Source organism: Hydrogenophaga pseudoflava (genome assembly GCF_031020795.1).
GTDB classification, from domain to species: domain Bacteria; phylum Pseudomonadota; class Gammaproteobacteria; order Burkholderiales; family Burkholderiaceae_C; genus Hydrogenophaga; species Hydrogenophaga pseudoflava_A.
Genome location: NZ_JAVHJP010000007.1, coordinates 1 through 108,314 on the forward strand (window position 1 = coordinate 1; position 108,314 = coordinate 108,314).

The following is a 108,314-nucleotide window of genomic DNA, read 5'->3' on the forward strand; positions in this document are numbered from 1 at the left end:
TTCGCGGCGTTCGAGAACGGCACCAGGGTGATCGCGCAGGCCATCGCCGAGTCCAGCGCCTTCAGCATCGCCGGTGGCGGCGACACGCTGGCCGCGATTGCCAAGTACGGCATCGAGAAAGACGTGGGCTACATCTCCACCGGTGGCGGTGCCTTCCTCGAAGTGCTGGAAGGCAAGACGCTGCCGGCGTTTGAGATCCTGGCCAAGCGCGCTGAACACTGAATTTTTCAAACCCACGGAGACCACCCCATGGCCCTGATTTCCCTTCGCCAGCTGCTCGATCACGCCGCTGAAAACAGCTACGGCCTGCCGGCCTTCAACGTCAACAACATGGAGCAGGTGCAGGCCATCATGCAGGCTGCGGCCGCGGTGGACAGCCCGGTGATCCTGCAGGGTTCGGCGGGCGCCCGCTCGTATGCGGGCGAGCCCTTCCTGCGCCACCTGATCGCCGCCGCGATCGAGATGTACCCGCACATCCCCGTCTGCATGCACCAGGACCACGGCGCCACGCCGGGCGTGTGCTTCCGCTCCATCCAGTCGGGCTTCAGCTCGGTGATGATGGACGGCAGCCTGCTGGCCGACGGCAAGACGCCCGCGAGCTACGAATACAACGTGGCCACGACGAAGCAGGTGGTGGACCTGGCCCACGCCTGCGGCGTGTCGGTGGAAGGTGAGCTCGGTTGCCTGGGATCGCTGGAAACCGGCAAGGCCGGCGAAGAAGACGGCCACGGCGCCGAGGGTGAGCTGGACCACTCCATGCTGCTGACCGACCCCGACGAGGCCGCCGACTTCGTGAGCAAGACCCAGGTGGACGCGCTGGCGATTGCCATCGGCACCAGCCACGGCGCCTACAAGTTCACCAGCAAGCCCAGCGGCAAGGTGCTGCGCATCGACCGCGTGAAAGAAATCCACCAGCGCATTCCCAACGTGCACCTGGTGATGCATGGCAGCTCCAGCGTGCCCGAGGACTGGCTGGCCATCATCAACCGGTACGGTGGCGACATGGGCCAGACCTACGGCGTGCCGGTCGAGGAGATCGTCGAAGGCATCCGGAACGGGGTGCGCAAGGTCAACATCGACACCGACCTTCGCATGGCCAGCACCGGCGCCATCCGCCAGCACCTGGCCGAGGACCGCAAGAACTTCGACCCGCGCAAGTTCTACAAGGAAGCGACCAAGGCGATGCAGGCGATCTGCGCCGCGCGCTACGAGGCTTTCGGAGCCGCGGGCATGGCCTCGAAGATCACCAAGGTGCACAGCCTTGAAGCCATGCAGAAGCGCTACGACAAGGGCGAGCTGGCCGCACGGGTGGCCTGATCGGTAACCTGAACGACAGGCGGCCCACCGACCGCTGCGATAGATTGGGAGGATGACCCACCCCCTGCACGCCGATCCCTCCGTCATCGATTCGCGCCAGGCCGCCTGGCGGCTGCTCGTGGCCCTGGGCCTGGTGGTGCTGGGCAACAGCAGCATGTACGTGGTGTCGGTGGTGCTGCCCACGGTGCAGACCGAGTTCGGCATCGACCGCGCCAGCGCCTCGCTGCCCTACACGTTCATGATGGTGTGCCTCGGCATCGGCGGCATCTGGACCGGCCGCATGGCCGACCGCCATGGGCTGATGAAGGTGCTCTGGGTCGGGGCGCTGGCGGTGGCGGGCGGTTTCCTCTGGGCCGCGCAGTCGGGCAGCATCTGGACCTTCGGCCTCGCGCACGGCCTGCTCGGGCTGCTGGGCGGTGCGTCCACCTTCGCGCCGCTGCTGGCCGACACCTCGTTGTGGTGGAACCGGCGCCGCGGCATCGCGGTGGCGATCTGCGCCAGCGGCAACTACATCGCCGGCGCGCTCTGGCCGCCGCTGGTGCAGCACGGCATCGAGACCATCGGCTGGCGCCCCACCTACACCCTCATGGGCGTGGTCTGCGGCCTGGGCATGCTCGCGCTCTCGGGCCTGATGCGGCAGCGGCCACCGCTGGCGCCTCCGCAACCTGTGGCGGCGGCGGGCGCCGTGCCGGGCACCGACCGCAGCCGGCCCTTCGGTCTCAGCCCGTCGAGTGCCCAGTGGCTGCTGTGCTTGGCCGGCGTGGGCTGTTGCGTGGCGATGTCGATGCCGCAGGTGCACATCGTGGCCTACTGCACCGACCTGGGCTATGGTGCCGCGCGCGGCGCCGAGATGCTGTCCCTCATGCTGGCCAGCGGCATCGTCAGCCGGCTCGTCTCGGGCTTCATCTGCGACCGCATCGGCGGCATCCGCACCCTGCTGCTGGGCTCGGCGCTGCAGGGCATCGCGCTACTCCTGTTCCTGCCCTTTGACGGCATGGTGCCGCTGTACGTGGTGTCGGCGCTGTTCGGCCTGTTCCAGGGCGGCATCGTGCCGTCCTACGCCATCATCGTCCGCGAGCACTTCGCGCTGCAGGAAGTGGGCGCACGGGTCGGCGCTGTGATCATGGCCACGCTGATCGGCATGGCGCTGGGCGGCTGGCTCTCGGGCTGGATCTTCGACATGACCGGCAGCTACGACGCCGCCTTCCTCAACGGCATCGCCTGGAACCTGCTGAACCTCGCGATTGCCGGCTGGCTGTACCTGAGGCTGCGCTCAAGCAAGGCCGTCCCGGCGTGAAGTGTCTCGGTCGAGGATGCGGTGGAACCGGCTCCGCCGGGCCACACGCATCGCCCCCTGGGGGGTGACGCGCTGCAAGCGCGGCGCGGGGGGTACCTTATTTACTACTCACATATTCGGCCACCGCCGCCATCTCCAGTTCCGTCATCTTCTCCACCACCGCGTGCATCACCGCGTTGTCGTTGGTGCGGTCGCGCTTGTTGAAGGACTTGAGCTGGGTGTGGATGTAGCCCGAGAACTGGGTCGCCAGGCGGGGCAGGTTGGCAGCACCTTCGGCGTTGGTGCCGTGGCAGCTCACGCAGGCCGGCACGCCGCTGAATTTGTTGCCGTTGTGGTAGAGGTAGCGGCCCATGGCGGCCAGCTGTGGGTCCTTGGCCTCTTCGCGCGGGATGGAGAACTTCTCGTAGTACTTGCCCAGCGCCAGCATCTCGTCGGGTGTGAGCTTGCTCACCATCTCGACCATGGCCGTGCTCTTGCGCTGTCCGCTCTTGAAGGCGTTGAGCTGCTTGGCGATGTACTCCGAGTGCTGCCCGGCCAGGCGCGGAAACACCTCGCTGGTGGATTCGCCCTGCGCGCCATGGCACAGGAAGCAGGACCCCCCCGCGATCTTCTTGGCCCGCGCCTCGTCGGCCTGGGCGAAGGCAGACGAGGCAACGAAGATCAGCGACCAGAGCAGCGCGGCGCGGGGGTGCTTCCCGCTCATGCCAGGGTATCCGCCCAGATGTTGCGTGCCCACGCGTGGGCGTAGCGGCCTTCGAGTTCGCTCGCGGCCGTCGACACGCCACCCGAACCCGGCACGGTGAGCATGGTCTTCTTCTCGGCGTCGTAGCGGTGCACGCTGGCCACGTGCACCACGTCCTCGTCGGTCACGAAGCTGTAGCAGGTGTTGGCGTAGATCGGCAGCTGCGGCGGCTCCTTGCCCTGGAGCAGCGAGACCACGGCCGCGGCGCAGGTCTTGCCGTGCTGGTTGGCCATGTGGCCGGACTTGGGCATGCCCGGGGCGATCTGGATCGCGTCGCCCAGCACGTGGATGTTCTTCTGCGCCTTCGATTCGAAGGTGAGGAAGTCCACCTCGCACCAGCGGTTGTTGGCGGTGGCCAGGCCGGTGCGCACGGCGATGTCACCGGCGCGCATGTTGGGCACCACGTTGGCCACCGCGGCCTGGAAGTCGTCGTTGAACTCGAACTTCAGGGTGTTGGTGGATGCGTCGACCTCGACCACCTTGTGCTTGGGGCGGTACTCGATGATGCCCTTGTAGTGCTCGTCCCAGGCCTTCATGAACAGGCCCTTCTTGGACTGGATGTCGTCGTTGGCGTCGAAGATCACGACCTTGCTCCTGGGCTTGGCCTTCTTGAAGTAGTGGGCCACCATGCAGGCGCGCTCATAGGGGCCGGGCGGGCAGCGGTACGGGGCCAGCGGGATCGACAGCGCGTACACGCCGCCGTCGGGCATGGCCTCGAGCTGCTTGCGCAGCGCCACCGTCTGCGGGCCGGCCTTCCAGGCGTGCAGCACCTTGTCCTGTGCGCCTGGCTTGGTCATGCCGGCGATGGTGTCCCACATGAAGTCGATGCCCGGCGAAAGGATCAGGCGGTCGTAGGGCAGCTCGCCGCCGGCGCCCAGCTTCACCACGCGCCGCCCGGTGTCGATGCTGGTGACCATGTCGCGCACGATCTTCACGCCGTGGCGCTTTTCCAGGTTGTCGTAGGGCGTGGTGACGTCGGCGATGGTCTTGCTGCCCTGGATCACCAGGTTGGAGATCGGGCAGGAGACGAAGGCCGCATTGGGCTCGACCAGGGTCACCTGGATGCCGTGGTCCGAGAACATGCGCACGTACTTGGCGGCGGTGGCGCCGCCGTAGCCGCCGCCGACCACGACGACCTTGGGGCCGTAGCCACCGCCCGAAGCGCAGCCTGTGAGACCACCAATGCCCGCGAGGACCGAACCGGCGCCCAGGGTCTGGACAAATTGACGACGTTGCATGGCGGGCTCCTTATTTCTTCTGGGCGGCAAAGTAGGCGGCGAGGTCCTTGAGCTGCTCGTCGGAGTAGCCCTTGGACAGCTGGTGCATGATGGTCGCGGGCTTGCGGCCGCTCTTGAAGTCCATCAGCTTCTGGTAAAGCTCGTCCTTGTCCTTGCCCGCCAGCGGCTCGTTGCCCTGCAGGGCGCGGCCCTCGGTGCCATGGCAGTTGGCGCAGGCCGCGGCCCACACGCGCACCTGGTTCACCTGGGCTTGCGCCCCTGCGGCGGCTGCGCAAAGCACACCCGCCGCCAGCCATTTCATCGTTCTGACCATCGTCGTCTCCACAGAAGGGTTGGGGAAAAGCTTCAAAAACTGTAGCAGAGCGCCGGTTTGCAGGCCAAGCATCAGTTATTTCGCATATTTCAATGCTTGATGCTAGCACCGGCAAAAAAGCTGGCTGAACGGTGAAAACCCTAGCGAAATCAAAGCCGCACCGGGGCCGTCTGTCAGCGCTTCGAAGGATTTGGGGTTTACACTGATCTATATATAGGCAATCAATCATATAGTTGATTTGTTGAAACCAGATCCCTTCGAAGCCCTGTCATTGGAGAGGGTCGTCGAAGGACAGATCCATCAGGCCGGATGGGCGCCACGCCCATCCGCCAACGAGAAGGAACCCGCAGTGTCCAAAGACCTGAACGACGTGATCGGGCGTGTGCTGCCCGCGCCAGAGAATTTCCTGAGTGCCGAAAAGCTGGAGCAGGCCCGCAAGGCGCGCCGCCGCTTCATGGGCAACGCCCTGGCCATGGGCGCCGGCGTCGCGGCCTCGGCCGGTGCGGCCAGCCGCGCGATGGCCGCCGGTGCGGAGGGCGAGAACGCCATCCTCCAGCTGCCCGAGCACAGCACGGGCCTGGGCCAGCCGGTGGCCATGGACCCGGGCTACGGCCAGCCGAGCAAGTGGGAAGGCAATCTGCGCCGCCGCCAGAGCCCGGGCCTGACCCGCGTCGACCAGGCCTCGGTGAGCTTCACGCCGCTGCAGGGCCTGTTCGGCATCATCACGCCCAGCGGCCTGCACTTCGAGCGCCACCACCAGGGCTGGTGGGACATCGACCCGTCCAGGCACCGCCTGATGATCAATGGCCTGGTCAAGCGCCAGCGCGTATTCACCATGGACGACCTGATGCGCCTGCCCAGCGTCTCGCGCATCCATTTCATCGAGTGCGGCGCCAACACGGCGACCGAGTGGGGCAACGTGGCCGTGCCCACGGTGCAGTACACGCACGGCATGGTCAGCTGCTCGGAGTTCACCGGCGTGCTGCTGTCGACCCTGCTGGAGATGTGCGGGTACGACAAGAAGGCCGCCAAGTACGTGCTGGCCGAAGGCGCCGACGGCTCGTCCATGACCCGCACCATCGACATCGAGCGCGCCATGGACGACTGCATCGTGGCCTGGGGCATGAACGGCGAGATGCTGCGGCCCGAGAACGGCTATCCGCTGCGCCTGGTGGTGCCGGGCATCCAGGGCGTGAGCTGGGTCAAGTACCTTCGCCGCATCGAGGTGGGCGACCAGAAGTGGGCGACCAAGGACGAGGCGGTGCACTACATCGACCACATGCCCGACGGCACGCACCGCCAGTACACCGGCATCCAGGAATGCAAGTCGGTCATCACCACACCCTCGGCCGGCCAGACCCTGCTGGACAAGGGCTACTACAACGTGACCGGCCTGGCCTGGTCGGGCCGCGGCACGATCAAGCGCGTGGACGTGAGCGTGGACGGCGGCCGCAACTGGCGCACCGCGCGCATCGAAGGGCCGGTGCTGCCCAAGGCGCTGACGCGCTTCAACATCGACTGGGTGTGGAACGGCAAGCCCGCGGTCCTGCAGGCCCGCGCCATCGACAGCACGGGCTACGTGCAGCCCAAGATCAACCAGTTGCGCGCGGTGCGCGGCACGCGGTCGGTCTACCACCAGAACGCGATCCAGAGCTGGCTGGTCGGTGAAAACGGCGAAGTCTCCAACGTGCAGGTGTACTGAATGAAAACCGCGATCCGCTCTTCCTTCCGCGCCATCGCCGCCGCCGCGCTGATCAGTTCGACATTCGGTGCCGCCATGGCGCAGGACAAGCCCTGGGCGAACATGGGCCGCGACGCCACGCCGGCCGAGATCAAGGCCTGGGACATCGACGTGCGCCCCGACTTCAAGGGCCTGCCGGCCGGTGCGGGCAGCGTGTCCCTGGGCGAGACGGTGTGGGAGTCGCGCTGCGCGTCCTGCCACGGCACCTTCGGCGAGTCCAACGAGGTGTTCACGCCCATCATCGGCGGCACCACCAAGGACGACATCAAGACCGGCCGCGTCAAGGGGCTGGAAGAAGGCAAGAGCATCTCGCCTCAGAAGACCACCATCATGAAGGTGGCCACGCTCTCCACCCTGTGGGACTACATCCACCGCGCGATGCCGTGGAACAACCCCAAGACGCTCAAGCCCGACGAGGTCTACGGCGTCACCGCCTACCTGCTGAGCCTGGCCGAGATCGTGCCGCCCGACTTCACGCTGAGCAACCAGAACATCGCCGAGGTGCAGCAGCGCATGCCCAACCGCAACGGCATGGTCTTCCACGAGCCGCTGTGGAAGGCCAACGGCAAGGGCGATGTGAAGAACGTGGCCTGCATGAAGGACTGCGCGGTCGACCCGAAGGTGCATTCCTTCCTGCCGGATTTCGCACGCGATGCCCACGGCAACATCCAGCAGCAGAACCGCGTGATCGGCCCGGTGCGCGGTGCGGACACCACCAAGCCCGCACCCAAGGGCCTGATGGGAGCCGCGGCCACGGTGGCGCCCGCCGCACCCGTAGCCGGCAAGGGGCCGAACGTGAACGGCCTGCTGGCGGCCAACGCCTGCACCGCCTGCCACGGCGTGAAGAACAAGATCGTCGGCCCCGGCTTCAACGAGATCGCGGCCAAGCACAAGGGCCGGGCCGACGCCGAGTCCTACCTGGTGGGCAAGATCAAGGCCGGCGGCTCGGGGGTGTGGGGTGCGGTGCCCATGCCCGCCCAGGCCCAGATCAAGGACGACGACGCCAGGGCCATCGCCCAGTGGATCGCGGCCGGTGCCCGGTGAGGCAATATCAAGTCAGATTGAATATTCGGATTTACTCGTTAACCCCATTCATTCCCTACCCTGGAGTCACTACCCTATGCACATGAAGCCGCTCTCCCTGATCCTCTCGGCGTGGGCCCTGCTGGCCGCTGGCAGCGCGCACGCCGTGGACGCCGCCGCCGCCAAGGCCCTGGCCACCAAGAGCGCCTGCCTGGCCTGCCATGCGGTCGACAAAAAGCTGGTCGGCCCGGCCTACAAGGACGTGGCCGCCAAGCACAAGGGCCAGGCCGACGCCGTGGCCGTGGTGGCTGCGCGCATCAAGTCCGGTGGCACCGGTCTGTACGGCGCCGTGCCGATGCCGCCCCAGCCCACCCTGAAGGACGACGAGCTCAGGCTGCTCGCCGAGTGGGTGCTGGCCGGCGCCCCTGACAAATAAACTGTTTTCCCTCTTTTCACAGGAGTTCGAGATGAACCAATCCCGTCGCACCGCCCTGAAGTCCACCGGCGCGTTCGCCACGCTGGTCTCGCTGGGCATCGTCACCCAGAGCCAGGCCCAGGCCGCCGTCGACCAGGCCAGCTTCCAGGTCAAGACGCTGGAAGACGCGCTCAAGGCCATCGGTGGCACCCCCGCTACCAGCGACCAGGTGTCGGTGGTGTCGCCCGACATCGCCGAGAACGGTGCCGTGGTGCCCGTGGGCGCCACCAGCAAGCTGCCCAACACCACCGAGATGTACCTGATCGTCGAGAAGAACCCGACCCCGCTGTCGTGCGCCTTCATGATCCCCGCCGGCACCGCCGCCGACGTGCAGACCCGTCTGAAGATGGGCCAGAGCACCAATGTGGTCGCCGTGGTCAAGGCCGACGGCAAGCTCTTCTCGGCCACCAAGGAAACCAAGGTGACCCTGGGCGGCTGCGGCGGCTGACTGCCCGCGGACCCAGACCTCGCAACCCCCGCTTTTCAAAGATTGACAGGAGTCCATCATGGCTGACCCGATGCGCATCCGTGCCGCCCTCGCCGGCGACGAAACCACCGTTCGCGTGCTGATGTCCCACCCCATGGAGCCCGGCACCCGCAAGGACGCGGCCGGCGCCCTCATCCCCGCCCATTTCATCCGCGACCTGGAGGCCACCCACAACGGCAAGTCCGTGCTCAAGGCCATCTTCAGCGGCTCGGTGTCGCAGAACCCTTTCCTGTCCTTCAAGTTCAAGGGCGCGGCCAAGGGCGACAAGGTCGTGGTCAAGTGGGTCGACAACAAGGGCGATTCGCGCACCGACGAAGCGGTCATTGCGTAACACCCCCGCCGCGCGGGATGGGACCACCCCCGCCGCGCTTCGCGCGACCCCCTCCAGGGGGCGTCACCTGCGGCCCGGCGGAGCCGGTTCCGCGGTGACCCTGGCCGCTCGACGCTGCCACTGCCTTTCACAACAACGAAGGAGACACCCATGAAATTCGACGCTTGCCATGCCGCCCTCCTGATGGGTGGCGTCTTCGCGCTGGGTGCGGTGCATGCCCAGGGCAACGCCGCCATCGACGGCATCAACAAGTACCGCGAGATGCTGCAGGACGGCAACCCGGCCGAACTTTTCGAGATGAAGGGCGAGGAGCTGTGGAAGCAGAAGCGTGGCCCCAAGAACGCCTCGCTCGAGCAGTGCGACCTGGGCAAGGGACCGGGCGTGCTCAAGGGCGCCTTCACCGAGCTGCCGCGCTTCTTCAAGGACACCGGCAGGGTGATGGACCTGGAGACGCGCCTGATCCACTGCATGGTGACGCTGCAGGGCTTCAGTGAAGCCGAGCTGTACAAGGCCGCGCCCTCGATCGGCAAAGGCGAGGGTGCGAACCTGGTGGCCATCACCACCTATGTCGCCACCCAGTCCAAGGGCCTGCGCTTCAACCTGTCGCAGAACACGGCGCAGGAAAAGACCATGTACGAGGTGGGCAAGCGCCTGTTCTTCCAGCGCGGCGGCCCGCACGACTTCGCCTGCTCGTCCTGCCACGGCGTCGACGGTGGCCGCATCCGCCTGCAGGAGCTGCCCAACCTGACCAAGAACCCGGGCGACGGCGTGGGCGTGGCCGCATGGCCGGCCTACCGTGTGTCGAACTCGCAGATGTGGACCATGCAGAAGCGCCTGAACGACTGCTACCGCCAGCAGCGCTTCCCCGAACCCAAGTTCGGCAGCGACGCCACCATCGCGCTGCAGGTCTACATGGGCGTGAACGCCAGGGGCGCCGAGTCCATCGTGCCGGCCATCAAGCGCTGATCCGCAGGAGACGACCCATGAAAAAGATCTTTGCCATTGCCCTGCTGCCCCTGGCCGTCCTGGCGCTGGGCGCCTGCTCCACCGGCGCTGCCGGCACCGACCACGACCAGGCGCACGCCCGTGTGGTGAGCGCCTCGTTCCAGCCCAACGGCATCGCCACGCTGGAGTACCTCAGGCAGGACGACGCCAACCGCCTGTGCAGCGCCGCCGACGTGGCCGGCAAGCCGCTGGACGAGAAGACCGCCAAGGCCATCGAGGAGGCCGCGCTCAAGACCATCAAGATGCCCAGCGACGGCAAGTTCCTGGGCGACTGGAAAGAGGGCGAGAAGATCGCCCAGAGCGGGCGCGGCCTGACCTGGACCGACGACGCCAAGACCGTCAACGGCGGCAACTGCTACAACTGCCACCAGATGGACAAGAAGGAAATCTCCTTCGGCAACCTCGGCCCCAGCCTCTACAACTACGGCAAGCTGCGCGGCGTGACCGACCCGACCAGCGCCGCGGCCAAGCCCATCGTGGAATACACCTGGGGCAAGCTGTGGAACTCGCGCGCCTACAACGCGTGTTCGCAGATGCCGCGCGCCGGCCACAAGGGCATCCTCAGCGAGCAGAACCTCAAGGACGTGATGGCCCTGCTGCTCGATCCGAAGTCGCCCGTCAACCAATAAACCAACCTCACCCAGCCACGCACGATGCCCTGCAAGCCAGGGCATCGCGGAACGGGCTTCGCCCGGCCGCAGATGCAGCCCCCTGGAGGGGGTGGCGCGGAGCGCGCCAGGGTGACCACCGAAAGACATTTATGAGCTTCAGCCGTCGTGAATTCATGCAGGTGCTGGCCGTCGCCAGCGCGGGTGGCATGGCCCTGAACCACCGGGACGTGCTGGCCGGCCAACCCGGCGCCGCCCTGAAGATGTACGACCTGCCGACCTTCGGCAATGTCAGCTTCCTGCACTTCACCGACTGCCACGCGCAGCTGATGCCGATCCACTTCCGCGAGCCGAGCGTGAACCTGGGCGTGGCCGAGGCCGTGGGTCGGCCGCCGCACATCGTGGGCGAGGCGCTGCTCAAGCACTTCAACATCCGCCCCGGTACGGCCGAGGCGCACGCCTTCACCTACCTGAATTTCGAGAAGGCCGCGAAGACCTACGGCAAGGTCGGCGGCTTCGCGCACCTGGCCACGCTGGTCAAGATGCTCAGGGCCAGCCGCCCGCACGCCATGCTGCTCGATGGCGGCGACACCTGGCAGGGCAGCGCCACCGCGCTGTGGACCAACGGCCAGGACATGGTCGACGCCTGCAAGCTGCTGGGCGTCAACGCCATGAGCCCGCATTGGGAGTTCACCCTGGGCGAACAGCGCGTGCAGGAGATCATCGAAAAGGACTTTGCCGGAAAGCTGGACTTCCTGGCGCAGAACGTCAAGACCAACGACTTCGGCGACCCGGTGTTCAAGCCCTACGTCATCCGGGAAATGAATGGCGTGCCGGTGGCCGTGATCGGCCAGGCCTTCCCCTACACCCCGATCGCCAACCCGCGTTACATGATCCCCGACTGGGCCTTCGGCATCCAGGACGAGAACATGCAGAAGATGGTCGACGAGGCACGCGGCAAGGGCGCGCAGGCCGTGGTCGTGCTCTCGCACAACGGCATGGACGTGGACATCAAGATGGCCTCGCGCGTGACCGGCATCGACGCCATCCTGGGCGGCCACACGCACGACGGCATGCCAGCGCCCATCGTGGTGAAAAACGCCAGGGGCCAGACCCTGGTGACCAACGCCGGCTCCAACAGCAAGTACCTGGGCGTGCTCGACCTCGATGTGCGTGGCGGCAAGGTGCAGGACTTCCGTTACAAGCTGCTGCCGGTGTTCGCCAACCTGCTGCCGGCCGACCAGGAGATGCAGGCCTACATCGACAAGGTGCGCGCACCCTACAAGGCCAAACTCGACGAGAAACTGGCCGTGTCCGAAGGCCTGCTGTACCGCCGCGGCAACTTCAACGGCTCGTGGGACCAGCTCATCGTGGACGCGCTGATGGAGGTCAAGGGCGCCGACATGGCCTTCTCGCCGGGCTTCCGCTGGGGCACCACCATCCTGCCGGGCCAGGCCATCACGCGCGAACTGATGATGGACCAGGTGGCCATCACCTACCCGACCAGCACGCTGACCGAGATGAGCGGCGAGACCATCAAGACCGTGCTGGAAGATGTCTGCGACAACCTGTTCAACCCCGACCCGTACTACCAGCAGGGCGGCGACATGGTGCGTGTGGGCGGTCTGGCCTACACCTGCGACCCGAACGCCGGGTCGGGCAAGCGCATCAGCAACATGATGCTCAAGGGCAAGCCCATCGAGGCCGGCAAGACCTACAAAGTGGCCGGCTGGGCGCCGGTGGCCGAAGGCGCCAAGGGCGAGCCGATCTGGGACGTGATGGAAGCCTTCTTCAAGAACCACAAGACCATCACGCCGCGCAAGATCAACACGCCCCAACTGGTGGGCATGCAGGGCAACCCGGGCATGGTGGTCTGAGCTTCAGTCGCGTGATTCCAGCGCGCGGTTCAGGCGCAGCGCGCCCAGGGTGCAGGCCGCCCCCGAAAGCAGGTAGAGGCTGACGAAGGCCAGCCCGAAGTGGGCCGACAGGCCCAGCGCCACCAGAGGTGCAAACGCGGCGCCGAACAGCCAGGCGAGGTCGGAGGTGAGTGCCGCACCGGTGTAGCGGAAGCGCGGCGCGAAGTTGGCCGTGACCGTGCCCGAGGCCTGGCCGTAGGACAGACCCAGCAGCACGAAGCCGATCAGGATGAACAGGTCCTGGCCCACTTCGCCACCGTTGAGCAGCATCGGCGCAAATCCGCTGAACACGCCGATCATCACCGCCAGGCTGCCCAGGGTCGTGCGACGGCCGTAACGGTCGGCCAGCCAGCCCGAGGCGACGATGGCCCCGGCGCACAGGAAGGCGCCCACGATCTGCACCACCAGGAAACCGGTCACCGACTGACCGGCGTAGATGTGGATCCAAGACAGCGGGAACACCGTGACGATGTGGAACAGCGCGTAGCTGGCCAGCGCGGCGAACGCACCGATGAACACGTTGTGGCCCTGCGAACCCAGCAGCTCGGCGGTGGACACGGGCTCGAACTCCTGCCGGTCCAGCAGGCCTTCCTCCTCGTGCGCGCTCACCAGCTGCAGGCGGGCGAACAGCGCCACCACGTTGATGGCGAAGGCCACGAAGAAGGGGTAGCGCCAGCCCCAGTTGAGGAAGTCCTCCTGCGACAGGCTGCTGGTCAGGTAGGCGAACAGCCCGGCGGCGAGCACGAAGCCCAGCGGCGCGCCGAGCTGGCCGAGCATGGCGTACCAGCCGCGGCGGCTGGCCGGCGCGTTCAGCGCCAGCAGCGAGGGCAGGCCGTCCCACGACCCGCCCAGCGCCAGGCCCTGGCCCAGGCGCAGCACGGTCAGCAGCACGATGGCCACACCGCCCAGGCTGGCGTGTCCCGGCAGGAAGGCCATGCCCGCGGTGCAGGTGCCCAGCAGGAAGAGCGCGAGGGTGAGCTTGGTGGCGCGGCCCCAGCGGCGCTGAACCGCCATCGACAGCACCGTGCCGATGGGGCGGGTGACGAAGGCCAGCGCAAAGATCGCGAAGGCGAACAGCGTGCCGTCCAGCCGGCTGAGGTGCGGGAAGAACACCGCCGGGAACACCAGCACCGAAGCGATGCCGAAGACGAAGAAGTCGAAGTATTCCGAGGTCCGTCCGATCACCACGCCGACGGCAATGTCGCCCGGGCTGGTGCGTTCGTGGGTCGGTGCGGTGGCGGGCTGGCGGGGCGTGGCGCCGGGATTCTGCAGGGTGTGGCTGGGCATGGGGGGACTCCGGAAGGCCGCTGCGAGGCGGTCCCTATAACGTTACTCGAAGTCCGGCGCATTGACATAGGACAAAACGTCCAATCGAAAACCGGGTGGAAAGCCGATACATTCCCGCCGGTTCCGCAACTGGGGTTTACCCGGTTCGGCTGGTCGAGAACCCTTCCTGCTCCACATGCGCCCCTCCACACCGCTCCGCCTCGCCGCCTTGCCCTTGCTCGCCAGCCTGCTGGCCGGCTGCAGCAAGCTGGTCGTGCTCAACCCCGCCGGCGACGTGGCGGCCCAGCAGGGCGACCTGGTCGTGGTCGCCACCGTGCTGATGCTGCTGATCATCGTGCCGGTGATCGCCCTGACCCTGCTGTTCGCCTGGCGCTACCGCCAGGGCAGCCGGCACGCCGAAACCGACTACGCACCCGACTGGCACCACTCGACCAAGCTGGAACTGGTGATCTGGGCCGCGCCGCTGGTGATCATCATTGCGCTGGGAGCGATCACCTGGATCACCACCCACAAGCTCGATCCCTACCGCCCGCTGGACCGCATCTCCGCGCAGAAGGCCCTGCCCGAGAACGTGAAGCCGCTGGAGGTGCAGGTGGTGTCGCTGGACTGGAAGTGGCTGTTCGTGCTGCCCGAGCAGGGCATCGCCACGGTGAACGAGCTGGCCGCGCCGGTGGACCGCCCGATCCGCTTCACGCTCACTTCCAGCAGCACCATGAACGCGTTCTACGTGCCCGACCTGGCCGGAATGATCTACACCATGCCCGGCATGCGGACCGAGCTGAACGCCGTGATCAACCGGCCCGGCGTGTTCCGCGGTCTGTCCTCGCACTACAGCGGTTCGGGCTTTTCGGGCATGAGCTTCCGCTTCCACGGCCTGAGCGGACAGGACTTCGACCAGTGGGTGGCCAGGGCCAAGGCCGAGGGACAGCCCCTGACCCGCGCGTCCTACCTGGCGCTGGCCCAGCCCAGCGAGCGCCACCCGGTGCAGCGCTTCTCGTCGGTCGAGGCCGGCCTGTTCGACCGCGTGGTGAACCTCTGCGTGGAAGAGGGCAAGACCTGCATGCACGAGCTGATGGCGCTGGACGCCTCGCGCAACCACGCCCACCGCAGCGCCCGCGCGCTCGAAGCGGCCGCCGCGCAGGAGGTCTGCTCCGCCGCCGACACGCTGCCCACCTTCACCGCCCGCCCCTGAGCACCGCCCGAACCGTTCACCCAAGACAACGCCATGTCCGCTGATCCTTCTTCCGTCTCCAACTCCTGGGTGCTGGGGCGCCTCACCTGGGAATCGATCCCGATGACGCACGAGCCCATCCTGCTGTGGACCTTCGTGGCCGTGGCGCTCGGTGGCCTGGGCCTGCTCGCCCTGCTGACCCGGTTCCGCCTGTGGGGCATGCTGTGGCGCGACTGGTTCTGCAGCATCGACCACAAGAAGATCGGCATCATGTACATGGTGCTGGGCATCGTCATGCTGCTGCGCGGCTTTGCCGACGCCATCATGATGCGCCTGCACCAGGCCATGGCCTTCGGCGACAACCTGGGCTACCTGCCACCGCACCACTACGACCAGATCTTCACGGCCCACGGCGTGATCATGATCTTCTTCGTGGCCATGCCGCTGGTCACCGGGCTGATGAACTACCTGGTGCCGCTGCAGATCGGCGCGCGCGACGTGGCCTTTCCGTTCCTCAACAACTTCAGCTTCTGGATGACCACGGCCGGCGCGGTGCTGGTGATGGTCTCGCTGTTCCTGGGCGAGTTCTCCACCTCGGGCTGGCTGGCGCTGTCCAACCTGGGGGCGCAGAACCCCGGTGTGGGGCTGGACTACTACATCTGGTCGCTGCAGATCGCCGGGGTGGGCACCACGCTCTCGGGCATCAACCTGCTGGTCACCATCGTGAAGATGCGCGCGCCGGGCATGAACCTGATGCGCATGCCGGTGTTCACCTGGACCGCGCTGTGCACCAACGCGCTGATCGTCGCCTCCTTTCCCATCCTCACCGCGGCCCTGCTGCTGATGAGCCTGGACCGCTACGTCGGCACCAACTTCTTCACCAACGAGCTGGGCGGCAACCCCATGCTCTACGTGAACCTGATCTGGATCTGGGGCCACCCCGAGGTCTACATCCTGATCCTGCCGGTGTTCGGCATCTTCTCCGAGGTGGTCGCCACGTTCAGCGGCAAGCGCCTGTTCGGCTACACCTCCATGGTCTACGCCACGGTGTGCATCACCATCCTGTCGTACCTGGTGTGGCTGCACCACTTCTTCACCATGGGCTCGGGCGCCAGCGTGAACAGCTTCTTCGGCATCACGACCATGATCATCTCGATCCCCACGGGCGCGAAGATCTTCAACTGGCTGTTCACCATGTACCGCGGCCGCATCCGCTTCGAGGTGCCGATGCTGTGGACGGTCGGCTTCATGGTGACCTTCGTCGTCGGCGGCATGACGGGCGTGCTGCTGGCCGTGCCGCCGGCCGACTTCGTGCTGCACAACTCGCTGTTCCTGATTGCGCACTTCCACAACGTGATCATCGGCGGCGTGGTGTTCGGCCTGTTCGCCGGCATGGTGTACTGGTTCCCCAAGGCCTTCGGCTTCCGGCTCGACGACTTCTGGGGCCGCCTGTCCTTCTGGTTCTGGCTGGCAGGCTACTGGTTCGCCTTCACGCCGCTGTACGTGCTGGGCCTGATGGGCGTCACGCGCCGCGTCAGCCACTTCGAGGACCCGTCGCTGCAGATCTGGTTCCAGATCGCCCTGTTCGGCGCCATCCTCGTGGCGGTCGGCATCGCCTGCTTCCTGATGTGCATCCTGGTCAGCGTCCTCAAGCGCGAGCAGCTGCGCGATGTGACGGGTGACCCCTGGGGCGGCCGCACGCTGGAGTGGGCCACCTCTTCGCCGCCGCCGGCGTACAACTTCGCCTTCACCCCGGTGGTGCACGACATCGACGCCTGGGCCGACATGAAGAAGCATGGCTACCAGCGTCCGCTGGGCGGCTTCAAGGCCATCCACATGCCGCTGAACACCGGCGCGGGCGTGGTGCTCTCGGTGCTCTCTCTGGTCTGGGGCTTCGCGATGATCTGGCACATGTGGCCGCTGGCCATCGCCTCGTTCGCGGCCATCGTGCTCGCGGCCATCGTGCACACCTTCAACTACCAGCGGGACTACCACATCCCCGCGTCCGAAGTGACCGCCACCGAACACGCACGCACCCAACTGCTGGCCCGCCATGTCTGATATCGCCCTCACCCCCGGCGCCGCGCGCGCCTACCACCTCGACCACGAGCCGCACCCTGAGAACGGCACCGCGCTGGGCTTCTGGCTCTACCTGATGAGCGACTGCCTCATCTTCGCCGCGCTGTTCGCCACCTACGGCGTACTCGGCCGCAGCTACGCCGGCGGCCCCGGTGGTGCCGAGTTGTTCGACCTGAAGCTGGTGGCCATCAACACCGCCTTCCTGCTGCTCTCGTCCATCACCTTCGGTTTTGCCATGCTGCAGAAGCAGCAGGGCAAGAAGGGCGGCACGCTGGGCTGGCTGGCCGTCACCGGCGTGTTCGGCCTGTGCTTCCTGGGTGTGGAGCTCTACGAGTTCGCCCACCTGATCCACGAAGGCGCCACCCCGCAGAGCAGCGCCGCCATGTCGGCTTTCTTCACCCTGGTCGGCACCCACGGCCTGCACGTCAGCTTCGGCTCCATCTGGCTGGTGGTGCTGATGATCCAGATCGCGCAGCACGGCCTGACGCGCGAAAACAAGCGCCGCCTGATGTGCCTCTCGATGTTCTGGCACTTCCTGGACGTGGTCTGGATCGGCGTCTTCACCTTTGTCTACCTGATGGGAGTGCTGTGATGAGCGCGCACGACACTGCAATCCACCCCGGCGACCATGCTGACGACCACCAAGACGACGGCCCGCACAGCAGCTTCTCGGGCTACATGGTCGGCTTCGTGCTGTCGGTGATCCTCACCGCCATCCCGTTCTGGCTGGTCATGGCCGGCGTCGTCACCCACCGGCCCACGGCCGTGCTGGTGCTCGGCGCCTTCGCCGTGGCGCAGATCCTGGTGCACATGGTGTGTTTCCTGCACATGAACGGCAAGGTCGAAGGCGGCTGGACCCTGCTGTCCACCATCTTCACCGTGGTCTTCGTGGCGATCGCCATCGCCGGCACGCTCTGGGTCATGTTCCACATGAACGAGAACATGATGCCGGCACACGGCGGCCACGCGGTGCACCCGCCCGCCGCCGCGCACGCCACCCCATGACGCCGCGACGCGCCCTGCTGTGGGGAGCGGGCGCGCTGCTGTGCGGGCTGTTCCTCGCGCTGGGTGTGTGGCAGGTCCAGCGCCTGGCCTGGAAGAACGACCTGGTGGCCCGCGTGGCCGCGCGCGCGCACGCCGACCCAGTGGCCGCCCCCGCGCCCGACCAGTGGCCGGCGCTGCAGGCCGATCCGTCCGCCCACGAATACCGGCGCGTGCAGCTGACGGGCGGGTTTCTGCACGAGAGCGAACAGCTGGTGCAGGCCGTCACCGATCAGGGTGCGGGCTTCTGGGTGATGGCGCCGCTGCGCGCCGCCGCCGACCACGTGGTGTGGGTCAACCGCGGCTTCGTGCCCTCCGCCTCTCGGTGGCAGACCACGCGCGAGGCCGCCCGCTGCGGTGGCCCGGTCACCGTCACCGGCCTGCTGCGCCGCTCGGAGCCCGGCGGTGGCTTCCTGCGCCGCAACGACCCCGCCGCCGGGCGCTGGTTCTCGCGCGACGTGCCGGCCCTGGCGGCCGCCGCGGGTCTGCCGCCCGCCGCGGTGGCGCCGTACTTCGTCGACGCCGGGGCCGACACACCCTGCGCCACTCCCCAGGGGCCGGTGGGTGGGCTCACCGTGCTGCGCTTTGCCAACAACCACCTCGTCTACGCGCTGACCTGGTTCGCGCTGGCCGCGATGACCGTGGCCGCCACGGTCTTTGCGGCCCGCGACGGTGCGCGGCGGCGCCTTCCCGGACAATCCGGAGCCTCCTCCTGATGTTTCTGGTCGGCACCGCAAGCCCCATGGTGAAAGTCGCAGCCCCTTCGCACGCCGCCGTCGGACCGGACCAGGCGGCGGGCCTGAAGAACCTGCAGCAGCTGATCCAGCTGCGCTGGATGGCGCTGTTCGGCCAGATCGCGACGGTCGCGGTGGTGTTCCACGGCATGGACATCCCGATTCCCGAGCACACCATGTACGCGGTGCTGGCCGGGCTGGGCGCGTTCAACCTGTTCTCCCTGCTGCGCTGCCGCTCGCCGCTGCCGGTGACCGGCCCCGAGCTGCTGATCACCCTGCTGGTGGACGTGGGTGCGCTCACCGCCTTGCTCTACCTCAGCGGCGGCGCGACCAACCCTTTCGTGTTCCTGTTCCTGTTGCAGGTGATCCTGGGCGCGGTGCTGCTGCCGGTCTGGGCCACCTGGGTCATGGTGGCCGTGACCACGCTGTGCTTCGCGGGGCTGGCCCTGTGGGCGCGCCCGCTGCCCCTGCCGCTGGACCACGACCAGGGCCTGGCCAGCCCCTACACCCAGGGCATGCTGATCTGCTTCGTGCTCAACGCCGTGCTGCTGGTGGTCTTCATCTCGCGCATCGTGGACAACCTACGCGAGCGCGACACGCGCCTGGCCCTGCTGCGCCAGCGCGCGGCCGAGGAAGAGCACGTGGTGCGCATGGGCCTGCTGGCCTCGGGCGCGGCCCACGAACTGGGCACGCCGCTGTCCACCCTGGCGGTGATCCTGGGCGACTGGCAGCACCTGCCGCACTTCAGCTCCGAGCCCGAGCTGGCGGACGACGTGGCGGAGATGCAGGCCCAGGTGGCGCGCTGCAAGGCCATCGTCAGCGGCATCCTGCTCTCCGCCGGCGAGGCGCGCGGCGAATCGTCCAGCGAAACCACCGTCTGTGCCTTCCTCGACAGCGTGGTCCAGGCCTGGTGCGAACGGCGCAACTGCAGCGGGCTGCACTACCACAACGCCTTCGGCGACGACCTGCCCATGGTGGCCGACTCGGCCATCCAGCAGATGATCGGCAACGTGCTGGACAACGCGGCCGATGCCTCGCCCCACGCGGTGTGGTTCGAGGCCCGGCGCGACGACGACGCGCTGGTGCTCACCGTCTGGGACCAGGGCCCGGGATTTGCCCCCCACCTGCTGCCGCAGATCGGCAAGCCCTACCAGAGCACCAAAGGCCATCCTGGCGGTGGGCTGGGCCTGTTTCTGGTATTCAACGTGGCACGCACGCTGGGCGGCGACGTGGTGGTGGGCAACCTGGCCGAGGGTGGGGCGCAGGTCCGCATCACGCTGCCGCTGGCCGCCATCACCCTGGCCGAGGACGAGCCCCATGGCATCTGACGACACCGCTTCCCCGCAGCGCCTGCTCATCGTCGAAGACGATGCGGCCTTTGCGCGCACGCTCGCACGCTCCTTCGAGCGCCGCGGCTACGAGGTGCGCGTGGCCGCCAGCCTCGACCAGCTCACCACGGTGCTGGCCAGCGGCTACGCGCCGACCCGCGCGGTGGTGGATCTCAAGCTCCAGGGGGAAGCCTCGGGCCTGGCCTGCGTGCGGGCGCTGGTGGCGCACGACGATCGCATGCTGATCGTGGTGCTGACCGGCTTCGCCAGCATCGCCACCGCGGTGGAGGCCATCAAGCTCGGGGCCTGCCACTACCTGGCCAAACCCTCCAACACCGACGACATCGAAGCGGCGTTCGGGCGCTCCGAAGGCACGACCGAGGTCGCGCTGACCAGCCGGCCCAGTTCCATCAAGACGCTGGAGTGGGAGCGCATCCACCAGGTGCTGGCCGAAACCGGCTTCAACATTTCCGAGACCGCCCGCCGCCTGGGCATGCACCGCCGCACGCTGGCGCGCAAGCTCGACAAGCAGCAGGTGAAGTGACCGGCGGGCGCGGCCCCTTCAGCGCTTTGCTTCCGCCAGCCGCCGGATCTCTTCGGGCGTGCCATTCCAGACCTCGAAAAAGCCCTCGCTCCGCTTGACCTGCATCCAGGTCGACCACTTGGTGCGGGCCAGCGCCGGGTCGGTGACGGCCAGGTCCTTCTGCTCCACGCCCAGCGCCAGCGTGCCGCCGCGCTGGTAGCCCGGCTGCGCCTGGGCCTGCTTGACCATCGCCTGCACCTTCTGCAGCTCGGCCTGCGTGGCCGGCGGCAGGCTGTAGACCAGCCAGCGGCGGCCCGGGCCGGGCGCGTCCAGGCCCAGCGTGGCGCTGGTGGCGGTGGTCATGGCCAGCGGCAGCTTTCGGTCCACCGGCGCAAACGCCCCCTCGACCCTGGGCAAGAGCCTGATGTGCAGCAGCGGCACCGCGCCCGGCGGCGGCACCACGCGCGCGTCCACCTGCAGCGCCACCATGAACTGCGCCGGGTCGGCCTCCAGCAGCTGGCCGGAGAGCTGGGCCAGCCGGGGCAGGGAACTCAGCGGAATGCCGCCGCAAGCCCCCAGCGCGGCGGCGGACGCCAGCAGCAGGCTGCGGCGCAGCAGGAGGGAAGTGGGGTGTGACATGGGCTTGACTTTCATTGTTGGTCGGTAAAAAATTATCATAAAACAATAAAAACAAGTCAAACCCTGGCGTCGACCAAAGGCTCTCCATGAACCCCTCCGCACCCCACACCCTGCCCCTGTCCTTGCAGCGCGTGCGCCGCATCAGCCGCTGGATGGTGGCCGCCTGCTGGGCGCTGCTCGTCGCCCTGCCGCTGGCCCTGGTGGTTTACTGGGCCACGGCCAGCGAGGCCCAGCTCGCCAGCCACGCCAACCTGCCCGCGCAGGCGGTGGCTGGGCCGCTGGCGCTGTGGCAGCGTGTCGCCGGGGCGGTGGTGACGGCGCTGCCGCTGGGGCTGCTTTTGGTGGGTGTGTGGCAGGCGCGGCGCTGCTTCGGCATGTTTGCGCAGGGCCAGGTGTTCACCCTGCAGGCCACCGCGCTGCTCGGGCGCTTCGCCGGCTGGGTGGCTTGGGCGGCGCTGGCGTCCATGCTCGCCAGCAGCGCCACCTCGGTGCTGCTGACCCTGAACAACCCGCCCGGCCAGCGGCACCTTTCGGTGGGCATCGGCTCGGACCACGTGTTCACGCTGTTCTTCGCCGGGCTGGTGTGGCTGATGGCCGCGGTGATCGCCCAGGGGCAGACGCTGGCCGAAGAGAACGAGGGTTTCGTCTGATGCCCATCACCGTGCAGCTGGACGTGATGCTGGCGCGGCGCAAGGTCAAGTCGCGCGACCTGGCCGAATTCGTCGGCATCACCGAGGCCAACATGTCCCTGCTCAAGCAGGGCAAGGTCAAGGGCGTGCGCTTCGAGACGCTGGAGAAGATCTGCGAGTACCTGCAGTGCCAGCCGGGCGACCTGCTGGTTTACGCGCCCGACGGCGACCCGCCGCCGGGCTGAGCGAGGTCAGAAGCGCAGGCCCAGGCTCAGCGAGTAGCCGTTGACGCTGGCGCCACCGCTGTCGAGGTAGTTCATGTAGTCCACGCTCAGCGACAGGTTGCTGGTGGGCATGAGCCGCAGGCCGCCGCCGTAGGACAGCTTCTTGTCTTCGCCCGAGCCCAGGCCCTGGAAGCTGAGCTTGGTGCGCGCCATGCCGACGCGGCCGAACAGCTCCACCGGACCGAGGCCGATCTTGGGCGCCACGTACAAGCCGTAGAGCTGGTCCACCTTGCCGCTGTAGCGGGTGCCGGTGTTGCTGTTGGTGTAGGCGCTGCTGCCCGAGTTGACGGCGCCGAGGGCTTCGAGCGCCAGGTCGTCGGTGATCTGCAGGCCCACCAGGCCCCGGACCATGGCCGGATTGGAGCTGGCGCGCAGCCCGATGACCGGCACCGACAGCTTCATGGACAGGGCGGAATAGCCCAGCTCGCCGTACACGCTCTGGGCCATGGCCGGAGAGCTGGTTGCTGCCGCCAGCAGGGCAGCCAGGGTCAAAGGTTTGAGTGTCATGTCCGCTCCGCTGATGAATGAATGGTTGTGAATTTCATTCTAGGAGCCTGATGCCGTTTGTCGAGAGCCGGATTTCATAATCCGTGCCTAATGCACACACTCGAACAACTGCGGCGCGGCGACCTGGCCGGCGCCACCCGCCTGGACCTCTCCTGCGGCCTGACCGAACTGCCCGCCGAGGTGCTCGGTCTGGCCGATTCGCTGGAGGTGCTCAACCTCAGCGGCAACCGCCTGACCACACTGCCTGCGTGGTTGCCGCGGCTGCGGCGGCTCAAGGTCATCTTCGCTTCGGACAACCCTTTCACCACCCTGCCCGAGGTGCTGGGCGACTGCCCGGCGCTGGAGATGGTGGGCTTCAAGGCCTGCCGCATCGCCTGGGTGCCCGCGGCCTCGCTGCCACCGGCCCTGCGCTGGCTGATCCTCACCGACAACGCCATCGACACCCTGCCCGATGTGGTGGGCGAGCGGCCGCGCCTGCAGAAGCTCATGCTCGCCGGCAACCGGCTGCAGGCCCTGCCCGAAGGGCTGGCCGGTGCGCAGCGGCTGGAGCTGCTGCGCATCTCGGCCAACCGCTTCCAGCGGCTGCCCGACTGGCTGCTGCGCCTGCCGCGCCTGTCCTGGCTGGCGCTGGCCGGCAACCCGCTGGGCTGGGCGGTGCCGCCGCTGCAACTGCCGGTGGTGGACTGGGCCGACCTCACGCTGGGCGAGCCGCTGGGCGAGGGCGCGTCGGGCCGGGCCGTGCGCGCCACCGTCGCCGGCTGGCCCGGTGCACTGGCGCTCAAGCTGTTCAAGGGCGCGGTCACCAGCGACGGCCTGCCCGAACACGAGATGGCCGCCGGGGGCGCGGCCGGTGCCCATCCCGCGCTGTGCACCCCCGTGGCCCGGCTGCAGGGCCACCCGGACGGGGTGCTGGGCATGCTGCTGCCGCTGATACCGGCCGGTCACGTGCTGCTGGCGGGGCCGCCGAGCCTACAAAGCTGCACGCGCGACGTCTACCCCGCCGGCTGGCGCCTGGGCGCCGGGCCGGCGCTGCGCTTGCTGCGCGGCATCGCCGAGGCGGTGGCCCACCTGCACGCGCACGGCGTGGTGCACGGCGACCTCTACGCCCACAACATCCTGTGGCACGCGGCCACGGGCGACGCGCTGCTCAGCGATTTCGGCGCCGCTGCGCTGCTGCCGGCCGACCAGCCGGCGCTGGCCCGTGCGCTGCAGGCGCTGGAGGTGCGCGCCTTCGGTTGCCTGCTGGAAGAACTGGGGGATTGCCTGGCGGCCCCGCCAGACCATCCGCTGCGTGCCATGATCGCCGGGCTGGTCGCGTCCTGCCTGGACACCGACCCTGCCGCCCGGCCTTCGATGGCCGAGGTGTCCCGCTCTCTCTTCAAGGAGGTTTCATGTCCGTGCTGATCCTGGGTTTGCTGCTGTTCCTGGGTGTGCATTCCGTGGCCATCGTGGCGCCCGCCGCGCGCGACCGCCTGGTGGCGCAGATGGGCGAGGGCGCCTGGAAGGGCCTGTATTCGCTGGCCGCGGCCGTGGGTCTGGGCCTGATCGTCTGGGGCTACGGCCTGGCGCGCGAGAACCCGGTGCTGCTCTACAGCCTGCCGGGTGGCATGCGCCACCTGGCCGCGCTGCTGCTGCTGCCTGTGTTCGTGCTGCTGCTGGCGGCCTACCTGCCGGGGCGCATCCAGCGCGCCACCAAACACCCCATGCTGCTGGCCGTCAAGCTCTGGGCGCTGGGCCACCTGCTGGCGCAGTCGGTCACCGGCGGCAGCCTGGCAGACGTGCTGCTGTTCGGCGGCTTCCTGCTCTGGGCCGCGGCCGACCGCGTCTCGCTCAAGCGCCGCGCGCAGGCGGGCCTGCTGCGCCCCGTACCGGCGCTGCCCACCAGCGGCGCCAACGACCTGATCGCGGTGGTGGGCGGCTTGGCGCTCTATGGTTTGACAGTGATGTGGGCGCACGCCTTTCTGTTTGGCGTTCGCCCGTTCGGAGGTGGAATATGAAGACCCCCCTGCGCCGCTTCGCGTCTTCCCCCCTGCGAGGGGGGACAGCACCTGTGGCCCGGCGAAGCCGGTTCCACGGTGCTTGCTGGCTGGGTGCACTGGTGCTTGTCGCCGGCCCTGTGTTCGCGGCCTCGCCCTCGGTCGAGGTGGTGGCCAACGGCCTGCAGAATCCCTGGGGCCTGGCCTTCATCGGCGACGGTCGCATGCTGGTCACCGAGCGCCCCGGCCGCATGCGCGTGGTCGAACCCGATGGGCACATCGGTGCGCCGCTGGCCGGTGTGCCCAAGGTCGACGCGGTCGGCCAGGGTGGCCTGCTGGACGTGGTCACCGACAGCCAGTTCGAGCGCAACCGCACCATCTACTTCTGCTTCTCCGAGCCAGGCGCCGGTGGCAACTCCACCGCGCTCGCCTCGGCCCGGCTGTCGGACGATGCCACGAAGCTGGAAGACGTGAAGGTGGTCTTCAGCCAGAAGCCGAAGTTCGCCAGCCGGGTGCACTTCGGCTGCCGCATCGCCGAAGCGAAGGACCACACCCTGTTCCTCACGCTGGGCGACCGCTTCCAGCGCATGGACGACGCGCAGACCCTGGACAACCACCACGGCAAGGTGGTGCGTCTGCGCAAGGACGGCAGCGCGCCGCCCGACAACCCCTTCACCACCAAGCCTGGTGCGCTGCCCGAGATCTGGAGCTTTGGCCACCGCAACCTGCAGGGCGCGGCCATCGGACCGGACGGCCGGCTCTGGACCAGCGAACACGGCCCGCAGGGGGGCGACGAGATCAACCGCCCCGAGCCGGGCAAAAACTACGGCTGGCCCGTGATCACCTATGGCGAGAACTACGGCGGCGGCGCCATCGGCGAGGGCCTGACCAGCAAGGACGGCCTGGAACAGCCGCTGCACTACTGGGTGCCCTCCATTGCGCCGTCCGGCATGGCCTGGGTCACCAGCGAGCGCTACGGCAAGGACTGGAAGGGCAGCATGCTGGTGGGCTCGCTCAAGTTCCGCTACCTGGTGCGGCTGAAGTTCAACGGCAGCAAGCTGCAGAAGGAAGAAAAGCTGCTGCCCGACCTCAACCAGCGGGTGCGCGATGTGCGCCAGGGGCCGGACGGCCTCGTCTACCTGCTCACCGACCACGTCCGGGGCCAGCTGCTGCGCCTGCAGCCGCAGTGAGGGCGCCGGGCCGCCGCAGCGCTGTATCAGAGGTCCTTGGCCAGGCGCACACCGCTGAACTGCCAGCGCGCGTCGGTCGGGAAAAAGTTGCGGTAGCTGGCGCGGATGTGATCGCGCGGGGTGGCACACGAGCCGCCGCGCAGCACCATCTGGTTGATCATGAACTTGCCGTTGTATTCGCCCACGGCGCCGGTCCAGGGCCGGTAGCCGGGGTAGGGCAGGTAGGCGCTGGCGGTCCACTCCCACACGTCGCCGCCCATCTGCTGCAGACCCGGCTGGTCTGTGGCCAGGGGCAGCGGATGCAGGGCGCCGCTGTCCATGAAGTTGCCGTGCGCCTGCAGTCCGGCGCCCAGCGTCTGCGCCGCGTGTTCCCACTCGGCCTCGGTGGGCAGCCGGATCGGCTCGCCCTGCTGCGCGGCGCACCAGCGCGCGTAGGCGTCGGCCTCGAACCAGCCGATGTGCACCACCGGCGTGTGCGGGTCGATGGGTACGCGGCCGTGCAGGGTGAGGCAGGTCCAGTCGCCGTGCTGCGCGGGGCCGCCGCCCGCATTCTCGTCCTTGCGCCAGTACAGCGGTGCCTCGACGCGCTGCGCGCGCACCCAGTCCCAGCCCGCGGCCATCCACCAGCGCGGGTTGCTGTAGCCGCCGTCGTGCATGAAGGCCAGCCATTCGCCGTGCGTCACCGGCCGGTTCGCCAGCGCGTGCGGCGTGAGCAGCACGCTGTGGCGCGGGGTTTCGTTGTCGAAGGCGAAGCCGTCATCGTCCGCGTGTCCGATCAAGGCAGGGCCACCCTCGAAGGCCACCCAGCGCAGCGGGGCCGGCGCCACCGGCACCAGCGGCCAGTGCTCCCGGTAGACCGGGTCGGTGGGATTGCAGGCGAGCAGGTGCTTGATGTCGGTGAGCAGCAGCTCCTGGTGCTGCTGTTCGTGCTGCAGGCCCAGTTCCACCAGCGCGGTCAACTCGGGTGTGTCCCCTCGCGCGAGCAGGGCGGCGATGCGGCGGTCCACCTGCGCGCGGTAGGCCCGCACCCCGGCCATGCCGGGCCGCGTGACCAGGCCACGCTGGGGCCGCGGGTACTGGTCACCCACGCCCTGGTAGTAGCTGTTGAACAGCACGCGGAACGCCGGGTCGAAGGGCTGGAAGCCCGCCTCGAAGCGTTCGAGCACGAAGGTCTCGAAGAACCAGGTGGTGTGGGCCAGGTGCCACTTGGTCGGGCTCGCGTCCGGCATGGACTGCGCCTGGCAGTCGGCCTCGGACAGGGGGGCCGCCAGCGCCAGGGACTGGTCGCGCACGGACTGGTAGCGGCGCTGCAGCGGCGTGGCGAGGGCGGCGGGTGTGATGTTCATCCGGTGTTCCCCTTGCTGATGTCGCTGGCGGTGCGGCCCATGCCCTGTGGCCGCTGGTGCCAGCGGAGGTGATCGCCGTGCCCGGCATGGCGCGTGCCCGGGGCGTGCGGCGCCGTCGCCGAAGGTCAGCGCGTCATCCAGCGCCGCGCGCCCAGGCTGGCGGCGTCGACGAGCGCCACCAGCAGCAGCATCGCACACAGCACCGTGGCCGTCCTGGGCATGTGGAACAGGCCCATGTGGAAGGCCAGCAACTGGCCCAGGCCACCCGCGCCGACCACGCCCAGCACGGCGGCGGCACGGATGTTGTTCTCCCAGCGGTACAGCGTGTAGCTCAGCAGCTGCGGCAGCACCTGCGGGAGCGTGGCGTAGAGGAACACCCGGCCGTGGCCCACGCCCTGCGCGCGCAGCGCCTCGGCCGGGCCAGGGGGGGCGTTCTCCACCGCTTCGGCAAACAGGCGGCCGAGCACGCCCGTGGTGTGCAGCGCCAGCGCCAGCGTGCCGGCCAGCGGCCCAAGGCCGGCCGAGATGAGCAGCAGCGCGGCCCAGACCAGCTCGGGCACGCTGCGCAACGCGTTGAGCAGCAGGCGCGTGGGGGCGCGGGTCCGTGCCGTGTCGCCCGCGTGCAGCCGCGCGGCCGGCAGGGCCAGCGCCAGCCCGGCGACGGCGGCCAGCAGCGTGCCCACGGCCGACATGGCCAGCGTCTCCCACGCCGCCACGGTCACCTTGTGCAGGAAGGCGGACGAGGTCTCGGGCGGGAAGAACTCTCCCACGAACCGGCCCATGCTGGCCGCCGCCTCGGCCGAGAAGAACTGCGCCCACTGCAGGTCCAGGCTCCAGAAGCTGGCCACCACCAGCGCCAGCAGACCGACGGTGAACCAGCAGGCCTTGCAGCGCGCGTCGAACAGCGGCGGCGGCAGCCGGTAGGTGTCGTTGGCGGCGCGGGGCTGCTTCATCCGAGCACCTTCCGCAGCCAGGCGCTGGTGCGGTCGGCCAGCGCGACCAGGGCCATGAACACGAGCAGCATGGTCGCGACCTCGCCGCCGTTGAACATCTTCATCGAGTTGTCCATCTGCTGGCCCAGGCCGCCCGCGCCCACAAAACCGAGGATGACCGAGGAGCGGATCGCGCATTCCCAGCGGTAGACGGAGTAGCTGGTGAGTTCGGCCGCGCTGGCGGGCAGCAGGCCGTAGAAGAAGGCCTGCAGGCGGCCGGCGCCGTTGCGCAGCAGGGCCTGGGCCGGGTGCGTCTCGCCGCTCTCCAGGATCTCGCCATAGACCTTGCCCAGCATGCCGCCGTAGGTGAGGGCGATCGCCAGCACGCCCGCCGTGGGGCCGAGGCCGACCACGCGCACGAAGACCAGCGCCCACACCAGCTCGGGAATGCTGCGCAGCACGATCAGAGCCCAGCGCGCGAGCTGGCGCAGCCAGAACGGCCCGCGCGCCATGCGGCCCGACAGCGCCGAGACCGACAGCACCTGCGTGGACAGCAGCGCCAGCGGCACCGCGATCAGCAGCGCCAGCGTGACGCCCGCGGTGGCCATGGCCACGGTGCGCCAGGTCTCCCTCAGCACCATGGCGAGGAACTCGCCCGAATGCGCCAGCGGCCAGAAGCTGGCGATGAACTGGCCGCTCACGCGCAGGCTCTGTTCCTCGAACATCGCCCACGGCCTGAACTCGGTGGCCACCAGCAGCGGCCAGAGCAGCACCAGGCCGGCGCCGGCCCAGAACAGCCGCGGCAGCCAGGCCGGGTCGCGCGTGGGCGCGGTGTGCACAGGAAGGGTGGCGGCGCTCATCGGGTCAGCGGCAGTGCATCACCACGGGTTGTGGCGCCTGAACGGGTTCGGGCGACTCCGGCGCCTGACCCGTGAGCTCGTGCTCGTGCTGCGCGTACAGCGCGGCCAGGCGTTCGCGACCGACCTGCGCGGCCGGCAGGTCGAAGGCGATGGCGCCGTCGCGCAGACCGACGATGCGCGGGAAATGCGCCAGCGCCACGTCCACCTGGTGCAGCGTGGCGACCAGGGTGGTGCCGCGTTCGCGCGCGGCCGACAGCAGGGTGTCGATGGCCTGGCTGGCGCGGGTCGGGTCCAGGGCAGAGAGCGGTTCGTCGATCAGCCAGAGCGAGGCCGGCGAGAGCAGGGCACGCGCCAGACCCACGCGCTGGCGTTCGCCACCCGAGAGCCGGTCGACGCGCTCGAACAGCTTGTCGGCCAGGTCGAAACGGTCCAGCGCCTCGAACGCGGCGGGAATGTCCACCGGATAGAACAGGGAGCGCAGGCTCTGCCAGGTGCCCATCGCCGGCAGGCGGCCGGCGAGCACCGATGTGACCACGCGCTGGCGCGGCGGCAGCGGCGGCACCTGGGGCGCCAGGAACAGGCGGCCGCGCAGGCGCTGCAGCTCGGTGCGGGGCAGGTGCCAGGGCGACTGACCGTCCAGCTGCAGCACGCCGGCGCTGGGGGGCAGGGCGCCGGCCAGCAGTTGCAGCAGCGTGGTCTTGCCCGCGCCGCTGGGGCCGATCACCGCCACCTGCTCGCCCGCGGCGACCTGCAGCTCCAGCCCGCGCAGCGTGGGTGGGGTGCCGGGGCGTGCGGCCGGGTGCCGCGCCGTGGCGGCTTGCAGGGCGGCTTTCAAGTGTTCAGCCCCGTCCGGTCACAGCAGCTCGGCGCTGCGCGCGGCGGCCTCGATGCCACGGTAGTTCTCGGCCTTGGTCGGCACGAACTTCGTGGCGCGCTGCAGCTCCAGGATTTCCTTGCCTTCGGGCGTGGCTTTGGAGAGCGAGAGCAGGGCGTCGGCCAGCTTCTGGCGCGTGGCGGCCGGCATGTCGGCGTGCACCGTCCAGTTGTAGTCGTAGTAGGGCGGGGTGGTGTAGAAGACCTTGACCTTCTCGGTGTCCACCTTCTTCTCGGCCACGAACTTGTCCCACACCGAGATGTTCAGCGCGCCGGCCTGCACCTTGCCCGAGGCCACGGCGGCAATGGTCGCGTCGTGCGCGCCACTGAAGGCCACGCGCCTGAAGTCCTTTTCGGGGTTCAGTCCGGCCTGCAGCAGGAAGCTGCGCGGCATCAGGTGGCCGCTGGTGGAGCTTTGCGAGCCGAAGGACACGTCCTTGCCCTTGAGGTCGCCCAGGGCCTTGATGGCGGGGTCGCTGGTGATGAAGACCGACTTGAATTTCTCGTCTTCCTCGCGTTGCACCAGCGGGACCATCTTGCCGCCGGAGCGCACGTGGGCCTGCACGAAGGTGAAGCCGCCGAACCAGGCCAGGTCGACCTTCTTGTTGACCAGGGCTTCGACCGAAGCGGCGTAGTCGGTGACCGGCGTGAACTCGACCTTCATGCCCAGCTTGGCTTCGAGGTACTTCATCAGCGGCGCGGCCTTGCGCGCCAGCTCGGTGGGCGATTCGTCGGGAATGGCGGTGACCCGGAACACCGTTTGCTGCGCATGGGCGAGCGGGGTGAGGGTCGTGGAGGCGAGCACGGCGCAGGTCAAAAGTGCGCGGCGGGTGCGGGAGATGGTCATGGGTTATCCGATCAAGAGGGACAAAGAGCGGCTATTACACCTGAAGACCGGCGCCGTCGTGGCCGGGAGCGGTTTATAAAACGGGTCCCCGCTGCCCATCCACCGGAGAACCCATGTTGCTCACCGCCGCGCCGCAGTTCGTGCAGATCCACCAGAGCGACGACGCGGCCCTGCGTGCGGAGCTGGCAGCGGGGCTGCTGGCCGAGCCCGCGCGGGCGGCGCCCAAGTTCTTCTACGACGCGCTGGGCTCGCGCCTGTTCGACGCCATCACCGAGCTGGCGGAGTACTACCCCACCCGCACCGAGGCGGCCATCTTTGCGGCCCATGGCGCCGCCATGGCGCAGCAGGTACCGCCGCGCGCAGTGCTGGTGGACCTGGGCGCCGGCAGCTGCGCCAAGGCCGCGCGGCTGTTCCCCGTGCTGCGGCCCGGGGCCTATGTGGCGGTGGACATTTCGGTGGACTACCTGCGGGACGCCATGGCGCAGCTGCAGCAGCGGCACCGCCAGCTGCCCATGCTGGGCCTGGGCCTGGACTTCTCGGCGCGGCTGGCGCTGCCGCCGGCCGCGGCGGACTGGCTGGAGCGGCACGACCTGGCGGCGGCGCCGCGCTGTCTGTTCTACCCCGGCTCCAGCATCGGCAACTTCGGCCCCGGCGAGGCCCTGGCCCTGCTGCGCCAGGCGCGTGAGATGTGCGCGGCCGGCGGTCCGGGCGGCGGGATCCTCATCGGCGTGGACCGCGTGAAGGACAAGGCCGTGCTCGAGCCCGCTTATGACGATCCGCTGGGTGTGACGGCGGCCTTCAACCGCAACCTGCTGCTGCATGTCAACACCCTGCTGGGCAGCGACTTCGCGCCCGCGCGCTGGCGCCACGTGGCTTTCTACGACGAGGCCGCCTCGCGCATCGAGATGCATCTCGCGTCGGACGGTGCGCAGACCGTGCGCTGGCCCGGCGGCGCGCGCCACTTCGCGGACGGCGAGCGCCTGCACACCGAGCACTCGTACAAGTGGACGCCAGAAGCCTTCGAGGCCCTGCTGCGCGAAGCCGGCTTTGGCGCGGCCACGCACTGGACCGACGGGCGCGGCTGGTTCAGCGTGTTCTGGGCGCCCGCGGCGTGAACGTGGCGGCGCTCAGGCCAGCGCGACCGAGCGGAACCCGGCCAGGATGTCGTTGCGTTCGGGCGTGAAGTAGTTGCGGTACTGCGGGTGGCGCATGCGCGGCACGGTGAAGGCGCTGGCGCCCTTGAGCACCGGCCGGCCGTCGAACCAGGGGCGGGAGTAGTCCACGTAGGGGTGCGGCACGAAGCCGGGATAGGGCGCGAAGGGGCTGGCCGTCCATTCCCAGACCTCGCCCCAGCGGAAGCCGGGCCGCTGCGCGGCCACTTCCCACTCGGCCTCGGTCGGCAGCCGCCGCCCGGCCCAGGCGCACCAGGCCTGCGCCTCGAAGGCGCTGAGGTGGCTGGCCGGCGCGGACAGGTCCAGCGCCTGCCACCGGCCGAAGCGCTGCTGTTCCCAGCCTTGCGGCGTGCGGCGCAGGTGGCGCGGCGCCTGCCGCTCCTGCGAGAGTCGCCAGATCCAGCCTGGCGCGCTCCAGAAGCGGCGCTGCGCATACGAGCCGTGTTCGACGAAGGGCAGGAACCGGGCCCAGCTCACGGGCTGCGCGTCGATCTCGAAGGCCGCGACGGGCACCGCGTGCGGTCCGAGTTCGTTGTCGAAGGCGAAGCCGGGGCCGCTGCGGCCCAGGGTCCAGGTGGTGGCGTCGATGTCCAGAAAGCCGGTCGCATGCGCGCCGCGACCGGTCTGCGGCAAGCGGACCACAGGGTCGAAACCCAGCGTCTGCGCCATGTACATCGCGGCCTCGGCGTGCATGTCCTCGTGGAACAGCGCGAGCCGGAAGAAGTACAGGCCCTGGTCGTCCTCGGGAGCGTGCTCCAGCAGGGCCAGCGTGTCGGCCAGGCTGGCGGCGAGGTCGGCGCGCACCGCGTCGGCATCCGGCAGGTCCAGCTGCCAGCGGCGGTCGTGTGGCACTTCGCTGGAGTTGTAGAGCGCGTCGGCGTCCACCCCCCGGGCGGCCTGGCGCGCCGGGCGGCGCGGCACGGCAGGGTCGGCCGCCACACCGCGCCCGCGCTGCGGGTTGCGCGCCAGCCACCAGTCCGCGAACCAGCCGATGTGGCCCAGCTCCCAGAGCGGCGGGTTGAGCTCGGGCGTGCAGGGAACACGCAGGTCCGGGCCCAGCGCGGCCTGCGAGGCTCCGAACAGCGCCATGCTGCGTTCGCGTGCGTCGGTCAGCGCCTGCGCCAGCAGCGCCTTGCCACCGCAGCGCGCGGTCTCGGCTTCGGACACAATCGCGGGGCTCTGTGGTCCTGTCATGAAAAAACCTTCCCTGTGTCTCGTGACGCCGGCGCTGGCCGATGCCAACAACGGCAACTGGCAGACCGCGCGCCGCTGGGCGCGCATGCTTGGCGGGCATTATGAGGTTCGACTGGCCGCACAGTGGCCCGATCGCGGCACGCCCGACGATGGCACGGACCTGCTGCTCGCGCTGCACGCGCGCCGCTCGGCCGCCAGCGTGGCCGCGTGGGCCCAGGCCCATCCGCACCGCCCGCTGGTGCTCGCACTCACCGGCACCGACCTCTACCGCGACATCCGGACGGACGCCAGCGCACAGCGCTCGCTGGCGCTGGCGCACCGCCTGATCGTGTTGCAGGCGCTGGCGCCGCTGGCCCTGCCCGAGGTCCATCGTGGCAAGTGCCATGTGGTGTTCCAGTCGAGCACGCGGCGCCAGGCCCTGGACAAAACGCGCGCGCATCTGCGTGCCGTGGTGGTGGGGCACCTGCGCGAGGAGAAGTCGCCGCAGACCGTGTTGGAGGCCGCGCGCCTGCTGCACCCCGACGAGGGCATCCTGATCGACCACATCGGCAACGCCCTTGATCCGGCGCTGGCCGATCTGGCGCGGGCCACGGCCGCCGCCTGCCCGCACTACCGCTGGCTCGGTGGCCAGCCGCACGAGGCCACGCGCCGCCGCATCCAGCGCGCCCACCTGCTGGTCCACCCCAGCCGCATGGAAGGCGGCGCCCACGTGATCATGGAAGCCGCGCTGTCCGGCACACCGGTGCTGGCCTCGCGCATGGACGGCAATGTGGGCATGCTGGGGCCCGACTACGGCGGCTATTTCCCGGTCGGTGATGCGGCGGCGCTGGCGGCGCGGCTGCGCGAATGCCGCAGGGACATCGCCGATGGGAGCGGCGCCCTGGCCGCCCTGCACGCACAATGTTCGGCCAGAGCGCCGCTGTTCGAACCCGCGGCCGAGCGCGCCGCCCTGTTGCGGGCGCTGGCTGGCCTGCGGCAGGAGCGGCCGGCCCGGCCCGATCCATCGATGAGTACCAGTCCACCACGGAGATCCGAATGAACGCCCCGTCCACGCCCGCCCACACCCAGCCCCGCCTCACCAGCCTCTCGCACGGCGGCGGCTGCGGCTGCAAGATCGCCCCCGGCGTGCTCAGCGAAATCCTCAAAGGCACCAGTGCCATGCCCATTCCCAAGGAGCTGCTGGTGGGCATCGAGACCGCCGACGACGCGGCCGTCTACCAGCTCAACGACGAGCAGGCGCTGATCGCCACCACCGACTTCTTCATGCCCATCGTCGACGACCCGTTCGACTTCGGCCGCATCGCCGCCACCAACGCCATCAGCGACGTCTACGCCATGGGCGGCACGCCCATCATGGCGCTGGCCCTGGTGGGCATGCCGATCAGCGTGCTCAGCACCGAGACCATCGGCAAGATCCTCGAAGGCGGCCGCGCCGTCTGCAGCGCCGCCGGCATCCCGATTGCGGGCGGCCACACCATCGATTCGGTCGAGCCCATCTACGGCCTGGTGGCGCTTGGCCTGGTGCACCCGAAGCGCGTCAAGCGCAATGCGGACGCGAAGGTGGGCGACCGCCTGGTGCTGGGCAAGCCGCTGGGGGTGGGCGTGCTGTCGGCCGCGCTGAAGAAAGACGCGCTCAGCGCCGACGGTTACGCGCAGATGATCGCGAACACGACGAAGCTCAACACCCCCGGACCGGACCTCGCGGCCATCGACGGCGTGCACGCGCTCACGGACGTGACCGGCTTCGGTCTGGCCGGCCACGCGCTGGAAATGGCGCGCGGTTCGGACACCACGGTGAGGCTCGACATGGCCTGCGTGCCCTTGATCGGCGGGGTGCGCGAGCTGGCCGCGCAGGGCCTGGTGACGGGCGCCAGCGGCCGCAACTGGGCCGCCTACGGTGGCGAGGTGCGGCTGGGCGACGGCCTGCAGCCGGTGGACCAGGCCCTGCTGACCGACCCGCAGACCAGCGGCGGCCTGCTGGTGGCCTGTTCGGCCGACGCGGTGGACCAGGTGCTGGCGGTGTTCCGCCGCCACGGCTTCGAGGCCGCGGCCGAGGTGGGCGAGATCGTGCCGGCGCAGGCCGGTGGTGTGCGGCTGCAGGTGGCCTGAGCGACCTGCACAGCCGAGGCGTGAACAATGGGACCGGCCTTCGCTGACCACGCCGCCTACCTCGCGGCCTTGCCGGAGGACGTGCAGCCGGTGCTGCGCGAGATCCTGGCGCGCGTGCAGGCACTGATTCCCGGCGCGCGGCCCTGCATCAGTTACCGGATGCCGGCCTTTCGCGCCGGACCGGGCCAGGGCCGGGTGTTTTTCTATGCGGCGGCTTTCAAGCGCCACGTCGGCGTCTACCCACCGGTCGCCGACGACGCGGCACTGGTGGCCGAGCTCGCGCCCTGGCGCAATGAGAAGGGCAACCTAGCGTTTCCGCTGAACCGGCCCATGCCGCTGAACCTGATCGACCGAGTGGCCCTCGCGCTGCATGCCCAGTACGTTTCTGTTCCCTCGGAAGGACCATCATGAGTCGCCGAAATCTCAAGACCGCCAGCACCCTCGGGCGCAAGACCATCGAAACCGCCTGGGTGGTGCCGCAGGTGATGGCCCACCGCATCCACCGCATGGCCGCGGCCGGTGCCCGGCCGTCCCGCCGCGACCAGAAAGAGTTCGCCGGCATGGTGGCCGAGAAGCAGCAGGCCTTTGTGCTCTCGTGGATGGCCATGACGACCGAGTCGCTGCGCCTGCAGCAGCAGATCTGGTCCTCGCTGTGGACGGTCGGTCTCGCGCCCTGGCCGCGCAAGCAGGCGGCGTCGCTGACGGCGACCCGGCGCATGCAGTCGGTGGCGGTTGCCATCGCCGAAAAAGGCCTGGCCCCGGTGCACCGCAAGGCGGTGTCCAACGCGAAGCGGCTGTCGAAGGTGCGTCTGTGACGGCGCCCCGCGTCCTGGTTTTCGACATCTTCGGCACCGTCGTCGACTGGCACGGCTCCATCGTGCGTGAGGTGCAGCAACGCTTTCCGCAGGTGGACGCCGACGCCTTCGCACTCGCCTGGCGTGCGGGCTACCAGCCGGCGATGGAAGCGGTGCGCTCGGGCGGGCGCGGCTTCGTGAGGCTCGATGTGCTGCACCGCGAGATCCTCGACCGCCTGCTGCCGCGCTTCGGCCTCGAAGCGCTGGGCGAGGCCGAACGTGCCAACCTCAACCGCGTCTGGCACCGGCTCGCGGCCTGGCCCGACAGCGTGGCCGGACTCACGCGGCTCAAGTCGCGCTTCACCATCTGCAGCCTCTCGAACGGCAACCTGGGCCTGCTGACCGACATGGCCAAGGCGGCCGGTCTGCCGTGGGACTGCGTGCTCAGCGCCGAGGTGTTCCGCGCCTACAAGCCCGACCCGCGCGTCTACCTTGGCGCGGCCGGGGTGTTCGAGGCCGACCCCTGCGAAGTGATGATGGTCGCGGCCCACCACGACGACCTGGCCGCCGCCCGCGCCTGCGGCATGCAGACCGCGTACATCGAACGCCCGCTGGAGTTCGGCGCGGCCCATCCCAAGGACGTGTCGGCCCAACCGGGCAACACCTGGCACGCGAAGAACCTGCTGCACCTGGCCGACCAGCTGGCTTGCTGAGCGACCCCCGCTCCGTTCAGTACGGCGACAGCGACGCCTTGATCTGCCGGATGGTGGAGACGTCGCCCAGGAACACCTGGATCACGTCCTTCTCGGCCGGCGTCAGGTCCTTGCTCTCCAGCAGCTTCGTCTTTTTCACGATCAGCTCCAGCGCCTCGGCCAGGTGGCCGATCTGCCGGCCGTAGCTGCCCACCCGTTCCAGCGCCGCCTGTTCCACGGCGGGGTTGGACGAGGTGCCGAGGTTGACGTTGAACAGGTGGAACTGCCAGTTCGGCAGGATGGGTTGGGTGAGCGCGCTGGGCGCCATTTGCCAGGTGAGGGGAACGGTGACTTGCTGCGGCATGGTGCGCTCCATTGGACGGGACGACATGGTGCAAGCAGAAACGGTGCCTCGGCCGTTGCCCGTGTCCCCCGCACGGAGGATGCGGGGTGAACCGGTGTCAGGCGCCGACCGGCGTGCACAACTCCACCAGAAGACCGTCCGGGCAGCGCACATAGGACACCACCTGGCCCCAGGGCTTCTGCGACGGCGGCGCCATCTCGCGCGCGCCGGCCGCCACCGCCCGGGCGTGCGCGGCCGGCACATCGTCCGTGACCAGCGCAATCTCGAAACCCAGCGGCTGGGCCGAGCTGTCGGCATGCACGTGGCCGCCGGCGAAGTTCATGTCACCGAGTTCGTGGGCGGCGAACGACAGCGTGGTCTCTCCGGTGTCCAGCTCGCCATAGGTGCCGCTCTCGTGCAGGAAGCGGCGCTTGAAACCGAACGCCTGCTCGAAGAAGGTCAGCGAGGCGGCGACGTCCGGGACGTAGGTGATGGTGTAGCCGAGTTTCATGGCGTGCTCATGCGGTGGGCTGAAGGTACTTCGCCATGAAGGCGCGGTCAATGTGGTCTTTCCAGCGCCAGATCCAGCCGCCTTCGGCGTGCAGCGGCCCCCAGCTGGCGATGGCGTGGCCGGCGCCACAGGAGATCAGGTTCAGCGTGTGGGCAGGCGGGTGGTGCGGCTTGAATGGCCGACCTTCGTGGGCCGCGAGCAGGTTCTCGGCCAAGGGCGGACCGGCGCGCACCGCGTAGACGCCGTTGCGGGGGTGCGGCCGGTCGGCGCGGGCACACACGTCGCCTGCGGCGAACACCTCGGGGTGGCTGGTGCTCTGCTGGAACTCATTGACCAGCACATGCCCCGATTCGCTCAGGGCCAGGCCGCTGCCTTGCAGCCAGGCGGGCGCGTGGGCACCGATGGCGAGCATGGGCACGTCGCAGGCCAGTTCGCTGCCGCTGCCCAGCTTCACCACGCCCGGCGCCAGCCCGACGCAGGTGTCGCGCAGCACGGTGATGTCCAGCCGCCTGAGCCGACGCAGCACACGCGCCTGCAGGCCGGTGGGGTAGCTGGCGGCTGGCTCCACGCCGCCGGTGATGAGGGTGAAGCGGGCACCAGGCGCCCCGCGGGTGCGCAGGCACTGCTCGGCCGCAAACAGCAGTTCCAGCCCGGCCGCGCCGGCGCCGATCACGGCCACCGACAGCGCCCGCGCCTGCGCCTGTTCCAGCACCTGGGGCCAGAGCGAGGCAAAGACCTCGATGGGCCGCACGATCAGCGCGTTGGCCGCCGCACCGGGCATCTCGTTCTCCAGCCGCGGGCGGTCGATCACCGGGCCGGTGTCGATGGAGAGCAGGTGGTAGGGCAGGTCGGGCGGCAGGATCTCGTCCTGCGAACGGCTCTGGCCGGCCGGGCTCAGGCGCACCCGCCTGCCGGTGGCATCGATGCCGCTGCAGCGCGCGCGCACCCACTTGGCGCCCGCGGCCCGCAGCAGCGGCTCCAGCGGTATCTGGCAGTCGGACTCGCTGTATCGGCCCGCCACCAGGCCCGGCACCATGCCGCTGTAGGTCTGGTGGGGGTAGGGCGTGACGACCGTGATGTCCAGATCGGCCGGCCGCTGCTGCGCCAGCCGCGACAGCACATGGACATGGGCGTGCCCGGCGCCGAGCAGCAGCAGCTTCTTGATTCCGTGGTGCATGGGCCCCGATGTTACGGGGTGTGACATCAGGGGCCGGAGGCGGTCCAGCGCAGGTCGGCCACCCAGCCGCTGCTGCGGCTGGCGGTGTTGTCGCTGTCGGCGCCGATCAGCACCGTGGCGACCATGGGCAGCTCGCCGCGCGGCGACTGCGCACCCTGTGGCAGTTCGTCGCCGAAGAGGGTGATGAAGTCCTGCGCGAGATCCCGGCTCTCCGTGACCCACTGGCCTGTTGGTGTTTCATCGCCACGCAGGCTGATGTAGCGCACGCGCCGGGAGTAGGGGTTGGCGCCCTGCAGGCCGGCGGCGTGGCCGGTGTCCCACACGTAGCAGACCGTGGCCGCGGGCAGCGCTTCGCCGCTGACACTGCGCGCGATGCGCAGCACCGTGCGTTCGACAAAAGGCACGCGCTCCAGCGGGTGATCGAACATGGCGCAGACCTTGAGAGCGGCGTCGTCGCCCGCCTTGGTCGTCAGGTCCGGCTTGGCCTGCCCGCCGGAGAGCGGCTGGTCCAGCCGCCAGCGCCACTGCAGGCGTGCGGGCGGCGCGTCCTTCAGGTCGTGCACCAGGGTGCCGTAGGACGACGCGGTGACGACCTTCACCCCGGCCTGGCCCTCGACCTGGCCGGCCTCGATGAGCGTGGGCGGGATCTGGGCCTTCTGCTTCGGGAAGCCGACGTAGCGCCAGCCGGGGTGCAGTGCGCCGTTGGCCTGGGTCAGCGGCGGCAGGGTCTGCGCCTGCGCACCCGCCAGCGCGCCCGTCAGTGCCGTGATGTGCAAGGCCGTGGTCCAGGCGTTCATGTGCGCTTCCAGTCGTGGTACTTCTGGACCCAGGCCAGCAGCCGGTGCGGCTGGTGGGCCCGCTTCCATTCGCCGGCCGCGTACTTGTTGGCCTCGGCCAGCGTGGGGTAGGTGTGGATGGTGCCCAGGAGCTTGTTCAGGCCCAGGCCGTGCTTCATGGCCAGCACGTATTCGGCCAGCAGGTCGCCCGCCTGCGTGCCGACGATGGTCACGCCCAGGATGCGGTCCTTGCCCGGCACGGTCAGCACCTTGACGAAGCCGTGGGCCTCGCTGTCCGCGATGGCGCGGTCGAGGTCGTCGATGCCGTAGGTCGTGACCTCGTAGGGGATGTTCTTCTCTTTCGCTTCCTGCTCGTTCAGGCCAACGCGCGCCACCTCGGGGGCGATGAAGGTGGCCCAGGGGATGACCGAGTAGTCGGCCTTGAACTTCTTGAAATCGCCGAACAGCGCGTTCACCGCCGCGTACCAGGCCTGGTGCGCGGCCACATGGGTGAACTGGAACGGCCCGGCGACGTCGCCCGCGGCGTAGATGTTGGGGTAGATGGTCTGCAGGTACTCGTTGGTCTCGACGGTCTTGCTGGTCGGGATGCCCAGTTCCTCCAGCCCGTAGCCGGTGAGCCGCGCCACGCGGCCGACGGCGCACAGCAGCTGGTCGAAGGCGATGCGCTGCTCGGTGCCGCCATGCGCCACCACCAGCGTCTTTTCGCCGTTCACGGCCTCGCAGCGCAGCGCCTTGTGGCCCGTCAGCACGGTTACGCCGTCGGCTTCGAGCGCCGCCTTCGCGAGCGCGGACACCTCCTCGTCCTCTCGGACCATGAGGCGCGGCGCCATCTCCACCTGCGTCACCTGTGCACCCAGCCGCGCAAAGGCCTGCGCCAGTTCGCAGCCGATGGGCCCGCCGCCCAGCACCACCAGGCGCTTCGGGACCTCGTCGAGCTGGGCAAATTCGTCCCACAGCGTGTCGCTGGTGACATAGCCCACGTCGTCCAGGCCGGGCAGCGGCGGCACGAAGGGGCGCGCGCCGGCGGCGATGACGATGCTGCGCGCGGTCAGGCGCTGCGTCCCGCCACTGTTGAGCGCGATCTCCACGGTCCACGGGTTCACCAGCTTCGCGTGGCCCTGCAGCACCTCCACGCCCAGGCCGGTGTAGCGCTCCACGCTGTCGTGCGGAGCGATGGCCTGTATGACGTCATGGATGCGCTGCATCACCGCCTTGAAGCTGAACGCGGGCGTGGCGTCGGTGAGGCCGTAGTGCGAGGCATGGCGCATCTGGTGCGCCAGCTTGGCGCTCCTGATCAGCGCCTTGCTCGGCACGCAGCCGTAGTTCAGGCAGTCGCCGCCCATCTTGTGCGCCTCGATCAGCGTCACCTTGGCCTTCACCGCAGCGGCGATGTAGGCCGAGACCAGGCCACCTGCACCCGCGCCGATCACGATCAGGTTGCGGTCGAACGTCGTCGGACGCACGCTGGCCCACTTCGCATACACCTTGCGCTGCTGCACCGCTTCGACCACCTTGCGCGCGATCAGCGGGAACAGGCCCAGCAGCACGAAGCTGCCCAGCAGGCCGGGGCTGACGATGCCCTGCAGCGATTCCAGCTGGCCCAGCTGCGTGCCCGCGTTCACGTACACGGCGGTGCCGGCCAGCATGCCCAGTTGGCTGACCCAGTAGAAGGTCCAGGCCTTCATCGTCGTGAGGCCCATCAGCAGGTTGATGACGAAGAAGGGCACCACCGGGATCAGGCGCAGCGTGAACAGGTAGAAGGCACCGTCCTTCTCGATGCCCTTGTCCACCTCGGCCAGGCGCTGGCCGAAGCGGCGCTGCACGCTCTCGCGCAGCAGAAAGCGCGCAGTGAGAAAGGCCAGCGTGGCGCCGATGCTGGAAGCGAACGACACCAGCAGCAGACCCCAACCCAGGCCGAAGATGGCGCCGCCGGCCAGCGTGACGATGGTGGCGCCGGGCAGCGAGAGCGCGGTGACCGCCACGTAGACGAGGAAGTAGCCGGCGGCCAGGGCCAGCGGTTGCTGCTCGCGCAGCGCCGCGAAACGGGCCTGGCTCTCCTTGAGGAAGTCGAGGCTGAAGAAGCGGCCGAGGTCGAAGGCGAAGAAGGCGGCGATGCCGATCAGCACGGCCACCAGAAGCAGGAGTTTGCGCAGGTTCATGGCTGGTCCTCAGGCGCCGTCGCGCAGCCGCTGCCAGCCCCAGCCGATGCGCAGCGCCGCGGTGAGGGCGCACAGCGCGGCGAAGCCGCAGGCAAGGGCGGGAAACGCCGCTGGCCAGAGGCACATGGCGGCGAAGGCCGCGATGGTCTCGGTCGCTTCGGTCAGGCCACCGAGAAAGTAGAGGCTCTTGCCCGGCAGAGCGGTGTCGGTGAGGCCGCGCTTCTCCGCAAGTGCGGCGAAGGCCAGGAAGCTGCTGCCGGTGCCGATGAAGCTGGCCAGCAGCACGGCGGCGGGCAGTGCGTTGGCCGCGGGGTCTGCGAAGGCAAAGCCCAGCGGGATCGCGGCGTAGAACAGGAAGTCCAGCGTGATGTCCAGGAAGCCGCCGCGGTCGGTGGGCGCCGAGGCGCGCGCCACCGCACCGTCCAGCCCGTCGAGCAGGCGCGAGAGCAGCAGCAGCGCCAGCCCCGCCACGAACTGCCGCCCACCGATGGCCAGCGCAGCCGCCATGCCCGTGACAAAGCCGGCCAGCGTGACCGCGTCGGCGCCCACGCCCAGACGCACCAGCACCGCGCCCGCGCGCCCCAGGGCCGGTCGCAGGGCCTGCTGGAGGGCCTTATCCAGCATGGTGGCCTGATGGGGTGGAGAAGGGGGGCGCGGACAGGTCTGCCAAGCGGGGCTCCAGGCGGCGGGGACGTTCGGTGGGGTCCCCTGCGCGAGCTTACCTGTTCACGGTCGCGCGCAGCGGCTGCGCGGCCGGAGACCCCAGCCAGCGGGCCAACCGCGGCTGGAGCCACAGACCGTCCACCGACCAGCGGCCAACGCCGTACAGCGCCAGAGCGGCCAGCAGCACGCCCCAGGTGATGTGCTGCTGCAGCGCGGCCGGCGCGATCTCGGACAGGCTGAGCACCGCCACTGCGTTGACGACGCTCAGGCCCAGCGCCGCAAAGCGTCCGGCCAGGCCGAGCAGCAGCATCAGCGGCAGCACGAGCTCGCCCGCGGTGCCCATGACCGCCGCCAGACCGGGCGAGAGCAGGGGCACCCGGTATTCCTCGGTGAACAGCAGCAGCGTGGTGTCCCAGTCGCGCAGCTTGGTCAGGCCGGAGAGGAAAAACACCTGGGCCAGGTAGGCCCGGGCGAGCAGCGCGGCCAGCGGTCGTGCGCTGTCCAGGACGTCGGTGACGGTGTTCCAGAGGTTCAGGCCGCGTTGCAGCAGGGTCGCGTTCATGGGGTCATCTCCAGGTGGGTGACGGGGTCGGTCAGGCGCTGCACGCCGATGACCAGCCCGTCGGTGACGGCGGCGGTGAGCCAGGCCGGGAAGTCGAAGGACGGGGGCTCCGTGTCGGCGGCGCAGGCCGCGTCGAGGGCCGAGGGCAGGTCGGCGCCGCCCAGCAGCGCCTGCACCAGCGCGGCGGCGGCAGGCCCCATGGCCGCGATGTGCGGACGCAGGCCCTGCCGCCACACCAGCGCGTGCTCGCCCCGCTGCTCGCGCAGCCGCTGGGCCGCCTCGGTCAGACTGGGCCGGCCGTGCAGGTGGGCCGTGACCAGGCTGGCGACCGGGTAGCGGCTGCCCACCACGCTGGTGCCTGGGCTGAGCGTGAGGGCAAGGCCCTGCGGGTCTTCCCTGGCCAGTCGCACAAAGCTGGCCGGGTTGGGGTCGGCGTCGGCGGCGCTGGCGGCGCGGTGCAGCGCCCATTCGGCGCGCGCGACGTCGGCCAGGTAGGGCACGTCGCTCAGCTGCGCGTTGTGCTGCACAAAGACGGGCAGGGCGTCGCCCCACTGCGCGAGATCGCCGCGGCTCGGCGGGTGGCTGTGCCAGAGATCGCGCGAGAGCAGCGCGAAATTCTGCTCGCCGAGCATCGCGGCGATCACCGGGTAGGCGGCCTGCAGCGCGCGCTCGGCCATGGCGTGGCCGTTGCTGCGGTAGGCCGCGAGGCCCCGCGCGGTCTGGGCGTGCCGCACATCAAGCTGCGCGTTCAGGCGCGCGTCGGCCGTGTGCCGGTCATTGCCCGGACGCGCGAACAGGGCGCCCAGCAGAAGCTGCTGTTGCTGCGCCAGCGTGAGGGAGTCCGGGGTGCTCATGCGGCGACCGTCTGTTGGTCGGTGGCCGGGGCCAGCACCTGCGCCGCGGCCTCGCGGGCGTGGGCGGCCTCAGCTAGCAGCACGGCCAGTTCAGGCACGTCCGTGTCCCATTCGATCAGGGTGGGCACGGCACCGAAGCGGCCGATGGCGTGGCGGTACAGCGCCCAGACCCGTTCGTCGACGCGGCTGCCGTGGTCGTCGATCACGATGTCGCCGCAGTGTCGGTGGCCGGCGAGGTGGAGCTCAGCGACATGGTGCGGCCCGATGGCGTCCAGCCAGCGCCGGCACGCGCCCACCGGATCGCTGTGCTCGCTACGCAGCTGGGCGTTGAGGGCGTTCACGAAGACGTTGTTCACGTCGACCAGCAGGCCGCAGCCGCTGCGCCGCGCGAGCGTGTTGAGGAAATCGGGCTCGTCCATCTCGGCGCCGCGCCACTGCACATAGGCCGAGAGGTTCTCCACCGCGATGGGGCGGCCCAGGCGGTCCTGCACGCGCTGCACGTTCGTGCACATGGCATCGAGCGCCGCGCGGCTCAGCGGCACGGGCAGCAGGTCGGCGGCGTGAAGCGCCGCACCCCGCGCGAAGCTGGCGTGGTCGCTGACACGGACCGGATCGATGGCCTGGACCAGCCGGGCCAGTTGTGCCAGATGCCACTCGTCGACACCCTGTGCCGAGCCCAGCGACAGGCCCACGCCGTGCAGGCTCACCGCGTACCGCTCCCGGCCCTCGCGCAGCACCGCGAGCGCGGCACCACCGGGGGAGAAGAAGTTCTCCGAATGGACTTCCAGGAAGTCAAGGGCTGGCTGCTGTTCCAGCAGCGCCGCATAGTGGGGGTGCCGCCAGCCGATGCCCACCTCGGGCGCTGCGGCAGAAGGCCGATGAGCGGGCGTGGTCATGGTGGCGGACTTGCAGAGTGTGATCGCCGGCTGCGGATCAGGACTTCTTCATGCCCATCTTGGCCTCGTCCATCGACAGGCCGCCCATGGTCTTGCAGGTGCCTGCGGCGACGTACTTCCACTCGCCCTTGTCGTTGTCGGCCTTGGACTGGCCGGCGCAGGAGTGCGTGCCGGAGAGGTTGGCGCAATCGTTCTGCCCGGCCTTGGCGATGCCGAAACATTTTTCCTTGGCCGCGTCCTGGGCCAGGGCGGGGCCGGACAGCAGCGCCAGCGACATCAGCGAGGCGGCGGCGGTGGAGATCATGGTGCGTTGGTTCATGGAAGGGACTCCTGTTGGGTTGAGGTTCAACCGCCAGGCTGTGTGGTTGGCACCAGGCGGTTGCGTGTCTGTCTGTCGGGTCTTCCGGTTCTTACACGCCGCACAAAAATATTTCTCGTTCCTCCGTGGGTCGGTTCCTTACACTCGCAGCGAATCGCCCAATGGCCATGACCCAGAACCCGCCCAACTTCGAGACCCAGGTGGCCGAGTGCCGCACCTACCTGCTGCGTTTTGCGCGCCTGCAGCTGCGCAACGACGCATGGGCCGAGGACGCCGTTTCCGAAACCTTGCTGGCCGCGCTGGCCAGGCCGCAGGCGTTCGAGGGCCGTTCCCAGATGCGCACCTGGCTGGTGGGCATCCTCAAGCACAAGATCATCGACATCCTGCGCCAGCGCCAGCGCGAGGTGACGCTGGACAGCGGCTCGGACGACGACAGCGCCGATCCGCTGGAGCACATGGCCTTCAAGGCCGACGGTCACCACGCCCAGATGCCGGCCGACTGGGGCGATCCCGAGCAGTCGCTGGGCAGCCGCCAGTTCATGGCCGTGCTCAACGCCTGCGCTGAAAAGCTGCCGCCGGTGCAGGGACGTCTGTTCCTGATGCGCGAATGGCTGGAGCTCTCCAGCGACGAGATCTGTAAGGAACTGGGGCTGACGCCGACCAACCTCTATGTCCAGCTCCACCGGGCCCGCCTGCGCCTGCGGGAGTGCCTGGAACTGAACTGGTTTGGACGAGCACACACGACATGAAGGCCGCTTACCCGTTTCGCCGCACCTGCAAGGAGGCCACCGCACTGATGGTGGCCCGTGAAGACCGCCAACTGCCGTGGATAGACCGCATCGGGCTGCGCCTGCATTTGCTGATGTGCAAGGCCTGCCCCAAGTTCGAACGCCAGATGCTGACCATGCGCAACGCGATGAAGCAGTGGCGTGGCTACACCGAAGACGAATAGGCGTTCAGTTCAGCAGGGCCTGCGCAAATTCGCGCGCGCTGAAGGTTTCCAGGTCTTCGAGTTTTTCACCGACACCGATGAAGTAGATCGGCACCGGCCGCTCGCGCGCGATGGCGCAGACCACGCCGCCCTTGGCCGTGCCGTCGAGCTTGGTGATGACCAGACCCGTGAGCTGCAGCGCTTCGTCGAAGGCCTTGACCTGTGTCAGCGCGTTCTGGCCGGTGTTGCCGTCGATGACCAGCAGCACCTCGTGCGGCGCCGTGCCGTCGGCCTTCTGCACCACGCGCTTGATCTTCCTGAGTTCCTCCATCAGGTGCAGCTGCGTCGGCAGGCGGCCGGCCGTGTCCACCAGCACCACGTCGCGGCCACGCGCCTTGCCGGCGCTGACCGCGTCGAAGCTCACGGCCGCCGGGTCGCCGCCTTCCTGCGTCACGATTTCCACCGTGTTGCGGTCGGCCCAGACGGCCAGCTGCTCGCGCGCGGCGGCGCGGAAGGTGTCGGCCGCGGCCAGCAGCACGCTGGCGCCTTCGTTGGCCAGGTGGCGCGTGAGCTTGCCGATGGAGGTGGTCTTGCCCGCGCCGTTGACCCCCGCGACCATGATCACGGTCGGCTTGTGCTCGCCGATCACCAGCGGCTTCTGCAGCGGCGCAAGCAGGTCGGCAATCGCGTCGGCCAGCAGGCCCTTGACGGCCGCCGGATCGGTGGTCTTCGACTCCTTGACGCGGCGCTTGAGATCGGCCAGCAGGTGCTCGGTGGCTTTCACGCCAGTGTCGGCCATGAGCAGCGCGGTCTCCAGCTCCTCGTAGAGCGCGTCGTCGATCTGCGTGCCGGTGAAGACGGTGGCGATGCTTGAACCGGTCTTGCGCAGGCCGGCCTTGAGCTTGTCCAGCCAGCCCTTGCGTTCGGGCGCCGCAGGCGGGGCCGGTGGACTGAACACTGTGGGCACCGTGGCCTGGGGGACGACCGGTGCCGCCGGGGCGGGCGCGGCGGCTGGGGCCGGTTCAGGTGCCGGTGCGGGGGCGGGCGGTTTTTTTCGGAAGAACGAGAACATGTTTCAATCTTTGGAATCCACAGGATTCTATGAAACGAGCTTTTTCCTCCCTGATGCGGGGTCTGCTGTCGCTGGCCCTGTTCTGGTCCGCCGCCGCGTCCGCCTCCGAAGCCGCCCGGACCTACACCCTCTCCAACGGCATGACCCTGCTGGTGCAGCCCGACCGGCGGGCGCCCACCGTGGTGCACATGCTGTGGGTGCGGGTGGGCTCGATGGACGAGGTGGACGGCACCTCGGGCGTGGCCCATGTGCTCGAACACATGATGTTCAAGGGCACGCCCAGTTTGGCGCCGGGCGAGTTCTCCCGCCGCGTGGCGGCGCTGGGCGGCCGCGAAAACGCCTTTACCAGCCGCGACGCCACCGCCTACCACCAGCAGGTGCCCGCGCGCCATCTGGAGGCGGTGATGCGGCTGGAGGCCGACCGTTTCGTGAACAACCGCTGGAGCGACGACGAGTTCCGGCGCGAGATCGAGGTGGTGAAGGAGGAGCGGCGCCAGCGCACCGAGGAGTCGCCGCGGGCGCGCATGTTCGAGGCCTTCGGTGCCATGGCGCTGCAAGCGCATCCGTACCGCCGGCCGGTGGTCGGCTGGATGAGCGACCTGGACGCGATGACGCCGCAGGACGTGCGCGACTTCCACCGCCGCTGGTATGTGCCGGGCAACGCCGCCGTGGTGGTGGCGGGTGATGTGGAGCCTGACCGGGTGCGCGCGCTGGCGGAGTCCATTTACGGCCGCATCCCCGCCCGCGCGCTGCCCGAACGCAAGCCGCGCGACGAACCGCCGCAGACCGGGGTGCGGCGCATGGAGTACCGCGCCGCGACCGAGCAGGCCATGGTCGCCCTGGCCTGGCCCATGCCGCGCCTGAAGGACCCCGACGCCCGCGATGAGGGATCTCGCGATGCGCTGGCGCTGGTCGTGCTGTCCGCGCTGCTCGACGGCTACAGCGGCGCCCGGCTGGACCGGGCGCTGGTGCAGGGCGCGGGTGGTGTCCGGCTGGCGGACAGCGCGGGGGCTGGGTTTGGGCCGCTGGGACGCGGTCCGGCGCAGTTCACGTTGACCGCGGTGCCGTCGGCGGGGGTGGCCGTGGCCGAGGTCGAGAAAGCGCTGCGCGCCGAGCTGGACCGGATCGCGCGCGAGGGCGTGGGCCAGGCCGAGCTGCAGCGGGTCAAGACCCAGTGGGCCGCGGGCGAAATCTACAAACTCGACTCGGTCTACAACCAGGCGCAGGAGTTGGGCACCTGGTGGATCAACGGGCTCGGCCCCGGCAGCGCGGCGCGCCTGATGGATGCCTTGCGAGGCGTCACGGCCGAACAGGTCCGTTCGGTGGCTCAGCGCCTGTTTTCCGACGAGCGCCTGAGCGTGGCCGTGCTCGTGCCCGACCCGTCGCAGCGCAGCGCTCCGGCCAGGACAGGCCCCCGGCCCGCCCTGGGCCGCCACTGACACCCGGTGATCCAACGATGAACAACGTCTTCCGCTTTGCCCTGCTGTGTCTGTTCTGTGTGCCGGCGTGGGCCGTGATTCCGATCCAGCACTGGACCCATCCAAGCGGCGCCCGTGTCTACCTCGTGGCCAGCCCGTCGATCCCGATGCTGGACGTGCAGATCGACTTCGACGGCGGCTCGCGCCGCGATCCGGCGGAGCGCGCCGGGCTGGCGAGCGCCACCGCCTCGATGATGTCGGCCGGCGTGGCGGCACAGGACACGCTGGCCGCGCTGGATGAAAACGCCCTCAGCGAGGCCTGGGTCGACCTGGGCGCGCAACTGAGCGTGAGCGCAGGGCTGGAGCGTTTCAGCGTGTCCTTGCGCACGCTCACCGAGCCCGACCTGCTGGAGCGCTCCCTGGCACTCGCGGTCCGCCAGCTGGCCTCGCCAGCGTGGCCGCAGGCCGTCTGGCAGCGCGACCGCCAGCGCTGGCTGGCCGCCCTCAAGGAGGCCGAGACGCGCCCCGCCACCCACGCCGGGCGGGCCTTCGCCCAGGCCGTGTACGGCGCCCACCCGTACGGCCGCGAGGCCACCGCGGCCACGCTGGAGGCCATCACCGTGGACGACCTGCGCGGTTTCTACCGGCGCCATGCGGCGGCCTGCCGGGCCCAGATCGTGATGGTGGGGGCGATCGACCGCGCCATGGCCGGGCGCATTGCCGACCAGCTCGTGGCACCGCTGGCGCCCCATGGTTGCGAAACCTTGCCGGCGGTGGCCGAGGTGTCGCCACTGGCAAGCGCCGTCGAGCGGCGCATCCCTTTCGAGGTCGCGCAGGCCCAGGTCCTGATCGGTCAGCCCGGCCATCGGCGCAACGACCCCGACTTTTTCCCGCTGTTCATCGGCAACTACATCCTGGGCGGTGGCGGCTTCGTCTCGCGCCTGTCCACCGAGGTGCGCGAAAAGCGGGGACTGAGCTACAGCGCCTACAGCTACTTCGCGCCCGGCCTGCACGCGGGCGCCTTCCAAGTCGGACTGACGACGCGGCCGGACCAGGCGGACCAGGCGGTCCAGGTGGCGCGCGAGGTCGTGCGCCGCTTCGTCGCCGAGGGCCCCACCGAAGCCGAGCTGCGGGCCGCCAAGGACTATCTGGTCAACGGTTTCGCCTTGCGCTTCGACAGCAACCGCAAGCTGCTGGACAACGTGGCCAACATCGCCTGGAACGGCCTGCCGCTGGACTATCTGGAGAGCTGGACCCGCCGCGTGGAGACGGTGACGGTGGAGGACATCCGGCGCTCGTTTGCGCGCGTGCTGCAGCCCGACCGCGTGGTGACGGTGGTCGTGGGCGCACAGCCCTGACTGGTTAAGCTCGGCGCATGAACAAAGCACCGCCACGTCCCGCCGCCCAGGCCGCGCACGAGGTCCGCATCATTGGCGGCCAGTGGAAACGAAGCAAGCTGCCCGTGGCCGACCGGCCCGGCCTGCGGCCCACGCCCTCGCGTGTGCGCGAGACGCTGTTCAACTGGCTGGGTCAGGACCTGAGCGGGTGGCGCTGCCTCGACGCTTTCGCAGGCACCGGCGCGCTCGGGCTGGAGGCCGGCTCGCGCGGCGCCGCAGCGGTGACGCTGGTGGAGCAGGACCCGGCGCTGTGCAAGTCCCTGCAGGCGGTCGCACAACGGCTCAAGGCGGAGACGGTGCGCGTCGAGCGCGGCGACGGCGTCGCCGCGCTGCGCCAGCGGGCCGGGCAGGGGCTGGATCTGGTGTTCCTCGACCCGCCGTTCGGCGACGGCGGCAACGAAGAGCTGTTCGGCGCGGCGCTGCGGTCGGCCCGTCTGGCGCTGGGTGACACCGGCCTGATCTACCTGGAGGCGCCGCGCACCTGGGGCGACGACGAACTCGCGCAGATTGGCCTGCAGGTGCACCGCCACGGCAAGGCCGGGCAGGTGCATTTCCATCTTCTGCGCCCCTTGCCACCGCAGTGACAAGTGGCCCGGCTCTCCGGCCGCCGCCGCCCCTTGGCCGATAATCCCGGCATGTCCGATCCCGTCTCCTCCATCCGCCGCATCGCGGTCTACAGCGGCACCTTCGACCCGCTCACGCTCGGCCATGAGGACGTGGTGCGCCGCGCCGCCGGGCTGTTCGACGAGCTGATCCTGGCGGTGGCCATCGCCCACCACAAGAAGACGCGCTTCTCGCTGCAGGAGCGCATGGCCATGGCCGCCGAGGCCCTGGACGGGCTGCCGGTGCGTGTGTTGCCGTTCGACGGACTCATCATGGATTTCTGTCGGGAGCAGGGTGCCTGCGCCGTGGTGCGCGGCATCCGCAACATGACCGACTTCGACTACGAGGCCCAGATGGCGGCCATGAACCGCAAGCTGCTGCCCACGGTGGAAACCGTGTTCCTGCTGCCGCAGGCCGAGCTGCAGTGCATCTCCAGCACCCTCGTGCGCGAGATTGCCACGCTCGGTGGCGATGTGTCGCGGATGGTCAGCCCGGGGGTGGCGGATCGGCTGAAGCCACGCCCTCTCCAGGCGTGAGGAGCAGACCATGGCTTTGATGATCACCGCGGAGTGCATCAACTGCGACGTATGCGAGCCCGAGTGCCCCAACCAGGCGATCTCGATGGGCGAGGACTTCTACCAGATCGACCCGAACCGCTGCACCGAGTGCGTGGGCCACTTCGACGAGCCGCAGTGCGTGCAGGTGTGTCCGGTGGAGTGCATCCCGGTCGACCCGGCGCACGTGGAGAACCATGAGACGCTGTGGCAGAAGTACCAGCGCCTGCAGGCGGCGGGTCAGTCGCTGGCGTCGCCCGGCCCGGTGGTGTTGCCGCCCTCGGCGCGCTGAGCGGTTGTCGCCGGTACAGGCTTCGGTGGCTTGGGGCGCGGGGGCTTGCTGGTGTGGATCAGGGCCGTTGCCTTGTCCATCTCACCCGCGATCAGCTGCGGCAGTGCCTTGAGCGACCGGTCCAGCGCCTGTGCAATGGCGATGCGGTCGTCCGGTGAGGGCTTCTTGAGTACCCAGTTCGCCACTTCGTTCTTGTTGCCGGGGTGTCCGATGCCCACGCGCAGCCGCCAGTAGTCTGGGCTGCCCAGCTGGGCGTGGATGTCGCGCAGGCCGTTGTGGCCGGCGTGGCCGCCGCCCTTCTTGAGCTTGGCCTCACCGGGCGGCAGGTCCAGTTCGTCGTGCACCACCAGCACTTCTTCCGGTGCCACCTTGAAGAAGCGCGCCAGCGACGCCACCGACTTGCCCGAGAGGTTCATGTAGGTCTGCGGCTCCACCAGCCAGACACTCTGCCCGCCCACATTGGCGCGCGCCACGAGGCCAAAGTGCCCGCGCTCCATCTGCAGCGAGGTCTTGAGGATGCGTGCAGCCTCGTCCACGAACCAGAACCCGGCGTTGTGGCGTGTCTGCTCGTATTCGGGACCTGGGTTTCCCAGGCCAGCGATGAGTCGGATCATGGCGGTGGATTATGGAGGCCCGCAAAGAACAAAGGCCCGCACAGGGCGGGCCTTCGGGAGGAACAACAAGAAGAATTACTTCTTGCCCTTGCCCTTCTTCTTGTCGTCGGCAGCAGCCACCACCGGAGCGGCCACCACTTCTTCCACCGGCTCGACGACGGTGGCGATGGTGATGTCCTTGCGGCCGTGCGTCACGATCTTCACGCCCGCGGGCAGTTTCAGGTCGCCGGTGTGGATGGTCGCGCCCTTCTCGGCAGCGCTCAGGTCCACCTCGATGAACTCGGGCAGCTGCATGGCCAGGCATTCGATCTCGATCTCGGTCACGATATGGTTGACCAGGCACTTGTCGGTCTTGACGGCCGGCGAGTTCTCTTCACCCACGAAGTGGATCGGCACCTTCTTGTGCAGGCGGGTCTTTTCGTCCACGCGCTGGAAGTCCACGTGCAGGACCTGCGGCTTGTAGGGGTGGTACTGCACATCACGCAGCAGAACCTTCTGGACCTTGCCGGCCAGTTCCATGTCCAGGATGGACGCGTGGAAGGCTTCCTTCTTCAGGGCATGCCACAGCGCGTTGTGATCGACTTCGATCGTCACGGGCGTGGTGTCACCACCAAAAACGATACCGGGCGCGCGACCGGTGATGCGCAGACGGCGGCTCGCACCCGTACCCTGCTTGGCGCGCTCAAAAGCGACGAATTGCATGACTGACTCCGTTGGAGGGGTTCCGCGACCAGAACGCCTCGGTTTGAAAAAGGCTGTACCACAGGGCACAGCCTGCTTTTTGTCGCCTCAGAACAGGTTGTCCTGATCGGCGAACAAACTCATCACCGACTCGCCCGAAGCGATGCGCGCGATGGTCTCGGCCATCAGCGGCGCCACGGAGAGCTGGCGGATCTTGGCGCAGGCCTGGGCGGCCTGCGACAGGGGAATGGTGTTGGTCACGACCACTTCGTCCAGGGCCGTGCCCTTGGCGATGCGGTCGATGGCCGGGCCCGAGAAGATCGGGTGGGTGCAGTAGGCGTAGACGTGCTTGGCGCCGCGTTCCTTGAGCACCTCGGCGGCTTTGACCAGCGTGCCGGCGGTGTCGATCATGTCGTCCATGATCACGCAGTTGCGGCCTTCGATGTCGCCGATCACGTGCATCACTTCCGACACGTTGGCCTTGGGGCGGCGCTTGTCGATGATGGCCATGTCGCAGCCCAGCTGCTTGGCCAGCGCCCGGGCACGCACCACGCCGCCCACGTCGGGCGAGACCACCAGCAGGTCTTCGTAGTTCTTGGCGCGCAGGTCGCCCAACAGCACCGGCGAGGCGTAGATGTTGTCGACCGGGATGTCGAAGAAGCCCTGAATCTGGTCGGCGTGCAGGTCCATGGTCAGCACGCGGTTGACGCCCACGGTCTGCAGCATGTTGGCCACGACCTTGGCCGAGATCGGCACGCGGCTGGAGCGCGGACGGCGGTCCTGGCGGGCGTAGCCGAAGTAGGGAATCACGGCCGAGATGCGCGCGGCGGAAGCCCGCTTGAGCGCGTCGACCATGATGATGAGTTCCATCAGGTTCTCGTTGGTCGGTGCACAGGTCGACTGGATCACGAACACGTCGCGGGCCCGCACGTTCTGCGTGATCTCCACCGTGACCTCGCCGTCGGAGAAGCGGCCGACATTGGCCGCACCGAGCTGGGTGTTGAGGTGCTGGGCGATTTCGGCAGCGAGAACCGGGTTGGCATTGCCGGTGAAGATCATGAAATCAGGGGGCTGAACTTGCATGGTGTTCCCAGCTGTTTCAACGACCAGGGCGGCTGGCCGACAGCGGCGTGGCCGCTGCGTGATGTGGTTCAAAAAAATGGGTGGCAGGGGAGGAAGGACTCGAACCCTCGCATGCCGGAATCAAAATCCGGTGCCTTTACCAACTTGGCGACTCCCCTACTCAGGACATTCGTGGAACTTGCGTTTCACGGACACCCGAAAAATGTCGCAGGTCACTCATCCGCTGACCGGACTGACCGACCCGATTTTACCCGGGACACCAGTCCAGCAATGGATGTGCATCCATGTTGCCGCATTCACGAACCACCCAGTCGGCCGGAGCGCCGGAGAGGTCCGCTGCCTGCGGCAGCTGCGCAAACACCGCGGTGCCCGAACCGGTCATTCGTCCGTGAAGACCACGGGCGGACAGCCACTTCAAGCATCGCACCACGTCGGGGCACAGTGTCTGTGCCACCGGCTGCAGGTCGTTGTGTCCGAACGCCAGAATTTTCCGGAGATCGCAGGCGATGGGAACACCGCTCTTCAACGTTTCTGCATTGGTGTTTGCAGCAAAGCCTTGGAGTATAGCAGTTTTTGTGTCACGTTGCAGTTCTGATGAACTGAAAATTGCGGGTGTCGACGCCCCGGTGGGTGGTTTGACCACCACGAAACGGGCGGATGGCAGCGACACCGGGGTGAGCTTTTCGCCCACGCCCTCGACCCAGGCGTTGTGGCCACCGAGGAAGAACGGAACGTCGGCACCCAGTGCCAGCCCGATGCGGGAGAGTGCGCTCCGTGTCAGCCCGAGCCCCCAGAGCCGGTTGAGGGCGAGCAGGCAGGTGGCCGCGTCCGATGAGCCGCCACCCATGCCCGCTTCGGCGGGGATCTGCTTGTGCAGGCGGATGTGGACGCCCAGACCGGTCCCCGTGGCTTCCCTCAGTGCCCGGGCAGCGCGCACACAAAGATCCTCTGCCGGAAGGCCGGAGACAGTGTCTTCCCGGCTGATCCGTCCATCGGTGCGCAGCTCGAAGTCCAGGGTGTCCATCCAGTCGATCAGCATGAACACCGACTGCAGGAGGTGGTAGCCATCGGCGCGGCGGCCGGTGACGTGGAGAAACAGGTTGAGCTTGGCCGGTGCAGGCACACCTTCCAGATGCTGCAGCGGTGCGGGCGATGGGGTCATGGCTGGAAGACCAGGCGCAGTTCTGCGGTCGGCAGGGGCTGAAGACGGCGGGCGAGCACGCGCCCGTCTGCGTGGCGGCTCAGGTCCGCCTTCCAGCCGTCGGCCTCTGCTGCCTGGCCTTGCAGCCATCCGAAGAGCGCCGCCACCGGCAGGGGCGTGCCTCCGAGATCGGTGGTGAGTTCGTCCAGGGACGGGCGGCGGGTGACCTGAGTGCCCTGCCGCAGTTCGGCGCCTTGCGCGGACCAGTGCACCGATGCCAGCACCGTCCCCAGCGGAGAGGTCAGCTGGAGTTCGCCGGCCGCGAGAGCTCCGCGGAGCTCAAATCCGGCGGAGTACGACTGCGGTGGCTCGCTGTGCACGGTGAGCGCCAGCCGGCCGCTCCAGGACGACGCGTCCCTCGGGGCGTCTGGTCGGGAGGTTGCGCAACCCGCCAGCGTCAGCACCACCGCGCCGAGAAGGGCGAGGCGCCATCGAGCGAACCGGGTCATGGCTTGACGCGCAGGCGCTGCAGGGTGCCCTGCAGGGTCTCGTTGTCGCTGGCCAGCAGCAGTCCTTCGCGCCAGATTTTCAAGGCCCGGTCCTTGTCGCCACTGACCCAGAGCACCTCGCCAAGGTGGGCGGCGATTTCTGCGTCCGGGCGCTTTTCGTAGGCGGCCTGAAGGATCTGCACCGCGCGAGGGATGTTGCCGTTGCGAAACTCCACCCAGCCCAGGCTGTCCTGTATGTAGGCGTCGTCGGGCGCCATGGACACGGCTTTTTCGATCAGTTGTCTGGCTTCTGCCAGCCTGAGCCCACGATCGGCCAGGGAGTAGCCCAATGCGTTGTAGGCATGGTGGTGGTCCGGTTTGAGTTCGATCACCTGGCGGAACAGGCGCTCCATGTCGTCGATGCGGTTGAGCTTCTCAGCCATCATGGCCTGGTCGTAGATGAGGTCGCTGTCCTTGGGAAACCGGGTGACCGCCTCGCCGTAGACATCGAAGGCCTGTTGCCATTGCTTGAAATCTCGGAGCAGCTGTGCTTCCGCAACAAACTTCAGGCGCGCGTCCTCGGGCCGCCGTTCGGGGTGGTTGCGCAGCAGCGCGCGTGCGCGGTTCATCTGCCCCTGGTGGGCCAGCAGGGAGGCGCGACGCATCTGCGCCGCCATGATGTCGTCGGCGTTCTCGATCCGGTCCAGCCAGGCGCTGGCCGCCTGGAAGTCCCGCTGCTGTTCCGCGATCTGCGCCATCAGCAGGTAGGCCTGCGTCAGGCCGCGCGCGGCGCGCTCGTCGCCAACCTGTCGGGCCAGGCCCATGTAGGTCTGCAGCGACTGCGTAGCGGCGGGCAGGCGCTTGTCCTGCACCTGCAGCGTGGCCAGCAGCAGCCAGGGCTCCATGGCCTCGGGCTGGAGGCGGGTCAGGCTTTCAAGCAGGCTGCGTGCTTCGGCGTTGCGCTGCAGGTCGAACAGGATGCGGGCGTATCCCAGAGACACAGGGGCCGGGCTGCCCGCCACCGGGGGGCTCGCCTTGAGCTGGCCTCGCACCACGGCTTCCGCAGCGGTCTGTCCGCGCTCCATGAGATCCAGCGCGAGCAGGGCGGGGAACGGCGATGCCTGGTCGGCGGCGTGCCCGTTGCGGGCGGATGCCAGGGCTTGAGGCAGCTGGTTGCTGCCCAACTCCAGGAAGCCGATGGTGGTCCAGGCAGCAGCCGCGTGCGTGCCCTGCTTGATGATCGGTGCCAGCGCGTCGCGCACCACCTGCAGGGCCGCCGCCTTGTCGGTCACCCGTCCATAGATGCGGGGGATGCCGTTGATGGCATCGTTGCGGGCAGCGGCGGGCGCCTGGTCGAGCAGACGGCGCAGCACCGGGCCGGTCTCACCGACGCGGTTGAGCGCCAGCAGGATCTCCAGTTCGAATCGGTCGGCTTCGGGAGAGACCGGGATGGCCTGCGACCATGCGCGTGCAGCGGCCAGCGCTGCGTCGCCAGAGCGGGCCTGCAGGGCGATTTCCACCGCGCGGCGGAACAGGTCGGGATCGTTCTGCTTGCGGGCGGCGTCCAGGACCAGCGAATAGCCGGTGCCGGGTTCGCCGGACGAGACGTTGAGTTCCCCCAGCAGCAGTTGATAGAAGAGCGGCGCAGACAGCGCGGAGTTGGACACTGGGGGCTCTGCAGCAGCGCTGTCCTGGGCCATCACCAGGGCCGCAGGGCTGGCCAGAAGCACGAAGCACAGCGCCGCTTGTTGCACGGTCCGGACACTCCATCTTTGCGGGCGGTGGTGGCTGCGGTCGGGCGAAGTGTTCATCGGCTCATGATAATGGAAGGGTCCAAGTCGGCATGTCTGAGAGTCCGCTGTCCGGCCGGGCGTTCCCTTCATCGTTCGAAATCAGCCACCGATGCCTGAGTTGCCCGAGGTCGAAGTCACCCGCCGCAGTTTCGCGGATCGCATCGCCGGCGCGGTGGTCCAGGGCGCGCTGGTGGGCAAGCCCCTGCGCTGGCCCTTGGGTGCGGACGCCTCGTCGCTGACCGGTCGCCAGGTGCAGGCGGTCGGTCGCCGGGGAAAGTACCTGCTCATCCATCTGGACCAGGGGATGCTGCTCGTTCACCTGGGCATGTCCGGCAGTCTGCAGTTTTCCGGTGAGCTGCCGGAGCGGGGATTGCACGACCATTTCGAGCTTCACACCTCCCGGGGCGTCCTGCGGTTGCACGATCCCCGCAGGTTTGGAGCCGTGGTGCTGGTCGATTCGATGGAAGACCCGCGGGCCCGCAAGCTGCTGGAGGGTCTCGGGGTGGAGCCGCTGGAACCCGGGTTCGAGCCCGCTGGTTTTCATGCGGCCCTGCGGCAGCGGCGGTCCAGCATCAAGCAGGTGCTGCTGGCCGGTGATGTGGTGGTCGGTGTGGGCAACATCTACGCGTCCGAGGCCCTGTTCATGGCCGGCATTCGCCCGACGGTGCGGGCCGACCGGTTGAGCCGCCCGCGCGCCACGCGCCTGCATGGGGCCATCGTTCAGGTATTGCAGCGTGCACTGGCGCTGGGAGGCAGCACCCTGCGCGATTTTTCCAGCGCGGATGGGCAGAGCGGCTACTTCCAGATGGACGCCATGGTCTATGGCCGCGAGGGCTTGCCTTGCAGGACATGCGGCACCCCGATACGGCAGTTGCGCCAGGGACAGCGTTCGACCTATTTCTGCCCGCTGTGCCAGACGCCGTGAGCACCGCAGGGGCGCGATGCTATATTGATTGGATTCACTCCCCCGACGGCCCATGAGCTTCAACCAGGAATTCGACGACCACGGCGCCTGGCGCAGGCAGTTTGCTCTGCGTCTCAAGCTCATGTCCGAATGGTTGCAGGACCACGAACTGCTGGAGGCGGGTGTCCGCGAACGCCTGGACCAGCTGCATGCGCAGGTCCGCAATGACAAGATCATGGTCGCGTTCGTGGCCGAGTTCTCGCGCGGCAAGTCCGAGCTGATCAACGCGGTGTTTTTTGCGGGCTACGGACGCCGGATCATGCCGGCCAGTGCGGGGCGCACCACCATGTGTCCCACCGAGCTGGGCTACGACTCCGAAGTCCCGCCCTGCCTGCGCCTGTTACCGATCGAGACCCGCCTGCAGTCCAAGTCGCTGCTGGACTGGCGCAACGCGCCGGACAAGTGGGAGCGGGTGGACCTGGACGTCAACGATCCCCAGCAGCTGGCCCGTGCCATCCAGAAGGTGGCCGAGGTGCGGCGGGTGAGCCGTTCGGAAGCGACCGCGCTGGGGTTCTGGAACGACGAGTTGCCGGACGACAACCCGGTGATGGGCTCCGACGGGATGATCGAGGTGCCCAAGTGGCGGCATGCACTGATCAACATGGCCCATCCACTGCTCAAACAGGGGCTCGTGATCCTGGACACCCCGGGACTGAACGCGATCGGGGCCGAGCCGGAACTCACGGTGAGCCTGCTGCCCCAGGCGCACGCCGTGGTGTTCATCCTCGGAGCCGACACCGGCGTGACCAAGTCGGACCTCGCCATCTGGCGCCAGCACATCGCCGGGCTGCCGGAAGCCCAGGCGAGCAGGCTGGTCGTCCTGAACAAGATCGACACGATGTGGGACGCGCTGAGCACCCCCGAGCAGGTGCAGCTGCAAATCGCGGCCCAGCGCACCGAGTCGGCCGATGTGCTGGGTCTGTCGCCGATGCAGGTGATCGCCGTGTCCGCGCAGAAGGGCCTGCTGGCCAAGGTCAGCCGGGACGAGCGCTTGCTGCAGGCGAGCAACCTGATGGAACTGGAAACCGCCCTGGGCGTCGACCTGCTGGGGCAGCGCCGCCGGATCCTGGGGGCGGCGGTGGCCAGCGCGGTGCAGGCCCTGCGACAGGAGACCGGGCGGCTGGTGCACACCCGGGCCCGTGACCTGGTCGAACAGGTGCAGGAACTCGAAGGCCTGCGCGGCAAGAACGCCGGAGTGATCAAGCAGATGCGGCTGCGCATCGAGCAGGAGCAGGCCGAGTTCGACGCCAGTGGCGCCAAGATCCAGGCCGTGCGCTCGGTGCACCTGCGGCTGCTCAAGGACCTGTTCTCCCTGCTCGGGCACTCCCATCTCAAGTCGCGCGTGACCGAACTGGCGCGGGCGCTCAAGCAGCCCGGCATCAAGCTGGGCGTGCGCCGCGCTTACGGACACACCTTTGAACAGCTGCGCGCCGACCTTCTGAAGGCCGACCAGCTGGCGGCCGAGATCCAGTCCATGCTTGAAGGCAGTTTCAAAGGTCTCAACGCCGAGTACAGCTTCTCTTTGCAACCGCCCACACCGCCGCAGCTTCAGCAGTACCTGAAGGACCTGGATCTCATCGAAAAGAGCCACCTGCAGTACCTCAGCCTGGGCAACGCCCTGCGGCTGGCCCAGCCCGAGTTCGGCGAGCGCCTGGCGCGGGCGCTCATGAGCCGGCTGCGGGTGGTCTACGACACGGCGGTCAACGCGGTGGAGCTGTGGAACAAGTCGGCGGCCGCCCAGCTGGACGCCCAGCTGCGGGAGCGCCGCCGCAACTTCAGCCGCCGCATCGAGGCGGTGTCGCGCATCCAGCAGGCCGCCAGCGGACTGGACGAACGGATCCGTGAACTGCAGTCCCAGCAGGCCGAACTCAACTTGGTTGACGCCAAGCTGGCCGAGCTGACCGGCCAATTGCTCGAATCTCCCGAGGCAGCCCCGGCCGAAGCGGTCGAGGCATGAAGGCCCCGGACGCTGTGATCGCCGGTTTCGCACCGGCACTGGTGCATTGGCAGCGCCGCGACGGGCGGCATGGCCTGCCCTGGCAGGGCACCCGCGATCCCTACCGCGTGTGGCTGTCCGAGATCATGCTGCAGCAGACCCAGGTGAGCACCGTGCTGGGCTACTACCAGCGCTTCCTGCAGCGTTTTCCCGACGTGCAGGCCCTCGCCACGGCGTCTGAAGACGAGGTGATGTCCCTCTGGAGCGGGCTGGGGTACTACAGCCGCGCCCGCAACCTGCACCGCTGCGCCCGCGCCGTAGTGTCGGAGCACGGGGGACGTTTTCCTTCCACCTCGCTGCAACTGGCCACCTTGCCGGGCATCGGGGACTCCACGGCGGCGGCGATTGCAGCGTTCTGCCATGGTGAACGGGTGTCGATCGCCGACGGCAACGTGCGCCGGGTGCTCAGCCGCCTGCTGGCTTTCGAAGGCGATCTTTCCCAGACCCGTGCCCAGAAGGATCTGTGGCAACTGGCCCAGTCGCTGTTGCCCGAACGCCCTTCGGCGGACGACATGGTGGCCTATACCCAGGGTCTCATGGACCTTGGGGCCGGTGTGTGCACGCTCCGGCGGCCCGCCTGCGATGGGTGCCCCGTGGCCGGTCTGTGCGAGGCCCGCCGCGCGGGCACCACCGACCGGTTCCCGGTGAAGACCCGGCGGATCGCCCGCCGGCACGAGAGCTGGTGGCTGCTGGTGTTGCGCAAGAGCGTGGCAGGGCAGCCGGCCGTCTGGCTGGAGCGGCGGCCGCCGCGCGGCATCTGGGCCGGCCTGCACTGCGTGCCGGTGGCCGGTGACGAAGCGCAGGCGCTGGCGCTGGCCGGCCCCTTCGCAGCCAAGTCCCGGCACCTGCCTGCGCTGGCCCATGCGCTCACCCACCGCGAGCTGCGGTTGCATCCTGTGCTGGTCGATCTTGGTCCCGGCGCGGCGGAGCTGGCGCGTGCGGAGGGGTGGTGGGTGCCGACAGCCCAACTGGGCGACGTCGGCCTGCCTGCACCCGTGCGCAGCCTGCTGATGCAGTTGCCCGGCTGACCTCCGTCAGGGGACTGCGGAGGCCGAGCGGGCTGGCGGGGTGGGCCAGCCATCGATCTCGCGGTGGCGCAGCCGCGTGGACCAGGCGCTGGAAAAGGCCTTGGCCAGGCGCTCCACGAGGTAGACCGACCGGTGCTGTCCACCCGTGCAACCGATGGCCACGGTGACGTAGCTCCGGTGGTCTTCCAGCATGTGCGGCAGCCAGTGGCGCAGGAAGGTGTCGATCTGCGCCTCCATCACCGCCACCTCGGCATGGCGCGCCAGAAAGGCGGCCACAGGCCCGTCCCGTCCCGTGAGCGGACGCAGCTCGGCCTCGTAGTGCGGGTTGGGCAGCATGCGCACGTCGAACACGAAGTCGGCGTCCATCGGAATGCCGCGCTTGAAGGCGAACGACTCGAACACCAGGGTGAGCGGGGCCTGCTGGGCGCCGATCAGCTCCTTGATGTGGCGGCGCAGCTGCGCAGGCCGGATCAGGCTGGTGTCCAGCACCTGGGCGCGGTCGCGCAACTCCGACAGCAACTCGCGCTCGTATTCGATGGCGTCCGTGAGCGCCCGGTGCTCGTCGTTGGAGGGCTTGAGCGACAGCGGGTGGCGGCGGCGCGTCTCCGAAAAGCGCCGCACCAGCGTGTCCGTGGTGGCGTCCAGAAACACCGTGGTGAGGTGGACATCCTGCCCAGGCTGGTGCCGGATCTCGGCCAGGCGAGCGGGCAGGCCGGGCAGCGACGCGGCGCTGCGCACGTCCATCGCGATCGCCACCTTGCTGGCGCGGTGACTCTGCTCCAGCGCGATGAACGAGCCCAGCAGCTCCGGCGGCAGGTTGTCGACGCAGTAGTAACCCAGGTCCTCGAGGGCTGTCAGGGCGATCGATTTGCCGGAACCGGACATGCCGGTGATCAGCACCAGCTCGATCGGCTTGAGAGGCGGGGCGGGGTCCGGCGTGTTCATGTGGTCAGCAGTTCGCGTGCGTGCGCCAGCGAGACTTCCGAACGGTCGTTGCCGCCGAGCATGCGCGCCAGTTCGCTCACGCGCTGCTCATGGGTGATGGCAGCGACGGTGCTGTGCGTGACCGCACCGCTCTGGCGCTTGCTCACCAGCAGGTGGTGATCCCCGCAGGCAGCGACCTGGGGCAGGTGGGTGACGGCGAGCACCTGGCGGTCGCGGCCGAGCTGGCGCAGGAGCTGGCCCACGGTGTGCGCCACGGCCCCACCGATGCCCGAGTCGACCTCGTCGAAGATCAGGGTCGGGGCCTGTCCCAGCCGGCTGGTCACCACCGAGATCGCCAGGGCGATGCGCGAGAGTTCGCCGCCCGATGCCACCTTGCCGACCGGCCGCGGGCTCACGCCGGCGTGGCCCGCCACCAGAAACTCGACCTGCTCCCAGCCGTGCGCCTGGGGTTCGTCCAGTTTCTGCAAGCCCACCTCGAAGCGGCCGCCCTGCATGCCCAGGGTCTGCATGGCGTCGGTGACCGCCCGCGAGAGCTTGGGCGCCGCCTGCTGGCGCAGCTTGCCCAGGCGCTTGATTTCCAGCTCGAACGCGGCCCAGGCCTTGCGTTCTGCGGCGCGCAGGGCATCCAGATCCATGGCCTGGTCGATGCTCTCCAGCTCCTTCTTCCAGCCCGCCAGCAGCTCCGCCAGTTCCTCGGGCGGCCGGCGGTAGCGGCGCGCCAGCGACATCCACTGCGACAGCCGCTGGTCGAGCGCCTCCAGGCTGGAGGGGTCCAACTCGGTGTGGCGCGCGTAGTGGTGCAGGCCGTGCACCGTGTCCTGCACCTGGGCCTGGGCCGCCAGCAGCGCCTGGATGGCGTCGTTGAAGGCCGGCTCCAGGTGGGCCTGCGCCTGCAGCGCCGACAGTGCCCGGTGGATCAGCGACGCAGCGCTGCTGTCCTCGTCGTCCAGCACCGCGGCCGCCTCGCGCGCGGCATCCATCAGGCCCTGTGCATTGGCCAGGCGGCTGTGCTGCGCGTTGATGTCTTCCCACTCGCCGGGGCGAGGCTGCAATTTGTCGAGTTCGCTGATCTGCCAGGCGAGCCGCTCGCTCTCCTGCTGCAGCGTGTTCTGGCGCTCCGTGGCGCTCTCCAGCGTCTTGCGCGCCTGGCGCCAGTCGGCCCAGAGCGCAGAGGCGGACGAGGTGTCGACGCCGGCGTAGGCGTCCAGCAGGCCGCGCACCGCCTCGGCGCGCGTCAGGCTCTGCCAGGCGTGCTGTCCGTGGATGTCCACCAGGTGATCGGCCAGGGCCTTGAGTTGGGCCATCGTGGCGGCGCTGCCGTTGATCCAGCCGCGGCTGCGTCCTTCTGTGTCGACGGTGCGGCGCAGCAGCAGACCGTCTTCAGCGGCAGCAAATCCCTGCTCGTCCAGCCAGGGCCGCAAGGACGCGGGCAGGTCGAACTCGGCGGCGATCTCGCAGCGCGCGGCGCCTTCGCGCACCACGCCGCTGTCGGCGCGGGCCCCCAGCGCCAGCTGAAGGGCGTCGATGAGGATGGATTTGCCCGCACCGGTCTCGCCGGTGAGCACGTTGAAGCCCTGGGCCAGATCGAGATCCAGCGAGGGCACGATGACGAAGTCACGCAAGACGATGCGTCGGAGGCTCATGGCTTCGGAACAAACGGAGGGAAGGCGGCTATTTTGACCGCTCTCAGGCGCCCTCGTTCCAGTGCAGCTTCTTGCGCAGGGTGTCGAAGTAGCTCCAGCCCAGCGGGTGCAGCAGGCGCAGCGTGTGCTCCGAGCGGCGCACGACGATGCGGTCGCCGTGCAGCAGGCTGGTGAGCGACTGCATGTCGAAGTTGGCGCTGGCGTCCTTGCCCGAGACGATCTCGACCGCCACCTCGCAGTGCGAGGGCAGCACGATCGGCCGGTTGGACAGGGTGTGCGGCGCAATCGGCACCATGATCCAGCCGCCCACGGAAGGGTGCAGCAGCGGCCCGCCGGCCGACAGCGCGTAGGCGGTGGAGCCGGTGGAGGTGGCGATGATCAGGCCGTCGGCGCGCTGGTTGGCCACGAAATGGCCGTCCACCTCGACCCGCAGCTCGATCATGCTGGCGACGCCGCCGCGGTTGACCACCACATCGTTCAGCGCCGTGGCCTCGAATACGCAGCGGCCGTCGCGCCAGACGCTGGCCGCCATCAGCGACCGGGGGTCCTCTTCAAATTCGCCGCGCAGGATGGCGCGCAGGTTGTCCCGGTAGGTCTCCAGCGGAATGTCGGTGATGAAGCCCAGGCGGCCCTGGTTGATGCCCACCAGCGGCACGCCGTAACGCGCAAGCTGCCGTCCGATGCCCAGCATGGTGCCGTCGCCGCCGAGCACCAGCGCCAGATCGATGCCCTGACCCATGGCCGGCACGTCCAGCGCTGGGTACTGCAGCAGGCCGGTGTTGAGCGCGGTGTCCCGCTCCAGGGAGACGTCGCAGCCCTCGTCGTGCAGGAACTCGGCCAGGGCCTCGACCACCTTGCGCGAACCCGGCGCCTGGTACTTGCCGACGATGGCCACGTGGGCGAATCGCAGGTGGCGCTTCGGCGCGGGGGCCGTCTGGCGGCTGGTGTCGGGCTGGGTCATGCACAAATTACAACATAGGGGCCGACGGTGGCCAGACCCCCGGAAACCCTTGCCCCCAGCCGCTGTTCAGGGGTGGCACCGTCCTTAAAATGAAGACATGCTGGACGACCGCTCCAAACTTCTGCTCAAGACCCTGGTCGAGCGCTACATCGCCGACGGTCAGCCCGTCGGTTCCCGCACGCTGGCCAAGGCGGCCGGCATGGATCTTTCGCCGGCGACCATCCGCAACGTCATGAGCGACCTGGAGGAGCTCGGACTCATTGCCAGCCCGCACACCTCGGCCGGGCGCATTCCCACCGCCCGGGGCTACCGCCTGTTCGTGGACACCATGCTCACCGTTCGGCGCGAGGACATCCAGGGCGCCGAAAACATCGGCGCCACCGGCCTCCAGGCCGGCACCCAGCCCCAGCGCGTGATCAGCCACGCCGCCCAGATGCTCTCCAGCCTGTCGCAGTACGTGGGGGTGGTGATGGCGCCGCGGCGCGCCTCGGTGTTCCGGCACATCGAGTTTCTGAGCCTGTCGGAGCGCCGGGTGCTGGTGATCCTGGTTTCGCCCGACGGGGACGTGCAGAACCGCATCATCCACACGCAGGCGAACTTCACCCAGTCGCAGTTGCTGGAAGCGGCCAACTTCCTCAACGCCCATTACGCGGGGCTCACGATGGAAGAGGTGCGTTCGCGCTTGCGCAACGAGGTCGAGGCCTTGCGGGGGGAGATTGCCTCGCTGATGCAGGCCGCCGTCGACATCGGGGCCGACGCGGGCGCCGAACGTGAGGAGGTGGTGGTCTCGGGCGAGCGCAACCTGCTGTCGGTGAGCGAGTTCTCCAGCGACATGGGGCACCTGCGCCAGCTGTTCGACCTGTTCGAACAGAAGACGCAGCTGATCCGTCTGCTGGATGTGTCGTCCCAGGCCGACGGCGTGCGCATCTACATCGGTGGCGAAAGCCATGTGGTGCCCTTCGAAGACCTGTCGGTGGTCACGGCGCCCTACGAGGTGGACGGCCAGGTGGTGGGCACGCTGGGTGTGATCGGCCCCCAGCGCATGCCCTACGACCGCATGATCCAGATCGTCGATGTGACGGCCAAGCTGGTGAGCAACGCCCTCAGTCACAAGTGATCCGGCCCGGTCGGCCGCCTACAATGCGGGCCTTGCAGGGCCTCTAGCTCATGCCTGGTTAGAGCAGCGGACTCATAATCCGTTGGTGCCGAGTTCGACTCTCGGGGGGCCCACCAAACACTGAAAAGCCAACCTTCCGGGGTTGGCTTTTTTGTTGCGCCGGTCCGGGCACCACTCAGTACAGGCGCGAGAGGTACGCGGCCATCAGACGGGCGTGTTCTTCGCTGACGCCAAGGTCCGGCATCGCGGTGCCCGGCTTGACAGCCTGTGGCGTGCGGATCCACTGCACCAGGTGTTCGGGCGTGTTGGGCAGCCGGCCGGCGATCAGCGCGCGCCTGGCCAGCCCCTCGAGCGGTGGGCCCACATGCACGTCGGAGCCGGTCATGCCTGGGATGCGGTGGCAGCTGACGCAGGCGTACTGACGCAGCACCAGACGCGTCTGGCGGTCGGGCGACAGATCGGCGGGCGGTGCTGCGGTGGCGCCTGCGGCGCGGGTGGGTAGCGCGCAGTCGACCATGGCGGCGTTCTCGACATGCGCGGCATAGTCCTGCGGGGACCAGCGTGGCATCTGTTCGACGAATCCGGCCACGGCCCAGATGTCCTGGTCCGACAGCCGCATGCCCCAGGACGGCATGCCGGTCATGCGGATGCCGTGGCGCGTGATCCAGTACAGCTCGCGCAGGTGCCAGTGCCGGCCGGCGTCGAGCAGCGGGCCGGGCAGCGGCAGCATGCTCATGCCCACGGGACCGGGTGCGATGCCGGGCGCGCCGTGGCACTGCACGCACTGGTCGCGGTAGCAGGCGGCGCCACGTTGCAGCGTCAGGGCCGCAGGCAGGGCGGGCGGCGTGATGCCGGCGGCGCGCACACGCACCGATTGTTTCATGGCGGTCTCCAGCAGCGAGTACACGGGCTGCGTGTGTTGCACCGTGGCGCCGACGTCGTACAACCCGCCCAGCACGATGAACGCCGCCGCGGCAGCTGCCACGAGCGCCGCCGCGAGCAGGGTGGTGGCCACGGTGGCAAGGGTCCGCTGCATCGCTTCTCCGGTTGATCGGCTCGCGTCGGTCGCGGCGGGCCAGCTGGTGGCGTCCCGACGGCAAACACCGCGCCCGGCGGAGGAACGCGGATTGCCTTGGAATGGCGATGACCGTCCGGACCCATCGTCTCCCTGCCGCCTCCGCGCTGCTGGCCGCCGGCCTCGCCACCGGGGCGGCGGGCGGCTGCAGCGGTGCGCCCGCACCGGGTGAGGCTTACCGGCTGGTGCCGGGTGGCGATGCGCAACGCGGCCGGCTCCTGCTGGCCCACTACCAATGCGGCAGCTGCCATGCCGTGCCGGGCGTCCCCGGCCGCAGCACGCAGGTGGGGCCCACGTTGGCCGCTTTCGGAGGGCGCAGCTACATCGCCGGGCGCGTGCCGAACGAGGCGGCCGCACTGCAGCGCTGGCTGCAATCGCCGCAGTCGCTGGTGCCCGGCACCGCCATGCCCGATCTCGGCGTGTCCGCCACCGATGCGCGCGACATGGCGGCATACCTGATGGCGCTGCGGTGAACTGGCTCACCGGCTCCGCCAGCACGCAGGCGGCGGCGCTGGCCGAAGTCTCCGGTGTGCTGTTCGCCGGCGGCACGCTGGTCTTCGCGCTGGTGCTGACGCTGCTCATGCTCGCGCTGCGCGGGCGCCAGCGCCGGCGCGTGCTGCCGACCGCATGGTGGACGGTGGGTGGGGGCATCGTCTTTCCGGTGATCGTGCTCAGCGCGCTGATGGCTTACAGCCTGGTGCGCACCGAAGGACTGGAGCGGCCGCCGGCCGATCCGCTGGTGGTCGGCGTGACCGGGCATCCCTGGTGGTGGGAGGTGCGCTACCGCGATCCGGCCGGCACGCAGTGGGTGGCGGTCGCCAACGAGTTGCGGCTGCCGGTGGGCCGCACGGTACAGATCGGCCTGAGCAGCCCGGACCTCATCCACAGCTTCTGGGTGCCGGCGCTCGGCGGCAAGATGGACCTGGTGCCCGGCCGCGTCAACCGGCTGGTGGTCACGCCGCAGCGCCCGGGTGTGCACCGCGGCGTCTGCGCCGAGTACTGCGGTGTCCAGCACGCGCGCATGGCGCTGCACGTGGTGGTGCAGGCGCCCGACGAGTTCGAGCGCTGGCTTGCGGCACAGGCCGCACCGGCGGCCACACCCGAGGGCCCGCTGGCCGAGCGCGGCCGCCGCTCCTTCGTTGAGCTGTGCGCGGGTTGTCACACCGTGCGCGGTGTCGCAGAGGGTGCCGCGCTCGCGCCCGACCTGACCCACGTGGCCAGCCGCCTGCATCTGGGCGCCGGCACGCTGCCAAACGGGCATGAAGCGCTGGCGCGCTGGATCGCCGACGTGCAGGCCTTGAAGCCCGGCGCCCGCATGCCCTCGTACGGCCACCTCGACCGCGCGACGCTGGACGCGCTGGCCGCCTACCTGGCGCAGTTGCGATGACGCCGCTGCCGAACCCGCTGCCGCGTCCACCGGGCGAGCTGGAACGCCTGGCCGACGTGTGGATGCTGCCACGGGGCTGGCGTTCGATGAGCGCGGTCAACAACACCTTCATCGGAAAGCTCTACATCGGCACCGCGTTCATCTTCCTGCTGCTGGCCGGCGTGCTGGCGCTGGTGATGCGCGCGCAGCTCGCGCTGCCCGACGCCGACCTGGTCGGTCCACGGACCTACGACCAGCTCTTCACCATGCACGGCACGGTGATGATGTTCCTGTTCGCAGTGCCGGTGGTCGAGGCCGTCGCGGTCTATCTGCTGCCCAACATGCTGGGCGCGCGCGACCTCCCGTTCCCGCGCCTGTCGGCCTATGCGTACTGGGCCTATGCCTTTGGCGGGTTCGCGTTCTTCTGCACCATCTTCGTCGGCCTGGCACCCGAGGGCGGCTGGTTCATGTACCCGCCGCTGACCAGCCGCGCGCACTCGCCCGGCCTCAATGCCGACTTCTGGCTGCTGGGCATCGGCTTCATCGAGATCTCGGCCATCGCCGGCGCCATCGAGCTGATCATCGGCCTCTTGATGACGCGCGCGCCGGGCATGACGCTTGCGCGCATGCCGGTGTACGCCTGGGCGATGCTGGTGGTCGGGCTGATGATCGTGTTCGCCTTCCCGGCCATGATCGCCGGCACCGCGCTGCTCGAGATGGAGCGTGCGTTCGACTGGCCGTTCTTCAACGCGTCGCGCGGCGGCGACCCGCTGCTGTGGCAGCACCTGTTCTGGTTCTTCGGCCACCCGGAGGTCTACATCATCTTCCTGCCCGCCGCGGGCATGGTGTCGGCCATCCTGCCGGTGGCCGTGGGGACACCGCTGGCGGGTCACCGTGCCGTCGTCCATGCGCTGTTTGCGGTGGCGCTGATCAGCTTCGCACTGTGGGCGCACCACATGTTCACCGCCGGCCTGGGCTCGCTCTCGCTCAGCTTCGTGTCGGCGGCCAGTCTGGCGGTGGCGATCCCGGGCGGTGTGCAGGTGTTCGCCTGGATCGCCACACTGTGGCGCGGCCGCGTGCGGCCGGACACGCAGACCCTGTTCCTGCTGGGTTTCCTGTTCACTTTCGTTGCCGGCGGGCTGACCGGCGTGATGGTGGCGGTGCTGCCGTTCAACTGGCAGGCCCACGACTCGTACTTCATCGTCGCCCATCTGCACTATGTGCTGATCGGTGGCGTGGTGTTCCCGCTGTTCGCGGCGCTGTACCACTGGCTTCCCCTGGGCAACGGCCACCGGCTGGACGAACGCCTGGGCCGCTGGGTCTTCGGGCTGGTCTTCGGTGGCTTCCATCTCGGCTTCTTCCCGATGCACATCGCCGGCGTGCTGGGCATGCCGCGGCGCGTCTACACCTACCCGGCCGGCCTGGGTTGGGAGCTGCCGAACCTGCTGTCCAGCGCCGGTGCGCTGGTCATCGCGGCCGGCGTGGCGCTGCTGGCCGTGGACGTGGTGCGCACCGTGCGGCGGCCGCAGCGGCCGCACGGCAATCCCTGGCGCGCGGCGACGCTGGAGTGGGTGCCCTCGGACACCTACGGGCTGCGCAGCATCCCGCAGGTGGCGCACCACGACCCGCTGTGGCACCAGCCGGCGCTGGCCGAGGAGATCGTGCGTGGCGAACACTGGCTGCCCGGCACCGCCACCGGGCGGCGCGAGACGCTGATCACCAGCCCCCGGCGGGCGGCGCTGCGCCACCTCATCGTGCTGCCCGGGCCGAGCTGGCTGCCCGTGCTTGCAGCGCTGGGCACGGCAGGTTTTTTCCTGCTGCTGACGGTCCAGTGGGTGTGGACGGCGCACGCGTTCGGCCTGGTGGCGGTGGCCTGCACCATCGCCTGGCTGTGGCAGACCGACCGCCTGCCTGGTGTGCCCTCGGCGGTGGTGGGGGAGGGCGTGCAGGTCCCGGTCGGTGCGGTGCTGCTGGCCTCGCACTCCTGGTGGGCGACGGTGATCCTCGTCATCGTCGACATGACCGTCTTCGCGTCCATGGTCTTCGCGCACCTGCACGTGTCGATGCAGGCGGTGAGCTGTCCGCCGCCCGGCGCGGCGCTGCCCGAGACGCGCAGCGTGGCGGGCGCAGCTGTCGGCTTTGTGCTCAGCGCCGCGCTGGTCGCCTGGCGGGCACGCCGGCTGCGCACACAGGTGCTGGATGGCTGGCGTGCGGCCGCGCTGCTGGTGCCGGCGGCCGCGCTGGCGGTCGGTGCATTCGCGCTGCTGCTGCAGGCGCATGTGGCGGCGGGTCTGGCGCCGCGGGCCGACGCGTGGAGCGCCACCGTCGCCGCGTTGCTGTCGGTCGTGGGCCTTCACGTGGCCCTGCTCGCGACGTTCGCGGCGTATCTTGTCGCCCGGGGTGCGGCCGGGCTGCTGACACCGCGGCAGCGTGCGAGCTTCGACAACTGCGCGCTGCTGTGGTGGTGCGCCTGCGCGCAGGGCGTCGTCGCCGCGCTGCTGCCGCACGCGCTGTCCTGGGGTATGGCATGAAGCCTGCCAGGTTCAGCGCGCGGGCGTGGCGCGCCATACGGTGTTGGACAGGTCGTCCGCCACGATCACCGCGCCCTGCGCATCCACCGACACCCCGACCGGCCGGCCCATCGTCTTGCCGTCGGCCTGGAAGCCGGTGACGAAATCCACCGGGTCGCCACTGGGCTGACCGTTGCGGAACGGCACGAACACCACCTTGTAGCCCACCGGCTGATCGCGGTTCCAGCTGCCGTGCATACCGACGAAAGCGCCCTCGCCGAGCGGGTTGCTGGCCGGTCCGACGAATGCGAGTCCGAGAGGCGCGGAATGGGAGGGCAGTGCGTAGTCCGGCCGCACGGTGGCATGCACCTTCTGCGCGTCGTGGGGCCGCACCCGCGAGTCGACCGTCGGTCCCCAGTACGCATAAGGCCAGCCGTAGAAGGCGCCATCGCGCACCGAGGTCATGTAATCCGGCACGAGATCAGGGCCCAGCTCGTCGCGCTCGTTGACCACGCCCCACAGTTGGCCGGTGCCCGGCTCAAAGGCGAGCGCGGTCGGGTTGCGCAGCCCGGTCGCGAACGGCCGCGACGCCCCAGTCTCCGCGTCCACCTGCCACACCATGGCACGGTTCTCTTCCACGGCCATGCCACGTTCGCCGACATTGCTGTTCGAGCCGATGCCCACGTAGAGAAAGCGGCCCTGCGCATCCGCAGCCAGCGCCTTCGTCCAGTGGTGGTTGATCGCCGAGGGCAGCTGCGCCACTGTCACCGGGGGAGCGCCTGCATGTGTCTGGCCCGGCTCGTGGTCGAAGCGCACCAGCGCGTCCTGGTTCGCTACATAGAGCCGACGTCCGACCAGGGCCAGGCCGTAGGGCGCGTTCAGCTTGTCGGCATAGACCCAGCGACCTTCATAGGTGCCGTCTCCGTCGGCGTCGCGCAGCAGCGTCAGCCTGTTGCCGCCCTCGACCCGCGTCGCGCCGCGGGACTTGAGCAGGCCGGCGATGTAGTCCTTCGGCGTCAGCACCGGCGCGCCCTTGCCCTTGCCTTCTGCCACCAGGATGTCGCCGTTCGGCAGCACCAGCGTCTGGCGCGGGATCTTCAGCCCGGTGGCGATGGCCGTGATCGTCCAGCCCTGGGGCACGGTCGGCTGCCGGGTACCCCATGGTGCGGGCTCGGCGATGCCCATCTGCGGCAGCAGTCCCCGCTGTGGCGGCGGCAGCTCGGGCTGCGCACCGTACTGGTCCTTGGCTCCCTCGCCCAAGGCCAACACAACCCCTCCCGCCACCGAGGCCACGGCGGCCGCAACCGCGGACCTGACGATCCACTCCCTGCTCATGTCCGGCTCCTTCGCAGGCTGCCCAGACCGATCACGCTGGCAGCCGCTGCCACCAGCAGCACGAGAACCGACAGCAGCAGGCCCGCGGGCATCGCGGCCCAGCCGTCCTTCGCATGCACCAGCGCATTGGCGGAGCCCAGCACAAGGCTGGCGAGAAGCAACACCAGGTAGGTCATGCCAACGCGCCCCCGGCGAGCCGCGGGGCGCAGCAACAGGTCCAGGGCGGTCCATACCAGCGCGAGGCACGTCAAGGCGAGGCCTCCGGTGATCAACCACGCTGCGAAGTTGGTCCACTGAATCTCGTAGGTGCGGGCGTAGGCCCAGTCGCTCAACAGGGCGCCGAGAAACAGCGGCAAGGTCGAGAACGCGAGGACAGCGTGCATGGCCGCGCGCGGCAAGTAGGGTGCCACGCCGGGTGGGTCCGGTGCGCGGCTTTCGGGTGCACCCTCCGTCGTTCAGGCAATTGCTGCGGCAAACTTTGCTGTCATTTTTGGCCTTTCAGAAATTCGGTTGTCAGAGCCAAAAAAGTCGTGCTACAATGCGAGGCTTACGCGGCTGTAGCTCAGCTGGATAGAGTACTTGGCTACGAACCAAGGGGTCGTGGGTTCGATTCCTGCCAGCCGCGCCAAACAGAGAAGCCCGCAGCCACAAGCTGCGGGCTTTTTTCTTTTCCGCTTCCGAAGCGTTCTCCTGGGGCCGTTCTTCCATGAGCAAAGCCTTCACCCGCGAAACCGATGGAGATTCCGACGACGATCTGCCCGAAACGGCCGCGCTGCCCACCGGGGTGAACTACATCACCCGCGCGGGCTACGATCGACTTCGCGCCGAGCTCCTGGGACTCATCGACGACGAGCGCCCTCGCATCGTCGAGATCGTTCACTGGGCGGCCAGCAACGGTGACCGGTCCGAGAACGGTGACTACCTGTACGGGAAGAAACGCCTGCGCGAGATCGACCGGCGCATCCGCTTCCTCACCCGTCGGCTGGAAATCGCCGAGGTGGTGGACTGTTCGCAGCACCACGGGGGTGATCAGGTGTTTTTCGGCGCCAACGTGACCTACGCCGATGAAGACGGCGAAGAAACCACGGTGACCATCCTTGGCGTGGACGAGGCGGACAGTGCCCGCAACGAAATCAGCTGGGTGTCGCCGGTGGCAAGGGCGCTGCTGAAGGCGCGCGTGGGTGACCTGGTCCGCCTGGTGGTGCCGGGAGGAACCCAGGAACTGGAAATCCTCTCCGTCAGCTATCCCGCGCCCGGGGGCTGATCAAGGCGCTCAGGCCGCGCGGAAACGCTGCGCCTTGATGACCGAGGTGGTCCGCTTGAGGCTGCGCAGCACCTCTGCAAGATGAACCCGGTCGCGCACCGCCACGGAGAATCGAATGTCGGTGGCCGTCTGGGCGGGTTCGTCGCCCATGTCCACATGGGTGATGTCTGCCTCGGCCGACGCGATCGCAGACGCCACACGGGCGAGGACGCCCTTGCCATTGGTCACAGTGACGACCACGGTGGTGTCGAACGGGCGCGTGGGCTCGTCGGCCCACTCGACCTGCAGGAAGCGTTCGCCGTCCCGTGCCAGCAGGCGCTTGCCGGTCGGGCAGTCTTCGGTATGCACGATCAGACCCTCGCCGCGGCCCAGGTAGCCGACGATTCGGTCGCCGGGGATGGGCTGGCAGCAGCGGGCGAACTGAACCGACAGGCCTTCGCTGCCATCCAGACTGACCACGCCCTGCGAGACGGATTCGTCTTCGCCAGCGGCGTAGCGTTCGGTGCTGATGAGCACGGCGTCGGGCTTGAGTCCCGTTTCGGCCAACAGCACGGCGAGTTTTTTGCCCACCATGTTGGCAATGCGCTTCCCCATGCCGATGTCGGACAGCAGTTCCTCGCGCGACTTGTTGCCGGTGAAGCGCAGCAGCTTGTCCCAGGTGGCCTTGTGTTCGCCACTGGCATCGGGAAGGCTGGCGATCCCCTCGGAGCGAAGGGCCTGGGCAAGCATGCGCTCACCGAGCTGATGGGTCTTTTCCTGCGCCAGGGTCTTGAGATGGTGCCTGATCTTGGAGCGTGCGCGCCCGGTTTTGACGAAGGACAGCCAGGCCGGGTTGGGTTCGGCGGATTCGCTGGTGAGAATCTCCACCACGTCGCCATTGGACAGTTCTGTGCGCAGCGGACGCTGTTCGCCGTTGATCCGCGCGCCCACCGCGCGGTTGCCCACGCCGCTGTGGATGGCGTAGGCGAAGTCCATCACGGTGGCGCCGCGCGGCAGCGCGAGGATCTTGCTCTGGGGCGTGAACACATAGACCGCGTCGGGAAACAGGTCGATCTTGATGTGGTCCCAGAACTCGCTGGCGTCGTGCGTTTCCTGCTGGATGTCCAGCAGGGATTGGAGCCACTGCGTGCCCAGGCGCTGGGTGGTGTCGCTGTTGGGCTCGTTGGCCTTGTAGAGCCAGTGGGCCGCGACGCCCGATTCGGCCACCACGTCCATGGCGTGGGTGCGCAGCTGGAACTCGATGTTGGTGCCGAAGGGGCCGATCAGGGTCGTGTGCAGCGACTGGTAGCCATTGACCTTGGGAATGGCCACGTAGTCGCGGAATTTGCCCGGCACCGGCTTGTACAGCTGGTGCAGCAGGCCCATGCCGGTGTAACAGTCGGTCAGTTCAGGCACCACGATGCGGAAGCCGTAGATGTCGGTCACCTGCGAGAACGACAGGTGCTTGCTGTCCATCTTGCGGTAGACGGAGTAGAGCGTTTTTTCCCGGCCGACGATGCGCACCTGCATGCCGTGCCTGGCAAACGCGCCTTCAACCTCTTTCTGCACCCGGGCGATCAGGTCCCGGCGGCGGTTTCGGGACTTGTTCAGTGCTTTGGAGAGCACCTCGTAGCGCCATGGGTGGAGAAAGCGGAACGAGAGGTCCTGCAACTCGCGGTAGGTGAAGTTCAGGCCCAGCCGGTGCGCAATGGGGGCGTAGATCTCCAGCGTCTCGCTGCTGATGCGCTGCCACTTGTTGCGCGGCATGTCGCCCATGGTGCGCATGTTGTGGGTGCGGTCGGCCAGCTTGATGAGGATGACCCGCACGTCCTTGGCCATGGCCAGCAGCATCTTGCGGAAAGACTCGGCCTGGTTCTGCTCGCGGGTGTCGAAGGCCAGCTTCTCCAGCTTGGTCAGGCCGTCGACCAGGTCCGCGACCGGTGCCCCGAAACGTTCGACCAGCTCCGTCTTGCTGACGCCGCAGTCTTCCATGGCGTCGTGCATCAGCGCCGCCATCAGCGCCTGGGCGTCCAGCTTCCACTCGGCACACTGGGCCGCCACCGCGATCGGGTGGGTGATGTAGGGATCGCCGTTCTTGCGCAACTGGCCGAGGTGGGCCTCGTCGGCAAAGCGGTAGGCTCGCCGGATCGCTTCGATGTCGGTCGCGCCGAGGTAGTCCAGCCGACCCAGCAACGCAGCGAAGCTCGCCGCCGCTGCGCTGGCGGCGGGATGGGCCTGCGGCGCAGGCGGGGCGAGGCTGCCGGGATCGGCGTTGGTGATCATCCCCTTACTGTATCGCGAGACGCGCACCACCGCGGTCGGTGCGGGTGATCAGCGCGCCGGAGGAACGAGGATGGTCGGACGGGCTTCCGGCAGCTTGTCAGGGTAGTCGCGGCTGTAATGCAGACCGCGGCTTTCACGGCGCAGCATGGCCGACATCACGATCAGGTCGGCCACCTGGACCAGGTTGCGCAACTCCAGCAGATCGCGCGTGACGTGGAACTGGGCGTAGAACTCCTGGATCTCGCCTTGCAGCAGCGCGATGCGGTGGGCCGCCCGCTCCAGCCGCTTGTTGGTGCGCACGATGCCCACGTAGTCCCACATGAAGCGGCGCAGCTCGTCCCAGTTGTGGGAGATGACGACCTGTTCGTCGGCGTCCTTGACGCGGCTGGCGTCCCACAGCGGGATCTCTGGCCGGGGGGCGGACGGCGCCGTGTGGATGGCCTTGACGGCCGCCTGCGCAAACACCATGCACTCGACCAGCGAGTTGCTGGCCAGTCGGTTGGCGCCGTGCAGGCCGGTGCAGGTGGTCTCGCCCACCGCATACAGGCCGTCGATGTCCGTGCGGCCGGCCAGATCGGTCACCACGCCGCCGCAGGTGTAGTGCGCGGCCGGCACGACCGGGATCGGCTCCCTGGTGATGTCGATGCCCAGCTCGGCGCATCGGGCCAGGATGTTGGGGAAATGCTCCCGGATGAACTCGGGGCTCTTGTGGGAAATGTCCAGGTGCACGCAGTCCAGGCCGTGCTTCTTCATCTCGTAGTCGATGGCACGGGCCACGATGTCGCGCGGTGCGAGTTCGGCGCGCGGGTCGTGGTCGGGCATGAAGCGGTGACCGCCCAGCTGCGGCGGCAGCTTGAGCTGACCGCCCTCGCCGCGGACTGCCTCGGTGATGAGGAAGTTCTTGACGTGCGGGTGGTACAGGCAGGTCGGGTGGAACTGGATGAACTCCATGTTGCCGACACGGCAACCCGCACGCCAGCCGGCCGCGATGCCGTCGCCGGTCGCGGTGTCGGGGTTGGTGGTGTAGAGGTAGACCTTGCCCGCGCCGCCGGTGGCCAGGATGGTGTGCGGCGCGCAGAAGGTCTCGACCTCGTCCCGGTCCACGTCCAGCACGTAGGCGCCGTGGCAGCGCTGAGGGCCGTCGCCGGTCTGGTGGCCGGGCAGCTTGGCGTCGGTGATCAGGTCCACCAGCATGTGGTTCTCGAAGAACGTGATGCCAGGCGTCTTGCGGGCCAGGTTGCTCAGCGTGGTCTGCACGGCGGCGCCGGTGGCGTCGGTGGCGTGCACGATGCGGCGGTGGGTGTGGCCCCCTTCGCGGGTCAGGTGCAGCTCGCCGTTTTCGGTGGAGAAGGGCACGCCCAGCTCCTGCAGCCAGGCGATGGCGGCAGGCGCGTTCTCCACCGTGAACTGCGTGGCCTCGAGGTCGCACAGGCCGGCGCCGGCCACCAGGGTGTCGTCGACGTGGGAGGCGTAGCTGTCGCCCTCGGCCAGCACGGCGGCGATGCCGCCCTGGGCCCAGTTGCTGGAACCGTCCGAAATGCCGCGTTTGGTGACGACGGCCACGCGGTGCGTGGGGGCCAGCTTGAGGGCGGCGGTCAGGCCGGCCAGTCCGCTGCCGATGATGAGGACGTCGAAATGGTGGGTGGTCATGATGCAGGGGTGTACGCCAGGCGCACATAGATCGGCGCAAAGGCCTCGGCCTGGGTCAGCTCGATCAGGGTTTCCTTGGCCAGTTCGAGCATGGCAATGAAGGTGACGACCATGACCTGCGGGCCGCGGGAGGTGTCGAACAGTTCGCCGAACTCCACGAACTTGCGACCCTGCAGATGGCGCAGCACGATGCTCATGTGCTCGCGCACCGACAGCTCCTCGCGGCTGATCTTGTGGTGCTGGACCAGTTTGGCGCGTTTCATGATGTCGCGCCAGGCCGACTGCAGGTCCAGGGCGCTGACATCGGGGAAGCGGGGTTGCAGCGCCTGCTCGACGTAGACCTGGGCGCGCAGGAAGTCGCGGCCGTACTGCGGCATCTCGGCCAGGCGCTGGGCCGCCAGCTTCATCTGCTCGTATTCGAGCAGGCGGCGCACCAGCTCGGCGCGGGGGTCTTCGGCTTCCTCGCCCTCGGCCGTCTTCTTGGGCGGCAGCAGCATGCGCGACTTGATCTCGATCAGCATCGCCGCCATCAGCAGGTACTCGGCCGCCAGTTCCAGGTTGCTGGCGCGGATCTCGTCCACGTAGCTCAGGTACTGGCGCGTCACCGCCGCCATCGGGATGTCGAGGATGTTGAAGTTCTGCTTGCGGATCAGGTACAGCAGCAGGTCCAGCGGGCCTTCAAAAGCCTCGAGGAAGACCTGCAGCGCGTCGGGCGGTATGTAAAGGTCGCGCGGCAGGTCGAACAGCGGCTCGCCGTACAGACGCGCCAGGGCCACCTGGTCGACCACGCCCGGCAGCACGGCGTCCAGACCTTCGGGGGGCGCATCGAGTGCGCCGGCCTCGTTGCTCATTTCGGGCTCTGAACGGCCGTGCTCAGTGCGGATCCGGCTGGGTCTGGTAGACGTAGGGTTGCTGCGGCACTTGCGCGGCCTGCGCCTGGGCCAGCAGGTCTCGGTCGACCTGCTTGTCCCACAGGAGCGAGCGCCCTTCGCGCTGTCCCTGTTCGATGTCGGGCCTGCTGGACTTGAGCTGGTCGATGAACTGGGTGACGTCGGAGGTGTAGTGGGGGCGGCCGAAAATGCTCATGGCGGGTGGGCGCAGTGCGCCGGTCAGCGGAAAACCCGCGATTTTACCGGGCGGGCCAGTTCATCCGGCGTGCGGATCGACCGCCTCGCCGCGCAACCGGGCCCCGAAGCCGGAGCGCTCGATCAGCGACTGCGGTTGCGGGTTCAGTTCGGTCAGTTCCAGCGTGCCGCCACGCTTGAGGATGGCCTTGTGCAGCTGTTCCAGCGCGTCCAGCCCGGTGGTGTCCAGGGAGATGAGCCGGCTCGCGTCCAGCGTCACCGCCAGGCCGGCGGGCGCCCGTTCCACCGCCGCCACGAGGGGGTCGATCTTGGCGACGGCCCCGAAGAACAGCGAGCCGTACAGCCGGAAATGGACCTGCCCCGGGTGCTGCTGGGGCACCGGGTCGGCGCGGAAGATGTCGCTCTGCCGGCGCACGAACAGCAGGCAGGCCAGCACCAGGCCCAGTTCCACCGCCACAGTGAGGTCGAACACGATGGTCACCAGGAAGGTGGAGACCATCATGAGGCGGTAGTGGTTGGTGAACTGCTTGAGGCGACCGAACTCGCGCCATTCGCCCATGTTCCAGGCCACGAACAGCAGCACCCCGGCCAGCACCGCCAGCGGGATGTGCTGCGCCAGCGGTGCGGCCATCAGCACGACCGCCGCCAGTGTGCCGGCGTGCACCATGCCGGCCACCGGCGACACCGCGCCCGAGCGGATGTTGGTCACCGTGCGCGCGATGGTGCCGGTGGCCGGCATGCCGCCGAAGAAAGGCACAGCGAAGTTCGCCAACCCTTGCGCCATGAGTTCCTGGTTCGGGTCGTGCTTGGGGGCGTCGCTCAGCTGGTCGGCCACTCGGGCGCAGAGCAGGGACTCGATTGCGCCCAGCAAGGCGATGGTGAGTGTGGGCGTGACCAGCTGCTTGACGGTCTGCCAGCTGAAGTCGGGCAGCTCGAACGCGGGCAGGCCCTGGGGGATGCCGCCGAAGCGGGTGCCGATGGTCTCGATCGGCATTTTCAAAAGCCAGGCGAGCAGCGACAGCGTCACCAGTGCCACCACCGGGGCCGGCAGCCGCGAGGTGGCCTTGAGCGCACTGATGGTGTCCACCTGCTCCAGCTGGCGCCGGAACTGCGAGTCCACCGCCCACAGGCGCGGCCAGATGAACAGGCCCACCACGCACAGCACGCCCAGCAGGCAGGCGTAGGGGTTGAAGCTGCCGAGGTGCTCGGCGATGGTGGCGATCTGGCCGAAGAAGTCGCCCGGCATCTTGGCGATGTCCAGCCCGAGCCAGTCGCGCACCTGCGAGAGGGCGATGAGCACCGCAATGCCGTTGGTGAAGCCGATCACAACGCTCACCGGCACATAGCGCACCAGGGTACCCAGCCGGAACAGCCCCAGCAGGAAAAGCAGCACACCGGCGCTGGCGGTGGCGATCAGCAGGTTGGCCACGCCGTAGCGTTCGACGATGCCGTACACGATGACGATGAAGGCGCCCGCCGGGCCGCCGATCTGCACGGAGGTGCCGCCCAAGGCGGAAATGAGGAAGCCCGCAATGATGGCTGTCCACAGGCCGGCCTCCGGCTTGAGTCCGCTGGCGATGGCAAAGGCCATGGCCAGCGGCAGCGCCACGATGCCGACCGTCGCGCCGGCCCCCACATCGCGTGCCAGCTTTTCGCTGTTGTAGCCACGGATGTCCTGGAACAGACGGGGCCGGAACGGCGCCAGCGGGGGCAGGTTGTTCAGCATCGCCAGATGTTACCGTTTGCGTCCCGCCGCACCGCGCCGCACGGGGCGCAGACATCAGGGTTTACACTGAATTTTTGGGCTTTGCGGTGCGACTCATGACCTCACAGATGTTCAACCGTTGGGGGTGCCTCCTGTTGGGGGTGCTGCTGCTGGCGGCCTGCGACCAGCGGGCGATCAGCGAACTCGAAGAGGGTGTCTCGACCGAGGCCGATGTGCGCGAGAAGTTCGGGGCGCCCGAAGCCGTGTGGGACGGGCCGGACGGCGCCCAGATCTACGAATACAACCGCCAGCCGGAGGGCTACCAGAACTGGCAGATCACCATCGGCCCCGACGGCAAGATGGCGGCCCTGAAGCAGGTGCTCAACACGAGGACCTTTGCCGAGATCCGGCCCGGGATGGCCATGGAGGATGTGCGCAAGCTGCTGGGCAAACCGATGAAGGTGACCGAGTACGCCCTCAAGAAGGAGATCCACTACGACTGGCGCTGGCGCGACGGCCCGAACGAAAGCGACAGCCAGGTGTTCACGGTGATCTTCAGCCCGGACCTGCGGGTGATCTCGGCCGGTTCGGCGCGCGACCCGGCGCTGGACCGGGCCCGCTGAGACGGTTCTGGCGGTTCAGCCGGCGCGCAGGCGCTGCCAGTCGTCCAGCAGGGGGCGCAGCACGAGCAGCAACAGGGCCAGCGCCAGCGGCAGGGTGCTCACGTAGCCCAGGTGCTTGAAGCCCAGGGCGCCGGCAATGCCACCCGACAGGAAGCTGAAGATCAGCTGGGCGTGCACCCGCAGACGTTCGCGGTCGGCACGCACCGGTTGCATGTCGGGGTGCCGGTTCACGTAGAGCAGCTTGCCCAGTTCGATGCCCAGGTCGGTGACCAGGCCGGTCACATGCGTGGTGCGGATGCGGGCCTGCGAGATCTTGGTGATGACGGCGTTCTGCAGGCCCATGATGTAGCAGAGCAGCACGACCGTCACCGGCAGGAAGACGGTGTGCCAAAGGCTCATGACGGCGCCGAACAGGCCGAATACCAGCAACAGCACGGCTTCCAGCAGCAGGGGCAGGCCGTAGGCGCTGCGCAGCTGCAGGCGCATGCCCCAGTTGACGATCCAGGCGGTGCTCATGGCACCCAGCACGAAGGCCAGCACCGAGACGACTCCCGCGCCCACCAGAACGAACTGGCCGAGCACCAGGTTGTCGGCCAGCGCCGAGAGCATGCCCGTCATGTGCGAGGTGTACTGGCCCACGGCCAGGAAGCCGCCCGCGTTGGCCGCCCCGGCCACGAAGGCCAGCACGGTGCCGAGTTTCAGGTCCGCCTGCGGCGTGCGCTGCAGGGCGGTGAAGCCACGGATGGGGGCGAACACGGGCTTTGGCCGGTCAGTGGATGCGCATGCCCGGCATCGCGCCCGGCCAGGGCTGCAGCACGTAGATGCCGGGCTGCGCCTTCTCGTCGGCGTGGCTGGCGGCCAGCACCATGCCCTCGCTGACGCCGAACTTCATCTTGCGCGGCGCCAGGTTGGCGACCATCACGGTCAGCTTGCCTTCCAGGTCCTCGGGCTTGTACATGCTGGCGATGCCGCTGAAGACGTTGCGTGTCTGGCCTTCGCCCACATCCAGCGTCAGGCGCAGCAGCTTGGTTGAACCTTCGACTGCCTCGCACTTGACGATCTGTGCGATGCGCAGGTCGACCTTGGCGAAGTCGTCGATGGAGATCGTCGGGGCGATTTCTTCGCCGCCCGGCACGGTCTTGGGTTCTTCGGGTGCCGGCGGGGGTTCGAACAGGGCGTCGAGCTGCTTGATGTCCACGCGCTGCATCAGGTGCTGGTAAGGCTGGATGGCCGCCACATTGGCTGCGTTGTGCCAGTCCTTCAGGTCGGCACCGGTGAGCGCCTGCACCTTGCTGGCGAGTTCTGGCAGCACAGGCGCGAGGTAGCGCGCCAGTGCGGTGAAGGCGTTGACCAGCACCGAGCACACCTGCTGCAGGCGGGCGTCGTTGGTGGTGTCCTTGGCCAGGTCCCAGGGCTTGTGCTGGTCGACGTAGGCGTTGACGCGGTCGGCCAGCGCCATGATCTCGCGCATGGCCTTGCCGTATTCGCGTTCGCTGTATTGCGCGGCGATGCTGTCGGCGGCGGCGCGGATGTCGGCCAGCAGGGCGCTGCCCTGCTCGTCGAAGCTCTGGGTCAGCTGGCCGCCGAAGCGTTTGGTGAGGAAGCCGGCCGAGCGCGAGACGATGTTGACGAACTTGCCGACCAGGTCGCTGTTGACGCGCAGCATGAAGTCTTCGGCGTTGAAGTCCACGTCCTCGTTCTTGCCCGAGAGCTTGGCCGCCAGGTAGTAGCGCAGCCACTCGGGGTTCATGCCCAGTTCAAGGTACTTCAGCGGCGACAGGCCGGTGCCCCGGCTCTTGCTCATCTTCTCGCCGTTGTTGATGGTCAGGAAGCCGTGCACGAAGACCGCGTTGGGCACCTTGCGGCCGCTGAAGTGCAGCATGGCCGGCCAGAACAGGGTGTGGAAGGTGATGATGTCCTTGCCGATGAAGTGGTACTGCTCGGTGGCCGGGTCGGCCATGAAGGCGTCGAAGTCGCGGCTGGTTTTGCCAAAGTAGTTCTTGAGCGAGGCCAGGTAGCCGATGGGCGCGTCCAGCCACACGTAGAAGTACTTGCCCGGCGCATCGGGGATCTGAATGCCGAAGTAGGGCGCGTCGCGGCTGATGTCCCAGTCGCCCATCTTGGGCTTGCCGTCCTCGCCTGGGGCGATCCATTCGGTGATCTTGTTGAGCACCTCGGGCTGCACCGCGCCGCTGGTGGTCCAGCCCTTGAGGAAGTCCAGGCAGCGCGGGTCGGACAGCTTGAAGAAGAAGTGGTCCGAGTGCTTGAGCACCGGCGTCGCGCCCGACAGGGCCGAGTAGGGGTTCTTCAGCTCGGTCGGCGCGTAGACCGCACCGCAGACCTCGCAGTTGTCGCCGTACTGGTCCTTGGCGCCGCACCTGGGGCATTCGCCCTTGATGAAGCGGTCGGGCAGGAACATGTTCTTCTCGGGGTCGAAGAACTGCTCGATGGTGCGGGTCTCGATCAGGCCGTTGGCCTTGAGCGCGCGGTAGACGTCCTGCGCGAGCTGGTGGTTTTCCGGGCCGTCGGTGCTGTGCCAGTTGTCGAAGCCGATGTGGAAGCCGTTGAGGTACTGCGGCCGGCCGGCGGCGATGTCGGCCACGAACTGCTGCGGCGTCTTGCCGGCCTTCTCGGCCGCGATCATGATCGGCGCGCCGTGTGCGTCGTCGGCGCAGACGAAATGCACCTCATGGCCCTGCATGCGCTGGAACCGCACCCAGATGTCGGCCTGGATGTACTCCATGATGTGGCCGATGTGGAAATGGCCGTTGGCGTAGGGCAGGGCGGTGGTGACGAACAGGCGGCGCTGGCTCATGAGGAGAATCTTTCTGCAGGGGAACCCGCAATTTTAGGCGGGGCATGCCGGGGCCGTTAGACTTCGGTGCGATTCTTCATACCCCACCCCAGCACCCCGGAGAGCCCGTTTCATGGCCGTCGACACCCAAGCGCTGCTTGCCGCCCTTCAGGCGGTGACCGATCCCAACACCGGCAAGGACTTCGTGTCCACCAAGGCCCTGAAGAACCTGCAGGCCGATGGCGGCGACGTGTCCTTCGACGTCGAACTGGGCTACCCGGCCAAGAGCCAGATCCCGGCGCTGCGCCGTGCGCTGATCGAGGCGGCCAAGAGCGTCCCGGGCGTGGAGAACGTGTCGGTGAACATGCAGGTGAAGATCATTGCGCACGCGGTGCAGCGTGGCGTTCAGCTGCTGCCGAATGTGAAGAACATCATCGCCGTGGCCTCGGGCAAGGGCGGCGTGGGCAAGAGCACCACCACCGTCAACCTGGCGCTGGCGCTGGCTGCCGAGGGTGCCAAGGTCGGCATCCTGGACGCCGACATCTACGGCCCCAGCCAGCCCATGATGATGGGCATCGAAGGCCGGCCCGAGAGCACCGATGGCCAGACCATGGAGCCGCTGGAGAACTACGGCGTGCAGGTGATCTCCATCGGCTTCCTGATCGACAAGGACGAGGCCATGATCTGGCGCGGCCCCATGGCCACGCAGGCGCTGGAACAGCTGCTGCGCCAGACCAACTGGAAGGACCTGGACTATCTGATCGTCGACATGCCCCCGGGCACCGGCGACATCCAGCTCACGCTGAGCCAGCGCGTGCCCATGACCGGCGCCGTGATCGTGACCACGCCGCAGGACATCGCCCTGCTGGACGCGCGCAAGGGCATCAAGATGTTCGAGAAGGTGGGCGTGCCCATCCTGGGCATCGTGGAGAACATGGCCGTCTACTGCTGCCCCAACTGCGGCCACACGGAACACATCTTCGGTGCCGAAGGCGGCAAGAAGATGGCGGCCGAGTACGGCATGGACTTCCTGGGCGAATTGCCGCTGAACATGGGCATCCGCGTGCAGGCCGACAGCGGCCGGCCGACCGTGGTGGCCGACCCCGAAGGCGAGATCGCCGGCATCTACAAGACGGTGGCACGCCAGGTGGCGATCAAGATCGCGGCCAAGGCCAAGGACTTCTCCAGCAAGTTCCCGACCATCAAGATATCCAAGGACACCTGAGTCCGACAGGCGCCGGCTCAGTACCTCAGTTGCCCCTGGCCATCGATGATGGCCAGTTCCACATAGTCGGAGCCGTTGTGGGACTTGGGCGAGTACTTTGCGGTGAAGCGGCCAAACGCAATTTCGCCGGCGCTTTCCAGGGTGCGGGTGAACGACGCGGTGCTCAGGTCCCGGCCGGTGCGCCGCAGGCCTTCCACCAGCAGCCGCGCGTGCACGAAGCCCTCGAACTGTGAGGCCGACGGCGCGGCATCGGGGCTCTTGTCTTTGAGCAGCTTGAGGTACTCCGCCACCACCGGGATGGTGGTGTTGCGCAGCGACGGCATGATCTGCGCGAGGATGATGCCGCGCGCTTTCTCCTTCAGCTCCCGGTTGATCACGTCCAGGCTGGCGACCGAGTAGCCGTAGAAGGTGGGACGCGCCGTCGTGGCGCCGACGGCCTTCACGTAGTGGGGGAAGGTCAACCCCGCGGTGCCCACGATCACTGCCTGAGGGTTGGCCTGCGCGGTGGCCGCCGCGGCAGCGGCAAAGTCCGGCGCCGTCGGGTCGACCTTGATCTCGGCCGCCAGCGGCAGGTTCATCGCGGCAGAGGCTTTCTTGACCTCGCCCAGCAGTGTCTTGCCCAGGCCGTCGTCCTGGTAGAAGAAGGCCACGCGGGTCACGCCGATCTGCTTGAGCTGGGAGAAGATGCGCTCGGTCTCGTTGGCGTAGCCGGCGCGCACATGGAACAGGTGCGGGTTGACGCCCTCGCGCATCGACGAGGCACCGGTCACCGGCCCGAACAGGATGGTGCCGGACTCCTTGAGCAGGGGCAGCACCGCGGCGGTCTGGGCGGTGCCGGAGCTGTTGAACAGCATGAACACCTTCTGCTCGTCGATCAGCTTGCGCGTGTTCTCCACCGCCCGTTTCGGGTCGAAGCCGTCGTCCAGGGTGGTGAAGCCGATCTTGCGGCCATGCACGCCGCCCGCGGCGTTGACCGCGTCGAACAGCAGCCGGGCACCTTCGCCGTATTGCAGGGTCTGCGGCCCGAGCGGACCGGAGAGCACCTGTGAGGCGCCCAGCCGTATTTCCGTGGGCGTGACGCCCTCGTCCCCGGCGTGCGCGGCCGCCGTAGCCAGCATCCACACACCCATCCCCAGCCATTTGCGAATCATCCCGACCCCTGTGTTTGTCTCCGGAAGCCGGCGAGTTTCGTTATGAACGGAAACCAGATCAAGCGTGCGGCGCCCGGGTTTACCCGGGGCATGTGTCACTGGCCGGACAGGCGGTGTCGGCCGACGAATCAGCGGCGGACGAACAGGCGCTGGTTCTCCAGCTCGCGCAGCTTGAAGCGCTGGATCTTGCCGGTGGCGGTCTTGGGCAGCTCGCCCACGAACTCGATGAAGCGCGGGTACTTGTAGGGCGCGAGCTTCTCTTTCACGAAGGCCTGCAGCTCGGCCTCGGTGGCCTGCTGGCCTGGTTTGAGCACCACGAAGGCCTTGGTCTTGGTCAGGCCCTCATCGTCGTTCTTGCCGATCACCGCGGCCTCGAGCACGGCACTGTGCTGCACCAGCGTGGCCTCGACCTCGAAGGGCGAGACATAGATGCCGCTGACCTTGAGCATGTCGTCGTTGCGGCCGGCGTAGGTGTAGTAGCCATCGGGGTCGCGCAGGTACTTGTCGCCGCTCTTGGTCCAGGGGCCCTGGAAGGTGTCGCGCGATTTGCCTCGGTTGTTCCAGTACATCAGTGCGGCGCTCGGACCCTGGATGTAGAGGTCGCCGATCTGGTTGTGGCTGGTGATGACGCTGCCGTCCTCGTCGCGCAGCTGCACCTCGTAGCCGGGCACCGGTTTGCCGGTGGTGCCGTAGCGCACGTCGCCGGGGCGGTTGGACAGGAAGATGTGCAGCATCTCGGTGCTGCCGATGCCGTCGATGATTTCGCAGCCGAAGTGGGCGGTCCAGCGCTCGCCAATATCGCGCGGAAGCGCCTCGCCGGCCGAGGAGCACAGGCGCAGTGCCACCGCGCTTTGGGCGGGCAGGTCCGGCGCGGCCAGCATGCCGCCATAGCCCGTCGGGGCGCCGCAGAACACCGTGGGCTGGTGCTGCGTCATGCGCTGGAAGCAGGCCTGCGGGGTCGGCCGTTCGGCCATCAGCACCACGCTGGCGCCCACGCTCAGCGGAAACGACAGCGCGTTGCCCAGGCCGTACGCGAAGAACAGCTTGGCGGCCGAGAACACCGTGTCGCTCTCGCGCAGGCCCAGCACGCCCTTGCCATAAAGCTCGGCGGTCCACCAGAGGTTGGCCTGGGTGTGCACCGTGCCCTTGGGTGCGCCAGTGGAACCGCTCGAGTAGAGCCAGAACGCAGGCTCGTCGCCATGCGTGTCCGCGCCAGCGCCGGGCTGGCTCGACGCCACCAGCTGCGCCCAGTCGCACGCTGCCTCGGGCAGCGGGCCCTGGCTGCGCGAGACGATCAGGTGCTTCACCTCGTGTTTGCCATCGGACATCGCGGTCTGCAGCGTCGGCAGCAGGGCCGCGGACACCAACGCCGCCTGCGCACGGCTGTCGGCCAGCATGTAGGCGTAGTCCTTGGCGGTGAGCAGGGTGTTCACGCAGACCGGCACCACGCCCGCGTGCAGCGCGCCCAGGAAGCTCACCACCCAGTCGCTGCAGTCGTGCATCAGCAGCAGCACGCGGTCTTCGCGGCGCAGGCCCAGCGCCGTGAGCGCGGCCGAGCAGCGCTGCACCTGGTCGGCCAGCTGGCCGTAGGTGATGCGGCCGGCGTCGTCGATCAGCGCGGTCTTGTCTGCGCGGCCGGCGTTGGTCTCGATCAGGTGGCGCGCGAAGTTGAAGCGCTCAGGCGGCGGGGTGGTCTCTTTCTGGCTCATGGCTTGTCTCCTGTCGTGCGTCTCTGGCGGACTTCAGTATTTGAGGATGGTCGCGGTGGCGGCCAGCGCGTCCAGCGCCGCGCCACTGGCTTGCACCGCGCTGCGGCGGTGGTAGAAGCCCAGCGCCCGCAGGCCACCGAGTTCCTCACCGCCGCCCGCGCGGCCGGGGCCGCCGTGCAGGCTCATGGGCATGACGTTGCCGTGGCCGGTCTGGCTGGAGGCCACGTCGGGGCTGATGGCGTGCACGCGGCCGTGGCTGTCGGCCAGTTCGGCGGCGGCGCGTGCGATGAAGGCCGGGTCTTCGCTGTAGACAGAGACCACCAGAGAGCCCTCGCCGCGGCGGACCAGGTCCCAGGCCTCGTCTTCGTCCTCGTAGGCCATCAGGGTCGCGACCGGGCCGAATACCTCGACCTCGTGCAGCAGCTTGGCCTGGCCTGGGTCGCGGTGGCCCAGCAGCGTCGGGGCGACGCAGGCCGACACCTCGGGGTCGGCGTCGACCAGCGGCACCTCGCTGCCATCGAACAGCACCAGGGCCTCGTGACACAGGGCCTCGATGCCATGCAGCACGCTGCGCTTCTGTTCCTGGCTCACCAGCGCGCCCATGCGCACGTCCTCGTTGCGCGGGTTGCCCACGGTGACCTTGGCCAACTTGGCGGAGATCGCCTCGGCGGCGTCGTCGAACAGCTCCAGCGGCACGAAGATGCGGCGGATGGCGGTGCACTTCTGGCCGCTCTTGACGGTCATCTCGCGCACCACCTCGCTGACCATCAGCTTGAAGGCCTCGCTGTCCACCGTCGCGGACGGGTCGAGCAGGGCGCTGTTGAGGCTGTCGGCCTCGATGTTGCAGCGCACTGAAGCAGCCGCAACAGCCGGGTGGCTTCGGATGAGGCGCGCCGTCTCGGCCGAGCCGGTGAAGCTGACCACGTCGAAGGGCTGCAGCTGGTCCATCAGGTGGGCCGAGGAGCCGCAGACCACCGACAGTGCGCCTTCGGGCAGCACGCCGGCCTTGACCACATCCTCCACCATGCGCTGGGTCAGCCAGGCGGTGGCGGTGGCGGGTTTGACGATTACCGGCACGCCCGAGAGCAGGGCCGGCGCGGCCTTTTCCCACAGGCCCCAGCTCGGAAAGTTGAAGGCATTGATGAACAGCGCCACGCCGCGCGTGGGGTTCAGCACGTGCTGGGTCTGGAACAGCGGGTCCTTGCCCATGCGGATGCGCTCGCCGTCGAGCAGGCATGTCGCATCGCCAAGGGCCTCGCCCTGTTTGGCGTAGTAGCCCAGGGTGAAGATGCCGCCGTCGATGTCGACCGCCGAGTCCTTGTTGGTGGTGCCGGAGTTGCGGGTGGCGATGTCGTAGTAGGCGTCGCGGTTCGCCTGCAGCACCTTGACCACCTCGCCCAGCATCGCGGCGCGCTGGCCGTAGCTCATGGCGCGCAGCGCGGCGCCACCGCGCTCGCGGGCGAAAGCGAAGCCTTCGTGCAGGTTCAGGCCGGTGTTGTCGACGCGCACCAGGGCTTCGCCGGTGACCGCGTCCCGCAGGGTGGTGCCGTGGCCATGGCCGCTCTGCCAGCGGCCGGCGAAGAAGTTCTGAAGCAGGGGAATGTCGGGTGTGCTCATGGTCGGAAGATGCAGCGCTTTGCGTTTTTGCCGTGGTCGCGGCGGGGGATTGACGGTATAAATGCACTATCTTGCGTCCGGTGCAGTATGCAGTAAAGTGCATGTTTGTGGGGACGCCGCTGGCTGGGGTTTACCCGCAGCCGCCCCCGCCAACAGACGAAAGGCGCCCGCGCCATGACCAGCACCGAGACCTTTGCAGCACCCGCCGCCGCGCCCTCTGACGAGGAAGAGCGCCACCCGTTTCTGGTGGCGCTGGGCGAGCGGGTGCGCAATCTGCGCTCGCGCAAGGGCATGACGCGCAAGGCGGTGGCGATTGCGGCCGATGTGTCCGAGCGGCACCTGGCCAACCTCGAATACGGCACCGGCAACGCCTCCATCCTGGTGCTGCTGCAGGTGGCCCAGGCGCTGCACTGCTCGCTGGCCGAACTGATCGGTGATGTGAGCACCTCCTCACCGGAATGGCTGCTGATCCGCGAGCTGCTGCAGGGCCGCAACGAGTCCGACCTGCGCCGCGCGCGGGTGGCGCTGGTGGAGCTGCTGGGGGCCGGCGGTGGTGTGGACGCGCAGGGCCGGCTGGCGCGCGTGGCGCTGATCGGGCTGCGCGGCGCCGGCAAGTCCACCCTGGGCCAGCGCCTGGCCGATGACTTGGGTTTCCCCTTCATCGAACTGAGCCGCGAGATCGAGCAGTTCGCCGGCTGCAGCATCAGCGAGATCCACAACCTCTACGGCGCCAACGCCTACCGCCGCTACGAGCGGCGCGCGCTGGAAGAGGCGATCCAGATCTATCCCGAGGTGGTGATCGCCACGCCCGGCGGCCTGGTCGCCGACTCGGCCAACTTCAACCTGCTGCTGCAGCACTGCACCACGGTCTGGCTGCAGGCCGACCCGGCCGATCACATGGGCCGGGTGGCGGCGCAGGGCGACATGCGTCCCATGGCGGCCAGCCGCGAGGCCATGGAAGACCTCAAGCGCATCCTGGAAGGGCGGGCGGCGTTCTATTCCAAGGCCGACCTGGCCTTCAACACCAGCGCCCAGCCGCTGGAAGAAAGCTTTGCCAAGCTGCGGCGCGAGGTGCGCCAGCTGCTCAAGCTGCCCACCTGACCCGGGCATTCGGGTAAACACGGGGATGTATGCATTAAATTGCCTTTGACTGCGCCTCGACACATGCACTATTATTCACATCCATCGGAATTCCAGTGCACCCCGACCGGCCAACGCCCAGAACCCAGGAGACCACCATGACCGCCACCGCTAGCGCCCCCCGCGTCGACTACCAGACCGATCCGTCCCGCTACCAGCACATCCGCCTGTCGTTCGACGGCGCCATTGCCACGCTCTCGCTGGCCATCAACGAAGACGCCGGCCTGCGCCCCGGCTACAAGCTCAAGCTCAACAGCTACGACCTGGGCGTCGACATCGAGCTGCACGACGCGCTGCAGCGCATCCGTTTCGAGCACCCCGAGGTGAAGTCGGTGGTGGTCACCAGCCTCAAGGACCGCGTGTTTTGCTCGGGCGCCAACATCTTCATGCTGGGCCTCTCCAGCCACGGCTGGAAGGTTAACTTCTGCAAGTTCACCAACGAAACCCGCAACGGCATCGAGGACAGCAGCCAGCACAGCGGCCTGAAGTTCGTGGCCGCGCTCAACGGCGCCTGCGCCGGCGGCGGCTACGAACTGGCCCTGGCCTGCGACGAAATCGTGCTGGTGGACGACCGTTCCAGCGCGGTCAGCCTGCCCGAGGTACCGCTGCTGGGCGTGCTGCCCGGCACCGGCGGCCTGACCCGCGTGACCGACAAGCGCCACGTGCGCCACGACCTGGCCGACATCTTCTGCACCAGTGTCGAAGGCGTGCGCGGCCAGAAGGCGGTGGACTGGCGCCTGGTCGATGCGGTGGCCAAACCGGCGGTGTTCCCGCAGGCGGTCCGCGAGCGCGTCGAGAAGCTGGCCGCCGGCAGCCACCGCGGTGCCGCCGGCGCCCAACCCGTCGCGCTGACCCCGCTGAACCGCACGATCGAGGCCGACCGTCTGGCCTACACGAACGTGTCGGTCGAGATCGACCGCGCCAAGCGCACCGCCACCTTCACCGTCAAGGCACCGCAGGGTGCGCAGCCGACCGACATCGCCGGCATCGAGGCCCTGGGCGCGAACTGGTACGCGCTGCAGATGGTGCGCGAGCTGGACGACGCCATCCTGCACATGCGCACCAACGAACTGGACATCGGCACCTGGCTGCTCAAGACCGAAGGCGACAGCGCCGCGGTGCTGGCCAACGACGCGCTGATGCTGGCGAACAAGGACCACTGGTTCGTCAACGAGACCATCGGCCACCTGCGCCGCACCTTCGCCCGCCTGGACGTGTCCTCGCGCAGCCTGTTCGCGCTGCTGGAGCCGGGTTCGTGCTTCGCCGGCACGCTGGCCGAGCTGGCCTTCTGTGCCGATCGCGCCTACATGCTGGTGCTGCCCGACGAGCCACAGAAGCAGCCGGTGCTGACCCTGGGCGAGATGAACTTCGGCTACCTGCCCATGGTCAACGGCCAGAGCCGCCTGCAGCGCCGCTTCTACGAAGAGGCTGCGCCGATGGAAGCCGCGCGCGGTGCCATCGGCCAGGCACTGGACGGCGACGCTGCCCTGAAGCTGGGCCTGGTGACCGCTGCGCCCGACGACATCGACTGGGCCGACGAGATCCGCCTGGCGCTGGAAGAGCGCGCCGCCATGTCGCCCGACGCACTGACCGGCCTGGAGGCCAATCTGCGCTTCGCCCAGAAGGAAAACATGTTCACCCGCATCTTCGGCCGCCTGACCGCCTGGCAGAACTGGATCTTCCAGCGCCCCAACGCTGTCGGCGAGAAGGGTGCGCTCAAGGTCTACGGCAAGGGCGACAAGGCCGCCTTTGACTGGAACAGGGTTTGACGCCCCCCCTGCGCCGCGCTGCGCGCGTCACCCCCCAGGGGGCGGCGCGAGCGGCCCGGCAAAGCCGGTTCCGCCGCACCCCCGATTGAAGAAGCCCCGCTCCACCATCCAACCACCCGCAGGAGACCTGTCATGTCCGGCATCAACTACAGCGAGAAGATCCCCAACAACGTCAACCTCAGCGAAGACCGCACGCTGCAGCGCGCGCTGGAACACTGGCAGCCCAACTACCTGCAGTGGTGGCAGGACATGGGGCCGGACGGTTCGCAGAACTTCGACGTCTACCTGCGCACCGCGGTCAGCGTCGACCCGCAGGGCTGGGCGCAGTTCGGCCACGTCAAGATGCCCGACTACCGCTGGGGCATCTTCCTGAACCCGGCCGAGCAGGACCGCAAGATCCACTTCGGTGACCACATGGGCGAAGCCGCCTGGCAGGACGTGCCCGGCGAGCACCGCGCCAACCTGCGCCGCATCATCGTCACGCAGGGCGACACCGAGCCGGCGTCCGTCGAGCAGCAGCGCCACCTGGGCCTGACCTGCCCCAGCCAGTACGACCTGCGCAACCTGTTCCAGGTGAACGTGGAAGAAGGCCGTCACCTCTGGGCCATGGTCTACCTGCTGCACAAGTACTTCGGCAAGGACGGCCGCGAAGAGGCCGAGGCCCTGCTGGAGCGCAACAGCGGCAACGCCGACAACCCGCGCATCCTGCAGGCCTTCAACGAGAAGACGCCCGACTGGCTGAGCTTCTTCATGTTCACCTACTTCACCGACCGCGACGGCAAGTTCCAGCTCTGCGCCCTGGCCGAGTCCAGCTTCGACCCGCTGGCCCGCACCACCAAGTTCATGCTGACCGAAGAGGCGCACCACATGTTCGTGGGCGAGTCCGGCGTAGGCCGCGTCATCAGCCGCACCTGCGCGGCCATGAACGAACTCAAGACCGACGACGTGGGCAAGCTGCGCGCCGCCGGCGTGATCGATCTGCCGACCATCCAGCGCTACATCAACTTCCACTTCTCGGTGACCATCGACCTGTTCGGTGCCGACCAGTCGTCCAACGCCGCCACCTTCTACAGCTCCGGCCTCAAGGGTCGCTACGAAGAGGGCAAGCGCACTGATGACCACGTGCTCAAAGGCAACACCTACAAGATCCTCGCGGTGGAGAACGGCACCCTGGTCGAGAAGGACGTGCCGATGCTCAACGCGCTCAACGAAGTACTGCGCGACGACTACATCAAGGACTCGGTCGGTGGCGTGGACCGCTGGAACCGCATCATCGAAAAGGCCGGCATCGACTTCCGCCTGAAGGTGCCGCACAAGGCCTTCCACCGCAACATCGGCACCCTGGCCGGCGTCAAGGTCAGCCCGGACGGCCGCGTGGTGAGCGACCACGAGTGGAACCAGCGCGTGGAAGAGTGGCTGCCCTCCGACACCGACCGCGCCTACGTCGGTTCGCTGATGGGCCGCGTGGTCGAGCCGGGCAAGTTCGCCAACTGGATCGCGCCGCCGGTGATGGGCATCAACCGCCAGCCGGTGGACTTCGAATATGTGCGTTTTGGATAACCCCCCTGCGCCGCTGCGCGGCTTCCCCCCTTTCTGGCGCGCCTTCGGCGCTTGAAGGGGGGACGATGCGAGTGGCCCGGCGAAGCCGGTTCCACCGCATCTCTGGACTAAGGCACGCCCGCCGGACGCTTGGTTGGTTTCTCGTTTCCTCTGTTCCTTCTTCGCTCGCCAGTGAGCATGGGTTGGGGTGACCGGCGCAGTGAGGTCAAGGAGGAGCCGGCCGCAGGCCGGCGGGGGACACGAACGGAGCCGGTCGCCTCGGCCCATGCGGCGTGACCACGGAGACACGCCAGACACGAACAGAGTCAGCCACCCGGGTTCACGCGGTGCCACTACGAAGTCAACACCAGCAACACAATAGAGCGCTACGAGAACAGCAACGGAGACCCAGATGAACGCCCCCTTGGAAGCCGCCGTCATCAAACAGCACCTGATCGACCCCGAGATCTGCATCCGCTGCAACACCTGCGAATCGATCTGCCCGGTCGGCGCCATCACCCACGACTCGCGCAATTACGTGGTCGACGTCAGCAAGTGCAACTGGTGCAACGACTGCATCTCGCCGTGCCCGACCGGCTCCATCGACAACTACCGCCGTGTGGTGCGCGCCAGGGCTTACTCGCTTGAAGAGCAGCTCGGCTGGGACGTGCTGCCCGCCGAACTCTCGTCGGCCGATCTCGCCGCGGCAGCCGCCGACGCGGGTGAGCCTGTGGCCCAGGCCGTGACCGAACCCGAGCCCGCACCGGCCACCGACCCCACCGGCCAGACCGCCTTCAACTCGGCGCAATACGGTGCCAGCATCCCTCCCTGGAGTGCGGCCCACGCCTACGCCAACCTCTACGGCCCCAAGGCCGCGCAGAAGACCGTCACCGCCACCGTCACCGGCAACCTGCGTGTGACGGCGGTCGGCAAGGACTACGACACCCACCACATCGTGCTCGACTTCGGGTCCATGCCGTTCCCGGTGCTCGAAGGCCAGAGCATCGGCATCGTGCCGCCCGGCCTCGACGCGCAGGGCAGGCCGCACCACGCGCGCCAGTACAGCATCGCCAGCCCGCGCAACGGCGAGCGCCCCGGCCACAACAACCTCTCGCTGACCATCAAGCGCGTGCTCGAAGACCATTCGGGCCAGCCGGTGCGCGGGGTGGCCAGCAACTACATGTGCGACCTGCAGGTGGGCGACCAGGTGCAGGTGATCGGACCGTTCGGCACCAGCTTCCTGATGCCCAACCACCCGAAGTCCAGCATCGTCATGATCTGCACCGGCACCGGCTCGGCCCCCATGCGCGCCATGACCGAGTGGCGTCGCCGCCTTCGCGCCAGCGGCAAGTTCGAGAGCGGCAAGCTGATGCTGTTCTTCGGTGCCCGCACACAGGAAGAACTGCCGTACTTCGGCCCGCTGCAGAGCCTGCCCAAGGACTTCATCGACAGCAACTTCGCGTTCAGCCGCACGCCCGGCCAGCCCAAGCGCTACGTGCAGGACGCGATGCGCGAGCGCGCGGCCGACCTGGCGACCCTGCTGCAGGACCCGAACGCCTGCTTCTATGTGTGCGGCCTCAAGGCCATGGAGGAGGGCGTGGTGCTGGCGCTGCGCGACATCGCCACTGGCGCCGGACTCGACTGGGACGAGGTCGGCGCCGCACTCAAGCGCGAAGGCCGCCTGCACCTGGAAACCTACTGAGCGCCGGCCTCCGCTTCGGCGGCCACCACCTGGTTCAGGGCCCGCGCCATCACCGGCCGGGTTTCGACCAGGCGCAGCCAGCGCTTGGCCATCAGCTTCTCGCAGCTTCGGCGCGTCATGGTGTGGGTACGGCCGCCAAGGCTGTTGAACATGAACAGGCTGGCTTTCTGGCTGCTCCAGACCAACTGCGCGCGCAGCCATTCGCCGCCGGAGTACAGGTCGACCCACGAGCCGGTGGTCATGCGCGTGAGCAGCAGCGCCGGTTCGACCGCATCCGGACCCCCCTCCGCATCGGCGGAGCCCGCGACCGCTGCGAATGCCTCCACCACCTCCACCGCTTCCGTGGCCCCGCCATGGGTGAGCGGCATGGTTTCGCTGAACCCGGCGCTGGCCAGTTCGCGCGCGCCCATCCAGGGCTGCTCGCGCGGAGTGGGTTTCTGCTGCTCGGGCGAGGCCGGCGCCAGCAGGGTGGCCAGTGCCTGCTGTTCCGAATCGCTCACTTCGGGCGTGAGGGCGGTGGCGTGTCCGTCCACCCGGGCGCGCGCGCGCCGCAGCCGCAGCACGGGTTCGTGCAGCTTGAGCAGGGCGTCGAAGAAGGTCTTCGTCTCGTCGGGTGACTGGCCCAGGCTCTCCAGTCCGCGGCGCAGGGTCATCAGCATGCCCGGCACGATCTCGATGAGCTGGCGCGGCTGGCGCAGGGTCACCTGGCTGCGCGTGCTCCACAGCAGGTGTCCGATGACCTTGCGGTAGCCCATCGGATCTGGCCCCTTGTCCGGGTGCTGCAGCTCGGCCGAGGCGATCACCAGTGACCACGAGCCGTAGAGGAAGTCGAGCACGATGGCGGGCGCGTCGTAGAGGTCGGGCCGGTGGCTGATTTCCCAGGCGATCTGGTCGGCCAGCTCCTGGCGCCGCTCCGCGAAGTTCAGTGCGTCCAGCTGCTTCTGCTGGCGCTGCTCCTGCGCGTCGTCCTCGTCCGCCCATTGCGCCTTCAGCCCGCCGAGGGCGGAGGCGAAGGGCTCGGCGTCGGCCGAGCCGCTGTCGTTGAGCGCACGAACCTGCTCGCGCACCGGCTCGAAGAAGGCCTCGAAGCCGGGCGAGAACTCGTCGTTGTAACGGAAGCTGCGCTGGGCCACCGCCTCGATCCACAGGCGCGCCGGGTGGTCGCTGCGGCTGAAATAGCGCGGCTCCGCCATGGCCAGGCGCAGCAGCGCGGGCTCCAGGGCCACCACCGCCTCGCGCACCGGCGCCAGCAGCAGCGGATCGCCCGAGACCTGGGTGACCAGCTTGCGCACCACGTCCAGCCCGACCGCCTGCGAAACCTTGTCGGCCTGGTGCTTGAGTTCCAGCAGCACGCGGGCGCGTTCGTGTGGCGCGGCGTAGTCGCCCCACTGGTCCGCGTCGAGCGGTGAGGCCACGTCGACCGGTCGCGCCGGGCGCTCCACCGCGGGCAGGTCACGGTAGCGCGTGCGCTCCTGTTCCAGTTCCTCGGGCGCGGGCTGGGGCAGTCGCGCCAGCAGGTCGACGTGGTGCAGTTCCTGCCGCACCTGTTCGAAGTAGGCGTTGTCCAGGGGGTGGTCAAAGACCGCCTGTTCGCCTGCCATGAAGGCCTGCAGCACCTCGTGCTGCAGCGGCGTCTGCGCGCGCGCCAGGTCCTTCATGCGCAGCGACATCGGTGGCGCCGGTGCGTCCTGCCCGTCTCGGTAGGGGACCAGCCCCGCCGGTTCGGAGGGCGAGCCTTCCTCCAGCCAGCCCCGGGTGGACAGGTGCGTCGCAGTCTGTGGCGAGCCGTCGGCCACCAGGCGGATGCGGTAGCCCGCCTCCTGCACCCGGGCTTGCTGCAGCATCAGGGCTACCTGGCCGTAGAGCTGGCTCAACTCCTTCGCCAGCGGGGGGACGACCTTCTTCATCCAGAGGCTGCGCACCTGGGGGTCGGGTTCGCGTTCGGCCATCAGGTCGCGCAGCGTGCGCACGAACACCGAAGGCCGCAGCGGGTTCTTTTCGGCGTGCACGGTGTCCAGGCCGATGAGCGAACTCATGCGGGCGTCCACCATCGACAGCGCCTGCTCGACGACCGGCAGCAGCATCTGCAGCATGCGAGCCGCTTCCAGTGATTCGTTGACCGAGCTGTCGTCCACCAGGGCCAGCAGGGACGAGTCGGACATGCGCCCCATGGACGAGGTGGGGCCATCGTGCCCGCCGTGCTGGAAAGCATGCTGCAGGCGCAGGGGAAACTGGGCACTCAGCTGGTTGCGCTGGCGTTCCAGGCTCCACCAGGCGCGGGCCAGCAGTGTCCGCTGGGCCACCTCGCGGCTCTGGTTTTCCTCGTCCTGCAGCGCCGCCACCGTTGCGTTCAGGCTACGGCCCAGCAGGCCTGGGGCCTCCCTGAGCACCCGATCAAAGCACTGGTCGAGCAACGACGGGGCTGAAGACATGACGGGGCAGGGGCAGATGGGGTGTTGTTGTGCGAAAACTCACAAAGGTTACACCGAGGCGGGGCCCCCGTACAGGACGATCTGGTCATTCACCCTGCTGATGCCGCCGTCCATCGCCTTGGCGTACAGTCCGTTGTCCTATGAATGTCGATGCACAAGTTTCCCCGCCGCCCTCCGGCCGGCCGTCGCTGCCGGTGGACGTGGTGATGCGGCGTGAGCCTGTCAGCGGCCCGATGGCACGCTGGCAACCGTGGCGCTGGGTGCTGGCCGACGTGATGGCGGCCGGGGCGCCCGTCGAGGTGTCGGTGGGTGCGGGCGAGCCTGTGGCCGGGGCGCCCCAGGAAGTGCAGCCGCTGCCGGGCGCCGCCGCGGTGGAGGGTGCGCGCTACTGGTTGTTCTCCGGCTTGCGCGCCACGCTGTACCGCGACGACGCCGAAGGCTATTTCCTCAATCTCAACAGCCCTTCGCCCTGTTTCTGGGTGTTCTGGCGCGCCGACGAGGGCCAACTGGTCGACGGCGAACCCATGGCCGTGCCGCAGATCGCCACGCTCAGCTACCACGACGCCGGCCGCTGGCTCGACGCGCAGGAAAAGGTGGACCAGGTGCCCGCATCGCCCGAGGTGGTCGAATGGCTGCAGGCCTTTGTGGCCGAGCACCACCACGTCGAACCCAAGCGCCGCAAGCGGCCCGACAGCTTCAAGCCGCTGACCGACCGCTTCGGCCAGCCGGCCCGGGTGAGCACCGACAAGATGGTTGCGCGCCGTGGCGGCGAGGGAGCCCGATGATGCTGCGCATCGGCGTCAGTGCGCGGCTGCTGCACGAACCGCCCCCGGGGCTGGGTCTGCCGCAGAAGCGCCTGCAGTTTCTCGAGAGTTCCATGGCGCACTGGATCATGGCCCACGGCGCGATCGCGCTCATGGTGCCGTTCGTCGACGAGGACAGCCCCCACCTGGTCAACCGTGTGCCCGCGAGCGAGGTGGTGGACCTGCTCGACGGCCTGGTGCTGCAAGGCGGCGTCGACGTCTGTCCCGAAACCTATGGCAGCACGCTGCTGCGGCCCGAGTGGGCGGGCGACCCGGTGCGCGACCGCTACGAGCTGGCGCTGCTGCGCGGCTTCATCGAGGCGCGCAAGCCGGTCCTGGGCATCTGCCGCGGGGCGCAGCTGATCAACGTGTACCACGGCGGCACGCTGCTGCAGGACATCCCTTCACAGCGCCGCAGTCCGGTGCTGCACCAGGACCTGGCCCATTACGACCGGCTGCAGCACGCGGTGCGCTTTGAACCCGGCCTGTTGCTCGACCGGCTGTACGGCTCCTCGCAGCACTGCGTTACCAGCATCCATCACCAGTGCGTGGACCGCCTGGGCGACGGGCTGGTGGTCGAGGCCCGCTGCCCGCAGGACGACGTGATCGAGGCCATTCGCGGCACGGGGCCGGGCTTCGTGCTCGGCGTGCAGTGGCACCCCGAATTCCACCTGCTGCCCGCAGAGGCGCGTCAGGGCCTGATCGACAGCGGTCCGCTGATGCAGGCCTTCCTGCAGGCCACGCGCGAACGGGCGGATCGCCTCCGCAAGCCTGAATGAGCACGTCCGGCGACGACGGATTCTTCTCGCGCTGGTCGCGCCGCAAGGCCCAGGCCCGTGCGGGCGAGCCGTTGCCCGAACCCGCCGCGCCCGTGGCACCACCGGTGGCAGTGGCCGCGGCGCCGGCGTCCGTGGTGCCTTGCGAAGCAGTGGCCGCGCCGCCGGCGTCCGGGATCGCCGAAGCTTCTCCGCCGCCCACGCTGGAAGACACGCAGCAACTCACACCCGCCTCCGACTTCCGCCGCTTCGTGGCCAAGGACGTGCCGCCGGAGGTGCGCAACGCCGCTGTCAAGAAGCTGTTTGCCGACCCGCACTTCAACGTGATGGACGGGCTGGACATCTACATCGACGACTACACGAAGACCGAACCCATCCCCGCAGCGATGATGGCAAAAATGGTCAGCGCCCAGTTCCTGAAGCTGGTCGAAGACCCCGAGGAACAGCCACAGAAAAAGGCCGGAGCGGCTGCCAGCGATGCAGCGCCCACGGCCACCGACGACACCCGCGCGCCAGACGCGGCCGCCCCCCACGAGACCCACGATGACCACGCTGATCTGCAACTGCAACCAGACCATGACCCTGGACCCGAAGGCCCTGGGTCAGGTGCTGGATGAAGACCTGACGCTGCACACCACGCTGTGCCGGCGCGACGCACCCGCCTTTCAGAAAGCCTGCCGCAGCCGCGACGAACTGGTGGTCGCGTGCACGCAGGAAAGCCGCCTCTTCCACGAGCTCTCGGCCCAGACCGAAGGCGCGGTGGACCTGGCGGTGCGACCCATCCGTTTCGTGAACATCCGCGAGACCGGTGGCTGGGGCCGCGAGGCGAAACAGGCCACGCCCAAGATGGCGGCCCTGCTGGCCGCGGCGCGCCTGCCCGACCCGGAGCCGGTGCCCACCGTCACCTATACCAGCGAAGGCCGCCTGCTCATCATCGGACCGCTGGAGCGCGCCGAGGCCCTGGCGGCGCTGGTCAGTGATGCGCTGGATGTGACCCTGCTGCCCACCGGTGGCAGCGGGCAGCAAGCGCGGCAGTACCCGGTACTGGGTGGCCGGCTGCAGAACCTGCGCGGCTGGCTCGGTGCGTTCGAGGTGGCGGTCAGCACCAGCAACCCCATCGACCTGGACCTCTGCACCCGCTGCAACGCCTGCGTCGCCGCTTGCCCCGAGGGCGCCATCGGCCTGGACTACCAGGTGGACCTGTCGCTCTGCCAATCGCACCGCGCCTGTGTAAAGGCCTGCGAAGCGGTCGGCGCCATCAACTTCCAGCGCGAGGCGCAGGAACGCGAAGAGACCTTCGACCTGGTGCTCGACCTGCGCGACGCGCCCGGTTTCACCCAGCACGCGCTGCCACAGGGTTATGTGCACCTGCCCGCGTCGGCCGACGCTCTGGCCCAGGTGCGCGCGGTCACCCAGCTGCGCGACCTGGTGGGCGAGTTCGAGAAGCCCAAGTTCTTCACCTACAAGCAGAAGCTCTGCGCCCATGGCCGCAACCAGAGCGTGGGTTGCAGCGCCTGTGTGGATGTGTGCTCGGCCTCGGCCATCGGCAGCGATCTGAAACGCCACCAGATCGTCGTCAATCCCAACCTCTGCGTCGGCTGCGGCACCTGCACCACCGTCTGCCCCACCGGCGCGCTGAGCTACGCCTACCCGCGTGCCAGCGAGCAGGGCGTCAAGCTGCGCACCCTGCTGGCCACCTATGCCAAGGCCGGCGGCCAGGACGCCGCCCTGCTGCTGCACAGTCAGGAGGCTGGCGCGGCGCTGGTCAACGACCTGGGGCGTCTGGCCCAGCTCGACAAGACGGTGCGCGGCGTGCCGGCGCGCGTGATCCCGTTGCCGCTGTGGCACACGTCCTCCACCGGCGTCGACCTCTGGCTCACCGCCTTCGCCTATGGGGCCTCGCAGGTCTGGGTGCTGATGACCGGCGAAGAGGCGCCGCAGTACCACGAGGCCCTGCGCGAGCAGATGGCGGTGGCCGAGTCCATCGTGCAGGCGCTGGGCTACAGCGGCCGCCACTTCAAACTGATCGAAGTGCGCGACGCGCGCGACCTGCCGCTGCTCGATGCCGAGCTGGGCGAAGTGCCTGCGCAAGGCGTCACCAAGGCCGCCAGCTTCGCGGTACAGCCTGAAAAGCGCGCCACGCTCGACCTCGCGCTCGACCACCTGCTGCAGGACAGCGCCAGCCGCGCCACGCGCACGAAAGACGCCGCTATCGCGCTGCCCGCGGCCTCGCCCTTCGGTAGCCTGAATGTCAACCGCGACGCCTGCACCCTGTGCCTGAGCTGTGTCAGCGCCTGTCCGGCCGGCGCGCTGCAGGACAATGCCGAACGCCCGCAGCTGCGCTTCATCGAAAAGAACTGCGTGCAGTGCGGCTTGTGTGCCACCACCTGCCCCGAGAAGGCCATCACCCTGCAGCCGCGCCTGCTGCTCAGCGACGAACGCCGACAGCCGCGCGTGCTGAATGAAGCGCAGCCCTACCAGTGCGTGCGCTGCGGCAAACCCTTCGGAACGCTCAAAGGCATCGAGGTCATGCTGGCCAAGCTCAGCGGCCACGCCATGTTCCAGGGCGACGCGCTGGAGCGCCTGAAGATGTGCGGCGACTGCCGTGTGGTGGACATCTACACCAACCCGGGCGAATCGAAGATCGCCGATCTTTGAAGCCTTTCAGCGACCGATTGCCCGTATCCGCCATGAACGATCAGATCCCTGTCTCATCCGCCCTCGACGAAGAAACCGCACGCGCCGAGGTCTATGGCCTGCTGGCCGCGCTTTACTACGCGCCGCCCGGCCCCGAGCTGCTGGCCCAGCTGCGCGTGGCTGTGACGGAAGCACCTGCGGCCGGCGGCTTCCTCGAAGAACCTTGGCGCCAGTTTGTCGGCACCGTGCGCGAACTCGGCGACGAGCAGGTGGCCCGCGAATACGACGCGCTGTTCGGCGGAGTGGGCAAGCCCGAGGTCTACCTGTTCGGCTCCTGGTACCTCAGCGGCTTCCTCAATGAAAAGCCGCTCGCGGCGCTGCGCAGCGACCTGGCCGCTCTCGGCCTGGCGCGCGACGAGGCCATGCCCGAGACGGAAGACCACTTCGCCTGCGTGTGCGAGGTGATGCGCTACCTCATCGCGGGCGACGACGTGGAAGTCGCCAACCTCACCCAGCAGCAGAAATTCTTCAGCACCCACCTCCAGCCTTGGGCTACGCAGATGTGCGAGGCCATCAGCGCCCATCCCAAGGCCCGGTTCTATGCCGCGCTCGCCGGGTTCACGGCGGCGTTCGTGAGCGTGGAAGCGCAGGGTTTTGACCTGATGGCCTGAGGCCGTCCCTGCACCCCTGCAGGGTGGTGGCGAGCACGCACACGAACGCCTGTTCCCGCGCCAGGTAGTCCCAGCGCTCGACGCTGCAGCGCCCCTGGGCCGGTTCCCAGCGCACGATGTTCAGTGAATTGGGCACGCCGGGCCGCACGCGCGACGACACGGCGGTGCCCGCCTGCACCACCCACAGGCGGCGCTCCAGCCCGTGCAGGGCGAGCGTGTAGGGCAGGTGGATGTGGCCACCCAGCAGCAGATCGGCGCCGGCCGCTGCCCAGGCCCGGAGGGCATCGCGATGACCCCGCAGCAGGTGAGGGCGTTCGCGGGCCTCTTGCACCGCCATCGGCTGGTGCACCACCACCACCCGCAGCTGCCGCGGGCCCGCCTGGCGCAGCAGCCTGGCCACATGCTGAATCTGCTCGGTCGACACCTCACCGTGGCGGTGGCGCCAGGCGCGTGTGGTGTTCACGCCGATGACGAGCCAGTCCGGCGAGGCGTGCACGGGTTCGAGCTCGGGGCCGAAGGCGGCGGCGTAGCGTGCGTAGGGACGGGTCAGGCGCTCCCGCAGGTCCAGCAGCGGGATGTCGTGGTTGCCGGGAATGGCCAGCACCGGCGCGCCGAGCTGGTCGGCAAAGGCCCTGGCCGCCCGGAACTGGTCCGGCCGCGCGCGCTGCGTGATGTCGCCCGAGAGCACCACCAGATCGGGCGCCTGCAGGGCCACCAGGTCCAGCACGGCGGCCACCACCTGCGGCCGTTCGGTGCCGAAGTGCGTGTCGGAGAGGTGCAGCAGCAGGCTCATGCCTGGGCCTGCAGCAGGTAGAGCGGTTCGTCGAGCACGCGGAAGTCGATTGGTGCGCGCATGCGCGCCACCTCGCCGTCGAAGGCCACCATCACCTCGCGCCGGCCAGGCAGCCGCCGTGGCCGGACCACCAGGTGATGGAACTCGAAACTTTCCACGCCGGCCGCCTCGCCCAGTCGTCCCATGGCGCCGTGCAGCAGCAGGCCGAGCATGGACAGCGTGCCGATGGGGCGCAGCATCAGCGCGGCCATGCTGCCGTGTCCCGGCGCGCCAGGGACGGTGTCCTCCGGCTCGGCGCCGATCTGTTCCAGCTGCAGCCGGTTGTTGCCCACGAAGAGCGTCAGGGCTTTCACCTCGCGCACCCGGTCGCCCTGTTCGATGTGCAGGCGCAGCCGGCGCTGCGCACGCAGCAGCGTCGCGCAGGCGGCCACGAAGGCCACCCAGCGGCTGCGGCCGAAGCGCGCCTTGAAGGCTTCGCGATCCTGCAGCAGCTCGGGATAGATGCCCAGGCTGGCATTGACCAGGAACACCCGGTCGTTGATGGCGCCCACCTGCACCGGTTGCGGGCGTGCGTTCATCAGCAGCTGGGCCGCCGCGGCCGGATCGCTGGGAATGCCGTGGGTCCGCGCGAAGTAGTTGAAGGTGCCGTAGGGCATGACGCCCATGGCGCAGCCGGCCGCGTGCGCGGCCTGTGCCACCGCGTTCAGGCTGCCGTCGCCGCCCACCGCAACCACCGCCGAAGCCCGCGCCGCCGCTTCCGCCGCCGCCTGGGCCGCCACGCTGGGCAACTCGGCCGGCTGGCAGACCCGGAGTTCGCCGAGGCGACCGTGCGCGGCCAGGGCCGATTCGATCACTGCCCGCTTGGCGTCCACGTCCTGGGCTCCGGCACCGGCGTTGACGACGAACAGCAGGGGCGATGCAGGATCGAAGGGAGGTGCCGGCATGTCGGGCGTGGTCAAGTGGAAGAAGTGTGAGTCGCCCGGCCCGCGGTGCGTTCAGTTTTTTTCGATCCGCATCTTCGGCTCTGGCTCCTTGTACCGCGCGCCGCAGCAAGGCACAGTACCGAGGATGGTGGCTTCATCGAAACCACCGTCTCGCGTGACCCGCATGACTGTCCAATCCCCTTCCCCCACCACCCGATCCGAGCTTCGCAAGGACCGGCGGCGCAGTGCCGTGGCGCGGATGGCGGAGGTCCACCTCTCGGCCATGGGAGGCACTCTGGCCGACACGGTGGGTCGCGACAGCCGGCAGCGCCTGGTCTGGCTGGCGCTGCTGGCCATGCCTCTGCTGTTCCCGGTGGCGCTGCCGGGCATGGGCTCGGCCGTCGGGGTGTTCTGTCTAGTGATCGCCTTCGGGCTCTGTGCTGGCCGGTCGGTACCCCTGCCGGCCTGGCTGGGCGAGCGGACGCTGAACGACCGTGTCCGGGATTTGCTGACCCGCATGCTCGCCCGTGTCATCCATCTGGTGGCGCGCCTGGGGCGACCGCGCTGGCTGGGCCTGAGCCGCCATTCCGCGCGCTGGTTCAACGGACTGATGCTGTCGGTGGCGGGCGTGTCCATGGTGGTTCCTGTGCCTGTGATCAGTTTTGACAACGTGCTGCCCGCGTTGGCCATGGTGCTGACGGCCTGGGGCCTGCGCCTGCGGGACGGGCTGATGCTGCTGGCCGGTCACCTGGCGACACTGGTCGCCGCGGTGTCGGTGGTGCTGCTGTGGTGGGGTGGTTCCCGACTCGTGGCCGACGTGCTGACGAGGCTGGGCTTTCCCGCGCTGCAGTGACCACGAGCGGCGCATGCCCCCTGCTCAGCCGCCGGGCCGTCCGTCCCGTGTGTTCACCGCCGCCGGTGCCTGCGGCTCGGTCAGCAGGCGGACGCGGAACACCGCACCGCTGTGCCCGTCCTCGCGGTGGCCCGCGGAAATGCCGCCGCCGTAGCGCTCCACCAGTCCCAGGCTGATCCATAGCCCAAGGCCGTTGCCGTCGTTCTTGGTGGTGAAAAAGGGCCGGAACAGCCGCTCGGCCACACCGGGGGCGAGGCCCGGTCCGGAGTCCTGCACCTGCAGCAGCGCGCCGCGCGCGCCGTGTTCGTCGGCCCAGTCCCGTGTCGCCAGGTGCAGCGTGCCGCCCTGCGGCATGGCCTGGATGGCGTTGATGAGCAGGTTGATGATGACCTGCTGCAGCTCCTGCCGGTTCAGGCCCACGCGCTGTGTGGCCTGCAGGTCGCGCACCACCTCGATGCGGGTCTGCGCCAGCAGGTGCGCCACCAGCACCAGGCAGTCGTGCACGGTGCGGTTGAGGTCCAGCGCCTCCACGTAGCCGGCGTACTCGGTGGGGCGCGCGTACTGCAGCAGCTGGGTCACGATCAGGCGCATGCGCTCGATCTGTTCGTCCAGCAATTTCAGTTCGGGCTTGAGCGGCAGCGCATGCACACCCAGCGCCTCGCGGATCAGGTCGAGGTTGCCCTGCATCACCGCGATCGGGTTGTTGATCTCGTGCGCGATGCTGGCCGTGAGCTGGCCGATGGCGGCGAGCTTCTCGCTCTTGACCAGCTGCTGCTGCGCCAGCCGCAGCGAGGCGTTGCTCTCCTCCAGCTCGCGCGTGCGTTCGGCCACTTTCTGGTCCAGCTCTTCGCCCCAGCGGCGCAGCGCGGTGGTCTTGTCGTCGATCACGTCGAGCAGCTGGTCCAGGTGGCCGGCCAGGGCGCCGAGTTCGTCGCGTGCCGGCAGTGGTCCCACGCGCGCCGCGCTCTCGCCGTCCTCCACGCGCTGCATGGTGCGGTTCATCTGCTCCACCGGGCGGAAGATGCTGCGCGCCCAGCGCACCGAGAGCCAGGCCGACACCGCCATCACGGCCAGAAAAATCAGGCCCATGACGGCCAGCATGGCGTGGCGCACCCAGCGGAAGGGCGATTCGAGAAAGCCCACGTAAAGCATGCCCACGCGCTGGCCGGCTGCGTCCAGCAGCGGCTCGTAGGCCGAGACGTACCAGTCGTTGACCACGAAGGCGCGGTCGAGCCAGGTGTCGCCCTGGCCGAGCACCCGGTCGCGCACGGTCTGAGAGACGCGGGTGCCGATGGCGCGCTGGTCCTGGAACAGCCGCACGTTGGTGGTGATGCGCACGTCGTCCAGGAACAGCGTGGCCGTGCCTTCGCTGCCGAAGGGCAGGGCGCCTTCGGGGTAGACGATGCGGTTGATGTGGTCGATGAAATCCAGGTTCTGGTTGAGCAGCAGGCCACCCACCAGCAGCGCCTTGCGCTGACCCGAGGCATCCAGCACCGGCTGCAGCGCCAGCAGCACCAGCGCCCGGTCTTCGGTGCTGCGTGCGTCAGGTGCGGCGTTGCGCGTGGCCACCAGCGGGATGCTCAGCCGCGGCAGCAGCTGCGGCGCAAGCGTGGCGAGTTCGTCGCGCGAGAGGCGCACGATCTGCGCGGACCTGGCCGGCATCGGTGTGCCGGTCGGCAGCAGCGGCGCCACACTGGCGGGCAGGCGGGCGAGCGGGTCGTCCTGGCGGATCAGCAGCAGAAAGTCCAGCCCGAGCTCCCGCCGGTCGGCGGCCAGGCGTGCCGCCAGATCGCCCCCGGTCATGGCCTGCAGCAGGCGCTGCGAACGTGCCACGCCGCGCGTGCCGCTGCCCACCTCGGCCAGTGTCTGGTCGAAATAGCCGCGCGCCACCGCCAGGTCGCTGCGCACCTTGGTGATGAGCAGGCGGTCGTAGGTGACGCTGCTCCACACCGCGATCGCCAGCACCAGCAGTGGGAACACCACCAGCAGTGGCAGCAGCGCCATGGCCAGCAGCTTGTTGCGCACCGAGGTGGCGAGCCAGCGCGGCGTGGGCAGTCTCATCAGCGGCCGTGGTCCGCGGCGGAGCCGTAACCCCATTCCGAGACGCGCCGCTCCAGCGTGCGGCGCGAGACACCCAGCAACTCGGCCGCGCGGGTCTTGTCGCCCTGCACCGAGTCGAGCACGCTGAGGATGTGCCGCTTCTCCAGCGTGGCCAGGTCCAGGGTGCCAGCACCTGCCGTCGGCAGCGCCTGGGGTGCCTCGCCGGGATAGAGCGCCGACACGTTGAGCGAGCCGAGGATGAGCGAGCGCTCGATGAGGTTGCGCAGCTCGCGCACATTGCCTGGCCAGTTGTATTGCGCCAGAAAGTCCAGTTCCTGCGCGCTGATCTGCAGGGGCGCCACGCCCAGCGCCGGCGCGAGCTGCTCCACGAAGTGCTGCACCAGGGCCGGGATGTCGGCCTTGTGCTCGCGCAGCGGCGGCAGGGTCAGTTCCACCACCTGCAGGCGGAAGAACAGGTCTTTGCGGAAGCGGCCGGCGGCCACCTCGTCGGCCAGGCGGCGGTTGCTGGCGGCCATGATGCGCAGGTTCAGCGGCACCATCTGTTCGCTGCCCACCGGTCGGATCTTCAGGTCCTCGATGGCCCGCAGCAGCGTGGCCTGGATGGGCAGAGGCAGTTCGGCCACCTCGTCCAGGAACAGCGTGCCGCCCTGCGCGTAGTGGAACAGGCCTTCGCGCGCCCGGGTCGCGCCGGTGAAGGCGCCGCGCGCGTGGCCGAAGAGTTCGCTTTCGATCAGCTCGGGCGAGACGGCGGCGCAGTTGAGCGGCACGAAAGGCCCGTTGGCGCGCGGGCCGTTGGCGTGCAGGGTGCGGGCCACCAGTTCCTTGCCGGTGCCGGATTCGCCCTGCAGCAGCACGGTGCTGTCCACCGGAGCCACGCGGGCCACCGAGGCGCGCAGGCGCTGCATCGCCTCCGACGCCCCCACCAGCGCCTGGTTGCGGCCGTTGGAGCTGGCCACGGCGCGGCGCAGCACAAAGTTCTCGCGCCGCAGCCGCGAACGCTCGAAGCAGTGCTTCACCGCGTTGAGGATCTGCGGCACGCGGAAGGGCTTGAGGATGAAGTCCGATGCGCCGGCGCGCAGCGCTTCGATGGCGGTGTCCAGGTCGGCGAAGGCGGTGATCAGGATGACCTCGCCGCTGAAGCC

General features: G+C 68.7%; 106 protein-coding genes and 3 tRNA genes (1 of these 109 running past the window's edge). 58 read left to right on the forward strand and 51 right to left on the reverse strand.

Annotated elements, in window-relative coordinates; all coding sequences use genetic code 11:
* The 3 genes from pgk to RCO38_RS20160 all read left to right on the forward strand — a co-directional run.
* On the forward strand, positions 1-222 hold a 222-nt coding region (gene pgk, locus RCO38_RS20150), incomplete at its 5' end, for a phosphoglycerate kinase (RefSeq protein WP_308330234.1).
* 27 nt (positions 223-249) lie between these two features.
* Positions 250-1,317: a class II fructose-bisphosphate aldolase gene (gene fba, locus RCO38_RS20155; protein WP_308330235.1), complete on the forward strand. Its 1,068-nt coding sequence runs from the start codon at positions 250-252 to the stop codon at positions 1,315-1,317.
* Between the two features lie 52 nt (positions 1,318-1,369).
* Positions 1,370-2,614, forward strand: coding sequence for an MFS transporter (locus tag RCO38_RS20160; RefSeq protein WP_308330236.1), 1,245 nt, complete (start codon positions 1,370-1,372; stop codon positions 2,612-2,614).
* Between the two features lie 97 nt (positions 2,615-2,711).
* On the opposite strand, the gene RCO38_RS20165 is transcribed toward RCO38_RS20160, so the two are convergent.
* From RCO38_RS20165 to RCO38_RS20175, 3 genes are read right to left on the reverse strand one after another with little or no spacing between them, the layout of a single operon-like run.
* Positions 2,712-3,317, reverse strand: coding sequence for a c-type cytochrome (locus tag RCO38_RS20165; protein WP_308330237.1), 606 nt, complete (start codon positions 3,315-3,317; stop codon positions 2,712-2,714).
* Positions 3,314-4,594 (reverse strand): NAD(P)/FAD-dependent oxidoreductase, encoded by a 1,281-nt coding sequence (locus RCO38_RS20170; protein ID WP_308330238.1) that lies wholly within the window; start codon positions 4,592-4,594, stop codon positions 3,314-3,316. The genes RCO38_RS20165 and RCO38_RS20170 overlap by 4 nt, the downstream gene beginning before the upstream one ends.
* Before the next feature lie 10 nt (positions 4,595-4,604).
* Entirely contained in the window at positions 4,605-4,907 is a 303-nt protein-coding gene (locus tag RCO38_RS20175; RefSeq protein ID WP_308330239.1) for a c-type cytochrome, read from the reverse strand.
* Positions 4,908-5,256: 349 nt separating this feature from the next.
* Between RCO38_RS20175 and soxC the strand changes: the two genes are divergently transcribed.
* The 8 genes from soxC (at position 5,257) to soxB (ending at position 12,454) form a co-directional block, all read left to right on the forward strand.
* Positions 5,257-6,609: a sulfite dehydrogenase gene (soxC, locus tag RCO38_RS20180; protein WP_308330240.1), complete on the forward strand. Its 1,353-nt coding sequence runs from the start codon at positions 5,257-5,259 to the stop codon at positions 6,607-6,609.
* Positions 6,610-7,692, forward strand: coding sequence for a c-type cytochrome (locus RCO38_RS20185; RefSeq protein WP_308330241.1), 1,083 nt, complete (start codon positions 6,610-6,612; stop codon positions 7,690-7,692). It abuts the gene before it with no gap.
* An 82-nt stretch (positions 7,693-7,774) separates the two neighbouring features.
* The gene (locus tag RCO38_RS20190) at positions 7,775-8,107 is read left to right on the forward strand and encodes a c-type cytochrome (protein WP_308330242.1); all 333 of its coding nucleotides are present in this window, start codon (positions 7,775-7,777) and stop codon (positions 8,105-8,107) included.
* Between the two features lie 31 nt (positions 8,108-8,138).
* Complete coding sequence (gene soxY / locus RCO38_RS20195; RefSeq protein WP_308330243.1) at positions 8,139-8,594, forward strand: thiosulfate oxidation carrier protein SoxY; 456 nt, start codon at positions 8,139-8,141, stop codon at positions 8,592-8,594.
* 58 nt (positions 8,595-8,652) lie between these two features.
* Complete coding sequence (soxZ, locus tag RCO38_RS20200) at positions 8,653-8,964, forward strand: thiosulfate oxidation carrier complex protein SoxZ (RefSeq protein ID WP_308330244.1); 312 nt, start codon at positions 8,653-8,655, stop codon at positions 8,962-8,964.
* A gap of 150 nt (positions 8,965-9,114) precedes the next feature.
* Positions 9,115-9,930 carry a sulfur oxidation c-type cytochrome SoxA gene (gene soxA / locus RCO38_RS20205; RefSeq protein WP_374694564.1) on the forward strand — a complete coding sequence of 272 codons (816 nt, stop codon included), beginning with the start codon at positions 9,115-9,117 and terminating at the stop codon, positions 9,928-9,930.
* Between the two features lie 17 nt (positions 9,931-9,947).
* Positions 9,948-10,598 (forward strand): sulfur oxidation c-type cytochrome SoxX, encoded by a 651-nt coding sequence (gene soxX, locus RCO38_RS20210; RefSeq protein ID WP_308330245.1) that lies wholly within the window; start codon positions 9,948-9,950, stop codon positions 10,596-10,598.
* 131 nt (positions 10,599-10,729) lie between these two features.
* Entirely contained in the window at positions 10,730-12,454 is a 1,725-nt protein-coding gene (soxB, locus tag RCO38_RS20215; RefSeq protein ID WP_308330246.1) for a thiosulfohydrolase SoxB, read from the forward strand.
* Positions 12,455-12,457: 3 nt separating this feature from the next.
* On the opposite strand, the gene RCO38_RS20220 is transcribed toward soxB, so the two are convergent.
* Positions 12,458-13,780, reverse strand: coding sequence for an MFS transporter (locus tag RCO38_RS20220; protein ID WP_308330247.1), 1,323 nt, complete (start codon positions 13,778-13,780; stop codon positions 12,458-12,460).
* 175 nt (positions 13,781-13,955) lie between these two features.
* On the opposite strand from RCO38_RS20220, the gene cyoA reads away from it, so the two are divergent.
* From cyoA to RCO38_RS20255, 7 genes are read left to right on the forward strand one after another with little or no spacing between them, the layout of a single operon-like run.
* Positions 13,956-14,972: a ubiquinol oxidase subunit II gene (gene cyoA / locus RCO38_RS20225; RefSeq protein WP_308330248.1), complete on the forward strand. Its 1,017-nt coding sequence runs from the start codon at positions 13,956-13,958 to the stop codon at positions 14,970-14,972.
* A 33-nt stretch (positions 14,973-15,005) separates the two neighbouring features.
* The gene (gene cyoB, locus RCO38_RS20230; protein WP_308330249.1) at positions 15,006-17,012 is read left to right on the forward strand and encodes a cytochrome o ubiquinol oxidase subunit I; all 2,007 of its coding nucleotides are present in this window, start codon (positions 15,006-15,008) and stop codon (positions 17,010-17,012) included.
* Positions 17,005-17,622: a cytochrome o ubiquinol oxidase subunit III gene (cyoC, locus tag RCO38_RS20235; RefSeq protein ID WP_308330250.1), complete on the forward strand. Its 618-nt coding sequence runs from the start codon at positions 17,005-17,007 to the stop codon at positions 17,620-17,622. The genes cyoB and cyoC overlap by 8 nt, the downstream gene beginning before the upstream one ends.
* Entirely contained in the window at positions 17,622-18,035 is a 414-nt protein-coding gene (gene cyoD / locus RCO38_RS20240) for a cytochrome o ubiquinol oxidase subunit IV (RefSeq protein ID WP_308330251.1), read from the forward strand. The genes cyoC and cyoD overlap by 1 nt, the downstream gene beginning before the upstream one ends.
* Complete coding sequence (locus tag RCO38_RS20245) at positions 18,032-18,787, forward strand: SURF1 family protein (protein ID WP_308330252.1); 756 nt, start codon at positions 18,032-18,034, stop codon at positions 18,785-18,787. Before cyoD ends, RCO38_RS20245 begins: the two co-directional genes overlap by 4 nt.
* Positions 18,787-20,133: an ATP-binding protein gene (locus RCO38_RS20250; RefSeq protein ID WP_374694565.1), complete on the forward strand. Its 1,347-nt coding sequence runs from the start codon at positions 18,787-18,789 to the stop codon at positions 20,131-20,133. The genes RCO38_RS20245 and RCO38_RS20250 overlap by 1 nt, the downstream gene beginning before the upstream one ends.
* Positions 20,123-20,677, forward strand: coding sequence for a response regulator transcription factor (locus RCO38_RS20255; protein WP_308330253.1), 555 nt, complete (start codon positions 20,123-20,125; stop codon positions 20,675-20,677). Before RCO38_RS20250 ends, RCO38_RS20255 begins: the two co-directional genes overlap by 11 nt.
* Positions 20,678-20,695: 18 nt before the next feature.
* Here RCO38_RS20255 and RCO38_RS20260 read toward each other — a convergent pair whose 3' ends face one another.
* The gene (locus RCO38_RS20260) at positions 20,696-21,295 is read right to left on the reverse strand and encodes a hypothetical protein (protein ID WP_308330254.1); all 600 of its coding nucleotides are present in this window, start codon (positions 21,293-21,295) and stop codon (positions 20,696-20,698) included.
* 86 nt (positions 21,296-21,381) lie between these two features.
* Here RCO38_RS20260 and RCO38_RS20265 point away from each other — a divergent pair, with 86 nt between their 5' ends.
* On the forward strand, positions 21,382-21,945 hold the full coding sequence (locus RCO38_RS20265; RefSeq protein ID WP_308330255.1) for a DUF2975 domain-containing protein: 564 nt from the start codon (positions 21,382-21,384) through the stop codon (positions 21,943-21,945).
* Complete coding sequence (locus tag RCO38_RS20270) at positions 21,945-22,169, forward strand: helix-turn-helix domain-containing protein (RefSeq protein WP_066149435.1); 225 nt, start codon at positions 21,945-21,947, stop codon at positions 22,167-22,169. The genes RCO38_RS20265 and RCO38_RS20270 overlap by 1 nt, the downstream gene beginning before the upstream one ends.
* Before the next feature lie 6 nt (positions 22,170-22,175).
* On the opposite strand, the gene RCO38_RS20275 is transcribed toward RCO38_RS20270, so the two are convergent.
* Positions 22,176-22,715, reverse strand: coding sequence for an outer membrane beta-barrel protein (locus RCO38_RS20275; RefSeq protein WP_308330256.1), 540 nt, complete (start codon positions 22,713-22,715; stop codon positions 22,176-22,178).
* Positions 22,716-22,805: 90 nt separating this feature from the next.
* Between RCO38_RS20275 and RCO38_RS20280 the strand changes: the two genes are divergently transcribed.
* The 3 genes from RCO38_RS20280 to RCO38_RS20290 are packed head-to-tail and all read left to right on the forward strand — an operon-like array spanning position 22,806 to position 25,881.
* The gene (locus RCO38_RS20280; protein WP_308330257.1) at positions 22,806-24,119 is read left to right on the forward strand and encodes a leucine-rich repeat-containing protein kinase family protein; all 1,314 of its coding nucleotides are present in this window, start codon (positions 22,806-22,808) and stop codon (positions 24,117-24,119) included.
* Positions 24,107-24,712, forward strand: a complete 606-nt coding sequence (locus RCO38_RS20285; RefSeq protein WP_308330258.1) for an NnrU family protein — start codon at positions 24,107-24,109, stop codon at positions 24,710-24,712. The genes RCO38_RS20280 and RCO38_RS20285 overlap by 13 nt, the downstream gene beginning before the upstream one ends.
* Entirely contained in the window at positions 24,709-25,881 is a 1,173-nt protein-coding gene (locus RCO38_RS20290) for a PQQ-dependent sugar dehydrogenase (RefSeq protein WP_308330259.1), read from the forward strand. The genes RCO38_RS20285 and RCO38_RS20290 overlap by 4 nt, the downstream gene beginning before the upstream one ends.
* A gap of 26 nt (positions 25,882-25,907) precedes the next feature.
* Here the strand turns inward: RCO38_RS20290 and egtB are convergent, their stop codons facing one another.
* The 5 genes from egtB to RCO38_RS20315 all read right to left on the reverse strand — a co-directional run bounded on the left by egtB (position 25,908) and on the right by RCO38_RS20315 (position 30,739).
* On the reverse strand, positions 25,908-27,227 hold the full coding sequence (gene egtB / locus RCO38_RS20295; RefSeq protein ID WP_308330261.1) for an ergothioneine biosynthesis protein EgtB: 1,320 nt from the start codon (positions 27,225-27,227) through the stop codon (positions 25,908-25,910).
* 125 nt (positions 27,228-27,352) lie between these two features.
* The gene (phnE, locus tag RCO38_RS20300; RefSeq protein WP_308330262.1) at positions 27,353-28,180 is read right to left on the reverse strand and encodes a phosphonate ABC transporter, permease protein PhnE; all 828 of its coding nucleotides are present in this window, start codon (positions 28,178-28,180) and stop codon (positions 27,353-27,355) included.
* Positions 28,177-29,019 carry a PhnE/PtxC family ABC transporter permease gene (locus tag RCO38_RS20305; protein ID WP_308330263.1) on the reverse strand — a complete coding sequence of 281 codons (843 nt, stop codon included), beginning with the start codon at positions 29,017-29,019 and terminating at the stop codon, positions 28,177-28,179. Before RCO38_RS20305 ends, phnE begins: the two co-directional genes overlap by 4 nt.
* 4 nt (positions 29,020-29,023) lie before the next feature.
* Positions 29,024-29,854 (reverse strand): phosphonate ABC transporter ATP-binding protein, encoded by an 831-nt coding sequence (locus tag RCO38_RS20310; RefSeq protein WP_308330264.1) that lies wholly within the window; start codon positions 29,852-29,854, stop codon positions 29,024-29,026.
* Between the two features lie 18 nt (positions 29,855-29,872).
* Positions 29,873-30,739, reverse strand: coding sequence for a putative selenate ABC transporter substrate-binding protein (locus RCO38_RS20315; protein WP_308330265.1), 867 nt, complete (start codon positions 30,737-30,739; stop codon positions 29,873-29,875).
* Between the two features lie 113 nt (positions 30,740-30,852).
* On the opposite strand from RCO38_RS20315, the gene egtD reads away from it, so the two are divergent.
* A complete protein-coding gene (egtD, locus tag RCO38_RS20320; protein WP_308330266.1) occupies positions 30,853-31,854 on the forward strand; it encodes an L-histidine N(alpha)-methyltransferase in 1,002 nt (333 codons plus the stop codon).
* A 12-nt stretch (positions 31,855-31,866) separates the two neighbouring features.
* Here the strand turns inward: egtD and senA are convergent, their stop codons facing one another.
* On the reverse strand, positions 31,867-33,105 hold the full coding sequence (senA, locus tag RCO38_RS20325; protein WP_308330267.1) for a selenoneine synthase SenA: 1,239 nt from the start codon (positions 33,103-33,105) through the stop codon (positions 31,867-31,869).
* On the opposite strand from senA, the gene senB reads away from it, so the two are divergent.
* From senB to RCO38_RS20350, 5 genes are read left to right on the forward strand one after another with little or no spacing between them, the layout of a single operon-like run.
* Positions 33,104-34,144 carry a selenoneine biosynthesis selenosugar synthase SenB gene (gene senB, locus RCO38_RS20330; RefSeq protein ID WP_308330268.1) on the forward strand — a complete coding sequence of 347 codons (1,041 nt, stop codon included), beginning with the start codon at positions 33,104-33,106 and terminating at the stop codon, positions 34,142-34,144. The genes senA and senB overlap by 2 nt on opposite strands.
* Positions 34,141-35,214, forward strand: a complete 1,074-nt coding sequence (gene selD / locus RCO38_RS20335; protein WP_308330269.1) for a selenide, water dikinase SelD — start codon at positions 34,141-34,143, stop codon at positions 35,212-35,214. The genes senB and selD overlap by 4 nt, the downstream gene beginning before the upstream one ends.
* A 27-nt stretch (positions 35,215-35,241) precedes the next feature.
* Complete coding sequence (locus RCO38_RS20340; RefSeq protein ID WP_308330270.1) at positions 35,242-35,625, forward strand: iron chaperone; 384 nt, start codon at positions 35,242-35,244, stop codon at positions 35,623-35,625.
* Complete coding sequence (locus RCO38_RS20345) at positions 35,622-36,029, forward strand: polyhydroxyalkanoate granule-associated phasin (protein ID WP_308330271.1); 408 nt, start codon at positions 35,622-35,624, stop codon at positions 36,027-36,029. Before RCO38_RS20340 ends, RCO38_RS20345 begins: the two co-directional genes overlap by 4 nt.
* Positions 36,026-36,721: a haloacid dehalogenase type II gene (locus RCO38_RS20350; protein WP_308330272.1), complete on the forward strand. Its 696-nt coding sequence runs from the start codon at positions 36,026-36,028 to the stop codon at positions 36,719-36,721. The genes RCO38_RS20345 and RCO38_RS20350 overlap by 4 nt, the downstream gene beginning before the upstream one ends.
* A 16-nt stretch (positions 36,722-36,737) precedes the next feature.
* Here the strand turns inward: RCO38_RS20350 and RCO38_RS20355 are convergent, their stop codons facing one another.
* The 10 genes from RCO38_RS20355 to RCO38_RS20400 all read right to left on the reverse strand — a co-directional run bounded on the left by RCO38_RS20355 (position 36,738) and on the right by RCO38_RS20400 (position 44,981).
* Positions 36,738-37,091 (reverse strand): hypothetical protein, encoded by a 354-nt coding sequence (locus tag RCO38_RS20355; RefSeq protein ID WP_308330273.1) that lies wholly within the window; start codon positions 37,089-37,091, stop codon positions 36,738-36,740.
* A gap of 70 nt (positions 37,092-37,161) precedes the next feature.
* On the reverse strand, positions 37,162-37,554 hold the full coding sequence (locus RCO38_RS20360) for a VOC family protein (RefSeq protein ID WP_308330274.1): 393 nt from the start codon (positions 37,552-37,554) through the stop codon (positions 37,162-37,164).
* Positions 37,555-37,561: 7 nt separating this feature from the next.
* Positions 37,562-38,731: an FAD-dependent oxidoreductase gene (locus RCO38_RS20365; protein WP_308330275.1), complete on the reverse strand. Its 1,170-nt coding sequence runs from the start codon at positions 38,729-38,731 to the stop codon at positions 37,562-37,564.
* 26 nt (positions 38,732-38,757) lie between these two features.
* A complete protein-coding gene (locus RCO38_RS20370; RefSeq protein WP_308330276.1) occupies positions 38,758-39,528 on the reverse strand; it encodes a DUF3047 domain-containing protein in 771 nt (256 codons plus the stop codon).
* Positions 39,525-41,687, reverse strand: a complete 2,163-nt coding sequence (locus tag RCO38_RS20375) for an FAD-dependent oxidoreductase (RefSeq protein ID WP_308330277.1) — start codon at positions 41,685-41,687, stop codon at positions 39,525-39,527. The genes RCO38_RS20370 and RCO38_RS20375 overlap by 4 nt, the downstream gene beginning before the upstream one ends.
* Before the next feature lie 9 nt (positions 41,688-41,696).
* Complete coding sequence (locus tag RCO38_RS20380) at positions 41,697-42,311, reverse strand: CDP-alcohol phosphatidyltransferase family protein (protein WP_308330278.1); 615 nt, start codon at positions 42,309-42,311, stop codon at positions 41,697-41,699.
* Between the two features lie 94 nt (positions 42,312-42,405).
* Positions 42,406-42,912, reverse strand: a complete 507-nt coding sequence (locus RCO38_RS20385) for a DoxX family protein (protein WP_308330279.1) — start codon at positions 42,910-42,912, stop codon at positions 42,406-42,408.
* Positions 42,909-43,766 carry a DNA-binding domain-containing protein gene (locus tag RCO38_RS20390; RefSeq protein WP_308330280.1) on the reverse strand — a complete coding sequence of 286 codons (858 nt, stop codon included), beginning with the start codon at positions 43,764-43,766 and terminating at the stop codon, positions 42,909-42,911. The genes RCO38_RS20385 and RCO38_RS20390 overlap by 4 nt, the downstream gene beginning before the upstream one ends.
* A complete protein-coding gene (gene bufB, locus RCO38_RS20395) occupies positions 43,763-44,662 on the reverse strand; it encodes an MNIO family bufferin maturase (protein WP_308330281.1) in 900 nt (299 codons plus the stop codon). Before bufB ends, RCO38_RS20390 begins: the two co-directional genes overlap by 4 nt.
* Positions 44,663-44,699: 37 nt before the next feature.
* Positions 44,700-44,981 (reverse strand): BufA1 family periplasmic bufferin-type metallophore, encoded by a 282-nt coding sequence (locus RCO38_RS20400; RefSeq protein WP_308330282.1) that lies wholly within the window; start codon positions 44,979-44,981, stop codon positions 44,700-44,702.
* 167 nt (positions 44,982-45,148) lie between these two features.
* Between RCO38_RS20400 and RCO38_RS20405 the strand changes: the two genes are divergently transcribed.
* Entirely contained in the window at positions 45,149-45,730 is a 582-nt protein-coding gene (locus RCO38_RS20405; protein ID WP_374694566.1) for a sigma-70 family RNA polymerase sigma factor, read from the forward strand.
* Positions 45,727-45,933, forward strand: coding sequence for a zf-HC2 domain-containing protein (locus RCO38_RS20410; RefSeq protein WP_308330284.1), 207 nt, complete (start codon positions 45,727-45,729; stop codon positions 45,931-45,933). Before RCO38_RS20405 ends, RCO38_RS20410 begins: the two co-directional genes overlap by 4 nt.
* Before the next feature lie 4 nt (positions 45,934-45,937).
* Here the strand turns inward: RCO38_RS20410 and ftsY are convergent, their stop codons facing one another.
* A complete protein-coding gene (gene ftsY / locus RCO38_RS20415) occupies positions 45,938-46,984 on the reverse strand; it encodes a signal recognition particle-docking protein FtsY (RefSeq protein ID WP_308330285.1) in 1,047 nt (348 codons plus the stop codon).
* A 29-nt stretch (positions 46,985-47,013) separates the two neighbouring features.
* Here ftsY and RCO38_RS20420 point away from each other — a divergent pair, with 29 nt between their 5' ends.
* From RCO38_RS20420 to RCO38_RS20440, 5 genes are read left to right on the forward strand one after another with little or no spacing between them, the layout of a single operon-like run.
* Entirely contained in the window at positions 47,014-48,423 is a 1,410-nt protein-coding gene (locus tag RCO38_RS20420; protein WP_308330286.1) for a M16 family metallopeptidase, read from the forward strand.
* A 17-nt stretch (positions 48,424-48,440) separates the two neighbouring features.
* Positions 48,441-49,760, forward strand: a complete 1,320-nt coding sequence (locus tag RCO38_RS20425; protein ID WP_308330287.1) for a M16 family metallopeptidase — start codon at positions 48,441-48,443, stop codon at positions 49,758-49,760.
* A 17-nt stretch (positions 49,761-49,777) separates the two neighbouring features.
* Entirely contained in the window at positions 49,778-50,383 is a 606-nt protein-coding gene (gene rsmD / locus RCO38_RS20430; RefSeq protein ID WP_308330288.1) for a 16S rRNA (guanine(966)-N(2))-methyltransferase RsmD, read from the forward strand.
* Between the two features lie 51 nt (positions 50,384-50,434).
* The gene (coaD, locus tag RCO38_RS20435) at positions 50,435-50,938 is read left to right on the forward strand and encodes a pantetheine-phosphate adenylyltransferase (protein ID WP_308330289.1); all 504 of its coding nucleotides are present in this window, start codon (positions 50,435-50,437) and stop codon (positions 50,936-50,938) included.
* A gap of 10 nt (positions 50,939-50,948) precedes the next feature.
* Positions 50,949-51,248, forward strand: coding sequence for a YfhL family 4Fe-4S dicluster ferredoxin (locus RCO38_RS20440; protein WP_308330290.1), 300 nt, complete (start codon positions 50,949-50,951; stop codon positions 51,246-51,248).
* Here the strand turns inward: RCO38_RS20440 and pth are convergent.
* From pth to RCO38_RS20475, 7 genes are all read right to left on the reverse strand, one after another.
* Complete coding sequence (pth, locus tag RCO38_RS20445; RefSeq protein ID WP_308330291.1) at positions 51,197-51,862, reverse strand: aminoacyl-tRNA hydrolase; 666 nt, start codon at positions 51,860-51,862, stop codon at positions 51,197-51,199. The genes RCO38_RS20440 and pth overlap by 52 nt on opposite strands.
* A 75-nt stretch (positions 51,863-51,937) precedes the next feature.
* A complete protein-coding gene (locus RCO38_RS20450) occupies positions 51,938-52,564 on the reverse strand; it encodes a 50S ribosomal protein L25/general stress protein Ctc (RefSeq protein ID WP_308330292.1) in 627 nt (208 codons plus the stop codon).
* Positions 52,565-52,651: 87 nt separating this feature from the next.
* Positions 52,652-53,626 (reverse strand): ribose-phosphate pyrophosphokinase, encoded by a 975-nt coding sequence (locus tag RCO38_RS20455; protein WP_308330293.1) that lies wholly within the window; start codon positions 53,624-53,626, stop codon positions 52,652-52,654.
* An 81-nt stretch (positions 53,627-53,707) separates the two neighbouring features.
* A tRNA-Gln gene (locus tag RCO38_RS20460) sits at positions 53,708-53,784 on the reverse strand.
* Between the two features lie 89 nt (positions 53,785-53,873).
* The gene (gene ispE, locus RCO38_RS20465) at positions 53,874-54,767 is read right to left on the reverse strand and encodes a 4-(cytidine 5'-diphospho)-2-C-methyl-D-erythritol kinase (protein ID WP_308330432.1); all 894 of its coding nucleotides are present in this window, start codon (positions 54,765-54,767) and stop codon (positions 53,874-53,876) included.
* Between the two features lie 17 nt (positions 54,768-54,784).
* Entirely contained in the window at positions 54,785-55,276 is a 492-nt protein-coding gene (locus RCO38_RS20470; RefSeq protein ID WP_308330294.1) for a lipoprotein insertase outer membrane protein LolB, read from the reverse strand.
* On the reverse strand, positions 55,273-57,066 hold the full coding sequence (locus tag RCO38_RS20475) for a tetratricopeptide repeat protein (protein ID WP_308330295.1): 1,794 nt from the start codon (positions 57,064-57,066) through the stop codon (positions 55,273-55,275). Before RCO38_RS20475 ends, RCO38_RS20470 begins: the two co-directional genes overlap by 4 nt.
* A 91-nt stretch (positions 57,067-57,157) precedes the next feature.
* On the opposite strand from RCO38_RS20475, the gene mutM reads away from it, so the two are divergent.
* The 3 genes from mutM to mutY are packed head-to-tail and all read left to right on the forward strand — an operon-like array spanning position 57,158 to position 61,036.
* Complete coding sequence (gene mutM, locus RCO38_RS20480; protein WP_308330296.1) at positions 57,158-57,973, forward strand: bifunctional DNA-formamidopyrimidine glycosylase/DNA-(apurinic or apyrimidinic site) lyase; 816 nt, start codon at positions 57,158-57,160, stop codon at positions 57,971-57,973.
* Positions 57,974-58,025: 52 nt separating this feature from the next.
* On the forward strand, positions 58,026-59,969 hold the full coding sequence (locus RCO38_RS20485; protein WP_308330297.1) for a dynamin family protein: 1,944 nt from the start codon (positions 58,026-58,028) through the stop codon (positions 59,967-59,969).
* Entirely contained in the window at positions 59,966-61,036 is a 1,071-nt protein-coding gene (gene mutY, locus RCO38_RS20490; RefSeq protein ID WP_308330298.1) for an A/G-specific adenine glycosylase, read from the forward strand. The genes RCO38_RS20485 and mutY overlap by 4 nt, the downstream gene beginning before the upstream one ends.
* 6 nt (positions 61,037-61,042) lie before the next feature.
* Here the strand turns inward: mutY and rapZ are convergent, their stop codons facing one another.
* From rapZ to RCO38_RS20505, 3 genes are read right to left on the reverse strand one after another with little or no spacing between them, the layout of a single operon-like run.
* Positions 61,043-61,981 carry an RNase adapter RapZ gene (rapZ, locus tag RCO38_RS20495; RefSeq protein ID WP_308330299.1) on the reverse strand — a complete coding sequence of 313 codons (939 nt, stop codon included), beginning with the start codon at positions 61,979-61,981 and terminating at the stop codon, positions 61,043-61,045.
* Positions 61,978-63,624, reverse strand: a complete 1,647-nt coding sequence (gene recN / locus RCO38_RS20500; RefSeq protein ID WP_308330300.1) for a DNA repair protein RecN — start codon at positions 63,622-63,624, stop codon at positions 61,978-61,980. The genes rapZ and recN overlap by 4 nt, the downstream gene beginning before the upstream one ends.
* 43 nt (positions 63,625-63,667) lie before the next feature.
* Complete coding sequence (locus RCO38_RS20505; RefSeq protein ID WP_308330301.1) at positions 63,668-64,585, reverse strand: NAD kinase; 918 nt, start codon at positions 64,583-64,585, stop codon at positions 63,668-63,670.
* Positions 64,586-64,682: 97 nt separating this feature from the next.
* Between RCO38_RS20505 and hrcA the strand changes: the two genes are divergently transcribed.
* Positions 64,683-65,702: a heat-inducible transcriptional repressor HrcA gene (gene hrcA, locus RCO38_RS20510; RefSeq protein WP_308330302.1), complete on the forward strand. Its 1,020-nt coding sequence runs from the start codon at positions 64,683-64,685 to the stop codon at positions 65,700-65,702.
* Between the two features lie 37 nt (positions 65,703-65,739).
* A tRNA-Ile gene (locus tag RCO38_RS20515) sits at positions 65,740-65,818 on the forward strand.
* A 59-nt stretch (positions 65,819-65,877) separates the two neighbouring features.
* On the opposite strand, the gene RCO38_RS20520 is transcribed toward RCO38_RS20515, so the two are convergent.
* Positions 65,878-66,738 carry a c-type cytochrome gene (locus RCO38_RS20520; RefSeq protein ID WP_308330303.1) on the reverse strand — a complete coding sequence of 287 codons (861 nt, stop codon included), beginning with the start codon at positions 66,736-66,738 and terminating at the stop codon, positions 65,878-65,880.
* Positions 66,739-66,845: 107 nt separating this feature from the next.
* Between RCO38_RS20520 and RCO38_RS20525 the strand changes: the two genes are divergently transcribed.
* Genes RCO38_RS20525 through RCO38_RS20535 form a run of 3 tightly spaced genes read left to right on the forward strand, consistent with a single transcriptional unit; the run spans position 66,846 to position 70,674 of the window.
* Positions 66,846-67,250: a c-type cytochrome gene (locus RCO38_RS20525; protein ID WP_308330304.1), complete on the forward strand. Its 405-nt coding sequence runs from the start codon at positions 66,846-66,848 to the stop codon at positions 67,248-67,250.
* Positions 67,247-68,164, forward strand: a complete 918-nt coding sequence (gene coxB, locus RCO38_RS20530; protein ID WP_308330305.1) for a cytochrome c oxidase subunit II — start codon at positions 67,247-67,249, stop codon at positions 68,162-68,164. The genes RCO38_RS20525 and coxB overlap by 4 nt, the downstream gene beginning before the upstream one ends.
* On the forward strand, positions 68,161-70,674 hold the full coding sequence (locus tag RCO38_RS20535) for a cbb3-type cytochrome c oxidase subunit I (RefSeq protein ID WP_308330306.1): 2,514 nt from the start codon (positions 68,161-68,163) through the stop codon (positions 70,672-70,674). Before coxB ends, RCO38_RS20535 begins: the two co-directional genes overlap by 4 nt.
* 12 nt (positions 70,675-70,686) lie before the next feature.
* Here RCO38_RS20535 and RCO38_RS20540 read toward each other — a convergent pair whose 3' ends face one another.
* Entirely contained in the window at positions 70,687-71,988 is a 1,302-nt protein-coding gene (locus RCO38_RS20540) for a PQQ-dependent sugar dehydrogenase (RefSeq protein ID WP_308330307.1), read from the reverse strand.
* Positions 71,985-72,398, reverse strand: a complete 414-nt coding sequence (locus RCO38_RS20545; protein WP_308330308.1) for a DUF2231 domain-containing protein — start codon at positions 72,396-72,398, stop codon at positions 71,985-71,987. Before RCO38_RS20545 ends, RCO38_RS20540 begins: the two co-directional genes overlap by 4 nt.
* A 141-nt stretch (positions 72,399-72,539) precedes the next feature.
* On the opposite strand from RCO38_RS20545, the gene RCO38_RS20550 reads away from it, so the two are divergent.
* Both RCO38_RS20550 and greB read left to right on the forward strand, forming a co-directional pair.
* A tRNA-Arg gene (locus tag RCO38_RS20550) sits at positions 72,540-72,616 on the forward strand.
* 78 nt (positions 72,617-72,694) lie between these two features.
* The gene (greB, locus tag RCO38_RS20555; RefSeq protein WP_308330309.1) at positions 72,695-73,252 is read left to right on the forward strand and encodes a transcription elongation factor GreB; all 558 of its coding nucleotides are present in this window, start codon (positions 72,695-72,697) and stop codon (positions 73,250-73,252) included.
* A gap of 9 nt (positions 73,253-73,261) precedes the next feature.
* On the opposite strand, the gene RCO38_RS20560 is transcribed toward greB, so the two are convergent.
* Genes RCO38_RS20560 through RCO38_RS20580 form a run of 5 tightly spaced genes read right to left on the reverse strand, consistent with a single transcriptional unit; the run spans position 73,262 to position 79,975 of the window.
* On the reverse strand, positions 73,262-75,514 hold the full coding sequence (locus tag RCO38_RS20560) for a RelA/SpoT family protein (protein ID WP_308330310.1): 2,253 nt from the start codon (positions 75,512-75,514) through the stop codon (positions 73,262-73,264).
* Between the two features lie 48 nt (positions 75,515-75,562).
* A complete protein-coding gene (gene nadB / locus RCO38_RS20565) occupies positions 75,563-77,164 on the reverse strand; it encodes an L-aspartate oxidase (RefSeq protein WP_308330311.1) in 1,602 nt (533 codons plus the stop codon).
* Entirely contained in the window at positions 77,161-78,015 is an 855-nt protein-coding gene (locus RCO38_RS20570; protein WP_308330312.1) for a segregation and condensation protein A, read from the reverse strand. Before RCO38_RS20570 ends, nadB begins: the two co-directional genes overlap by 4 nt.
* 22 nt (positions 78,016-78,037) lie before the next feature.
* A complete protein-coding gene (locus tag RCO38_RS20575) occupies positions 78,038-78,250 on the reverse strand; it encodes a DUF3460 family protein (protein ID WP_308330313.1) in 213 nt (70 codons plus the stop codon).
* A 60-nt stretch (positions 78,251-78,310) separates the two neighbouring features.
* Positions 78,311-79,975: a SulP family inorganic anion transporter gene (locus RCO38_RS20580; RefSeq protein WP_308330314.1), complete on the reverse strand. Its 1,665-nt coding sequence runs from the start codon at positions 79,973-79,975 to the stop codon at positions 78,311-78,313.
* Positions 79,976-80,070: 95 nt separating this feature from the next.
* Here RCO38_RS20580 and bamE point away from each other — a divergent pair, with 95 nt between their 5' ends.
* Positions 80,071-80,577: an outer membrane protein assembly factor BamE domain-containing protein gene (gene bamE, locus RCO38_RS20585; protein WP_308330315.1), complete on the forward strand. Its 507-nt coding sequence runs from the start codon at positions 80,071-80,073 to the stop codon at positions 80,575-80,577.
* 15 nt (positions 80,578-80,592) lie between these two features.
* Here the strand turns inward: bamE and RCO38_RS20590 are convergent, their stop codons facing one another.
* Together RCO38_RS20590 and metG are read right to left on the reverse strand one after the other, a co-directional pair.
* Entirely contained in the window at positions 80,593-81,333 is a 741-nt protein-coding gene (locus RCO38_RS20590) for a YoaK family protein (RefSeq protein WP_308330316.1), read from the reverse strand.
* A 13-nt stretch (positions 81,334-81,346) separates the two neighbouring features.
* Positions 81,347-83,392 (reverse strand): methionine--tRNA ligase, encoded by a 2,046-nt coding sequence (gene metG / locus RCO38_RS20595; RefSeq protein ID WP_308330317.1) that lies wholly within the window; start codon positions 83,390-83,392, stop codon positions 81,347-81,349.
* 112 nt (positions 83,393-83,504) lie between these two features.
* On the opposite strand from metG, the gene apbC reads away from it, so the two are divergent.
* Complete coding sequence (apbC, locus tag RCO38_RS20600) at positions 83,505-84,596, forward strand: iron-sulfur cluster carrier protein ApbC (RefSeq protein WP_308330318.1); 1,092 nt, start codon at positions 83,505-83,507, stop codon at positions 84,594-84,596.
* A 17-nt stretch (positions 84,597-84,613) separates the two neighbouring features.
* Here the strand turns inward: apbC and RCO38_RS20605 are convergent, their stop codons facing one another.
* From RCO38_RS20605 to RCO38_RS20615, 3 genes are all read right to left on the reverse strand, one after another.
* Positions 84,614-85,747 (reverse strand): ABC transporter substrate-binding protein, encoded by a 1,134-nt coding sequence (locus RCO38_RS20605; protein ID WP_308330319.1) that lies wholly within the window; start codon positions 85,745-85,747, stop codon positions 84,614-84,616.
* A 128-nt stretch (positions 85,748-85,875) separates the two neighbouring features.
* Entirely contained in the window at positions 85,876-87,456 is a 1,581-nt protein-coding gene (locus RCO38_RS20610) for a benzoate-CoA ligase family protein (RefSeq protein ID WP_308330320.1), read from the reverse strand.
* Positions 87,457-87,489: 33 nt separating this feature from the next.
* On the reverse strand, positions 87,490-89,073 hold the full coding sequence (locus RCO38_RS20615; RefSeq protein ID WP_308330321.1) for a 3,4-dehydroadipyl-CoA semialdehyde dehydrogenase: 1,584 nt from the start codon (positions 89,071-89,073) through the stop codon (positions 87,490-87,492).
* A gap of 174 nt (positions 89,074-89,247) precedes the next feature.
* Between RCO38_RS20615 and RCO38_RS20620 the strand changes: the two genes are divergently transcribed.
* The 4 genes from RCO38_RS20620 to boxA all read left to right on the forward strand — a co-directional run bounded on the left by RCO38_RS20620 (position 89,248) and on the right by boxA (position 95,223).
* Positions 89,248-90,174 (forward strand): helix-turn-helix transcriptional regulator, encoded by a 927-nt coding sequence (locus tag RCO38_RS20620; protein WP_308330322.1) that lies wholly within the window; start codon positions 89,248-89,250, stop codon positions 90,172-90,174.
* A gap of 137 nt (positions 90,175-90,311) precedes the next feature.
* On the forward strand, positions 90,312-91,982 hold the full coding sequence (gene boxC, locus RCO38_RS20625) for a 2,3-epoxybenzoyl-CoA dihydrolase (RefSeq protein WP_308330323.1): 1,671 nt from the start codon (positions 90,312-90,314) through the stop codon (positions 91,980-91,982).
* Positions 91,983-92,114: 132 nt separating this feature from the next.
* On the forward strand, positions 92,115-93,542 hold the full coding sequence (gene boxB, locus RCO38_RS20630; RefSeq protein ID WP_308330324.1) for a benzoyl-CoA 2,3-epoxidase subunit BoxB: 1,428 nt from the start codon (positions 92,115-92,117) through the stop codon (positions 93,540-93,542).
* A gap of 391 nt (positions 93,543-93,933) precedes the next feature.
* Positions 93,934-95,223 (forward strand): benzoyl-CoA 2,3-epoxidase subunit BoxA, encoded by a 1,290-nt coding sequence (gene boxA / locus RCO38_RS20635; protein WP_308330325.1) that lies wholly within the window; start codon positions 93,934-93,936, stop codon positions 95,221-95,223.
* Here the strand turns inward: boxA and RCO38_RS20640 are convergent.
* Positions 95,217-97,655, reverse strand: a complete 2,439-nt coding sequence (locus RCO38_RS20640) for a DUF1631 family protein (protein WP_308330326.1) — start codon at positions 97,653-97,655, stop codon at positions 95,217-95,219. The genes boxA and RCO38_RS20640 overlap by 7 nt on opposite strands.
* 140 nt (positions 97,656-97,795) lie before the next feature.
* Between RCO38_RS20640 and RCO38_RS20645 the strand changes: the two genes are divergently transcribed.
* From RCO38_RS20645 to RCO38_RS20665, 5 genes are read left to right on the forward strand one after another with little or no spacing between them, the layout of a single operon-like run.
* On the forward strand, positions 97,796-98,440 hold the full coding sequence (locus RCO38_RS20645) for a DUF3305 domain-containing protein (protein ID WP_308330327.1): 645 nt from the start codon (positions 97,796-97,798) through the stop codon (positions 98,438-98,440).
* Entirely contained in the window at positions 98,437-99,237 is an 801-nt protein-coding gene (locus tag RCO38_RS20650; protein ID WP_308330328.1) for a gamma-glutamyl-gamma-aminobutyrate hydrolase family protein, read from the forward strand. The genes RCO38_RS20645 and RCO38_RS20650 overlap by 4 nt, the downstream gene beginning before the upstream one ends.
* Positions 99,234-99,851 (forward strand): DUF3306 domain-containing protein, encoded by a 618-nt coding sequence (locus RCO38_RS20655; RefSeq protein ID WP_308330329.1) that lies wholly within the window; start codon positions 99,234-99,236, stop codon positions 99,849-99,851. The genes RCO38_RS20650 and RCO38_RS20655 overlap by 4 nt, the downstream gene beginning before the upstream one ends.
* Positions 99,811-101,892, forward strand: a complete 2,082-nt coding sequence (locus RCO38_RS20660) for a 4Fe-4S binding protein (protein ID WP_308330433.1) — start codon at positions 99,811-99,813, stop codon at positions 101,890-101,892. The genes RCO38_RS20655 and RCO38_RS20660 overlap by 41 nt, the downstream gene beginning before the upstream one ends.
* A gap of 32 nt (positions 101,893-101,924) precedes the next feature.
* Complete coding sequence (locus RCO38_RS20665) at positions 101,925-102,542, forward strand: TorD/DmsD family molecular chaperone (protein WP_308330330.1); 618 nt, start codon at positions 101,925-101,927, stop codon at positions 102,540-102,542.
* Here the strand turns inward: RCO38_RS20665 and RCO38_RS20670 are convergent.
* The gene (locus RCO38_RS20670) at positions 102,490-103,335 is read right to left on the reverse strand and encodes a metallophosphoesterase family protein (RefSeq protein ID WP_308330331.1); all 846 of its coding nucleotides are present in this window, start codon (positions 103,333-103,335) and stop codon (positions 102,490-102,492) included. The two genes, RCO38_RS20665 and RCO38_RS20670, sit on opposite strands and share 53 nt — an antisense overlap.
* A complete protein-coding gene (locus RCO38_RS20675; protein ID WP_308330332.1) occupies positions 103,332-104,279 on the reverse strand; it encodes a diacylglycerol/lipid kinase family protein in 948 nt (315 codons plus the stop codon). The genes RCO38_RS20670 and RCO38_RS20675 overlap by 4 nt, the downstream gene beginning before the upstream one ends.
* A gap of 163 nt (positions 104,280-104,442) precedes the next feature.
* Here RCO38_RS20675 and RCO38_RS20680 point away from each other — a divergent pair, with 163 nt between their 5' ends.
* On the forward strand, positions 104,443-105,111 hold the full coding sequence (locus tag RCO38_RS20680) for an exopolysaccharide biosynthesis protein (RefSeq protein WP_308330333.1): 669 nt from the start codon (positions 104,443-104,445) through the stop codon (positions 105,109-105,111).
* Between the two features lie 24 nt (positions 105,112-105,135).
* Here RCO38_RS20680 and RCO38_RS20685 read toward each other — a convergent pair whose 3' ends face one another.
* Both RCO38_RS20685 and RCO38_RS20690 read right to left on the reverse strand, forming a co-directional pair.
* Complete coding sequence (locus RCO38_RS20685; RefSeq protein WP_308330334.1) at positions 105,136-107,172, reverse strand: sensor histidine kinase; 2,037 nt, start codon at positions 107,170-107,172, stop codon at positions 105,136-105,138.
* Positions 107,172-108,314, reverse strand: the 3' portion of a protein-coding gene (locus tag RCO38_RS20690; RefSeq protein ID WP_308330335.1) for a sigma-54-dependent transcriptional regulator. It continues 267 nt past the right edge of the window; only the last 1,143 of its 1,410 coding nucleotides appear in the window; its start codon lies off the right edge, out of view; it ends in the stop codon at positions 107,172-107,174. The genes RCO38_RS20685 and RCO38_RS20690 overlap by 1 nt, the downstream gene beginning before the upstream one ends.

What these genes read in the sequence shown, in the direction of transcription:
- fba (WP_308330235.1), top strand. Translation starts at nt 250, where the DNA reads ATGGCCCTGATTTCCCTTCGCCAGCTGCTCGATCACGCCGCTGAAAAC.
- RCO38_RS20160 (WP_308330236.1), top strand. Translation starts at nt 1,370, where the DNA reads ATGACCCACCCCCTGCACGCCGATCCCTCCGTCATCGATTCGCGCCAG.
- RCO38_RS20165 (WP_308330237.1), bottom strand. Translation starts at nt 3,317, where the DNA reads ATGAGCGGGAAGCACCCCCGCGCCGCGCTGCTCTGGTCGCTGATCTTC.
- RCO38_RS20170 (WP_308330238.1), bottom strand. Translation starts at nt 4,594, where the DNA reads ATGCAACGTCGTCAATTTGTCCAGACCCTGGGCGCCGGTTCGGTCCTC.
- RCO38_RS20175 (WP_308330239.1), bottom strand. Translation starts at nt 4,907, where the DNA reads ATGGTCAGAACGATGAAATGGCTGGCGGCGGGTGTGCTTTGCGCAGCC.
- RCO38_RS20185 (WP_308330241.1), top strand. Translation starts at nt 6,610, where the DNA reads ATGAAAACCGCGATCCGCTCTTCCTTCCGCGCCATCGCCGCCGCCGCG.
- RCO38_RS20190 (WP_308330242.1), top strand. Translation starts at nt 7,775, where the DNA reads ATGAAGCCGCTCTCCCTGATCCTCTCGGCGTGGGCCCTGCTGGCCGCT.
- soxY (WP_308330243.1), top strand. Translation starts at nt 8,139, where the DNA reads ATGAACCAATCCCGTCGCACCGCCCTGAAGTCCACCGGCGCGTTCGCC.
- soxZ (WP_308330244.1), top strand. Translation starts at nt 8,653, where the DNA reads ATGGCTGACCCGATGCGCATCCGTGCCGCCCTCGCCGGCGACGAAACC.
- soxA (WP_374694564.1), top strand. Translation starts at nt 9,115, where the DNA reads ATGAAATTCGACGCTTGCCATGCCGCCCTCCTGATGGGTGGCGTCTTC.
- soxX (WP_308330245.1), top strand. Translation starts at nt 9,948, where the DNA reads ATGAAAAAGATCTTTGCCATTGCCCTGCTGCCCCTGGCCGTCCTGGCG.
- soxB (WP_308330246.1), top strand. Translation starts at nt 10,730, where the DNA reads ATGAGCTTCAGCCGTCGTGAATTCATGCAGGTGCTGGCCGTCGCCAGC.
- RCO38_RS20220 (WP_308330247.1), bottom strand. Translation starts at nt 13,780, where the DNA reads ATGCCCAGCCACACCCTGCAGAATCCCGGCGCCACGCCCCGCCAGCCC.
- cyoA (WP_308330248.1), top strand. Translation starts at nt 13,956, where the DNA reads ATGCGCCCCTCCACACCGCTCCGCCTCGCCGCCTTGCCCTTGCTCGCC.
- cyoB (WP_308330249.1), top strand. Translation starts at nt 15,006, where the DNA reads ATGTCCGCTGATCCTTCTTCCGTCTCCAACTCCTGGGTGCTGGGGCGC.
- cyoC (WP_308330250.1), top strand. Translation starts at nt 17,005, where the DNA reads ATGTCTGATATCGCCCTCACCCCCGGCGCCGCGCGCGCCTACCACCTC.
- cyoD (WP_308330251.1), top strand. Translation starts at nt 17,622, where the DNA reads ATGAGCGCGCACGACACTGCAATCCACCCCGGCGACCATGCTGACGAC.
- RCO38_RS20245 (WP_308330252.1), top strand. Translation starts at nt 18,032, where the DNA reads ATGACGCCGCGACGCGCCCTGCTGTGGGGAGCGGGCGCGCTGCTGTGC.
- RCO38_RS20250 (WP_374694565.1), top strand. Translation starts at nt 18,787, where the DNA reads ATGTTTCTGGTCGGCACCGCAAGCCCCATGGTGAAAGTCGCAGCCCCT.
- RCO38_RS20255 (WP_308330253.1), top strand. Translation starts at nt 20,123, where the DNA reads ATGGCATCTGACGACACCGCTTCCCCGCAGCGCCTGCTCATCGTCGAA.
- RCO38_RS20260 (WP_308330254.1), bottom strand. Translation starts at nt 21,295, where the DNA reads ATGTCACACCCCACTTCCCTCCTGCTGCGCCGCAGCCTGCTGCTGGCG.
- RCO38_RS20265 (WP_308330255.1), top strand. Translation starts at nt 21,382, where the DNA reads ATGAACCCCTCCGCACCCCACACCCTGCCCCTGTCCTTGCAGCGCGTG.
- RCO38_RS20270 (WP_066149435.1), top strand. Translation starts at nt 21,945, where the DNA reads ATGCCCATCACCGTGCAGCTGGACGTGATGCTGGCGCGGCGCAAGGTC.
- RCO38_RS20275 (WP_308330256.1), bottom strand. Translation starts at nt 22,715, where the DNA reads ATGACACTCAAACCTTTGACCCTGGCTGCCCTGCTGGCGGCAGCAACC.
- RCO38_RS20280 (WP_308330257.1), top strand. Translation starts at nt 22,806, where the DNA reads ATGCACACACTCGAACAACTGCGGCGCGGCGACCTGGCCGGCGCCACC.
- RCO38_RS20285 (WP_308330258.1), top strand. Translation starts at nt 24,107, where the DNA reads ATGTCCGTGCTGATCCTGGGTTTGCTGCTGTTCCTGGGTGTGCATTCC.
- RCO38_RS20290 (WP_308330259.1), top strand. Translation starts at nt 24,709, where the DNA reads ATGAAGACCCCCCTGCGCCGCTTCGCGTCTTCCCCCCTGCGAGGGGGG.
- egtB (WP_308330261.1), bottom strand. Translation starts at nt 27,227, where the DNA reads ATGAACATCACACCCGCCGCCCTCGCCACGCCGCTGCAGCGCCGCTAC.
- phnE (WP_308330262.1), bottom strand. Translation starts at nt 28,180, where the DNA reads ATGAAGCAGCCCCGCGCCGCCAACGACACCTACCGGCTGCCGCCGCCG.
- RCO38_RS20305 (WP_308330263.1), bottom strand. Translation starts at nt 29,019, where the DNA reads ATGAGCGCCGCCACCCTTCCTGTGCACACCGCGCCCACGCGCGACCCG.
- RCO38_RS20315 (WP_308330265.1), bottom strand. Translation starts at nt 30,739, where the DNA reads ATGACCATCTCCCGCACCCGCCGCGCACTTTTGACCTGCGCCGTGCTC.
- egtD (WP_308330266.1), top strand. Translation starts at nt 30,853, where the DNA reads ATGTTGCTCACCGCCGCGCCGCAGTTCGTGCAGATCCACCAGAGCGAC.
- senB (WP_308330268.1), top strand. Translation starts at nt 33,104, where the DNA reads ATGAAAAAACCTTCCCTGTGTCTCGTGACGCCGGCGCTGGCCGATGCC.
- senA (WP_308330267.1), bottom strand. Translation starts at nt 33,105, where the DNA reads ATGACAGGACCACAGAGCCCCGCGATTGTGTCCGAAGCCGAGACCGCG.
- selD (WP_308330269.1), top strand. Translation starts at nt 34,141, where the DNA reads ATGAACGCCCCGTCCACGCCCGCCCACACCCAGCCCCGCCTCACCAGC.
- RCO38_RS20340 (WP_308330270.1), top strand. Translation starts at nt 35,242, where the DNA reads ATGGGACCGGCCTTCGCTGACCACGCCGCCTACCTCGCGGCCTTGCCG.
- RCO38_RS20345 (WP_308330271.1), top strand. Translation starts at nt 35,622, where the DNA reads ATGAGTCGCCGAAATCTCAAGACCGCCAGCACCCTCGGGCGCAAGACC.
- RCO38_RS20355 (WP_308330273.1), bottom strand. Translation starts at nt 37,091, where the DNA reads ATGTCGTCCCGTCCAATGGAGCGCACCATGCCGCAGCAAGTCACCGTT.
- RCO38_RS20360 (WP_308330274.1), bottom strand. Translation starts at nt 37,554, where the DNA reads ATGAAACTCGGCTACACCATCACCTACGTCCCGGACGTCGCCGCCTCG.
- RCO38_RS20365 (WP_308330275.1), bottom strand. Translation starts at nt 38,731, where the DNA reads ATGCACCACGGAATCAAGAAGCTGCTGCTGCTCGGCGCCGGGCACGCC.
- RCO38_RS20370 (WP_308330276.1), bottom strand. Translation starts at nt 39,528, where the DNA reads ATGAACGCCTGGACCACGGCCTTGCACATCACGGCACTGACGGGCGCG.
- RCO38_RS20375 (WP_308330277.1), bottom strand. Translation starts at nt 41,687, where the DNA reads ATGAACCTGCGCAAACTCCTGCTTCTGGTGGCCGTGCTGATCGGCATC.
- RCO38_RS20380 (WP_308330278.1), bottom strand. Translation starts at nt 42,311, where the DNA reads ATGCTGGATAAGGCCCTCCAGCAGGCCCTGCGACCGGCCCTGGGGCGC.
- RCO38_RS20385 (WP_308330279.1), bottom strand. Translation starts at nt 42,912, where the DNA reads ATGAACGCGACCCTGCTGCAACGCGGCCTGAACCTCTGGAACACCGTC.
- RCO38_RS20390 (WP_308330280.1), bottom strand. Translation starts at nt 43,766, where the DNA reads ATGAGCACCCCGGACTCCCTCACGCTGGCGCAGCAACAGCAGCTTCTG.
- bufB (WP_308330281.1), bottom strand. Translation starts at nt 44,662, where the DNA reads ATGACCACGCCCGCTCATCGGCCTTCTGCCGCAGCGCCCGAGGTGGGC.
- RCO38_RS20400 (WP_308330282.1), bottom strand. Translation starts at nt 44,981, where the DNA reads ATGAACCAACGCACCATGATCTCCACCGCCGCCGCCTCGCTGATGTCG.
- RCO38_RS20405 (WP_374694566.1), top strand. Translation starts at nt 45,149, where the DNA reads ATGACCCAGAACCCGCCCAACTTCGAGACCCAGGTGGCCGAGTGCCGC.
- RCO38_RS20410 (WP_308330284.1), top strand. Translation starts at nt 45,727, where the DNA reads ATGAAGGCCGCTTACCCGTTTCGCCGCACCTGCAAGGAGGCCACCGCA.
- ftsY (WP_308330285.1), bottom strand. Translation starts at nt 46,984, where the DNA reads ATGTTCTCGTTCTTCCGAAAAAAACCGCCCGCCCCCGCACCGGCACCT.
- RCO38_RS20420 (WP_308330286.1), top strand. Translation starts at nt 47,014, where the DNA reads ATGAAACGAGCTTTTTCCTCCCTGATGCGGGGTCTGCTGTCGCTGGCC.
- RCO38_RS20425 (WP_308330287.1), top strand. Translation starts at nt 48,441, where the DNA reads ATGAACAACGTCTTCCGCTTTGCCCTGCTGTGTCTGTTCTGTGTGCCG.
- rsmD (WP_308330288.1), top strand. Translation starts at nt 49,778, where the DNA reads ATGAACAAAGCACCGCCACGTCCCGCCGCCCAGGCCGCGCACGAGGTC.
- coaD (WP_308330289.1), top strand. Translation starts at nt 50,435, where the DNA reads ATGTCCGATCCCGTCTCCTCCATCCGCCGCATCGCGGTCTACAGCGGC.
- RCO38_RS20440 (WP_308330290.1), top strand. Translation starts at nt 50,949, where the DNA reads ATGGCTTTGATGATCACCGCGGAGTGCATCAACTGCGACGTATGCGAG.
- pth (WP_308330291.1), bottom strand. Translation starts at nt 51,862, where the DNA reads ATGATCCGACTCATCGCTGGCCTGGGAAACCCAGGTCCCGAATACGAG.
- RCO38_RS20450 (WP_308330292.1), bottom strand. Translation starts at nt 52,564, where the DNA reads ATGCAATTCGTCGCTTTTGAGCGCGCCAAGCAGGGTACGGGTGCGAGC.
- RCO38_RS20455 (WP_308330293.1), bottom strand. Translation starts at nt 53,626, where the DNA reads ATGCAAGTTCAGCCCCCTGATTTCATGATCTTCACCGGCAATGCCAAC.
- RCO38_RS20470 (WP_308330294.1), bottom strand. Translation starts at nt 55,276, where the DNA reads ATGACCCGGTTCGCTCGATGGCGCCTCGCCCTTCTCGGCGCGGTGGTG.
- RCO38_RS20475 (WP_308330295.1), bottom strand. Translation starts at nt 57,066, where the DNA reads ATGAACACTTCGCCCGACCGCAGCCACCACCGCCCGCAAAGATGGAGT.
- mutM (WP_308330296.1), top strand. Translation starts at nt 57,158, where the DNA reads ATGCCTGAGTTGCCCGAGGTCGAAGTCACCCGCCGCAGTTTCGCGGAT.
- RCO38_RS20485 (WP_308330297.1), top strand. Translation starts at nt 58,026, where the DNA reads ATGAGCTTCAACCAGGAATTCGACGACCACGGCGCCTGGCGCAGGCAG.
- mutY (WP_308330298.1), top strand. Translation starts at nt 59,966, where the DNA reads ATGAAGGCCCCGGACGCTGTGATCGCCGGTTTCGCACCGGCACTGGTG.
- rapZ (WP_308330299.1), bottom strand. Translation starts at nt 61,981, where the DNA reads ATGAACACGCCGGACCCCGCCCCGCCTCTCAAGCCGATCGAGCTGGTG.
- recN (WP_308330300.1), bottom strand. Translation starts at nt 63,624, where the DNA reads ATGAGCCTCCGACGCATCGTCTTGCGTGACTTCGTCATCGTGCCCTCG.
- RCO38_RS20505 (WP_308330301.1), bottom strand. Translation starts at nt 64,585, where the DNA reads ATGACCCAGCCCGACACCAGCCGCCAGACGGCCCCCGCGCCGAAGCGC.
- hrcA (WP_308330302.1), top strand. Translation starts at nt 64,683, where the DNA reads ATGCTGGACGACCGCTCCAAACTTCTGCTCAAGACCCTGGTCGAGCGC.
- RCO38_RS20520 (WP_308330303.1), bottom strand. Translation starts at nt 66,738, where the DNA reads ATGCAGCGGACCCTTGCCACCGTGGCCACCACCCTGCTCGCGGCGGCG.
- RCO38_RS20525 (WP_308330304.1), top strand. Translation starts at nt 66,846, where the DNA reads ATGACCGTCCGGACCCATCGTCTCCCTGCCGCCTCCGCGCTGCTGGCC.
- RCO38_RS20535 (WP_308330306.1), top strand. Translation starts at nt 68,161, where the DNA reads ATGACGCCGCTGCCGAACCCGCTGCCGCGTCCACCGGGCGAGCTGGAA.
- RCO38_RS20540 (WP_308330307.1), bottom strand. Translation starts at nt 71,988, where the DNA reads ATGAGCAGGGAGTGGATCGTCAGGTCCGCGGTTGCGGCCGCCGTGGCC.
- greB (WP_308330309.1), top strand. Translation starts at nt 72,695, where the DNA reads ATGAGCAAAGCCTTCACCCGCGAAACCGATGGAGATTCCGACGACGAT.
- RCO38_RS20560 (WP_308330310.1), bottom strand. Translation starts at nt 75,514, where the DNA reads ATGATCACCAACGCCGATCCCGGCAGCCTCGCCCCGCCTGCGCCGCAG.
- nadB (WP_308330311.1), bottom strand. Translation starts at nt 77,164, where the DNA reads ATGACCACCCACCATTTCGACGTCCTCATCATCGGCAGCGGACTGGCC.
- RCO38_RS20570 (WP_308330312.1), bottom strand. Translation starts at nt 78,015, where the DNA reads ATGAGCAACGAGGCCGGCGCACTCGATGCGCCCCCCGAAGGTCTGGAC.
- RCO38_RS20575 (WP_308330313.1), bottom strand. Translation starts at nt 78,250, where the DNA reads ATGAGCATTTTCGGCCGCCCCCACTACACCTCCGACGTCACCCAGTTC.
- RCO38_RS20580 (WP_308330314.1), bottom strand. Translation starts at nt 79,975, where the DNA reads ATGCTGAACAACCTGCCCCCGCTGGCGCCGTTCCGGCCCCGTCTGTTC.
- bamE (WP_308330315.1), top strand. Translation starts at nt 80,071, where the DNA reads ATGACCTCACAGATGTTCAACCGTTGGGGGTGCCTCCTGTTGGGGGTG.
- metG (WP_308330317.1), bottom strand. Translation starts at nt 83,392, where the DNA reads ATGAGCCAGCGCCGCCTGTTCGTCACCACCGCCCTGCCCTACGCCAAC.
- apbC (WP_308330318.1), top strand. Translation starts at nt 83,505, where the DNA reads ATGGCCGTCGACACCCAAGCGCTGCTTGCCGCCCTTCAGGCGGTGACC.
- RCO38_RS20605 (WP_308330319.1), bottom strand. Translation starts at nt 85,747, where the DNA reads ATGATTCGCAAATGGCTGGGGATGGGTGTGTGGATGCTGGCTACGGCG.
- RCO38_RS20610 (WP_308330320.1), bottom strand. Translation starts at nt 87,456, where the DNA reads ATGAGCCAGAAAGAGACCACCCCGCCGCCTGAGCGCTTCAACTTCGCG.
- RCO38_RS20615 (WP_308330321.1), bottom strand. Translation starts at nt 89,073, where the DNA reads ATGAGCACACCCGACATTCCCCTGCTTCAGAACTTCTTCGCCGGCCGC.
- RCO38_RS20620 (WP_308330322.1), top strand. Translation starts at nt 89,248, where the DNA reads ATGACCAGCACCGAGACCTTTGCAGCACCCGCCGCCGCGCCCTCTGAC.
- boxC (WP_308330323.1), top strand. Translation starts at nt 90,312, where the DNA reads ATGACCGCCACCGCTAGCGCCCCCCGCGTCGACTACCAGACCGATCCG.
- boxB (WP_308330324.1), top strand. Translation starts at nt 92,115, where the DNA reads ATGTCCGGCATCAACTACAGCGAGAAGATCCCCAACAACGTCAACCTC.
- boxA (WP_308330325.1), top strand. Translation starts at nt 93,934, where the DNA reads ATGAACGCCCCCTTGGAAGCCGCCGTCATCAAACAGCACCTGATCGAC.
- RCO38_RS20640 (WP_308330326.1), bottom strand. Translation starts at nt 97,655, where the DNA reads ATGTCTTCAGCCCCGTCGTTGCTCGACCAGTGCTTTGATCGGGTGCTC.
- RCO38_RS20645 (WP_308330327.1), top strand. Translation starts at nt 97,796, where the DNA reads ATGAATGTCGATGCACAAGTTTCCCCGCCGCCCTCCGGCCGGCCGTCG.
- RCO38_RS20650 (WP_308330328.1), top strand. Translation starts at nt 98,437, where the DNA reads ATGATGCTGCGCATCGGCGTCAGTGCGCGGCTGCTGCACGAACCGCCC.
- RCO38_RS20655 (WP_308330329.1), top strand. Translation starts at nt 99,234, where the DNA reads ATGAGCACGTCCGGCGACGACGGATTCTTCTCGCGCTGGTCGCGCCGC.
- RCO38_RS20660 (WP_308330433.1), top strand. Translation starts at nt 99,811, where the DNA reads ATGACCCTGGACCCGAAGGCCCTGGGTCAGGTGCTGGATGAAGACCTG.
- RCO38_RS20665 (WP_308330330.1), top strand. Translation starts at nt 101,925, where the DNA reads ATGAACGATCAGATCCCTGTCTCATCCGCCCTCGACGAAGAAACCGCA.
- RCO38_RS20670 (WP_308330331.1), bottom strand. Translation starts at nt 103,335, where the DNA reads ATGAGCCTGCTGCTGCACCTCTCCGACACGCACTTCGGCACCGAACGG.
- RCO38_RS20675 (WP_308330332.1), bottom strand. Translation starts at nt 104,279, where the DNA reads ATGCCGGCACCTCCCTTCGATCCTGCATCGCCCCTGCTGTTCGTCGTC.
- RCO38_RS20680 (WP_308330333.1), top strand. Translation starts at nt 104,443, where the DNA reads ATGACTGTCCAATCCCCTTCCCCCACCACCCGATCCGAGCTTCGCAAG.
- RCO38_RS20685 (WP_308330334.1), bottom strand. Translation starts at nt 107,172, where the DNA reads ATGAGACTGCCCACGCCGCGCTGGCTCGCCACCTCGGTGCGCAACAAG.